General features: G+C 59.4%; 104 protein-coding genes, 1 tRNA gene and 2 pseudogenes (1 of these 107 running past the window's edge). 47 read left to right on the top strand and 60 right to left on the bottom strand.

Annotated features, from left to right (window positions below; all coding sequences use genetic code 11):
* On the bottom strand, positions 1-819 hold the 5' portion of the coding sequence (gene gltX, locus ACM6HV_RS19470) for a glutamate--tRNA ligase (protein WP_047293199.1). 663 nt of this gene lie to the left of the window's left edge; only the first 819 of its 1482 coding nucleotides appear in the window; it begins with the start codon at positions 817-819; its stop codon lies off the left edge, out of view.
* A gap of 228 nt (positions 820-1047) precedes the next feature.
* Between gltX and ACM6HV_RS19465 the strand changes: the two genes are divergently transcribed.
* Together ACM6HV_RS19465 and ACM6HV_RS19460 are read left to right on the top strand one after the other, a co-directional pair.
* Entirely contained in the window at positions 1048-2097 is a 1050-nt protein-coding gene (locus ACM6HV_RS19465) for an HlyD family secretion protein (RefSeq protein WP_414905051.1), read from the top strand.
* Positions 2098-2146: 49 nt separating this feature from the next.
* Complete coding sequence (locus tag ACM6HV_RS19460) at positions 2147-3637, top strand: MDR family MFS transporter (RefSeq protein ID WP_414905212.1); 1491 nt, start codon at positions 2147-2149, stop codon at positions 3635-3637.
* Positions 3638-3752: 115 nt separating this feature from the next.
* Here ACM6HV_RS19460 and uvrB read toward each other — a convergent pair whose 3' ends face one another.
* A complete protein-coding gene (uvrB, locus tag ACM6HV_RS19455; RefSeq protein WP_108183251.1) occupies positions 3753-5768 on the bottom strand; it encodes an excinuclease ABC subunit UvrB in 2016 nt (671 codons plus the stop codon).
* Positions 5769-6105: 337 nt separating this feature from the next.
* On the opposite strand from uvrB, the gene ACM6HV_RS19450 reads away from it, so the two are divergent.
* Together ACM6HV_RS19450 and ACM6HV_RS19445 are read left to right on the top strand one after the other, a co-directional pair.
* A complete protein-coding gene (locus ACM6HV_RS19450; protein WP_414905050.1) occupies positions 6106-7302 on the top strand; it encodes an amino acid aminotransferase in 1197 nt (398 codons plus the stop codon).
* Positions 7303-7524: 222 nt separating this feature from the next.
* The gene (locus tag ACM6HV_RS19445; protein ID WP_047293188.1) at positions 7525-7725 is read left to right on the top strand and encodes a hypothetical protein; all 201 of its coding nucleotides are present in this window, start codon (positions 7525-7527) and stop codon (positions 7723-7725) included.
* Here the strand turns inward: ACM6HV_RS19445 and ACM6HV_RS19440 are convergent.
* On the bottom strand, positions 7722-7952 hold the full coding sequence (locus tag ACM6HV_RS19440) for a hypothetical protein (protein ID WP_414905049.1): 231 nt from the start codon (positions 7950-7952) through the stop codon (positions 7722-7724). The two genes, ACM6HV_RS19445 and ACM6HV_RS19440, sit on opposite strands and share 4 nt — an antisense overlap.
* A 219-nt stretch (positions 7953-8171) precedes the next feature.
* On the opposite strand from ACM6HV_RS19440, the gene ACM6HV_RS19435 reads away from it, so the two are divergent.
* Positions 8172-8247, top strand: a tRNA-Asn gene (locus ACM6HV_RS19435).
* A gap of 209 nt (positions 8248-8456) precedes the next feature.
* Here the strand turns inward: ACM6HV_RS19435 and ACM6HV_RS19430 are convergent.
* Positions 8457-9980, bottom strand: a complete 1524-nt coding sequence (locus tag ACM6HV_RS19430) for a nucleobase:cation symporter-2 family protein (protein ID WP_414905048.1) — start codon at positions 9978-9980, stop codon at positions 8457-8459.
* A gap of 253 nt (positions 9981-10233) precedes the next feature.
* Here ACM6HV_RS19430 and ACM6HV_RS19425 point away from each other — a divergent pair, with 253 nt between their 5' ends.
* Both ACM6HV_RS19425 and ACM6HV_RS19420 read left to right on the top strand, forming a co-directional pair.
* Complete coding sequence (locus ACM6HV_RS19425) at positions 10234-10518, top strand: BrnT family toxin (protein WP_095668807.1); 285 nt, start codon at positions 10234-10236, stop codon at positions 10516-10518.
* A gap of 3 nt (positions 10519-10521) precedes the next feature.
* Positions 10522-10854, top strand: a complete 333-nt coding sequence (locus ACM6HV_RS19420) for a BrnA antitoxin family protein (RefSeq protein ID WP_414905047.1) — start codon at positions 10522-10524, stop codon at positions 10852-10854.
* A 2-nt stretch (positions 10855-10856) separates the two neighbouring features.
* Here the strand turns inward: ACM6HV_RS19420 and ACM6HV_RS19415 are convergent, their stop codons facing one another.
* A complete protein-coding gene (locus ACM6HV_RS19415; protein WP_414905046.1) occupies positions 10857-11684 on the bottom strand; it encodes an arylamine N-acetyltransferase family protein in 828 nt (275 codons plus the stop codon).
* A gap of 100 nt (positions 11685-11784) precedes the next feature.
* The gene (locus ACM6HV_RS19410; RefSeq protein WP_041065979.1) at positions 11785-12579 is read right to left on the bottom strand and encodes an exodeoxyribonuclease III; all 795 of its coding nucleotides are present in this window, start codon (positions 12577-12579) and stop codon (positions 11785-11787) included.
* A gap of 187 nt (positions 12580-12766) precedes the next feature.
* Here ACM6HV_RS19410 and ACM6HV_RS19405 point away from each other — a divergent pair, with 187 nt between their 5' ends.
* Complete coding sequence (locus ACM6HV_RS19405) at positions 12767-13072, top strand: hypothetical protein (RefSeq protein ID WP_086793229.1); 306 nt, start codon at positions 12767-12769, stop codon at positions 13070-13072.
* Positions 13073-13149: 77 nt separating this feature from the next.
* On the opposite strand, the gene ACM6HV_RS19400 is transcribed toward ACM6HV_RS19405, so the two are convergent.
* From ACM6HV_RS19400 to ACM6HV_RS19380, 5 genes and pseudogenes are all read right to left on the bottom strand, one after another.
* On the bottom strand, positions 13150-14718 hold the full coding sequence (locus tag ACM6HV_RS19400; RefSeq protein WP_414905045.1) for a diguanylate cyclase: 1569 nt from the start codon (positions 14716-14718) through the stop codon (positions 13150-13152).
* Between the two features lie 236 nt (positions 14719-14954).
* Complete coding sequence (locus ACM6HV_RS19395) at positions 14955-15416, bottom strand: hypothetical protein (RefSeq protein ID WP_306453262.1); 462 nt, start codon at positions 15414-15416, stop codon at positions 14955-14957.
* A 62-nt stretch (positions 15417-15478) separates the two neighbouring features.
* A pseudogene (locus ACM6HV_RS19390) lies at positions 15479-16206 on the bottom strand (alpha/beta hydrolase).
* Positions 16207-16209: 3 nt separating this feature from the next.
* The gene (locus ACM6HV_RS19385; RefSeq protein ID WP_145595018.1) at positions 16210-16707 is read right to left on the bottom strand and encodes a PAAR domain-containing protein; all 498 of its coding nucleotides are present in this window, start codon (positions 16705-16707) and stop codon (positions 16210-16212) included.
* A gap of 135 nt (positions 16708-16842) precedes the next feature.
* Positions 16843-17508, bottom strand: a complete 666-nt coding sequence (locus ACM6HV_RS19380) for a ribonuclease T2 (RefSeq protein ID WP_414905044.1) — start codon at positions 17506-17508, stop codon at positions 16843-16845.
* A gap of 165 nt (positions 17509-17673) precedes the next feature.
* Between ACM6HV_RS19380 and ACM6HV_RS19375 the strand changes: the two genes are divergently transcribed.
* The 7 genes from ACM6HV_RS19375 to ACM6HV_RS19345 all read left to right on the top strand — a co-directional run bounded on the left by ACM6HV_RS19375 (position 17674) and on the right by ACM6HV_RS19345 (position 24301).
* A complete protein-coding gene (locus ACM6HV_RS19375) occupies positions 17674-18144 on the top strand; it encodes a hypothetical protein (RefSeq protein WP_414905043.1) in 471 nt (156 codons plus the stop codon).
* 125 nt (positions 18145-18269) lie between these two features.
* On the top strand, positions 18270-19541 hold the full coding sequence (locus ACM6HV_RS19370; RefSeq protein WP_414905042.1) for a hypothetical protein: 1272 nt from the start codon (positions 18270-18272) through the stop codon (positions 19539-19541).
* 53 nt (positions 19542-19594) lie between these two features.
* The gene (locus ACM6HV_RS19365; RefSeq protein WP_414905041.1) at positions 19595-21301 is read left to right on the top strand and encodes a copper resistance system multicopper oxidase; all 1707 of its coding nucleotides are present in this window, start codon (positions 19595-19597) and stop codon (positions 21299-21301) included.
* An 11-nt stretch (positions 21302-21312) separates the two neighbouring features.
* The gene (locus ACM6HV_RS19360; RefSeq protein ID WP_414905040.1) at positions 21313-22179 is read left to right on the top strand and encodes a copper resistance protein B; all 867 of its coding nucleotides are present in this window, start codon (positions 21313-21315) and stop codon (positions 22177-22179) included.
* Positions 22180-22209: 30 nt separating this feature from the next.
* The gene (gene copC, locus ACM6HV_RS19355) at positions 22210-22584 is read left to right on the top strand and encodes a copper homeostasis periplasmic binding protein CopC (protein ID WP_145595010.1); all 375 of its coding nucleotides are present in this window, start codon (positions 22210-22212) and stop codon (positions 22582-22584) included.
* A gap of 3 nt (positions 22585-22587) precedes the next feature.
* A complete protein-coding gene (copD, locus tag ACM6HV_RS19350) occupies positions 22588-23457 on the top strand; it encodes a copper homeostasis membrane protein CopD (RefSeq protein ID WP_145595008.1) in 870 nt (289 codons plus the stop codon).
* Positions 23458-23515: 58 nt separating this feature from the next.
* Positions 23516-24301: a transporter substrate-binding domain-containing protein gene (locus tag ACM6HV_RS19345; RefSeq protein ID WP_145595006.1), complete on the top strand. Its 786-nt coding sequence runs from the start codon at positions 23516-23518 to the stop codon at positions 24299-24301.
* Positions 24302-24433: 132 nt separating this feature from the next.
* Here the strand turns inward: ACM6HV_RS19345 and ACM6HV_RS19340 are convergent, their stop codons facing one another.
* The 6 genes and pseudogenes from ACM6HV_RS19340 to ACM6HV_RS19315 form a co-directional block, all read right to left on the bottom strand.
* Positions 24434-24649, bottom strand: coding sequence for a hypothetical protein (locus ACM6HV_RS19340; protein ID WP_414905039.1), 216 nt, complete (start codon positions 24647-24649; stop codon positions 24434-24436).
* A gap of 102 nt (positions 24650-24751) precedes the next feature.
* On the bottom strand, positions 24752-25531 hold the full coding sequence (locus ACM6HV_RS19335) for an EAL domain-containing protein (protein WP_414905038.1): 780 nt from the start codon (positions 25529-25531) through the stop codon (positions 24752-24754).
* Positions 25532-25667: 136 nt separating this feature from the next.
* Complete coding sequence (locus ACM6HV_RS19330; RefSeq protein ID WP_414905211.1) at positions 25668-26447, bottom strand: methyl-accepting chemotaxis protein; 780 nt, start codon at positions 26445-26447, stop codon at positions 25668-25670.
* A 78-nt stretch (positions 26448-26525) separates the two neighbouring features.
* Positions 26526-27602 (bottom strand): annotated as a pseudogene (locus ACM6HV_RS19325) (methyl-accepting chemotaxis protein); the annotation flags it as partial.
* A gap of 442 nt (positions 27603-28044) precedes the next feature.
* Positions 28045-28407 carry a DUF6124 family protein gene (locus ACM6HV_RS19320; protein ID WP_414905037.1) on the bottom strand — a complete coding sequence of 121 codons (363 nt, stop codon included), beginning with the start codon at positions 28405-28407 and terminating at the stop codon, positions 28045-28047.
* Between the two features lie 595 nt (positions 28408-29002).
* Complete coding sequence (locus ACM6HV_RS19315) at positions 29003-29461, bottom strand: hypothetical protein (protein ID WP_414905213.1); 459 nt, start codon at positions 29459-29461, stop codon at positions 29003-29005.
* A 186-nt stretch (positions 29462-29647) separates the two neighbouring features.
* Here ACM6HV_RS19315 and dusA point away from each other — a divergent pair, with 186 nt between their 5' ends.
* Both dusA and ACM6HV_RS19305 read left to right on the top strand, forming a co-directional pair.
* Positions 29648-30643 (top strand): tRNA dihydrouridine(20/20a) synthase DusA, encoded by a 996-nt coding sequence (dusA, locus tag ACM6HV_RS19310; RefSeq protein ID WP_414905036.1) that lies wholly within the window; start codon positions 29648-29650, stop codon positions 30641-30643.
* A gap of 75 nt (positions 30644-30718) precedes the next feature.
* Positions 30719-31099, top strand: a complete 381-nt coding sequence (locus ACM6HV_RS19305; RefSeq protein ID WP_414905035.1) for a DUF2388 domain-containing protein — start codon at positions 30719-30721, stop codon at positions 31097-31099.
* Here ACM6HV_RS19305 and ACM6HV_RS19300 read toward each other — a convergent pair whose 3' ends face one another.
* Entirely contained in the window at positions 31100-31930 is an 831-nt protein-coding gene (locus ACM6HV_RS19300; protein ID WP_414905034.1) for an undecaprenyl-diphosphate phosphatase, read from the bottom strand. It abuts the gene before it with no gap.
* Between the two features lie 507 nt (positions 31931-32437).
* Between ACM6HV_RS19300 and ACM6HV_RS19295 the strand changes: the two genes are divergently transcribed.
* From ACM6HV_RS19295 to ACM6HV_RS19285, 3 genes are all read left to right on the top strand, one after another.
* A complete protein-coding gene (locus tag ACM6HV_RS19295) occupies positions 32438-33178 on the top strand; it encodes a winged helix-turn-helix domain-containing protein (protein WP_414905033.1) in 741 nt (246 codons plus the stop codon).
* A gap of 279 nt (positions 33179-33457) precedes the next feature.
* Positions 33458-34102 carry a winged helix-turn-helix domain-containing protein gene (locus tag ACM6HV_RS19290; protein WP_414905032.1) on the top strand — a complete coding sequence of 215 codons (645 nt, stop codon included), beginning with the start codon at positions 33458-33460 and terminating at the stop codon, positions 34100-34102.
* Between the two features lie 390 nt (positions 34103-34492).
* Positions 34493-35887 (top strand): undecaprenyl-phosphate glucose phosphotransferase, encoded by a 1395-nt coding sequence (locus ACM6HV_RS19285; protein ID WP_047293104.1) that lies wholly within the window; start codon positions 34493-34495, stop codon positions 35885-35887.
* 334 nt (positions 35888-36221) lie between these two features.
* On the opposite strand, the gene ACM6HV_RS19280 is transcribed toward ACM6HV_RS19285, so the two are convergent.
* From ACM6HV_RS19280 to galE, 6 genes are all read right to left on the bottom strand, one after another.
* On the bottom strand, positions 36222-38300 hold the full coding sequence (locus tag ACM6HV_RS19280) for a YjbH domain-containing protein (RefSeq protein WP_198758575.1): 2079 nt from the start codon (positions 38298-38300) through the stop codon (positions 36222-36224).
* Positions 38297-39058, bottom strand: coding sequence for a capsule biosynthesis GfcC family protein (locus ACM6HV_RS19275; RefSeq protein WP_414905031.1), 762 nt, complete (start codon positions 39056-39058; stop codon positions 38297-38299). The genes ACM6HV_RS19280 and ACM6HV_RS19275 overlap by 4 nt, the downstream gene beginning before the upstream one ends.
* Positions 39055-39720, bottom strand: coding sequence for a YjbF family lipoprotein (locus ACM6HV_RS19270; RefSeq protein ID WP_414905030.1), 666 nt, complete (start codon positions 39718-39720; stop codon positions 39055-39057). Before ACM6HV_RS19270 ends, ACM6HV_RS19275 begins: the two co-directional genes overlap by 4 nt.
* A gap of 8 nt (positions 39721-39728) precedes the next feature.
* Positions 39729-40790: a polysaccharide biosynthesis/export family protein gene (locus tag ACM6HV_RS19265; protein ID WP_414905029.1), complete on the bottom strand. Its 1062-nt coding sequence runs from the start codon at positions 40788-40790 to the stop codon at positions 39729-39731.
* 144 nt (positions 40791-40934) lie between these two features.
* A complete protein-coding gene (locus tag ACM6HV_RS19260; RefSeq protein ID WP_003226528.1) occupies positions 40935-41171 on the bottom strand; it encodes a hypothetical protein in 237 nt (78 codons plus the stop codon).
* A gap of 231 nt (positions 41172-41402) precedes the next feature.
* On the bottom strand, positions 41403-42419 hold the full coding sequence (galE, locus tag ACM6HV_RS19255; protein WP_123588490.1) for a UDP-glucose 4-epimerase GalE: 1017 nt from the start codon (positions 42417-42419) through the stop codon (positions 41403-41405).
* A gap of 389 nt (positions 42420-42808) precedes the next feature.
* Here galE and galU point away from each other — a divergent pair, with 389 nt between their 5' ends.
* On the top strand, positions 42809-43642 hold the full coding sequence (galU, locus tag ACM6HV_RS19250) for a UTP--glucose-1-phosphate uridylyltransferase GalU (RefSeq protein WP_414905028.1): 834 nt from the start codon (positions 42809-42811) through the stop codon (positions 43640-43642).
* A 37-nt stretch (positions 43643-43679) separates the two neighbouring features.
* On the top strand, positions 43680-44084 hold the full coding sequence (locus ACM6HV_RS19245; protein ID WP_414905027.1) for a mannose-1-phosphate guanylyltransferase: 405 nt from the start codon (positions 43680-43682) through the stop codon (positions 44082-44084).
* Between the two features lie 83 nt (positions 44085-44167).
* On the opposite strand, the gene ACM6HV_RS19240 is transcribed toward ACM6HV_RS19245, so the two are convergent.
* The 8 genes from ACM6HV_RS19240 to ACM6HV_RS19205 all read right to left on the bottom strand — a co-directional run bounded on the left by ACM6HV_RS19240 (position 44168) and on the right by ACM6HV_RS19205 (position 53752).
* The gene (locus tag ACM6HV_RS19240; protein WP_414905026.1) at positions 44168-45307 is read right to left on the bottom strand and encodes an SGNH/GDSL hydrolase family protein; all 1140 of its coding nucleotides are present in this window, start codon (positions 45305-45307) and stop codon (positions 44168-44170) included.
* Between the two features lie 110 nt (positions 45308-45417).
* Positions 45418-46461 carry an acyltransferase family protein gene (locus tag ACM6HV_RS19235; RefSeq protein ID WP_414905025.1) on the bottom strand — a complete coding sequence of 348 codons (1044 nt, stop codon included), beginning with the start codon at positions 46459-46461 and terminating at the stop codon, positions 45418-45420.
* Positions 46462-46473: 12 nt separating this feature from the next.
* The gene (locus ACM6HV_RS19230) at positions 46474-47577 is read right to left on the bottom strand and encodes a hypothetical protein (RefSeq protein ID WP_414905024.1); all 1104 of its coding nucleotides are present in this window, start codon (positions 47575-47577) and stop codon (positions 46474-46476) included.
* The gene (locus ACM6HV_RS19225) at positions 47568-48797 is read right to left on the bottom strand and encodes a polysaccharide biosynthesis C-terminal domain-containing protein (RefSeq protein ID WP_414905023.1); all 1230 of its coding nucleotides are present in this window, start codon (positions 48795-48797) and stop codon (positions 47568-47570) included. Before ACM6HV_RS19225 ends, ACM6HV_RS19230 begins: the two co-directional genes overlap by 10 nt.
* Entirely contained in the window at positions 48794-49906 is a 1113-nt protein-coding gene (locus ACM6HV_RS19220) for a polysaccharide pyruvyl transferase family protein (protein ID WP_414905022.1), read from the bottom strand. The genes ACM6HV_RS19225 and ACM6HV_RS19220 overlap by 4 nt, the downstream gene beginning before the upstream one ends.
* Positions 49907-49921: 15 nt before the next feature.
* Positions 49922-51004, bottom strand: coding sequence for a glycosyltransferase (locus tag ACM6HV_RS19215; protein WP_414905021.1), 1083 nt, complete (start codon positions 51002-51004; stop codon positions 49922-49924).
* 40 nt (positions 51005-51044) lie between these two features.
* Positions 51045-53273 carry a polysaccharide biosynthesis tyrosine autokinase gene (locus ACM6HV_RS19210; protein WP_414905020.1) on the bottom strand — a complete coding sequence of 743 codons (2229 nt, stop codon included), beginning with the start codon at positions 53271-53273 and terminating at the stop codon, positions 51045-51047.
* A gap of 38 nt (positions 53274-53311) precedes the next feature.
* Positions 53312-53752 carry a low molecular weight protein-tyrosine-phosphatase gene (locus ACM6HV_RS19205; RefSeq protein WP_108183325.1) on the bottom strand — a complete coding sequence of 147 codons (441 nt, stop codon included), beginning with the start codon at positions 53750-53752 and terminating at the stop codon, positions 53312-53314.
* 292 nt (positions 53753-54044) lie between these two features.
* On the opposite strand from ACM6HV_RS19205, the gene ACM6HV_RS19200 reads away from it, so the two are divergent.
* Together ACM6HV_RS19200 and tal are read left to right on the top strand one after the other, a co-directional pair.
* Positions 54045-54995, top strand: a complete 951-nt coding sequence (locus tag ACM6HV_RS19200; RefSeq protein WP_414905019.1) for a glycosyl hydrolase family 5 — start codon at positions 54045-54047, stop codon at positions 54993-54995.
* Between the two features lie 208 nt (positions 54996-55203).
* Complete coding sequence (gene tal / locus ACM6HV_RS19195) at positions 55204-56130, top strand: transaldolase (RefSeq protein WP_027611470.1); 927 nt, start codon at positions 55204-55206, stop codon at positions 56128-56130.
* 215 nt (positions 56131-56345) lie between these two features.
* Here tal and rssC read toward each other — a convergent pair whose 3' ends face one another.
* Positions 56346-56828, bottom strand: a complete 483-nt coding sequence (gene rssC, locus ACM6HV_RS19190) for an anti-sigma factor antagonist RssC (protein WP_003226553.1) — start codon at positions 56826-56828, stop codon at positions 56346-56348.
* Positions 56825-58009, bottom strand: coding sequence for a two-component system response regulator RssB (rssB, locus tag ACM6HV_RS19185; protein WP_041074010.1), 1185 nt, complete (start codon positions 58007-58009; stop codon positions 56825-56827). Before rssB ends, rssC begins: the two co-directional genes overlap by 4 nt.
* A 274-nt stretch (positions 58010-58283) precedes the next feature.
* Between rssB and ACM6HV_RS19180 the strand changes: the two genes are divergently transcribed.
* Complete coding sequence (locus ACM6HV_RS19180; RefSeq protein WP_095668728.1) at positions 58284-58583, top strand: PilZ domain-containing protein; 300 nt, start codon at positions 58284-58286, stop codon at positions 58581-58583.
* Positions 58584-58634: 51 nt separating this feature from the next.
* On the opposite strand, the gene ACM6HV_RS19175 is transcribed toward ACM6HV_RS19180, so the two are convergent.
* Positions 58635-59324, bottom strand: coding sequence for a VacJ family lipoprotein (locus ACM6HV_RS19175; protein WP_041074007.1), 690 nt, complete (start codon positions 59322-59324; stop codon positions 58635-58637).
* 198 nt (positions 59325-59522) lie between these two features.
* On the opposite strand from ACM6HV_RS19175, the gene ACM6HV_RS19170 reads away from it, so the two are divergent.
* Positions 59523-60143, top strand: a complete 621-nt coding sequence (locus ACM6HV_RS19170; protein WP_145594886.1) for an HAD family phosphatase — start codon at positions 59523-59525, stop codon at positions 60141-60143.
* 108 nt (positions 60144-60251) lie between these two features.
* Positions 60252-60515 carry a DUF4404 family protein gene (locus ACM6HV_RS19165; protein ID WP_007968210.1) on the top strand — a complete coding sequence of 88 codons (264 nt, stop codon included), beginning with the start codon at positions 60252-60254 and terminating at the stop codon, positions 60513-60515.
* Between the two features lie 173 nt (positions 60516-60688).
* Here the strand turns inward: ACM6HV_RS19165 and queF are convergent, their stop codons facing one another.
* Together queF and ACM6HV_RS19155 are read right to left on the bottom strand one after the other, a co-directional pair.
* Entirely contained in the window at positions 60689-61519 is an 831-nt protein-coding gene (gene queF, locus ACM6HV_RS19160; RefSeq protein ID WP_414905018.1) for an NADPH-dependent 7-cyano-7-deazaguanine reductase QueF, read from the bottom strand.
* A 61-nt stretch (positions 61520-61580) separates the two neighbouring features.
* Positions 61581-62114, bottom strand: a complete 534-nt coding sequence (locus tag ACM6HV_RS19155; protein WP_414905017.1) for a plastocyanin/azurin family copper-binding protein — start codon at positions 62112-62114, stop codon at positions 61581-61583.
* Between the two features lie 155 nt (positions 62115-62269).
* On the opposite strand from ACM6HV_RS19155, the gene ACM6HV_RS19150 reads away from it, so the two are divergent.
* Both ACM6HV_RS19150 and ACM6HV_RS19145 read left to right on the top strand, forming a co-directional pair.
* The gene (locus tag ACM6HV_RS19150) at positions 62270-62950 is read left to right on the top strand and encodes a heavy metal response regulator transcription factor (protein WP_127650274.1); all 681 of its coding nucleotides are present in this window, start codon (positions 62270-62272) and stop codon (positions 62948-62950) included.
* Positions 62950-64299, top strand: coding sequence for a heavy metal sensor histidine kinase (locus ACM6HV_RS19145; RefSeq protein WP_414905016.1), 1350 nt, complete (start codon positions 62950-62952; stop codon positions 64297-64299). Before ACM6HV_RS19150 ends, ACM6HV_RS19145 begins: the two co-directional genes overlap by 1 nt.
* 98 nt (positions 64300-64397) lie before the next feature.
* Here ACM6HV_RS19145 and ACM6HV_RS19140 read toward each other — a convergent pair whose 3' ends face one another.
* The 3 genes from ACM6HV_RS19140 to ACM6HV_RS19130 all read right to left on the bottom strand — a co-directional run bounded on the left by ACM6HV_RS19140 (position 64398) and on the right by ACM6HV_RS19130 (position 67648).
* Positions 64398-65642: a lipoprotein-releasing ABC transporter permease subunit gene (locus ACM6HV_RS19140; protein ID WP_414905015.1), complete on the bottom strand. Its 1245-nt coding sequence runs from the start codon at positions 65640-65642 to the stop codon at positions 64398-64400.
* Between the two features lie 64 nt (positions 65643-65706).
* Complete coding sequence (gene lolD, locus ACM6HV_RS19135; RefSeq protein ID WP_186448464.1) at positions 65707-66390, bottom strand: lipoprotein-releasing ABC transporter ATP-binding protein LolD; 684 nt, start codon at positions 66388-66390, stop codon at positions 65707-65709.
* Between the two features lie 7 nt (positions 66391-66397).
* A complete protein-coding gene (locus ACM6HV_RS19130) occupies positions 66398-67648 on the bottom strand; it encodes a lipoprotein-releasing ABC transporter permease subunit (protein ID WP_041068963.1) in 1251 nt (416 codons plus the stop codon).
* A gap of 94 nt (positions 67649-67742) precedes the next feature.
* Between ACM6HV_RS19130 and ACM6HV_RS19125 the strand changes: the two genes are divergently transcribed.
* Together ACM6HV_RS19125 and ACM6HV_RS19120 are read left to right on the top strand one after the other, a co-directional pair.
* On the top strand, positions 67743-68324 hold the full coding sequence (locus ACM6HV_RS19125) for a PilZ domain-containing protein (RefSeq protein ID WP_414905014.1): 582 nt from the start codon (positions 67743-67745) through the stop codon (positions 68322-68324).
* Between the two features lie 14 nt (positions 68325-68338).
* Positions 68339-69061: a glycerophosphodiester phosphodiesterase gene (locus ACM6HV_RS19120; protein WP_041068969.1), complete on the top strand. Its 723-nt coding sequence runs from the start codon at positions 68339-68341 to the stop codon at positions 69059-69061.
* A 42-nt stretch (positions 69062-69103) separates the two neighbouring features.
* Here ACM6HV_RS19120 and sthA read toward each other — a convergent pair whose 3' ends face one another.
* Positions 69104-70498, bottom strand: a complete 1395-nt coding sequence (sthA, locus tag ACM6HV_RS19115; RefSeq protein ID WP_041068973.1) for a Si-specific NAD(P)(+) transhydrogenase — start codon at positions 70496-70498, stop codon at positions 69104-69106.
* Between the two features lie 197 nt (positions 70499-70695).
* Positions 70696-71745, bottom strand: coding sequence for an FAD:protein FMN transferase (locus tag ACM6HV_RS19110; protein WP_414905013.1), 1050 nt, complete (start codon positions 71743-71745; stop codon positions 70696-70698).
* 72 nt (positions 71746-71817) lie between these two features.
* Here ACM6HV_RS19110 and ACM6HV_RS19105 point away from each other — a divergent pair, with 72 nt between their 5' ends.
* Positions 71818-73119, top strand: a complete 1302-nt coding sequence (locus tag ACM6HV_RS19105) for an MFS transporter (RefSeq protein ID WP_096797170.1) — start codon at positions 71818-71820, stop codon at positions 73117-73119.
* Between the two features lie 181 nt (positions 73120-73300).
* Here the strand turns inward: ACM6HV_RS19105 and ACM6HV_RS19100 are convergent, their stop codons facing one another.
* A complete protein-coding gene (locus tag ACM6HV_RS19100) occupies positions 73301-74764 on the bottom strand; it encodes a glyceraldehyde-3-phosphate dehydrogenase (RefSeq protein ID WP_003226583.1) in 1464 nt (487 codons plus the stop codon).
* A 354-nt stretch (positions 74765-75118) separates the two neighbouring features.
* On the opposite strand from ACM6HV_RS19100, the gene mfd reads away from it, so the two are divergent.
* From mfd to ACM6HV_RS19085, 3 genes are read left to right on the top strand one after another with little or no spacing between them, the layout of a single operon-like run.
* A complete protein-coding gene (mfd, locus tag ACM6HV_RS19095) occupies positions 75119-78568 on the top strand; it encodes a transcription-repair coupling factor (RefSeq protein ID WP_414905012.1) in 3450 nt (1149 codons plus the stop codon).
* A 10-nt stretch (positions 78569-78578) separates the two neighbouring features.
* Positions 78579-79145: a CsiV family protein gene (locus ACM6HV_RS19090; RefSeq protein ID WP_041068980.1), complete on the top strand. Its 567-nt coding sequence runs from the start codon at positions 78579-78581 to the stop codon at positions 79143-79145.
* 11 nt (positions 79146-79156) lie between these two features.
* Entirely contained in the window at positions 79157-81847 is a 2691-nt protein-coding gene (locus tag ACM6HV_RS19085) for an SNF2-related protein (RefSeq protein WP_414905011.1), read from the top strand.
* A 140-nt stretch (positions 81848-81987) separates the two neighbouring features.
* On the opposite strand, the gene ACM6HV_RS19080 is transcribed toward ACM6HV_RS19085, so the two are convergent.
* From ACM6HV_RS19080 to ACM6HV_RS19070, 3 genes are all read right to left on the bottom strand, one after another.
* Complete coding sequence (locus ACM6HV_RS19080) at positions 81988-82725, bottom strand: S-methyl-5'-thioinosine phosphorylase (RefSeq protein WP_414905010.1); 738 nt, start codon at positions 82723-82725, stop codon at positions 81988-81990.
* A 12-nt stretch (positions 82726-82737) separates the two neighbouring features.
* The gene (gene nagZ / locus ACM6HV_RS19075) at positions 82738-83748 is read right to left on the bottom strand and encodes a beta-N-acetylhexosaminidase (RefSeq protein WP_414905009.1); all 1011 of its coding nucleotides are present in this window, start codon (positions 83746-83748) and stop codon (positions 82738-82740) included.
* 158 nt (positions 83749-83906) lie between these two features.
* Positions 83907-84614 carry a TetR/AcrR family transcriptional regulator gene (locus tag ACM6HV_RS19070; RefSeq protein WP_047295276.1) on the bottom strand — a complete coding sequence of 236 codons (708 nt, stop codon included), beginning with the start codon at positions 84612-84614 and terminating at the stop codon, positions 83907-83909.
* A gap of 229 nt (positions 84615-84843) precedes the next feature.
* Here ACM6HV_RS19070 and lexA point away from each other — a divergent pair, with 229 nt between their 5' ends.
* Together lexA and sulA are read left to right on the top strand one after the other, a co-directional pair.
* Positions 84844-85452: a transcriptional repressor LexA gene (gene lexA, locus ACM6HV_RS19065; protein WP_003226590.1), complete on the top strand. Its 609-nt coding sequence runs from the start codon at positions 84844-84846 to the stop codon at positions 85450-85452.
* Positions 85453-85462: 10 nt separating this feature from the next.
* Complete coding sequence (gene sulA / locus ACM6HV_RS19060; protein ID WP_041068994.1) at positions 85463-85936, top strand: SOS-induced cell division inhibitor SulA; 474 nt, start codon at positions 85463-85465, stop codon at positions 85934-85936.
* 94 nt (positions 85937-86030) lie between these two features.
* Here the strand turns inward: sulA and ACM6HV_RS19055 are convergent, their stop codons facing one another.
* The 7 genes from ACM6HV_RS19055 to ACM6HV_RS19025 form a co-directional block, all read right to left on the bottom strand.
* On the bottom strand, positions 86031-86264 hold the full coding sequence (locus ACM6HV_RS19055; RefSeq protein ID WP_003226592.1) for a hypothetical protein: 234 nt from the start codon (positions 86262-86264) through the stop codon (positions 86031-86033).
* Positions 86265-86370: 106 nt separating this feature from the next.
* Positions 86371-86895 (bottom strand): DUF6586 family protein, encoded by a 525-nt coding sequence (locus tag ACM6HV_RS19050; protein WP_041068998.1) that lies wholly within the window; start codon positions 86893-86895, stop codon positions 86371-86373.
* Positions 86896-87037: 142 nt separating this feature from the next.
* Positions 87038-89668 (bottom strand): type I DNA topoisomerase, encoded by a 2631-nt coding sequence (topA, locus tag ACM6HV_RS19045; protein ID WP_041069001.1) that lies wholly within the window; start codon positions 89666-89668, stop codon positions 87038-87040.
* Between the two features lie 114 nt (positions 89669-89782).
* Positions 89783-90019, bottom strand: coding sequence for a DUF1653 domain-containing protein (locus ACM6HV_RS19040; RefSeq protein ID WP_041069004.1), 237 nt, complete (start codon positions 90017-90019; stop codon positions 89783-89785).
* Positions 90020-90118: 99 nt separating this feature from the next.
* Positions 90119-91294, bottom strand: a complete 1176-nt coding sequence (fadA, locus tag ACM6HV_RS19035; RefSeq protein WP_007910465.1) for an acetyl-CoA C-acyltransferase FadA — start codon at positions 91292-91294, stop codon at positions 90119-90121.
* Positions 91295-91323: 29 nt separating this feature from the next.
* Positions 91324-93471: a fatty acid oxidation complex subunit alpha FadB gene (gene fadB / locus ACM6HV_RS19030; RefSeq protein ID WP_041069011.1), complete on the bottom strand. Its 2148-nt coding sequence runs from the start codon at positions 93469-93471 to the stop codon at positions 91324-91326.
* A 538-nt stretch (positions 93472-94009) separates the two neighbouring features.
* Positions 94010-94447: a hypothetical protein gene (locus tag ACM6HV_RS19025; RefSeq protein ID WP_222018815.1), complete on the bottom strand. Its 438-nt coding sequence runs from the start codon at positions 94445-94447 to the stop codon at positions 94010-94012.
* A 103-nt stretch (positions 94448-94550) separates the two neighbouring features.
* Between ACM6HV_RS19025 and ACM6HV_RS19020 the strand changes: the two genes are divergently transcribed.
* Positions 94551-94988, top strand: a complete 438-nt coding sequence (locus ACM6HV_RS19020) for a universal stress protein (protein ID WP_414905008.1) — start codon at positions 94551-94553, stop codon at positions 94986-94988.
* Between the two features lie 112 nt (positions 94989-95100).
* Here the strand turns inward: ACM6HV_RS19020 and ACM6HV_RS19015 are convergent, their stop codons facing one another.
* Positions 95101-97020 carry an ATP-binding cassette domain-containing protein gene (locus ACM6HV_RS19015; RefSeq protein WP_414905007.1) on the bottom strand — a complete coding sequence of 640 codons (1920 nt, stop codon included), beginning with the start codon at positions 97018-97020 and terminating at the stop codon, positions 95101-95103.
* A 214-nt stretch (positions 97021-97234) separates the two neighbouring features.
* Between ACM6HV_RS19015 and ACM6HV_RS19010 the strand changes: the two genes are divergently transcribed.
* Complete coding sequence (locus ACM6HV_RS19010; protein WP_414905006.1) at positions 97235-99163, top strand: transglycosylase SLT domain-containing protein; 1929 nt, start codon at positions 97235-97237, stop codon at positions 99161-99163.
* A gap of 83 nt (positions 99164-99246) precedes the next feature.
* On the opposite strand, the gene ACM6HV_RS19005 is transcribed toward ACM6HV_RS19010, so the two are convergent.
* Complete coding sequence (locus tag ACM6HV_RS19005; RefSeq protein WP_131671823.1) at positions 99247-101025, bottom strand: ABC transporter transmembrane domain-containing protein; 1779 nt, start codon at positions 101023-101025, stop codon at positions 99247-99249.
* A 256-nt stretch (positions 101026-101281) separates the two neighbouring features.
* Here ACM6HV_RS19005 and ACM6HV_RS19000 point away from each other — a divergent pair, with 256 nt between their 5' ends.
* Entirely contained in the window at positions 101282-101461 is a 180-nt protein-coding gene (locus tag ACM6HV_RS19000; RefSeq protein ID WP_027611439.1) for a PA1571 family protein, read from the top strand.
* 204 nt (positions 101462-101665) lie between these two features.
* On the opposite strand, the gene pdxB is transcribed toward ACM6HV_RS19000, so the two are convergent.
* On the bottom strand, positions 101666-102811 hold the full coding sequence (pdxB, locus tag ACM6HV_RS18995) for a 4-phosphoerythronate dehydrogenase PdxB (RefSeq protein ID WP_414905005.1): 1146 nt from the start codon (positions 102809-102811) through the stop codon (positions 101666-101668).
* 218 nt (positions 102812-103029) lie between these two features.
* Between pdxB and ACM6HV_RS18990 the strand changes: the two genes are divergently transcribed.
* Entirely contained in the window at positions 103030-104439 is a 1410-nt protein-coding gene (locus tag ACM6HV_RS18990) for an MATE family efflux transporter (protein WP_414905004.1), read from the top strand.
* Between the two features lie 50 nt (positions 104440-104489).
* Here the strand turns inward: ACM6HV_RS18990 and tusA are convergent, their stop codons facing one another.
* Complete coding sequence (gene tusA / locus ACM6HV_RS18985; protein ID WP_007961802.1) at positions 104490-104741, bottom strand: sulfurtransferase TusA; 252 nt, start codon at positions 104739-104741, stop codon at positions 104490-104492.
* Positions 104742-104924: 183 nt separating this feature from the next.
* On the bottom strand, positions 104925-105998 hold the full coding sequence (rlmM, locus tag ACM6HV_RS18980; protein WP_145594848.1) for a 23S rRNA (cytidine(2498)-2'-O)-methyltransferase RlmM: 1074 nt from the start codon (positions 105996-105998) through the stop codon (positions 104925-104927).
* A 222-nt stretch (positions 105999-106220) separates the two neighbouring features.
* Between rlmM and acnA the strand changes: the two genes are divergently transcribed.
* Positions 106221-108962, top strand: a complete 2742-nt coding sequence (acnA, locus tag ACM6HV_RS18975; protein ID WP_414905003.1) for an aconitate hydratase AcnA — start codon at positions 106221-106223, stop codon at positions 108960-108962.
* 383 nt (positions 108963-109345) lie between these two features.
* Here the strand turns inward: acnA and ACM6HV_RS18970 are convergent, their stop codons facing one another.
* Complete coding sequence (locus ACM6HV_RS18970; protein ID WP_041069044.1) at positions 109346-109834, bottom strand: SRPBCC family protein; 489 nt, start codon at positions 109832-109834, stop codon at positions 109346-109348.
* A gap of 186 nt (positions 109835-110020) precedes the next feature.
* On the opposite strand from ACM6HV_RS18970, the gene ACM6HV_RS18965 reads away from it, so the two are divergent.
* The 5 genes from ACM6HV_RS18965 to ACM6HV_RS18945 all read left to right on the top strand — a co-directional run bounded on the left by ACM6HV_RS18965 (position 110021) and on the right by ACM6HV_RS18945 (position 113199).
* Positions 110021-110941, top strand: a complete 921-nt coding sequence (locus ACM6HV_RS18965; RefSeq protein ID WP_145594843.1) for an ADP-ribosylglycohydrolase family protein — start codon at positions 110021-110023, stop codon at positions 110939-110941.
* A gap of 57 nt (positions 110942-110998) precedes the next feature.
* The gene (locus ACM6HV_RS18960; RefSeq protein ID WP_414905002.1) at positions 110999-111403 is read left to right on the top strand and encodes a lysozyme inhibitor LprI family protein; all 405 of its coding nucleotides are present in this window, start codon (positions 110999-111001) and stop codon (positions 111401-111403) included.
* 218 nt (positions 111404-111621) lie between these two features.
* Complete coding sequence (locus ACM6HV_RS18955) at positions 111622-112227, top strand: DUF2975 domain-containing protein (protein WP_041069052.1); 606 nt, start codon at positions 111622-111624, stop codon at positions 112225-112227.
* 9 nt (positions 112228-112236) lie between these two features.
* Positions 112237-112443, top strand: coding sequence for a helix-turn-helix domain-containing protein (locus ACM6HV_RS18950; protein ID WP_003226632.1), 207 nt, complete (start codon positions 112237-112239; stop codon positions 112441-112443).
* An 84-nt stretch (positions 112444-112527) separates the two neighbouring features.
* The gene (locus tag ACM6HV_RS18945; protein WP_414905001.1) at positions 112528-113199 is read left to right on the top strand and encodes a hypothetical protein; all 672 of its coding nucleotides are present in this window, start codon (positions 112528-112530) and stop codon (positions 113197-113199) included.
* A 75-nt stretch (positions 113200-113274) separates the two neighbouring features.
* Here ACM6HV_RS18945 and mrdA read toward each other — a convergent pair whose 3' ends face one another.
* Complete coding sequence (gene mrdA, locus ACM6HV_RS18940) at positions 113275-115167, bottom strand: penicillin-binding protein 2 (RefSeq protein WP_145594837.1); 1893 nt, start codon at positions 115165-115167, stop codon at positions 113275-113277.
* Positions 115168-115343 lie beyond the last annotated feature (176 nt).

The raw sequence follows: 115343 nt of genomic DNA, 5'->3' as shown, positions 1-115343 counted from the left end.
CGCTTCGGGCATGAAGCCCATGCGCTCGTAGAAGGTCACCGAGGTCGGGTTCTTGCGTTTGGACAGCTTGCTCTTGTCCGGGTTACGCAGCAGCGGCATGTAGCACAGCTCCGGTTGTTCCCAGCCGAAGTATTCGTACAGCAGGATCAGTTTCGGCGCCGACGGCAGCCATTCTTCGCCGCGCAGCACGTGGGTGATGCCCATCAGGTGGTCGTCGACCACGTTGGCGAGGAAGTACGTCGGCAGGCCGTCGGTCTTCATCAGCACTTGCATGTCCATGCGATCCCACGGGATCTCGACATCGCCGCGCAGCATGTCCGGCACCACGCAGACGCCTTCGGTCGGCACCTTCATGCGGATCACGTGCGGCTCGCCAGCGGCCAGACGCGCCGCGACCTCTTCCTTGGACAGCAGCAGCGCGCGGCCGTCGTAACGCGGGGTTTCGCCGCGCGCCATTTGTTCGGCGCGCATCTGGTCCAGTTCTTCAGCGGTGCAGAAGCATGGGAACGCATGGCCCATGTCCACCAGTTGCTGGCAATACTTCTGATAGATATCGCCACGCTCGCTCTGCCGATAAGGACCGTGCGGGCCGCCGACGTCCGGGCCTTCGCTCCAGTCGATGCCCAGCCAGCGCAGGGCGTCGAAGATCTGCTGCTCGGACTCGCGGGTCGAGCGCAACTGGTCGGTGTCTTCGATGCGCAGGATGAACTCACCGCCATGCTGCTTGGCAAAGCAGTAGTTGAACAATGCGATGTAAGCGGTACCTACGTGGGGGTCCCCGGTAGGCGATGGCGCGATGCGAGTGCGGACGGTGGTCATGGCATGTCTCGAAAAGAATGAAAAGCAAAACAATCAAGCGGCGAATGGTAACAGGCGACACCCGCCCCGCTCCAGCGGGCAGGGCATTTAAGCCAAGTTTGCGGCTGGAACGCCCATAGAGCGTGGCGAATGGCCGAATATCGGTCGACGGCATTTACCGTTTATCGGCTTCGTGCCAGATTCGTCCCCTGATAACTTTCCTTACAATTCCTCGACTACAGTTTGCCCATGCCTGCCCAACTCAAGCGTCGCCTGTTCGTTTTCCTGCTGCTGGTTCTGTTGATTGCCGGGGGCTTCTTCGCCCATTGGTTTTTCAAGGGACGCTTTTATGAAAGCACCGACAATGCCTATGTCCAGGGCGAGATCACCCGCGTTTCCAGCCAGTTGAGCGCGCGCATCGACGAAGTGCTGGTGCAGGACAACCAGCACGTGGAAAAAGGCCAGTTGCTGGTGCGCCTCGAACCCAATGATTTCCGCCTGGCCGTGGATCGCGCCAGCGCCGCCCTCGCCACCCGCGAAGCCGAGCGCTTGCAGGCGCAAAGCAAACTGACTCAGCAATCGAGCCTGATCGCCGCCAGCGACGCGCAAGTGGCCGCCTCCCAGGCATCGCTGGGTCGCTCGCAGATAGACCTGTCTCGCGCTGAAGCCCTGCGCAAGCCTGGTTTTGTGTCCGAGGAACGGGTCACCACCCTCTCCGCCGACAATCACATTGCCCGCTCGCAAGTGGCCAAGGCTCAGGCCGATGCGCAGAGCCAGCGCCAGCAGGTCAACGCACTGACCGCCGAGATCAAACGTCTCGACGCGCAGATCGCCAACGCCCGCGCCGATCTGGCCCAGGCCGAACTCAACCTGACCCGCAGCGATATCCACGCGCCGATCAGCGGCATGGTCGGCCAGCGTGCCGCGCGCAACGGCCAAGTGGTGCAGGCCGGCGCGTACCTGCTGTCGATCGTCCCGGACGAAGACATCTGGGTGCAGGCCAACTTCAAGGAAACCCAGATCGGCCACATGGTCCCCGGCCAAAAAGCCGAACTGACTTTCGACGCCTACAGCGACACGCCGATCGAGGCGCGTGTCGACAGTCTGTTCGCCGCTTCGGGTGCGCAGTTCAGCCTGTTGCCGCCGGATAACGCCACCGGCAACTTCACCAAAGTCGTGCAGCGGATTCCGGTGAAATTGACGTTCAAGGCTGACAATCCGTTGCATGGCAAGATCCGTCCGGGCATGTCGGTCACCGCCACCGTGAACATCAAAGACGCCCCAGACGATGGCCGGTGATCAACTGATCCGCCCGGTCGGCGAACCGACCCGGCGGGACTGGATCGCGGTGATGAGCGTGATGCTTGGCGCCTTCATGGCAGTGCTCGACATTCAGATCACCAACTCTTCGCTCAAGGACATTCAGGGCGCGCTGTCGGCGACACTGGAAGAAGGCTCGTGGATTTCCACCTCCTATCTGGTGGCGGAAATCATCATGATTCCGCTGACCGCGTGGCTGGTGCAGTTGCTCTCGGCACGACGGCTGGCGGTGTGGGTGTCGCTGGGGTTTCTGGTGTCATCGTTGCTGTGCTCGATGGCCTGGAGTCTTGAAAGCATGATCGTCTTTCGCGCCATGCAGGGCTTCACCGGCGGTGCGCTGATCCCGCTGGCGTTCACCCTGACCCTGATCAAACTGCCCGAACATCATCGCGCCAAAGGCATGGCGATGTTCGCCATGACCGCGACCTTCGCCCCGTCCATCGGCCCGACCCTCGGCGGCTGGCTCACGGAAAACTGGGGCTGGGAATACATCTTCTACATCAACATCCCGCCGGGGCTGATCATGATTGCCGGGCTGATGTACGGTCTGGAGAAGAAAGAAGCGCACTGGGAGCTGCTGAAAAGCACCGACTACACCGGGATTCTCACCCTCGGTGTCGGCCTCGGTTGCCTGCAGGTGTTTCTTGAAGAGGGCCACCGCAAGGACTGGCTCGAATCGAACCTGATCGTGACACTCGGCAGCATCGCCCTCCTCAGCCTGATCACCTTCGTCATCGTGCAGGTCTCCAAACCCAACCCGCTGATCAACCTCGGCATCCTGCGCAATCGCAACTTCGGCCTGTCGAGCATTTCCAGCCTGGGCATGGGTGTCGGCTTGTATGGCTCGATTTATCTGCTGCCGCTGTATCTGGCGCAGATCCAGAACTACAACGCCCTGCAAATCGGCGAAGTGATCATGTGGATGGGCGTGCCGCAGCTGTTCCTGATTCCGCTGGTGCCGAAGCTGATGAAGTTCGTTTCACCGAAGTGGCTGTGCACCCTGGGCTTCGGACTGTTTGGGCTGGCGAGTTTTTCGTCGGGAGTGCTCAACCCGGATTTCGCCGGGCCGCAGTTCAATCAGATCCAGATCATCCGGGCGCTGGGCCAGCCGCTGATCATGGTGACCATTTCGCTGATCGCCACTGCTTACATCCTGCCGCAGGACGCGGGATCGGCGTCGAGCCTGTTCAACATCCTGCGCAACCTCGGCGGCGCAATCGGCATTGCCCTGCTCGCCACGCTGCTGGATGCACGGACCAAGACTTACTTCGATTATTTGCGTGAGGCGGTGGTGCCGACCAATCCGCAAGTGGCTGAGCGGCTGGCGTCGATGACCGACCGCTTTGGCAGTGACACGGCGGCGTTGGGCAAGTTGAGCGAGATCGTGCATCAGCAGGCGCTGATCATGGCCTACAACGATGCGTTTCACTTTGTCGGGATTGCGCTGGGGGTCAGCATGTTGGCGATTTTGTTGACCAAAAAATTGCCAGAGGGGCTGAAGGCTGGGGAAGCGCATTAAACTGAACACAACCCTGTAGGAGCTGCCGAAGGCTGCGATCTTTTGCTTTTGATTGTAAAAAACAAGATCAAAAGATCGCAGCCTCCGGCAGCTCCTACAGGTTTAGCATCAGGCTTCAAACCGCCAAAAGCCGCTCACGCAGTTTGGCAATCTCATCGCGCATCTGCGCCGCCGCCTCAAATTCCAGATCCCGCGCCAGTTGATACATCTTCTCTTCCAGCGCGCGAATGCGTTTGGTGATTTCGCTCGGCGAGCGCAGTTCGGCTTCGTACTTGGCGTTTTCTTCGGCAGCCTTGGCCATGCCCTTGCGCTTCTTGCTGCGCGAGCCGGGCACGGTGGCGCCTTCCATGATGTCGGCGACGTCCTTGAACACCCCTTTGGGCGTGATGCCGTTGGCGAGGTTGAAGGCAATCTGCTTGTCGCGACGACGCTCGGTCTCGCCAATCGCCCGCTCCATCGAACCAGTGATGCGGTCGGCGTAGAGAATTGCCCGGCCATTGAGGTTGCGCGCGGCCCGGCCGATGGTCTGGATCAGCGAGCGTTCGGAACGCAGGAAGCCTTCCTTGTCGGCGTCAAGAATCGCTACCAGCGACACTTCCGGCATGTCCAGACCTTCACGCAGCAGGTTGATCCCCACCAGCACATCGAAGGTGCCCAAGCGCAGATCGCGGATGATCTCGACCCGCTCGACGGTGTCGATGTCCGAGTGCAGATAACGCACGCGCACGCCGTGGTCGGCGAGGTAATCGGTGAGGTCTTCGGCCATGCGTTTGGTCAGCGTGGTGACCAGCACCCGCTCCTCGACCGCCACGCGTTTGGTGATTTCCGAGAGCAGGTCATCAACCTGGGTCAGCGCCGGGCGCACTTCAACCTGCGGGTCGACCAGACCGGTCGGACGCACCACTTGCTCGACCACGCGCCCGGCATGCTCGGCCTCGTAGTTGCCCGGCGTCGCCGAGACGAAAATCGTCTGCGGGCTGACCCCTTCCCACTCGTCAAAACGCATCGGCCGGTTGTCCAGTGCCGATGGCAGACGGAAACCGTATTCGACCAGCGTTTCTTTACGCGAACGGTCGCCCTTATACATCGCGCCGACTTGCGGCACGCTGACGTGGGATTCGTCGATCACCAGCAAGGCGTCGGCCGGCAGGTAGTCATAGAGCGTTGGCGGCGCGGCGCCGGCAGGACGCCCGGACAGGTAGCGCGAGTAGTTTTCGATGCCATTGCAGTAACCCAGTTCGAGGATCATTTCCAGGTCGAACCGGGTGCGCTGCTCCAAACGCTGGGCTTCCACCAGTTTGTTGCTGCTGCGCAGGTATTCGAGACGTTCCTGCAGCTCGACCTTGATCCCCTCGATGGCGTCGAGCAGGGTCTCGCGCGGCGTCACGTAGTGACTCTTCGGATAGAAGGTGAAGCGCGGCATCTTGCGGATGACTTCGCCGGTCAGCGGGTCGAACGCGGAAATGCTCTCGACCTCGTCATCGAACAGCTCGATGCGGATCGCTTCCAGATCGGATTCGGCCGGATAAATGTCGATCACGTCGCCGCGCACGCGGAACGTTGCCCGGGCAAAATCCATGTCGTTGCGGGTGTATTGCAGGTCGGCCAGGCGCCGCAGCAAAGCGCGCTGATCGAGTTTGTCGCCGCGATCGACATGCAACACCATCTTCAAATAGGTTTCCGGACTGCCCAAACCGTAGATGCACGACACCGTGGTGACGATGATCGCGTCCTTTCGCTCGAGCAACGCCTTGGTCGCGGACAGACGCATCTGCTCGATGTGATCGTTGATCGACGCGTCCTTCTCGATGAAGGTGTCGGACGACGGCACATAGGCTTCGGGCTGGTAGTAGTCGTAGTAGGAAACGAAGTATTCGACGGCGTTGTTCGGGAAGAACGCCTTGAACTCGCCATACAGTTGCGCGGCGAGGGTCTTGTTCGGTGCCAGCACCAGCGTCGGGCGCTGTACCTGCGAGATGACATTGGCGATGCTGAAGGTCTTGCCCGAGCCGGTCACACCGAGCAGCGTCTGGTGCGCCAGCCCGGCTTCGATGCCCTCGACCAATTGGCGGATCGCTTCTGGCTGATCGCCGGCGGGCTCGAAGCGGGTGACTAGCTGGAATTCGGACATACACACCTCTGGGATCGCGGCTCGCGCAGAAAACAGCCGAGCCGCGGGGATGACCGCAAACGACCGTTGTCGCCCAAGGAAAAACGAAGATTGTGCTCAATGTGGAGCCGATTGCCTCGCCTTTCAAGGCAAACGTCCTACATCCGGTAAAGTCTCTGACAGAGTCAATCGACTAACGGTCAAGAAATAATCGGAAAAACTTGCCGGAAAAGCTGAATCGCCTGTCGCCATTGCTCAGTAATGGCCTCTATACTAGCTCCCCGTTTGTGCACCGCTCTAGTGCATTCGGCTGGAGCGCGACACGTCCCTCCACTCTCCATTCAGAGCCGCCGTAATAATGAGCCTGTTCTCCGCTGTCGAAATGGCACCCCGCGATCCAATCCTGGGCCTCAACGAAGCATTCAACGCCGATACCCGGACCACCAAGGTCAACCTGGGTGTAGGTGTTTACTGCAACGAAGAGGGGCGAATTCCCCTGCTGCGCGCGGTGATCGAAGCCGAAACCATTCGCGCTGCCCAGCACGCCTCCCGTGGCTACCTGCCGATCGACGGCATCGCCGCCTACGACCAGGCCGTGCAAAAGCTGCTGTTCGGTAACGATTCGCCGCTGATCGCTGCCGGTCGCATCGTCACCACTCAGGCTGTCGGCGGGACCGGCGCACTGAAAATCGGTGCCGACTTCCTCAAGCAACTGCTGCCGAACGCCGTCGTGGCGATCAGCGACCCGAGCTGGGAAAACCACCGCGCGCTGTTCGAAACCGCTGGCTTCCCGGTGCAGAACTACCGTTACTACGACGCTGCCACCCACGACGTGAACCGTGCCGGCATGCTCGACGACCTCAATGCCCTGCCGAACGGCTCGATCGTTGTGCTGCACGCCTGCTGCCACAACCCGACCGGCGTCGACCTGACCCCGACCGACTGGAAGAACGTGCTGGACGTGGTCAAGGCCAAAGGTCACGTGCCGTTCCTCGACATGGCTTACCAGGGTTTCGGCGACGGTATCGACGAAGACGCCGCGGCTGTGCGTCTGTTCGCTGAATCGGGCCTGACTTTCTTCGTTTCGAGCTCGTTCTCCAAGTCGTTCTCGCTGTATGGCGAGCGCGTGGGCGCCCTGTCGATCGTCAGCGAATCGAAAGAAGAAAGCGCGCGCGTGCTGTCGCAAGTCAAGCGCGTGATCCGCACCAACTACTCCAACCCGCCGACTCACGGTGCCAGCGTTGTCGCCGCCGTGTTGAACAGCCCGGAACTGCGCGCCCAGTGGGAAGCCGAACTGGCAGAAATGCGTCTGCGCATTCGCGGCATGCGCGAGCAGATGGTCGCCCTGCTGGCCGAGAAAGCCCCACAGCGTGACTTCAGCTTCGTCGGCCGTCAGCGCGGCATGTTCTCCTACTCCGGCCTGACCACCGAACAGGTGCATCGCCTGCGCAACGAGTTCGGCATTTACGCCCTGGACACCGGCCGCATCTGCGTCGCGGCACTGAACCAGAGCAACATCAAAGCGGTAACGGATGCGATCGTTCAGGTCATCTGATTGCGCTTTGTCATGAAAAACGGGAAGCCTTGAGGCTTCCCGTTTTTTATTTGTCCGAAGGAATGCAACATTCCCTCTAAACTGCACACAAATCTGAATTGTGGGAGCGAGCCTGCTCGCGAATGCGGTGGGTCAGTCGCCATTGTTGGTGGCTGACAGCATTCGCGAGCAGGCTCGCTCCCACAGGTTTCATATACATCCAGGAATTCTGTGAGAACCCAAATGAAAAACGACAACCTGCGCGCCGACCGTGACGACCTGGATGACTTCATCCCCCGCGCCCCGGCCAGACGCGAAAAAAGCCTGGTGCTGCAAGTCGCCGCCGGGGTGTTTCTCGGCGGTCTCGCCCTGTGGCTGGTGCAACTGGCGGCCACCGCGGCGTACGCCAAATTACTGCTCGGAACGATTACCTTCGGCAGTTAAGCCAGTTCGCTCGCGCGCTGACTCGCGGCATCGTCATACACGACGTACAGCGATTCGGCGATCTGGCTTTTGATCGCCTTGGTGCTTTCCAGGCCGAGCACGAAACCTTCGGCTTTGCCGCCAGCGCGATTGAGTTCCTCAGTTGTACCGGCCTGAGTGATTGCGTCGAAGAGTTTCTCGGCGTGGGGGCCAACGCCCTTGGGCAGACTGATTTGCGCGATGCTCATGCGAGCACCTCGTTGTTGCGGATTGCAGGCTTCATGGCGCGTACCTTTTCGGCGAATGGCCGGCAGCGCGTGTGACCACTTCCGGGGCCCCATGGTAGACCGCCGATGGTTTTCTGGTAACCGCCAATCACTGACAAATCACCGTCCGTCCTGCCTACACCTGAAAATTTACATCCATTGCTTGACTTCTCTTTTTGAATCAGTAACATACGCACCAATTCCGCAATAGCTCAGTTGGTAGAGCAAATGACTGTTAATCATTGGGTCCCTGGTTCGAGTCCAGGTTGTGGAGCCAAATAGCAAAGCCCCTGAATCGAAAGATTCAGGGGCTTTTTTGTGGGCGCTCGAAAGTCCAAAAGATCAAAAGATCGCAGCCTGCGGCAGCTCCTACATTTGGAATGCGCTCCCCCTGTAGGAGCTGCCGCAGGCTGCGATCTTTTGCTCTTCAAACCAAAAAGGCCGATCTGTCTCACAACAGATCGGCCTTTTTCATCCAGTCAGCACTTAAACATGCTCGCTGCTCTTCACATGGGTCTTCGGCGCCCCATGCCCATGATCGTGGTCATCAGGCTCGACCACCGGCACTTCTTTGCCATCGCAATCGTGCAGCTTGCCGTCGCTGAAGTAGTCACCCTCACGCAGCGCCGCCAGGTCGCGATAACGCAGAGTGCGCTCTTCCGCAGCCGCAAACACCGACTGCTGATCCGAGTTGCCGGCAGTGAAGTGGTTGAAGGTCAGGTTCAGCACAATCGCCATGATCGCCGACGAGCTGATGCCCGAGTGGAAAATGGTCGCGAACCAGCTCGGGAAATGATCGTAGAAGTTCGGCGCGGCAATCGGGATCATGCCGAAGCCGATCGAGGTGGCGACGATGATCAGGTTGACGTTGTTGCGGTAATCGACCTTCGACAGCGTGCGGATGCCGCTCGCCGCCACCGTCCCGAACAGCACGATACCGGCACCGCCCAGCACTGAGGTCGGCACTGCGGCAATCACCCGACCCATGAACGGCAGCAGACCGAGGATCACCAGGAAGATACCGCCGGTGGCCACCACGTAACGGCTCTTGATCCCGGTCACCGCCACCAGCCCGACGTTCTGCGCGAAGGCGCTTTGGGTGAACGATCCGAAAATTGGCGCAAACATGCTCGACAGCATGTCCGCCCGCAAGCCGTTGCCCAGGCGCTTGGAGTCGACCTTGGTGCCGATGATCTCACCGACCGCCAGAATGTCCGCCGAGGTTTCCACCAGCGTCACCATGACCACGATGCACATCGACAGGATCGCGGCGAAGTGGAAAGTCGGCATGCCGAAGTGGAACGGCGTCGGGAAGCCGAACATCGGCCCTTGAGCGACACCGGAGAAATCCGCCATGCCCAGGAACACTGCCAGCACCGTGCCGATCACCATGGCCAACAGGATCGACAGACGCGAAATGGTCGAACTGCCGACCTTGCTCAGCAGCAACACCAGCACCAGCGTCACCGCCGCCAGCCCGATGTTCTGCATGCTGCCGAAGTCCGGCGCATGGCTGTTGCCACCCATGGCCCAGCGCGCCGCCACCGGCATCAGCGTCAGACCAATGGTAGTGATCACGATACCGGTGACCAATGGAGGGAAAAACTTGGTGATTCGCGAGAACACCGGGGTGATCAGCAAGCCGATCAACGACGCGGCAATCACCGCGCCCAGCACCGACTGGAAGCCGCCCTCCCCGCCACTGCTGACGATCGCGACCATGGTCGCCACACCGGAGAACGACACGCCCTGCACCAGCGGCAACTGACAGCCAAAAAACGGTAGACCCAGGGTTTGCAGCAGTGTCGCCAGCCCCCCCGCAAACAATGAAGCAGCAATCAACAAACCAATGTCCGCCGGCGACAGCCCGGCCGCCTGGCCAATGATCAGTGGCACCGCAACGATACCGCCATACATGGTCAGAACATGTTGCAGGCCGTAAGCCATATTCGCGCCGACCCCGAGATTTTCGTCCTCGGGCCGTTGGTGTGAAACATGGGGCGTTTTCATGTGGGGGGTTCCCTGGTTTTTGTTATGCGCACACTGTATTCAATACTCGGGACAAATGTCCATAGAGTTGTATACAACTTATCGGTCACATAATGGATAGGTAGCCACCCAAGCTTCTATCTCGCCACCTCCATCTCCCACAAATCCGGCAACACATCCCTTCCTGCCCCCGGTTTTTATCGCACTAGGCTGAAGTGTCCATGGCGACCAGCGGTGCATTGGCGCCCTTTTTTATACATATAAAGTATGCATAATGAAGTCATTCGAAATTCAGTACGACAAAAGCAAGAACGCAGCCAACAAACTCAAGCACAGGGGTGTCAGCCTTGCCGAGACCGAGCCGGTCTTTCACGACGAACGCGCGCTGACGATCGAGGACAACGACCATGACGAACAGCGCTGGATCACTCTCGGCCTCGATGGCAAAGGGCGTTTGCTGGTGGTTGCGTACAGTTATCGCGAAGCCAACGTCGTACGAATCATTTCTGCACGTGTCGCCACACCGAGCGAGCGTTGCGCTTACTTTCTGGAGGCTTGAACAATGAAAGACGAATACGACTTCTCGCAGGGCAAACGCGGTGCCTTGGCGCCCGCCAAGGGCAAGACCCGCATCACCATCATGCTCGATGACGCCGTCATCGAAGCCGCCCGCAACGTGGCGGAAAACGAAGGTTTCGGTTATCAGACGGTGATCAACAACACCCTGCGCCATGCCCTGCTGGAGGCTGACAGCAAAACGCAGGAGGCCGAGCCGCCCCACTCCGGGCAATTCAAGAAAGGCATCACCGCCGCCGATCTCAAGAGCCTGGAAAAAAAGCTCTCGGCGGCGGTCGGTGAAATCCGCCGGGTACTGGAACCGGAGGCAAAGCCCTGAGATCAGTCCGGTACGAGCATCCGCGCCAGCGACTGACGCACAGGCGGCTGGTCAGGCAGGCGCAGGCCGAACTCCTGCTCCAGCACCTCGATCAACTCATCGACATCCGCCACCTCGCGCCGTTCGCTGTCGGCGCCCATGTGATGAACCGCGAAGCTGCCGTTGTTCAGAGTCCGTCGCCAGCCATCGCCGGTACGCGCAACCATCAGCCGTTTGGCGAACGGTGACTCGGGATGGGTCGAGACGTACCAGTTGCCGAGGGTGTAATCGATGTCTTCCTGGCGTTGCAGATCAAACAGGTACATCGCACGCCACTCGCCTGCGACACTGGCGCGCAGCATGTAGCCGTCGGCCTGTTTCTCGATGCGATAGGGTTCGTGCGGCGTCGGCTGTTCAGCCTCGGTATCGAGCAACAGCGGCGCAGTCGGCACCATGCCGCCAAAGCCGACATCGGTGATGTAGCGCTCGCCGTCGATGATCACCAGGCTCAAGCGATGCGTGCGGGCCGTCCAGGTGCCCTCGGGTTGCGCCAGCACCACGCGCCCGGAGATGCCACGGGCCTCGAAGCCCAATTCCTGCAGCAACGTCAGAAACAGATTGTTCAATTCGTAGCAGTAACCACCCCGGCCACCGTGGAGAACTTTCTGTTCGACCGACGCCAGATCGATCAGCACCGGTGCGCCCGTGATCGTCGACAGATTCTCGAAGGGGAAGACCCCGGTATGGCGTAACTGCAACTGCCGCAGGGTTTCCAGGGTCGGCGCCGGTGGGGCATCGAACCCCAGGCGTTGCAGGTACAACGTCGGATTAGCCAGTCGTGGCTCGCTCATTGCTCAGTCCTTTTGCATGTGGCCGCGGCTCGCTGTGCCGCTGGCCGACAGGTATACGGGATTGGGCCCCGACTCCGACAATTGATTTCGCCAATCAGCGCTACCGCCGCTTGCGCGAACCGATGCGAATCCACGTCGGTGCATGGTCGCTGGCGTGCGGTTCGTTGCGCACCCAGGCATCGACCCCGGCCTCGTGCAGGTAAGGGCTGAGTGCCGGGTTGAGCAGCAGATGATCAATGCGCAGACCGGAGTTGGTTTGCCAATGCTGGCGGAAGTAATCCCAGAACGTGTAGAGGCGATCCTCGGGATACAGATGACGCAGCGAATCCGTCCAGCCCTGATCGAGCAGCCGTTGATAACACTCGCGGCTTTCGGGCTGCAGCAGCGCATCCTTGAGCCAGGAACGCGTGTTATAGATGTCCATATCGGTGGGCACCACGTTGTAATCGCCGGCCAGCACCACCGGATGATCGCTGCTTTGCAGATCCTTGGCGTAGCGGATCAGGCGTTCGAACCAGGCCAGTTTGTAATCGAACTTCGGCCCCGGCTGCGGATTGCCGTTGGGTAGATACAGGCAGCCGACCAGCACACCATGCACCGCCGCCTCCAGATAGCGACTGTGCTTGTCGTCGGGATCGCCCGGCAGACCACGACGGCTTTCCAGCGGTTGCGCGTCGCGGGCGAGGATCGCCACGCCGTTCCATGACGCCTGCCCGTGCCAGATCGCGCCGTAACCCGCCGCCTCGAGTTCGGCAGCCGGAAATGCACTGTCCACCGACTTGAGTTCCTGCAGGCAGGCAATGTCCGGCTGCTCGCGCTTGAGCCATTGCAGCAGGTTCGGTAACCGCGCACGCAAACCGTTGACGTTGAAGGTGGCGATCCGCAGGTTTTTCATCGTCCAGGCTCCGGCGAACAAGGTGGGAAAATTGTGACTCTGTGGCGGCGCCGGTGGTTGCATCGGATCAACCGGCCGCGACTGATGATCGATACTAAAGCTCGATAACCGCTCGTCAGCCAATCGGCACCAACGGGTAAACGTGTCAGACCAACGTCAGGTAACCGCCCCTTTCTGGAGACGTACCATGACTACACGTACACTCACTTCTTTGTTGCTCGCCGGCCTGCTGGCTACGACTTCGGCTGCCAGCTTCGCGGCGAACGACAGTTCCGGTACATCGAGCACCAACCCCGACGTCAACAAAAGCACACCCAAACCGCCGGATAACACCCCAGGCGCACCGGCCGGCAGTAACGGCGCGGGTAGCCCCGGTTCTGGCAATGGCACCGGCACCAACGGCGGCGCCATGGGTTCTGGTTCGGGGGCTGGCGGCGGCACCGGTGCGGCGGGCGGCGGGACCGGCGGTGCGGGCGGTGGCTCGGGCAGCTGAACGAACCGGCGTTACGGTGAGTGATGAGGCCTGTGAGAGGGAGTTTGCTCCCTCTCCTCTGCTGGAGCGCTGAAACTTCAGCGATCCGAACGCATCAACTCGGCAACTTCCGATTCCAGCGACAACACCGCCGCGCGATTACGCCCGGCATTTTTCGCCTGATACAACGCCGCGTCGGCACGCTGGATAAATTCTTCCAGGCTGTCGTTGCCGCTGGGCACAAACGCGTAACAACCCAGGCTCACCGTGAGGTAGCCGGTCGGCGAACCGCTGTGGGTGATGCGCTTGTCCATCACACTGCGGCGGATCTGCCCGGCAATCGCCAGCGTGCCGTTGATGTCAGTGTCCGGCAGCAGCACCGCGAATTCCTCGCCACCGTAGCGCACTGCCAAGTCAGCCTTGCGCTGGCAACTGTTCTTCAGCACTTGGGCGACCTGGGTCAGGCAATGATCCCCCGCCACATGGCCGTAGGCATCGTTGTAGCGCTTGAAAAAATCAATATCGAGCATGATCAGGCCGACCGGACTCGACTGCCGTGCACCGCGGGCGAATTCGATGTCCAGCGATTGCTCGAACAGCCGCCGGTTCGCCAGCCCGGTGAGGCTGTCATGCGTCGCAATCTGCTCCAGTGCGCGCTGCGCCTTGCGCAGGTTTTTCTCGATACGCTCGCCGTCACGCACCTGACGAATGAACACCCAGCCGAACAGGCCGACACCGAGAATCACCAGCGCCACAATCACGCTGGACTGAAAGGCCCGCTCGGACCAACCCTTGAGAATCGTGTCGCGCGAAGAGGCGGACGCCACCACCAGCGGGTAAGCCGCCAACTGCCGATAGCCGTACAAACGCACCACGCCGTCGACCACTGATCTGATCATCGCCGTACCGGCCGGCGCTTCAGGCAGCAGCTTCTGATAGATCTTGCCCCGCGCCAGCGACGAGCCGATCAGGCTTTCGTCGAACGGTCGCCGGGCCAGCAAGGTGCCGTCCTTAAGGCCGAGAAACATGATGCCGTCGTCATCAATACTGAAGCTTTTGAAGAAGCGGTCGAAGTACGCCATCTTGATCCCGGCCATCAGCACGCCCTGAAAGTTGCCGGCGCGGTCGTTGATGCGCTTCGAGATCGGAATGATCCACTCACCATTTTCCCGACTGCGGATCGCCGGGCCGATGTGCGCCACGGCGGAAACGTTCTGCTGATGAAACCTGAAGTACTCGCGGTCGGCCACGCCGTTGCCCCGGGGCAGATCGGTAAACGAAGTGATGACCCACTGGCCCTCACGGTCGAACAGGTACATGCCGTGCAACTGTTCCAGTTGCTGCACCCGGCGGGCAAAGGTTTTTTGCAGGCGTGGTCGCTGCGCGGCGCCATAACCATCGTCCTCGACCCAGTCGGCGAGACTGGTGAGCACCAGATCGGCAGCCAGAAACGTGTCTTCGGCCTGCTGCGCCATGGCTCGGGTCAGGTTGGTGGAGGCGACCTGCGCGTTCGCCAGGTCCTGACGCCGCGTCTGCTCCAGCTGCAAATAAAGCAAGCCGGACAGGCACAGGCACACCGCAACGATGAACAGCGCTGCCGCCTTGCGCAACGGCAGGCGTTTAAGCGTGCCGGGAGTTTGATGCGGTTCGTGAATGGGGATTGGCAAAAACGTGTCCTGGGCAGGTACGACAGGGGCCGCAGCCCGAAACCCTTACTTTTTGTGAGCGTAGCCCACCGGGATGCGCACGGCAAACCCGCCGCGCCAACACACGCCCGCCCCGTTGTATCGGCGCGCGAGGGATTTGGATGAACGCCGCGCCGCGAATTATTTTCAGAGGTCGTTTTGCAGGTGATCGCCCTCGCGTATCTGCGCAGGGCATTCGCGCAGGGCACCAGTGGCAGCTATCGGGGTTTGTTGATTTCCCGCAGCAAATCCGCGACCGGCAGGTTCATGGTGTTTGAGTAGTAGGGTTTATAGCCATACGCGGTGACGACGACTTTGCAGGGGATTTGTTGTTTACCAAGCAGAAGGGCATTTAATTCCTGTACGGAGAGATCCTCATGCGAAGTACCGTTGTTTTGGGTCTGCCGCAAAAAAGCACTCGTCATATAGTTGAATTTACCGCTTGTCTGACTGGTTTCGTCCACCTCAATCAGTCCGTAAGCCGAGTACCTGAATCGGTTAGTGAGGGAAAAATTCTGATCATCACCAAGCGGACATTCAAACATCGTCGACGCTGCGCCCTCCCCTATACCTCTTCCGAACAAATCCAGAAGATTTACATCCGAGCCATAATGAATTTTGTAAAGCAGACCAATACTCTCCCTTTCGATTGACAGAAAGTTGAGATTCGCGGGAGGCACCGTGTGATCCTTGGCACATGACGAGCACAATAGGGCTAACAGAAGAACAGACAATCTTTTCATCAGCGATTGCTCTCTCGAATTGACTCGAACATCAAATCACTTGCCGATTTTCCTTCAGCGAGAGGTCGGGTAAACATGGCCGGAGCATTAGCGTGATTCGTGTCCATGGTGACATTAATGTCAGGCCCGCACAGCACTTGCCATTTCTCCCCAAAATCCGCCACCGAGTCGGACTGGTCTGGCTTGGAAGGCATAGCTTTAATGTTTATCCAGAAATCAGCCACTGGTGTCGGTTTATCTCCGTAGATATCGGATCCCAGCCACACCAAAGTACCTTCACCTACGGGATCGAGCGTGACGAGCATGTTGATCCTGTAGCCCCACTCCGACATTACACGGGTCAAATGCGCGCCGTTCCATCCCCCAAGGCTGTGTCCGACAATGTAGATTGGGCAAGATTTGTAGGGAATTATGTTGAGAACATTTTTTGGATGTCCTTCTTTCCCCGAACCTCGTTATACCCAAGCCATTGGGACTTGTACTTGCCTAGTTTGGTCAGGTCCAGATTACGTTTGTCGAAACCGGTCATGGCCTGGTTCACGTTCCCGAACGGTCCGGAAAAATAATAACTTTCCTTATCCCCTGCGCCGCCAATAAAATACACAATCGCCTTGGTACTCTCCACCGGCACAGGCTTGTCACTGACATCCTTCTTGTCCGTCAGCGCATGTTCCTTGTGCAGCTTGTAATTAATGCCTTTCGCGCACGTTACTGTTTCAGCCGCCATGCCTCACTCCTCCAGAAACAGCTTGATGGTTTCAGGCAGGTGCGAGCTGACCTCGTGGGTGAACCCATTAGCGTCAGACACCCCGTGTTCCAGTCGCCCATCTGCGCGCTGAATCACGTAGGGATGATTGATCATGGGCTCACCGGTCACGTCATTGACGAGTTTCAACTTGTCCGTGAAATGCACCGGCATCGGCAGCAAACCACTGAAAGGTGCCGCTGTTACCGTGTCACCAATGATGACCGTGCCGGATCCACCAATGACCACATTGCAATGCCCTCCGGTGCTGTCCAGGGTCGCGGCGTTCAAGCCATTGATAAATACCGTCGAAGAAACGCCGCCAGTAATCGGGCTGCCGCACGCTGATTTATCAGTCATTCGTGCAGCCGCCAAGCCGTCGAAATTCACGTTCGGCGAGCCACTGGCAATCGGATTGGTGCCATGTCCCGGGAGTGGGCAGGCGGTCGGATCGGTGACGCGGGCGGCGGGTTTTCCGCTCATGAACAGCTCCTTGCAGTGTTGCGGGTCATCCTTTTGGGGGCGCAAGCATGCGTGAATTTCCAGGTTGCTTCAAACCTCCAGGCAAAAAAAGGCGCCCGATCAAGGCGCCTTTTTCATTCGTGCAAACCACTCACATCAACGCGACGGCGGCACCCGTATATCCCCCGCCCGGCACTGGGTCTTCACGCCATTGCCGCAGGCACCGAACTGCAGATCCTTGCCCATGCACACCCGCACTTCCGAGAGCTCCGGGCCGCTGCAGATCACCGCGATGCCATTGGCCGGGATTCCCGGGTTGGCCTTGCGGAACAGGTCGGCGATTTCCTGGGCTTCGAAGTAATACGAGGAACTGAACGGTTGCAATTCTTGCGGGATTTTCACCGCGCCGACCGCTTTGTCCGCCTCATCCAGATAACCCATCGCGCCCAGACCGCTGCAAGTGCCGTGCTTGGACCATTCGTGATCAAGCAGTTTCTTGGTCGGGAACAGCGTCAGACCTTTGGTCGTCTCCGCCGCCGACAGCGTGGTCAAGGGTGGGCAGGATTCCGGCCAGCCGCCATTGGCGTATTGCGGCCACAGACCGTGCAATACGAAGCCATAACCCTTGCCGGAACATTGCACGTCATCTTTGTGAGTGAGGCAAAAGGTCGGCGACCAGGACAGCGTCAGCAGGTAGTAATCGAACTGCCCCGCCACCGCTTCCGTTTGCACCTTGCTGGCGTGCGACTGACGCGCCGAACTCAGGCCGATGCTACCGGCCGTCAGCGCGATCAGCGCCAGAATTGTAAACAGCTTTTTCATGTACCCGCTCCTTGGGACGCCTGCGTCCGTGGTTTTTGATGCTGGCCAGACTTGGCCAGCGCTGATTTCGCCATGCTTGTGTTGCAAGCGCATGACGCAAGGCAAGACCGTACGCCGTTGAAAGGTCTACGATTAACAGGCAGACATCAAACCAAGGGATCCGAAATGAGTAAAGCAGACGAACTCGCCGCCAAACTCAAGCAAACCCGGCACACCCACGCGGATGCCGCGCTGGAGATCGATTGCTGGCCGGCGCAGGTCTACGATCTGTACCACCGCATTGAGATCTGGCTGCAGCCAGTCACTGAAGTCGGCCTGAAAATCCGCCGCAATCCGACCCACGTTTGCGAAAGCTCCCCCGATGGCGAAAGCCACGATTACGCGATCGACCAACTGGTGATCGAAGCCAACCAGCAAACCCTGACCTTTGATCCAATCGCCCGGTTTACCGAGGACGGCGCCGGCCGGGTGCAGATCACCCTGCCGGATCGCAACACCTACCTGCTGCGCACCGTCGATGAACATCATGAAAGCCATTGGTGGTTGCAGACGGTGGAAACCGGGCAGGAGCTGGATGCGATTGCGCTGACCGAGAACAACCTGTTGCAGGTGGTTCAGGAAGGGTTGGGGCTTTAGGTACTCCCTGTCAAAATCGACACTGCCGGTTCAATCCGCCACACTCAACGGCCAGACTTCCTAAAGAATTCTGGCCGTTTGTCGCTACAGGACCACTAGTCCAACCCGATGGAAAACCTGACCGCATGGATGCTTTGACCGTATCGCCGCTGACGCAATTCTTTAAACGCAATTTCAAACGGGTTCTTGATTACTGGAGCCAGATCACCGTCACGCTGGGCTTCCTCGGTGCAGGGCTGGCGATCCTTGGGTTGTACGCCTACACCCGCGCGATTGGTCGTACAGACCTTTTTCTGGCCGGTAGCGATGCCAAGTCAGCGCTTGCCATCTGGCTTCTACTGATCGCGATGATCATGGTGAGCTACCTGATTGTCCTATCTTCCAGCGCCTTGCTCTACGGCGTTACCGTCTCGATGTTCGCCAAGGTCCCCGACAGACACAGTCGGATCGCGAGCTGGTTGGTGCTTCCGCTGTTCTTTGGTTTCTGCACTTTCACCATTCTGTTGTTCAGGTTCTCAAACAAACTCAGTGCCGGATATTCGATGCTGATTGTTTTTCTGGTAACCCTGCTCGTCTACTTCGCGCTTTTCCTGATCAAGCCCTTTCGTAAGATTTTCAACGAAAATACCGAAGGATGGGTGAGCTGGAGGAAAGAAGTCTTTCGACTCTTTATTGGCGGGATCGTCGGCTTTACCGTTCTATGCGCCTCACTTCCTGCCTTGCTGATCATCACCACTTACGTCGGCGAAGATACGACTGAAGCTGTATCAGCTGTTGGGCTGTTTTCCCTCGGCACACTCACTTTCAGTCTTTTCCCTGTTTTCATCTTTTACATCAGCAAGGGCCATGTTTTCTGGCGTATTACTTATGGAATCGCGGCCGCTCTGGGGTTGTTCAGCATGTATCTTGTGGCGTGGCCCGGGGCAATGCCGAGCATCACCTACGCAGCCGCCGGAAATCTGGCTATCCGTCAAATGCCGGCGCGTTTCATTCTGGATGAAAACATCAGCCTGAGCGATGTGGATAACAGACAGTGGCGCACCAGACTCAATGACAAGAAAAAGATCGAAGTCACGGCATTTCCACTGTTTGCTTTCGGCGACATCTTGCTGCTGTGCTCCAGAGATCTGCAACGCTTGAACCTGTATGACTTGCCTCGCTACACACACTTTTGCATCGCGACGCGCAACAGCAAGGTGACCCAAAAACCGTTGCGCCCCGGGCTAGCCCGTGCGCTCACCTGGCAACAGCGCGCTGAACACGTCGTGGGCTGGGAGCACTTGCGCTCAGCTGTTTTAAAACCCATTCACGCATCACCACGCGCGCTGGAATTCAAACGCTTGAGCGAGCAGACGGCTGAACCTGTCAAAACTGTAATCCCCCTCTCAGCCAACTGAAAGCCAGCGCTGGTTAGCCTCCCCGTCATGTTTCAAACGGGGACTTCCAGCGCATGCCTTCCAACACTTCAAGACGCACCTTCGTCAAAGGCTTGGCCGCCGGCGGCCTGCTCGGCGGCCTCGGTCTGTGGCGCGCGCCGGTCTGGGCGCTGAGCGGGCCAGGGCAGATCAATGAACTGAGCGGCAGCGAGTTCGAGCTGTTCATCGGCGAAACCCCGGTCAACTTCACCGGCAGCCCGCGCACTGCGCTGACCATCAATGGCAGCCTGCCCGGTCCGCTGTTGCGCTGGCGCGAAGGCGACACGGTGACGCTGCGGGTGCGTAATCGGCTCAAGGACAGCACTTCGATTCACTGGCACGGCATCCTGCTGCCGGCCAACATGGACGGCGTGCCGGGTCTGAGTTTTCACGGCATCGAACCGGGCGGCGTGTATGTCTACCAGTTCAAGGTGCGACAGCACGGCACTTACTGGTATCACAGCCACTCCGGCTTGCAGGAACAGGCCGGGGTCTACGGGCCGCTGGTGATCGATGCGAAAGAACCGGAGCCGTTCCACTACGACCGTGACTACGTGGTGATGCTCAGCGACTGGACCGACGATGACCCGGCCAGCCTGCTGAAAACCCTGAAAAAGCAGTCCGACTATTACAACTACCACAAGCGCACCGTCAGCGATTTTATCGACGACGTCAGCGACAAAGGCTGGAGTGCCACCGTCGCCGACCGCACGATGTGGGCGCAAATGAAGATGAACCCCACCGACATCGCCGACGTCAGTGGCGCCACCTACACCTTCCTGATCAACGGCCACGCCCCTGACTCGAATTGGACCGGCCTGTTTCGCCCCGGCGAAAAACTGCGCCTGCGCCTGATCAACGGCTCGGCCATGGCCTACTTCGACGTACGCATACCCGGGCTGAAAATGACCGTGGTGGCGGCGGACGGTTTGCACGTCAAACCGGTCAGCGTCGATGAACTGCGCATCGCGGTGGCGGAAACCTACGACGTGATCGTCGAGCCCGCCGCCGACGCTTATACCCTGTTCGCCCAGGCCATGGACCGCAGCGGTTACGCCCGCGCCACCCTCGCGTCCCGCGCCGGTCTGACGGCCCCGGTGCCAGCGCTGGATTCGCGCCCACTGGTGACCATGGACGACATGGGCATGGGTGGCATGGACCACGGCTCGATGGACATGAGCGACATGGCGGGCATGGACCACTCGGCGATGGGCCCGATGCAATCGCACCCCGCCAGCGAAAAAGACAACCCGCTGGTGGACATGCAAGCCATGACCCCCACACCGAAACTCGACGACCCCGGCCTCGGGCTGCGCAACAACGGTCGTCGCGTGCTGACTTACGCCGACCTGCGCAGCACCTTCGACGACCCGGACGGCCGCGATCCCGGGCGCACGGTCGAGCTGCACCTGACCGGGCACATGGAGAAGTTCGCCTGGTCGTTCAACGGCATCAAGTTCTCCGATGCCGAACCGCTGCGCCTCAAGTACGGCGAGCGCATCCGTCTGGTGCTGGTCAACGACACGATGATGACCCACCCCATCCATCTGCACGGTATGTGGAGCGATCTGGAAGACGAAAACGGCAACTTCCAGGTGCGCAAACACACCATCGACATGCCTCCCGGCACCCGTCGCAGCTACCGGGTCACGGCCGATGCATTGGGCCGCTGGGCCTATCACTGCCATCTGCTTTATCACATGGAAACGGGCATGTTCCGCGAAGTGCGGGTGGAAGAATGAAGGGGCTGATGATGACTCGATTTGCAGCGTTCTCCGTGTTGTTCATCGGCACCTCCGTCATGGCCGCCAACGACATGCAAGGCATGGATCACAGCCAGATGCCCGGCATGGATCACTCGATGCAAAGCATGGACGACGGCATGATGCAGCCTGCCGCACCCACTGAAAGCCGCACGCCGATCCCGGCGCTGACCGACGCCGACCGCGCCGCCGTGTTCGCCAGCCCCGGCGGCCATCAGGTGCATGACAGCGCGATCAACAGCTACTTCCTCGCCGACAAACTTGAATGGCAAAACGCCGATGACGGCAGCGCTTTGGCCTGGGATCTGTCCGGCTGGATCGGCGGCGACATCGATCGCCTGTGGCTGCGCTCCGAAGGCGAACGCAGCAACGGCAAGACCGAGGACGCCGAGCTCCAGGCATTGTGGGGCCATGCGATTTCGCCGTGGTGGGACGTGGTCAGCGGCGTGCGTCAGGACTTCAAACCCGGCGCAGCGCAAACCTGGGCCGCGTTCGGTCTGCAGGGCATGGCGCTGTACAACTTCGAAGCCGAGGCCACGGCGTTTCTCGGTGAAGGCGGACAAAGTGCGCTGCGGCTGGAAGGCGACTACGACATTCTGCTGACCAACCGGCTGATCCTGCAGCCGACCGTCGAACTCAACGTCTACGGCGAAAACGACCCGCAACGAGGCCTTGGTTCCGGCCTGTCGAACACTGAAGCCGGCCTGCGCCTGCGCTACGAAATCCGCCGCGAATTTGCGCCGTACCTCGGCGTGACGTGGAACCGCACCTACGGCAACACCGCCGATTACGCCCGCGAAGAAGGCGAAAGTCGCAGCGAAGCACGCCTCGTGCTCGGTGTGCGGCTGTGGTTTTGAATCCCATTAAAAAACAACCCGGAGTCTTGCATGCGCACATTGAATATCACCTTGGCACTCGCCAGCGGATTGCTCTTGAGCACCCTCGCCCAGGCCCACCCGAAACTGCTGTCATCAACCCCGGCCGACGGTGCTGACGGCGCAGCGCCGGACACGATCGAGCTGCACTTTTCCGAAAACCTGTTGACCCGGTTCTCCGGCGCCAAACTGGTGATGACCGAGATGCCCGGCATGGCCCATTCACCGATGCCGATGAAGGCCAGAGTCAGCGCTGGTAGCGACCCGAAATCCATGCTCGTCACCCCGCTCGCGCCGTTGCCCGCCGGCACCTACCAGGTCGAGTGGCGCGCGGTGTCGTCCGACACGCACCCGATCACCGGCAACGTCACGTTCAAAGTGAAGTGAGCGATGGCTGAACTGATCAACATCATTCTGCGCCTGGCGTTGTATGTGGATTTGCTGCTGTTGTTCGGGGTGGGGTTGTTTACGCTGTACAGCGCCAACGCCGACCTGCGGTCTGGCCCGATGCTGCGTGGATTGGCGTTGATCGGGGCACTGCTGTCAGTGGCTGGACTGGTGCTGATGACGAGCACCATGAGTGGCGAAACCGAACTCGCCGCACTCTGGCCGCATCTGCAGATGATGCTGCTGGAAACGGACGTCGGGCTGGCGTGGGCGCTGCGCATGATTGCGCTGATCGTGGTGCTGATTCAGCCGGGGATGTGGCTCGCGTCGACGGCCGGCGCGGTTGTCCTCAGCTCCCTTGCGTGGAGTGGGCATGGGGCCATGGACGAGGGCTCGCTGCGATTCTGGCATTTCCTCAGCGACATCCTGCATCTGCTGGCGGCGGGTGCGTGGTTGGGGGGGATGCTGGCGCTGGTGTTGCTGGCGCGGGGTCGTGTGGATGAAGCGCGGATTCGCCTGCTGGCTGAGGCGGTGAAACGCTTCGAATGGGTCGGCGCGACGATTGTGCTGACGCTGTTGGTGAGCGGCGTGGTGAATTACCTGTTCATCGTCGGCCCGAGGCTGGATGACGTGCTGCTCGGCACTTACGGTGTGTTGCTGGCGATCAAGGTTGTGCTGTTTGCCGGGATGCTGGTATTGGCCGCGCTGAACCGCTTCCACCTCGGGCCGGCGCTGGCGCGATCACTACGCGATGGACAGTACGTCATCGCGGCGAACGCACTCAGGCGCAGTGTGCTGCTGGAACTGGGCATGGCCCTGCTGATCGTGGCGCTGGTGGCGTGGCTCGGCACGTTGAGTCCGGACGCGGGATGACACCCGCGAAGGCCTTTCACTACACTGGCTCACCGTCCTCTGCAGAAGCCCGATGTTCATGACTATTCTAAAAAGCACGATGATCCTTTGCGGCGCGCTGACCCTGGCCGCAGGTGTGCAAGCCCAGGAAGCCACTTCGCACCTCGACAGCATCCAGCAACAAGGCCAACTGCGCGTCTGCACCACCGGCGACTACAAGCCCTACACCTTCAAGCGCGCCGACGGCGAATTTGAAGGCATCGACATCGCCATGGCGCGCTCGCTGGCCGACAGCCTCGGGGTCAAAGTCGAGTGGGTGCAGACCACCTGGAAAACCCTGATGCCGGACATGCAGGCCGGCAAGTGCGACATCGGCATGGGCGGCATTTCGGTGACGCTGGAACGGCAGAAAAAAGCCTTCTTCAGCAACACCCTCGACAGCGACGGCAAGATCCCGCTGGTGCGCTGCGCAGAGCAGGCCAAATACCAGACCATCGAGCAGATCAACCAGCCAGACGTGCGCCTGGTGGAACCGGCCGGCGGCACCAACGAAGCCTTCGTCCACGCCTTCCTGCCCAAGGCCCAACTGGCCCTGCACGACAACGTGACGATCTTCCAGCAACTGCTCGACAACAAGGCCGACGTGATGATCACCGACGCCTCGGAAGCGCTGTATCAGCAGAAACTCAAACCGGGGTTGTGCGCAGTGAATCCGCACCAATACATGCAGTACGGGGAAAAGGCTTATCTGCTGCCGCGTGATGACATCAGCTGGAAACTGTACGTTGATCAGTGGCTGCATCTGAGCAAAGTCACTGGCAGTTATCAGAAGGTCATTGGTGAGTGGCTGGCAGTGCCGCAGTAATCTTCCAGGCACAAACATTTGTGGCGAGGGAGCTTGCTCCCGCTGGACTGCGCAGCAGGCCTTCTTTTGAGGCGCCGCTTCGCGCCGCAGCGGGAGCAAGCTCCCTCGCCACAGGTTCAGCCTCGATTTTGATCAATCATCATGCAACATCCCGGAGCTGTACTGATTCAAGCTGCTGCCAATGCTGTTGCCGCCAAACTTCAGGGTCGTGGTATGACTGCGCCCTTCGGGCGACTGACAATCCGCAGAAAAACAACTGGTGGTGGTCAAGCCACCGGCGCCCGAACAGGCACTCAATACCGAAACAGTTGCAGCGATCAACAGCACTTTGACAACAGCGGCGCGCATGGTACGGCTCCCCTTGGGATGATCTTGTGCAAGCATCCTAGGCGTTCACCGCACCCGGCAAGATGAAACCTGGCTGATCGACAGCACGGGTTCAGCTTCGCATCAAACCGTCCGCCACGCCCCGGCAGGAATCTGCGCCATCGCCTCGAACGCCGGTTTGGCGAACCAGAATCCCTGCATCAGATAAATCCCGCAATCGGCCAGGAAATCCCGCTCCTCCGGGTGCTCGATGCCCTCGGCAATCACCTCGATCCCCAGTTCGGTACACATGCCCACCACGCCCCGCACAATCGACTGACGTACGCGGTCGCGGTGAATACCGCGAATCAGCGCCATGTCCAGTTTGATCAGATCCGGTTGAAAGTCCGCCAGCAGATTCAACCCGGAATACCCCGCACCGAAGTCATCGATGGCGGTCTTGAAGCCAAACTCGCGATACTCGCGCAGGATGTTCATCAAGTGCTTGTTGCTTTCAACGTGCTCACCCTCGACCGCTTCGAAGATCAGCCGCTCAAGCGGAAACGCATGCGCACGCGCCGCCTCCAGCGTGCTGCGAATGCACAGATCCGGGCGATAAACCGCATTGGGCAAAAAGTTGATCGAGAGAAAACCGGTGAGGCCCAACTGCGCGGCGGTGGAGATCGCCCGCACGCGGCACAATTGATCGAAGCGATAGCGGTTCTGGTCATCGACCTGCTGCAGCACCGACAGCGCCCCTTCGCCCTGCACGCCACGGACCAGCGCCTCGTGGGCGAAGGTCGATTGATCACGCACATCGACAATCGGCTGGAACGCGAAGGAGAACGCCATGTCGGCCTCGCCTTTTTGCCGGCATCCTTGGCACCCCCCGCTGGGCTGGGGGAAAATTGGTGTATTGGTCATGACGCCCCCTGAGAGCGGGTTGCAACCATCCATGGCCCAGAAAAAAATCACTGCACGGACCGGGTGGCGCCGCTTGGCGGCCCCCGCTTATACAGGCTGACCGGTCAATTCCGGCCAAGTTCATTGCGAAATGCCATCAGGTGCGGAAATGCGCCGTCATGCGTTGCAGGTCTTGCCCCAGCGACGCCAGCTCAAGGGTCGCAGAAGCACTTTCTTCGCTGGCGACGGCCGACTGATCAGCCACATCGCGCACACTGACGATGCTGCGATTGATCTCATCAGCCACCGCACTTTGCTGCTCGGCGGCGGCGGAAATCTGCAGGCTCATTTGCTGGATCGTGCCGATCGACTGGTTGATCTCGGTGATCGCCTGTTCGGCCTTCTGCGCCAGCACCACGGTGTCCAGCGTGCGTTCGCGGCTGGATGTCATCAGTGTAGAGGCCGCTTGCGTGCCCTGCTGCAAGGTGACAATCAGCGCTTCGATTTCCTTGGTCGAATCCTGGGTGCGCTGCGCCAGCGAGCGCACTTCATCGGCAACCACCGCAAAACCACGGCCCTGCTCCCCCGCCCGCGCCGCTTCAATCGCCGCGTTCAGCGCCAACAGGTTGGTCTGCTCGGCGACAGCCTTGATCACATCGATGACCTTGCCGATCTGCTCACTGTCCTGGGACAGCACGTTCATTGCCGCGCCCAGGTCCTCGATTGCCACCGACAGTTCGCTGATCTGCACAGTCGCCTGCTTGACCACCGCGCTGCCGTGACGTGCCTGCTGATCGGCCAGAGTTGCGGCGGCGGACGCGTCGGTGGTGTTGCGCGCGACCTCCTGCACCGTCGAGGCCATTTCGTGCATCGCCGTGGCGACCTGATCGACCTCGACCTTCTGCTGGCGCACACCGGCGCTGGTCTGCTCGCTCATCGCCGAAAGCTTCTCGGCCGACGTCGAAATATGCGTCACGCCGTTACCGATCCCCTGCACCAGCGTGTTCAGACTTTGCGCCATGTCCTGCATCGCGTTTTGCAGATCGCCCAACTCATCCTTGCGGCTGGATTTGGCTTGCACCGTCAGATCACCTTTGGCAATCCGCCGCGCCAGCTCCACCGTCAACGCCAGCGGCCCGGTGATCTGCCGCGAAATAAGCACTGCAGCCAACAAACCGACCACCAGCGCCAGCACCGTCAGCACGGCAATCTGGATAAACGCACGATGTTGATCGTCCCGCGCCAGACGCTGCTGGGTGTCCATCAGGCCGGTCATGATGCTGTCCATCGCCTGGCTTTGTTGATCCACCTGCTGGCGCAAGCTCTGCTTCTGCTCGAACAGCGCGGCAACCTCCAGCAGCACCTCGCGATAACGCCGGATCCCGGCCTGCGCTTCTTCAAGCTGACTCGACAGGGCCGCCGGCAACCCGCTGCGCGCCTTGCTCATGTCCGTCAGGAACGCATCGGTGGTGTCCAGCAGCACCTTCTTGTTGGCCTCACTCGGCACGGCGATATAACGCCGCAACATCAGCCGAAACAGCGTCATGCCATTGCGCAGATCCGCCACCGTGCGCAAGTCCGCCACCCGCGCGCTGTCGGCTGACGCCAACGCACTGGCCGTGGCGCTCTCGAACAGCCTGTTGAAGGTCTCGGCGTACTTGTCCGACATCGCTCCCAACGGTTTCAGCGCATCGCTGGTCGCCTTGTCCGCCTCGACCAAGCGCTTGACCTGCTGATCGTAAGCCAGCGTGGTGTCCTGCAAACGCTTCAAGGCCTGCTGGTTTTCCGCCCGCGTCAGGGTCTGCAAGGCCTTGGCGATCAGCCCTTGCAACACCGTCAGCCGCGACTGATAAGCCTCGGCAAACGCCGCATCCGCCGCCGCTTCGTACTGCTTCTCCGACAACCGCATGTCCTGCGACGCATCGTTGAGCGTGCCGATCAAACGCGTGGTGTCCAGGCGATCCACCAACACATTGCTGCTGCTGTAGCCAATGAAGGCCACCGCCCCCACCGCCAGCAACAGAACGCCAAACCCGGCCCCCAACTTTCGAGAAACCTTGATGTTGCCCAGAAAACTCGATGCTTCTGCCATGTTCAGCCTCTAACGCCCTGACGCGATTCAACGTCAGGCACAAAAAATAGATCTCTGATAACCGGAGTTACCGCTCATATTCGGGGTCGTCGTCCTGGGCGAAATACGGGCAGCTTCCACTGACCCGGCTGCAACAACCTGACGCGAAAAGCCGTACCGACGGCCCACGCACCAGCGGACAAATCCAGGACTGACGCTGGATTTATCGTTTCAGCAAAGGTGTTGGAACGGATGCTATAAATTTTGGGAAAAGTTGTACAACTTTATATTTTTGTATAATCGTTGAACTTTTTTGAGCGCGTGATGACGCATTGCCATCATTTTTTTGTGGCACATCGCTATTGCTGCGAAAACAGGCTGAAATCCGCCATTTTCGGCGGTTGTTTTGCGCATCGACTGAGCGCCCTCCGCGACCCCGCCGCTCGCCACGGAGGGCAGCGATCTACGCTTTGAGCTCGACGTTATCCAACGCCTGATTCACCGCCAACCCCCCCAACATCACCACCTGCGCAATGCCCAGCAGCGTCTTGCGGTGCGAGACATCCAGCAACGCTGCGAAATCGTTGAGCATGGTCGTGGCGGAACCCAGGGATTCACTGGCATTGGCGAGCAGGGATTCAGTGTCGTAGGCCGGGTTGGCGAGGAACATCGGTCTGGATTGATCACCGCTGGCCATGATCTGGTTTGCCGGGGTGAGGTAGTGATCGAGGGCGCGCTCGGCGGCTTCGTGGAGTTTGCGGGAATCGAGGGATTCGTAGGGGGATGCGGGGTTGGTTTCTGGTGGGTTGGGTGTTGGTTTGAACATGGATGGAGCCTCTAGTGCGAATACTAAAAGGAGCCATCACCCTCGCTACCAAACGATAGGTGGCGGCCATACGCGGGTTGGTAGACCGGTCGCACTAGAACCCGGCGCCCACGAATGAGCCCCACGCATGACCACCATGAAATCGGAGCCCTGAGAAAGGACTGCACACGGTGATGCCATGAGTCTAGAAACGAAACGGGCTACCAAACCCGATCACTGGTTTGCAGTGACACAGGGACGATAGAACCCGCGAGCTAGACGCACAAGCCAGCGGATTCTGTCTTAGGTGTAGGGGGTGGCGCAAGGTGGTGTAGGGACGAATCCGTGCTGACCACCACGCTTTAAACAGACTGAATCTCAACCGTTTAAATTGAAGGCGCTGTACCAAGGCACGGATCTAGGCAAGTCTGATAAAGTCGGCACCGGTTCATTCGTTGACAGGGAGTCAAACATGGCAAAGCCAGCCGCACGCATCACCGATCCCACCAGTTGCCCAATGCCCGGGCACGGCCCCAAAGCCATCGCCTCCGGTTCTTCCGTAGAAACGGCAAGGACAATCAGAACTTCTAGACAGGAACGCTCACAAAAGCGGACCTCACTTAGAGAATATATAAATCATCGTCCCACCACCGTCACGAACGAAAGCTTGGCACTCAATTGCAACTCCTCTCTGCTCAACCATAGCGATCTCTCCGCTATCAATAAGCGCCCGCGCCCTACACTGCTTCGAATATTTCATAATATCGGCGGCTGATCGTGTCGAAACCAAACTACCTGCCCTTCCTACTAGATCATAGAATTGCTGATCCGGGGTCGGACCGTCCCATGAGATCGCAACATTTGGTAGGCCGGTTGCGCAGCTAAGAGACAAAGTCATGTATCGCCCATCACGAAAGTGCGTTGTCTGTTTGCCTTCAGTTTGCCTATCCAGTGTTAAGTGACGCTCCGCATAAAGTTTCGAAAGGATTGACTCGCAGTTATCAGCAAGCGCGCTGTTAGAAAGCGTCAAAAGAGCAATGATGGTACCAACGCTGATTCGAAATTTACCGCTCATGAGCGTCCTTTTGTGATCGTTTTCGATCAGTTCTTCAATTAAAAGGGGGTAGATTTATTACTGCCAAGCATTCCCCAATGCTTAGCTAATTTTTGAGCATAGACCTCCGCCAGCTACCAAACCCGTCCGCCCCCCATTCCTGATAAACTCCCCCACCTCCCAGCCCCACCCAATCCAGAACCGCCAATGTTCCCAATCACCGCCACACCCGCCCCACTCTCCCGCCGCTTCTCCGTCGCCCCGATGATGGATTGGACTGATAGGCATTGCAGATACTTCCTACGCCTCCTGTCGAAGAACGCCCTGCTCTACACCGAAATGGTCACCACCGGCGCTCTCCTCAACGGCGATCACGAACGTTTCCTCCGTCACAACGAAGCCGAGCATCCGCTGGCACTGCAGCTCGGCGGTAGTGTTCCGCTTGATCTGGCCGCTTGCGCGCGCATGGCCCAGGAGCATGGTTACGACGAGGTGAACCTGAATGTGGGCTGCCCGAGTGATCGGGTGCAGAACAATATGATCGGTGCGTGCCTGATGGGGCATCCGCAGTTGGTGGCGGATTGTGTGAAGGCGATGCGCGATGCGGTGTCGATTCCGGTGACGGTGAAGCATCGGATCGGGATCAATGGGCGGGACAGTTACGCCGAGTTGTGTGATTTCGTCGGTACGGTGCGGGATGCCGGGTGTACCAGTTTTACCGTGCATGCGCGGATTGCGATTCTGGAGGGGTTGTCGCCGAAGGAGAATCGCGATATTCCGCCGTTGCGGTATGACGTGACGGCCCAGTTGAAGGCGGACTTTCCGGAGCTGGAGATTGTGCTGAACGGCGGGATCAAGACGATGGAGGCCTGCCATGAGCATTTGCAGACCTTTGACGGTGTGATGCTCGGGCGTGAGGCTTATCACAATCCGTATTTGCTGGCGGAGGTAGATCAGCAGTTGTTCGGCAGCAGCGCACCGGTGATCAGCCGTGCCGAGGCGCTGGCGCAGTTGCGGCCTTATATTGCCGAGCATTTGCAGGCGGGCGGTGCGATGCATCACATCACCCGGCATGTGCTGGGGTTGGGCACCGGGTTCCCGGGGGCGCGTAAATTCCGCCAGTTGTTGTCGGTGGACATTCACAAGGCCACGGATCCGCTGGCGTTGCTGGATCAGGCTGGCGAGTTGCTGCAAGGCCGTTGATAGATGGTTTGACTGTGCGGGCAACGAATGAGCGTTGCCCGGAGTTTTGATGTGCTGACAGGATGTCTTTTGTTTATGCCCGCGTTTCGCTGTGTTTCGTTCAAGCGTTTTATCCTCCTAGCTTTAATCTCGACCATCTCTTCCAACGCCGTCGCCTCCTGCGACTTTGTGAAGGGGTGTGGTAAGGGGGACGGTGGTCCTTTTGAGTCGACTCAGCTTTCCGGCTTTCTGGTTTTCACGGCGACGGTGGCCTCGTTCGATGCGACCTCGGATGTGTCCAGACTCAAGAAACGTGTTTACTCTCCAGAGGAAATCGAAGCGGCGCGCTATTACCTCGCCAGCGACGGCATGCTACAAGCCGCGTATTTCACATCAGCCTTGCAGCACTACCGCCAAGAGTCGCCCAACTCGGCGTTGAACGACCTCGCGGTTGCGACATTGATCAGCAGTCAGTGATCACGCCGCCGCTTCCGTCCAGTTGACCCAGCCAAACACCCACGTCGCCAGAATCAACAAGCCAAACGCGATCCGGTACCAGGCGAACGCCGCATAACTGTGGTTGGCGATGAATTTGAGCAGGCCGCGCACGGCGATCATGGCGAAGATGAAGGCGATGACGAATCCGAGGGCGAACACGGGCAAGTCACTGGCCTGGAACAAGTCACGGTATTTGTAGCCGGAGTACACCGCGGCGCCGACCATGGTCGGCATGGCGAGGAAAAACGAGAACTCTGTGGCGGCTTTCCGGGACAAGCCGAACAATAAACCGCCGATGATGGTCGAGCCCGAGCGCGACGTGCCGGGAATCATTGCCAGGCATTGCACGAAACCGATTTTCAACGCGTCTGACCAGCGCATGTCGTCGACGTGATCGACGCTCACCACATGGCTGCGCTGTTCCGCCCACAACATGACGATGCCGCCCACCACCAAGGCCATGGCCACGGTGATCGGGTTAAACAGGTATTGATGGATTTTGTCAGCGAACAGCACGCCGAGGATCACCGCCGGCAGAAAGGCAATCAACAAATTAAGGGTGAAACGTTGCGCATTGCGCTGGGTGGGCAGGCCTTTGACGATGTCGAAGATCTTCGGGCGAAACTCCCAGACCACGGCCAGGATCGCCCCCAGCTGAATGATGATATTGAACGCCATCGCGCGTTCACCGCCGAAGTCCAGCAGATCGGCGACGATGATCTGGTGGCCGGTACTGGAGATCGGCAAGAACTCGGTCAGGCCTTCTACCGCGCCCAATATCAACACCTGGATAAAGGTCCAGAAATCCATTAATCCTCCGTCAGAGCGCTCTTGCTGAGCGACCGGTCAACTGTATTCAGGAATTGAGTATCTGAAGTTAAACAATCGGTATAACGCGACACCCATTGCCTGATCAGGCGACGGAGAATATGTCTTATCAAAAGACACACTCAAGCCATGTTAATAAACGTCCGCCTACGAACTACCCGAAAAATATTTAGGCCTATAGTAGAAAAAAGTTCGATTCGCCAATAAAGTGTGAACCAGCTCACACTGTCTCAGGATCGTGAACAGTGGCAATTGGACATGAATAAAGCCATCGCCATAGATTCAAAATAGTGGCACAATTCCACATTGCCACCATGTAACGACTAGTTCACAGCCCCGAGAAAATCAACTAAAAGCTTGAAATGCTTAATTATTGTTAGAAAACTCGGGAGCCACGTCTAAAAATCGCGTGAATGTTACCAATTGTCAGTCACAGATGAGAACCGGTGCTTTAACATCCCGATGTCAGCACCTAATTCGAGTCAATGCATGATGCTCTCAGGGAACTTGGCGACTAGAAGTCCGCGCCCGACGAACGACGTACCCGGTGTTCTTACTCTGGGTCGTACCCGTGGCGTGGCCGAACATTTCAGGGCGCTGATCGCGAAGCACGTACACACTGATATGGCACTTGAGGCCGGTTCGTACACTAGTTCCTTCAACAATGAACTTTCTGGTCCGTATCGCGCCATCTTCATCATTATCGACACTCCGCAAGCGCTGGAAGACAATCTTGCGCTGATCGAAAGCCTGCGCAGCGACAACTTGAAGCCGATCATCTGCGCGGTCATTACCGGTCGCGGCGCGTTCAACAAGATCAAGTATTTTCTGGCCGGCGCCGACTTCTGTATCAAACTCAATACCCTTGCCGACGAGGGCGACGAGTTGCTCGGTGAGTTCTTCAACAGTGAAGAATGGCAGCGGGATATCAATCTGACACTCGACCCTACGCGTATCTGCCTGCTGGGCAGCCCCCGTCAGAAACTCGACATCTCGTTCGCCGAGATGAAGATCCTGGAAGCCTTTGCGCAGACCAGCAATCACATTCTCAGCCATGATGAAATCGCCAGCATCATGGGGCTCAACACCCATTTCTACGACCCGAGAGCGCTGGAAAAATCCATCAGCCGCTTGCGTGGAAAAATCAAGGACATGTATGGTACGAACGCGATTCAGAGCATCCGCGGCTACGGCTATCGCCTGATGCGGGGTCTGATATCGACTGCCTGACTCTCGGGCAGCCATCCTCTTTGCATAATTACGAAGGATCGTCATATGCAACCATACCGCTCTAGTTGTACTTCACATCTAATTATAATCAAGCCATTGAATGAGCACGGCTACACCGAACCATAACAATAAACTTCACAACATAGCAGCAGAACGAGTGGAACTTATCGAGGGCCATTTTAAGCCCAGACCCTGCCTGTCGATTACTTCCGAGGAAGTCATTGCTCGCCTGCCGATTTATCTTTTCGCCCATTTTGGTGCACATTTTAGGAGAGAGACATGGAAACGAGTACAACCCTCCCGAGAAAATATTTTGTCGTCGTGACTCACAGTACAACGTCGCAGCGTGAACTTGAGAGCATTCTGTCCAGCGAGCGCTTCAATTCGTTTGGCACGTCTCAGGCACAAATGTTTATTGAAGGTGCTACTTCGCCCTCTTCCGCGCCCATGCTGATGGAGTTCTCTTACCCAAGCGGCACCCGCAAACACGTGGCCCGCACGATTGAACACGACACCCAGCGCATCCTCGCCACCCTCGAATCGGAATGGCTGTCCGCACAATCGGCGAAGCCGTTTCAGAGTGCAGAGAGCGACAACCGCATTGCCGCCATTGAAGACGCTGCCACTGGCAACACGACCTGGCATCTGGACGATGATCAAGGCGCCCTGATCAAGGAAGGCGTCGAAATCAGCCTGACCGGACTGGAAACCGCGCTGGTGCGCAAAATGCTCCATCACGAAGAGCGCGTTGTCAGCCGCGACGATCTGATCCTCAGCATCGGCCGTGAACCGGAGCAATATCGTGGCCTGGAGATGTGCCTGAGTCGCCTGCAGGACAAGTTCAAAAGCGCCAGTAATGGAGAGCGATTGTTCCGTGCCGTAAGAAACCGCGGTTATTGCCTCATCCAGGAAATCGTTGCGTAAACACGCACGCTCTCCGCGAACAAAACAAACAGAAAACAGTGCGATTACAAAAACAACAAGAGCACTCTGTTTGACTTCACCTCCCTGGTAAATAAAAGTTCCCTGCCTCCACCCCTCCTACAGTAACAAACACAACATCATTTATTCACCCCTTGCTCCACGACCTTTTCTAACAGCCTTGTATTCGACTATTTGAAAGTTGGCACAGTGCCATCTTGTTAGAACTCGTCAGACACCCTCTCCGGCAATAACTTAGTCTATTGATTGACGACAGTTCGGCCTATCGACGTTGTTACCTCAGGACACTCGTCCAATAACAACAACAAGCCTATCTAGCAACTCGGACTTTAACTGTCGAAACCTGAATGGACGTATTTCTGGGGATATCTCATGGAACTCTCTCTACGGATCAATCGAAATAACGGCCTCAAGGGACTTACCTTCTGGGGCCAATGGGCGCTGGCGCAAGGTTTCATTGTCGCGCTGTTGTTCGTACTTGCTGAACGCCATACCGGCACCGTCGAGTTCTATTACCGCCTGTGCGCAACACTGGCGGTACTGGCTTCGGTACCGGCGTACACGTTCAGCGGCGTATACCGCAAACAGGACAATTACCTGACGGGTCTGGGACGTCTGTTCATGGGCTGGTCGATGACCATGCTTGCGCTGGCCGGCATCGCGTTCGTGTGCAAGGCCGACGAGGTGTTTTCCCGTGAAGTGACGCTGAGCTGGGCGGTGTACGGTTTCCTCGGTCAGGCGCTGCTGTACGCGCCGCTGCATGCGTTTTCCAAGTACTACCAGCGCTCCCGCACCAGTGCGCAGAAAACCCTGATTGTCGGCACGGGTGAGTTGGCGCTGGGCCTGGCGCAGAAGATCAGTCTGGTGGAAAACCTGCCATTGGTAGGTTTGGTCAGCAATGGCACGAAACCGGTTCTGGATTCGGATGCACCGCGGGTGGTTGGCGATCAGGAAGATCTGCTGCAACTGATCAAGGATCATGACATCCGCCGTCTGTACATCACCCTGCCGCTGGCGGAAGCGGCGAAAATCGAAGCGATGTACGTCGATTTGCTCGGGGCCAACGTTGATGTGGTCTGGGTGCCGGACTTGAACAGTCTGACCCTGCTCAACCACTCGGTGAAGGTCGTGGATGGTCTGCCGGCAATCTGCCTCAACGAAAGCCCGCTGACCAGCCGCCCTACTGCTGCGCTGAGCAAAAGTCTGGTGGAAAAAGGCGTGGCGCTGCTGGCGATCATTCTGTTGAGCCCGGTGCTGCTGTTCATCGCGTTGGCGGTGAAGATCAACTCGCCGGGGCCGGTGTTCTTCAAACAGGATCGCCACGGCTGGAACGGCAAGGTGATTCAGGTGTGGAAATTCCGCTCGATGCGCGTGCACGATGATCGCGAGGTGATCCAGGCCAGCCGCAATGATTCGCGTATTACCGCCGTCGGGCGCTTCATCCGCCGCACCTCTCTGGATGAGCTGCCGCAGTTGTTCAACGTGCTGCAAGGGCAGATGGCCCTGGTCGGCCCGCGTCCTCACGCTGTCGCGCACAACCACTACTACTCGGGGAAGATCCTCGCGTACATGGCTCGTCACCGAATCAAACCGGGCATCACCGGCCTGGCGCAAATCAGCGGCTGCCGTGGCGAGACTGACACCATCGACAAGATGCAGCGTCGGGTGGAGATGGACCTGCATTACATCAACAACTGGTCGTTGTGGCTGGATCTGAAGATCCTGGTGAAGACGCCGTTTACGCTGTTGTCGAAAGATATTTATTGATGGGCTGGTGACAAGCCAGGCGATAGCGCAAGGGGACGAAAGTCCCCTTTTTTGTGGGCGGGATTTGGGTAGTGGGTCAGGCGGTTGCGATGGTTGCAGTGCCGACGCCTTCGCGGGCAAGCCCGCTCCCACAAGGTCCGGCGGCGTTCACTCCTATCGGGCACACCACAAAATCACTGTGGGAGCTTGCCTGCAAGCGATAGCGGTGGGTCAGGCAACATGGGTTTTGAATGGACTGGCGCCTTCGCGAGCAGGCTCGCTCCCACAGGGATTGGGGGTGGATCCGGGATATTCAGTTCATCCCGCCCCCACAGGTCCCAGGAAGGCTCCGGGTTTACTCGGTAATCTTCGAGAAGTTGCGGTAGAACATGTCACCCTCGCGGCTATCGGTCATGGAGTGCAGCTGGAAGCTGCGATTGAGCCTGGCGCCGCCGTCACGGGTCAGAGGGGCCCAGACCAGATTGGCGCGGCGCATGGTCGACATGCTCATCATTTCGTCGAACGGGATCGACAGGTAGATGCCCTTGTCGAAACTCCCCTCCCCGTACTCGGCACTGCCAGCCGTGGTGATCGTGGCCCAGGCACCGAAGCGCACGCCGTTGAAGAACTCGCGGGAGATGTCCAGCGTACCGCCCCAGTCGCCGGCCAGGTAACGACCGACGCTGACTGCAGCCAGTGTGTCGTACGGCAAATCGGTGTAGCCGGTGATGTGCCCGGTCCAGACCGAGTAGTCGCGCAGGCCGAAACCCTGGTCGAACTCGCGCTGGCGCACGTAGTTCAGATCCGCCCCCACCGACCAGCGCTCGCCGGTCGGCCGGAACAGCACCTCACCGCCGACGCCGGCAAACATCGACTCCAGATAGCCGCCGTAGACCATGCCATACAGGTCCTTGTCCAACTGCTCGGCATGGCTGACCTGAAATAACGGCATGGTCACCTCCGAGGTGGTCAGGTACTGACGCAAATCGGTACGCACCCGCGGCAGGCCGCTCGGCGCGTCGTAGGTGAACTTGTCGAAGTTGTTCACCAGGTTGGCACTGAGCAAGCCGTTCCACCAGGTATTGCGGTTGAAGCGGTACTCCGCGTCCGCATCAGCACTGAATTGATAGAGCAAGCCATCCGGGCCGCCGACGTTCTGTTTGAAGCCCAGGCCGACGCCATAATTGAAGTGCTGCGGCGCTTCGCTGTAGAGGGTTTTCTCGTTGTGCGGCATCGCCGGATTGATCTCGGTGGTGCGGTGCAACGACTCCAGCGGTTCCTCGTTGTTGATCACTTCGCGGAAGGTCTGGCGTGGCACGCTGGTTTCTTCCAGCGGCAGGTCGTAGCGCTTGTTGACCACGGTGAACCAGTTGATGTCGTCGTTCACGCTGTTGTCGAGAATCCGGCTCGCGCGGCCAACAGCCTTGGACGAATGGAAGTAGCGCTGCTGCTCGCCGTATACGATCAGCTCGGAATCGCGCTGACTGATGCGCTCGACCTTGTACCCGGCATTCTGCTGCAAACGTTGCGACACGTCGGCCCAGTTGACCTGTTCCATCGGCGTGGTCGGCATCTTCGCCGGCAGCGGTTCCGGCGTCGGGTCGTAGGTCTTGGCCGGCGCCTTGCGGCTGACGAAATTGGTGTGGAAGGTGATGCCGAACATCGCCGTGTTGCCCCGCTCCCACGCCGCGCTGACGTCCACCGAATCAGCCACCTTGAACACCGCACCGAAGTTGATCGGCGAGTCTTGCTTGATCACGTTGTCCTTCGGCTCGTGCTTGTAATCGTTGCCTTCGTATTCGAGCTTCAGGCTGAGTCGATCCCACGGCGTCTGATAGCTCACACCACCGAAGAACGACGGCCGACCGCGAAAGTACGAGCCGGAGTTGACGTCACCGGTCCCTTCAAGAGCCGGTCGGGTATCGAAGCGATCACTGACGTAGCCCAGCGGGTTGTCGAGGTCGCCGCGATTACCCAGGTAACCCCAGGCAATACCGGCGCTGAAATCGAAATTGTCGAAGCGTTTGTTGGCGACGAAAAACTCACTGGAGAACAGGCCCGTACCACCGATGTCTCGGAAGCCCAGCGCGACTTCCGGCGCCCAGTGGCTTTCCTGCCACAGCCGGACTTTGGCGTCGACCGCCTTGTCCTTGTAGCTCTGGCTGCCGCTCAGCGCCTCGGAGCCGTACGGCCGGTTGGTGATCGCGGTGTAGCGGAACGAACCTTCGAGCCAGTCCAGCGGTTGCAACGACACGCTGTAGCGGCTGTACGGCTCGGTGCGGTTGGCATTGACGCTCAGTTCGCCGGCCGGCGCCATGCGCGCGGTCGGTGTCTGCAACAAACCGGTGCCACCGAAATCATTTTGAGTAATACGCGGCTCGGCATGCACCAGACCGCACGGCAATAACAACACAGCTGCAACACGTAACTTCAACGAACCACCTCAGCCAGCTGCGTGGCAATCAATTCGGCCAACTGCTGATTCAGTTCAGGAACAGGCGGATCCAGATCATCGTTTTTCACCGGCACCAGAATCTTGCTGCCGGCCACCGGGAACTGCCCGCTCTCGCGATTCCAGTGCGCGATACCCACGCGCCGCACCGCACCATTGGGCTGGATCAGCCACAGGTAATCGGCCTCGGCATCGTCCAACGGCGTGCAGCTTTCCAGGTACTCACGCGCCTCCAGCAGCGGCTGATAAGGCAGGTGACAGGTTTCGGCGACCGCGCCCAACACTTGCACCTCGTCGACCCGTTTCGGGTAGATCAGCCGATCGCCGTCGTCCAAACGAATGTTGCGCGCGAAACCGACTTCCACCGCGACCGGATCGAGGTCCGCGACCTGACGCCCGGTGACCGGCATCTGCCGCACCTGCTCGGCCAGGCGCAGCGCCAGCGCCGCGCGACTCGGGCGGTCAAACAACGAGGCCATGCGCTGCAACACATCGAGATCGAACAACACCCCGGCCTTGAGACGCGCCTGCTCCTCAAGCAACGACTGACGCAGCAACACGCCGGCCAGCCAGTAACCTTCGGCATTCGGCACCGCCACGCTGATCACGTCGAGCAAGCGCCCGCCCGGCGGCAATTCCACCGGCCCCGGGTTGGCCACATCACCACTGACCGTGACCGCTGCCTGACTGACGCCGCTGAGCAACAGCAAACCCGCCGATAACATCCGCCAGCGCTTCACGGCAGATGCCTGCGATCAGGGGTCAGTTGTACGATGCGCACACGCATTTGCGTGGTCAGTTGCTGCTCGCTCTGCAGGATGAAACCGTCCAGCGGATCGACCCAGTAATGGTTGGTCGCGCGCAGGCCGATGGCCGGGACGTCGATGCGTTCGTCGACACGCAGCACGGTGTATTCCTTGTCGAGAATGTGCAGGGTTTGCGTGGTTCGGCGGGAGAACCGGCTGTTGACGATCAAACCGACTTCCTGGCCCTTGTACAGGTCGATCCAGCGCTGACTGGTGAAGCCATCGGCGACTTGATGCAGGCCGCGTTTGAACGGCGCGTTGTCCGCCAGCCGCGTGCCGTCCAGGTCGCCGTCGACGCCGAGGCCGATGGTGCGCACGGCGAGGCCATCACGCAGCAGCAACACCTGTTTGCCGGAGGCGACCCAGAACTGCAGGTCTTCCCGCTCGCGCACCAGCGCCAGCACCCCGGAGCCGGACGGCGTGGTCAGTTTGATTTGCGGGTACTTGACCTCGGCCACTTGGGCCGCGCTCACGTCCAGCTCGTCCGGCCCGATCACCGCCGACTTGAGGTTGCGCACCGAGGCGGTCATCAGCGGGTTACAGCCACACAACATCAAGGCCGCCATCAGGCAGACGCCAACTTTCAAGGTTTTCACGGTCGGCCTTATTTGCTGTTGTTACTGAATTCGCTCCAGTTCTTCGCAGCGGAAGCCCCGGTCCCGACAATCGATGCCGACGGCACCAGTTGGCTGATGAAGCGGTTCCAGCGCGTGACGTTGGCCGGGCCGACGTACACCACATCCTGGGGGCGCACTTCAAAGTGCGAAGCGAGTGCCATGGCGGTCGGCGACTGGGCTTCCAGTTGATAGATCTTCGCCGGCTCGACATCGAGGTTTTCCACCCCGCGAATCACGTACACCGCATTGCCGTTGGAGGTGGTCTGGCTCAAGCCGCCGACCGAACCGAGCACGTCGGAGAGGTTCATCGTTGCGGTCTTGAAGCTCAGCGCACGGGGCTGGTTGACTTCACCCATGACGTAGATGCGCTTGTTGTCGTTGTACGGCAGGTACAGCTGATCGCCGCCCTTGAGGAAGACGTGCTGCAACTCGGAATCCTGCTGGTTGAGCGAGTCGAGATTGAGCGGATACACCCGGCCATTGCGCGTCAGCAGCAGGCCCGACAGATCGGCGTTGTTGGTGTCGATGCCGGCCGTACCGAGGGCTTCGACCACGCTCAGCGGGTTGGTGGAAATCGGCTGCGGACCGGCCTTGGCCACGGCGCCCGAAACCACCACTTTCTGACTGGCGAAACGCAGCACCGCGACATCCACCTGCGGCTCGGCGATGAATGCCGACAGGCGGGTTTCGATGTCCGAGCGCAGCTGTTGAATGGTCTTGCCGGCCGCCTGCACTTCCTTGATGAACGGGTAGTACAGCGTGCCATCGGAGCGCACCAGTCGACCGTTGGCGTCGATCTGCTGTTGTGCCCCCGATGGCGCGGTCAGCTCCGGGTGATCCCAGACCGTGATGTACAACACATCGTTGCTGCCAATGCGGTATTCGGCAGGCGTCGCCAACAGTTCCGCCGGCACCGACTCACGCTTTTGCGTGGCGCGGGTCATCGAGATCAGCTTGGGCGTGATCGGGATCAGCTCGACCCGACTGCTTTCGCTGGCGCCCTGGCGCGTGATGTCGCCGGTGCTCAGGTATTGGCCGGGGGAAAACATGCAACCTTGCAAAGCGATACTTGCCAACAGCAAAAGAGAAAAACTACGAGTCATAATGGCACTACGCTATTCAAGGGCGAATCTAAAAATAAAGTCACCCGACTTGCGTCGGGCGACCCTGTACTGCACTAACAAATGTTCCTGTTAGTTGTGCGTGCCAGTGGTGCCGGTAGTACCGGTGGTGCCCGTGGTACCGCCGTTGGCACTTCCGCCGCTGTTGGACGCCGCGACTGCACTGGCAACCATTGCAGTACTGGCAGCAGGCGCTGTAGAAGCCGCGACACTGCCAGATACATTGGTCACCGCAGTAAGCGGCGCTTCAGCAGCAGACGCCCAGTTGCTCAACATCGTCAACAGGGCAATCGCCATCACTTTTTTCATATCAACTCCTTTCTAACATTCGACCTGTTAAAAACCGGTCTTTGTTAGCGGTGGTAGCGTTCAAGTCCGCGAAAAGCGCGAACAAGATCCGTCGTTCTTTCACAGTCTTACCCAACTGATAAAAGTCGAACGGCAGGTTTATATCTACGGACTTGCAAAAGGCATTTCCAGCGTATTTTCCCGACGATATCTAACAGCTGACCGAAACTAACATTCAGTATTAGAACGACATCATTCGAGATAACCGCGCGGATGATTCGATTGCCAGCGCCAGGTATCGGTGACCATGTCCTGCAGACTGCGCGTGGCTTTCCAGCCGAGTTCTTTTTGCGCTTTCGAGGCGTCGGCCCAGCTCTCGGCAATGTCCCCGCTGCGCCGCGGCATCACCCGGTACGGCACGGGTCGCCCGCTGGCCTGTTCGAAGGCGTGCAGCACTTGCATCACGCTGTAGCCGTCGCCGGTGCCAAGGTTCCAGGTATGAATGCCCGGACGGTCGGCAATCGATTGCAAGGCTTTGAGATGGCCATCGGCGAGGTCGACGACATGGATGTAATCGCGGACCCCGGTGCCGTCGATAGTCGGGTAATCATCACCGAAAATCGATAGTTCCTGCAGGCTACCAACCGCGACCTGGCTGATGTAGGGCAGCAGGTTGTTGGGGATGCCGCTGGGGTCTTCGCCCATATGCCCGCTGTGATGCGCACCGATCGGGTTGAAGTAGCGCAGCAAGGCGATGCTCCAGCGCGGCTCGGCCTGACTCAGGTCGCGCAACACGTTCTCGACGATCAGCTTGGATTGACCATAGGGATTGGTTGGAATGCCGGTGGGGAAATCCTCGCGGATCGGCATCTCTTCAGGCTCGCCGTACACCGTGGCCGAAGAGCTGAACACCAGCCGGAACACCCCGGCTGCGGCCATCGCCTGACACAGCGTGATGCTGCCGCCGACGTTGTTCTCGTAGTAATCCAGCGGCTTGCGCACGCTCTCGCCGACGGCCTTGAGCCCGGCAAAATGCAGCACCGCGTCGATCGCATGCTCGCGAAAAATCCGGTCCAGCAACGCCCGGTCGCAGACATCGCCGCGAATCATCAGCGCGCTTTTGCCGCAGATACCTTCTATCGCGTGCAATGCCGCATCGCTGCTGTTGCAAAGATTATCCAGTACAACAACTTCATAACCTGCTTCAAGCAGCGCAAGTGTGGTGTGCGAGCCGATATAGCCGGCGCCACCCGTTACCAGAATCTTCATAGCGTGGTCCGTCATTGGATAAGTGACTAGTAGCCTGTCAAGTCCCTTTCATTGAATCTGTGGCGCACCACACAAATAAGGACGACAACAGCCTCAAACAAAATTAGTTCAACCACTGGCAATAAATATTTTTGCAGGTCAAACTGTATTGCCTGGTACTTATTAGCACCCCAAGTACACTCATCACTATCAACAGATACCGACTAAAAATAACTAATAACGTTGTTACCGACATCTCATAACATTGTCATGTTTTACCCCCTGCGCTAATTGCCATTAACAACCTGACTCAGGTATTAAAGTACTCGTTCAATAATCATTGAAACTTGTGCACCTTCGTAAGTGTGCGCATCCGTTGCCTGTGTTCCATGACTGTCCAGGATACTTTTATGATTCGTAAATGTTTGTTCCCCGCTGCCGGTTACGGCACGCGTTTCTTGCCGGCGACCAAAGCCATGCCGAAAGAGATGCTGCCGATCGTCAACAAGCCGTTGATCGAATACGCCGTTGAAGAAGCACGGGACGCCGGCCTGCAACACATGGCCATCGTCACCGGTCGGGGCAAGCGTGCGCTGGAAGACCACTTCGACATCAGCTACGAACTCGAACACCAGATCCGCGGCACCGAGAAAGAGAAATTCCTCGCCGGCACCCGCGAGCTGATCGACACCTGCACCTTCTCCTACACCCGTCAGGTGGAAATGAAGGGCCTCGGTCACGCGATTCTCAGCGGCCGTCCGTTGATCGGCGATGAACCTTTCGCCGTGGTGCTGGCCGATGACCTGTGCCTGAACCTGGACGGTGACGGCGTGCTCTCGCAGATGATCCAGCTGTACAAGAAATTCCGCTGCTCGATCGTCGCCATTCAGGAAGTCCCGGCCGACCAGACCCACAAATACGGGGTGATCGCCGGCGAACTGATGTCCGACGGCATCTACCGGGTCAACAACATGGTGGAAAAACCGGCGCCGCAGGACGCGCCGTCGAACCTGGCGATCATCGGCCGCTACATCCTGACGCCGGACATCTTCGACCTGATCGCCGACACCCAACCGGGCAAGGGCGGCGAGATCCAGATCACCGACGCGCTGATGAAGCAGGCGCAAAACGGTTGCGTGCTGGCTTACAAGTTCAAGGGCCTGCGCTTTGACTGCGGCGACGCCGAGGGTTACCTGCAGGCGACCAACTTCTGCTACGACAACGTCTACCTCAAGGGCCGCTGAGACGGCCCCCGCCCACTTCTCTTTTCAGGAGGCAACCATGAACATGGCACAGCATGCAGCAGAGATTGAACGGGAGGTGGGCAACCTCGGCACGGTGAGCTGGCTGTCACACCATCAGCCGTTGCCCAGCGCCAACGAGTCATGGCTGGGAAGTATTTTGCTGGTGGAACGCATCGGCATGTTTCCTTCGTCCGGCGACATTCGCCGCACGCTGGCGGATCCCTATCCCCTGCTCGCCCATCTGAAACAACTGTATGCCGAGCAAGCGCTGGAAATGGATGACCGTGATGGCCTGAAAGTGATCTTCAGCGACTGGCGCTTCCGCGTACGTCTGTGCTGCAACGAGCCGGCGATCATCATCAATGTCGAGACGCGGTGTGCGACGCAACTGATGCCGCAGAAGACTGCGGAGCTCCTGAGCCAGATAGATAACTTCAAATAAAACACGACCCTGTAGGAGCTGCGGCACGCTGCGATCTTTTGATTTCTTTTTCAAGATCAAAAGATCGCAGCCTTCGGCAGCTCCTACAGGGGTTTCGTTGGGTCGCAACTGTCCGCATTGATGCCACTGACGATCCAGCGATAGAAGTAGTCGGCAATCACCTTCCCGCCCGTCGCGGGCTGCGGATGAATCTTGTCCGGGCCGATCATCGCCGCCGCATAGCGTTTGACGTCAGGGCCGAACGCGCATTGCAGATTGGCAAAGCCCAACTGCTGCTCATGCGCCCACGGCTGCAGGACCTGTGCATACGCCGACATCGGATAGGCACTGGACCGCGTGGTGTCCTGACGCATGATCAGGTTGATGCTCGCCGCCGGCTGGATCTCGCGGATCATCGCCACCAACCCTTGAACGTTGTGCAGGTACTGTTCGGGTTTGACCCCGAAACCCTGGTCGTTGCCGCCGAGCATGATCAGGTAAACGTCGGCGGGGATCTTCGACACGGCGGCTTTCCACTGCACTTGCCATTGCGGATCGCGATGATAGAAGTCCGCCGAGGCCGCGCCCGAGGCCGCCAGTTTTGAAACCCGCACGCCGTGCTGATCGTTGCTCAGCCACAGGCCAAACAAGGTCGGTGCGCCCTTCACCACTTCCAGTTTGAATGACCAGTCTGGCGCTGAAGAGAGACCTGCAAGCGGTACTTCCTGAACGCCCGAACCCTTGAGCGTCAATGGTTTCCAGTCCTCCGAGGGTGTCCAACGGTAGCGCAGCTCACTGGCTTCGCCGTTGCCCAGGTAGAGCAATTTCGCCTGGGTGACTTGGGTGTCGATGGCGGGTGTCGGGCTGGCATCGATTTGCAACCAGGCGCCGGGCTTGCCGGTCACCGTGCGGCTGTCGGGGCTGGCCTGGCCGAGGCCGGACACTTGCCAGCCACCGCCGAAGTATTTTTCGCTGCTGCGGGTATATTTGAAATGCGTGCCACCCAGCGCCGCGCCATGGTTGAAACCGACGTAACCAGGGCCGGCAAATCCGACCTCGCCGGCCACGCGCTGCACCAGTTTGTTCAGGTAGAAATCCTGCCCGGCGCTGTAGCTGTCGCCGATCACCGAGACCGACAACACCTTCCCGGCCTTGCCTTCGCGCCACTGCGCAAAGCGCTCGCGGGCATCGCCTACTTCGATTACCGACGCTGCGACCGGCCGAGCGTCATTTACTGCCAACATGCGTTATTTCCTTCAGTCTGGAATGGCCCCTTCGCGAGCAGGCTCGCTCCCACATGGGATCTCGGCAACTCACACAATTCCTGTGGGAGCGAGCCTGCTCGCGAAGCTTTTCAGCTATTGGCCGGCACCGCTGGAGCAATACCCGCCGCCGGTTTTTTCTTCGCCGCACGCTCCCCAAGAAACAGCACCGACGTGACATTGAAGCGACTGAAAATCATCGACAGTACCACCGGCCCCAGTAAGCCGAACAGCAATCCGCTGAGCACCAGAATGCTTTCGTCTTTTACACCCAGCCGTCCCATGACAAACCGCGAAGTCGCCGCAAACAACACATGAAACAGGAAGATCGCGTAAGAGTAGCCGCCCAGCCAGGTCAGCCACTTCGAGCGCATGTCACTCGACAGCAAGGCGATGCAGGATACGCAACCCACGGTCAAGCCAATCAGGCTACGGCGGTCGACAATCAACTCACGGTCAATCGCCGCCACGTACAGCAGCGTCAGCGAGATCAGCACAAACACCAGCGGCCCGATCACCTTGAACCGTTGCTTCAACGCCTCGACATTTTCCTGGCCGATCATCCCCGCCACAAAAAACGGCAGCAGGTAAATCGCGCCATTGATGCCGAACGCATCGAGCTTGAACGGCGGCAACAGAAACAGCGCCGCTGCGAAGGCGAACAGCAGATACAAGCGCGTCATCGAGCGCAGCATCCCGCGCCATTCCAGCAGACCGACGAACATGAAAATGATGAACACCGCCTGCAGGAACCAGAAGTGGTTGACTGGCACCCAGAACGACAACAACGCATCGATCACGCCGACGTCCTTGTTCACCCCGGGCCCCACTGCCTGCAACACCGAGAACGGCACACCGACGCAAAACAGCGGCACGATCAGCCGCCGCACCTTGCCGCTGAAGAATGCGGAAAAGTCATTGCCGCGAATTTTGTAGATCGAATAGATGTAGCCGGAAATGAAGGTGAACAGCGGCATGCGCACATACACCATCGAGTCGGCGATCACCCGGAACGGCGAGCCGAGATCGATTTTCAGCCCTCCGCCCAACGGGCCGATGACGTGATAGAGCACCAACAGCAGGCATGCCAGACCACGCAGGGTTTCGATCTCCAGCGATTTTTTCTTGCTCGACATACAGCACCTGCCTCAATTCAGAACGCGTGATTCAACCCGCACCGGCTTGTTCGCACGCAACATCAGGCCCAGGCCGACAAACAGCACCGGCACCACCATGGAAAAGTGTCGGGCGAAGGAGCCGAAGTCCGGCTCGAACAAGCCTTGCACCAACAGAAACGCCAGCGGGATCGCGATCAGTTCCTTGGGTTTGGTCTCGATCGGCGCACCTTTGTAATCGGTGGATGTGATGACTTTGAACAGCAGCAGCGCGGTCATGATCATCAGCGCGACGAAGATCACCTGGCCCGGCCCGGACAGCAGAATCAGCTCCACCGGAAACGACAACCGGAAGAAAATGATCATCGAGTCCAGCGCCTGCGAGACGAAGTCGCTGCCACTGAGCCACGAGACGATCAGCGATTTCGACCCCTCCTCCCCCGCCGTACGCAACTCGTTGTTGCTGGCGCGAATCGACGACACCGGAAAGCCCAGCGCCAGTTGAATCGCCATGGCCACCGCCAGGTAAAACAGGAACAGCATCAGGAAGAAGGTGAAACGCGACACGTACTTTTTCATCACGCAGACGCCGACCCACGACAGCGAAAACAGAATCCAGTAAGGCCGGATCAGCACGCCATAGATCACCGCCGAGAGAAAAAAACCGCCGCGGTATTTGCGCGTCAATGCGCTGAACAAAATGCTCAGCACCGCCACCGAGACGATGATTTCCTTGGTCAGGTTTTCCAGAAAAAACGAACGCACCACACCCCACAGGCACAGGGTGCCGAAGATCGCCAGCGGCATGCGCCGGAACACCACCACCGGAATCGCCGTGAGGAAGAAGTTGCAGAACATCCCGTAGGCCCAGGCGTTGGTCAGGTTGATCCCGGTGGGCCGCAGCAGGAACGCAGAACACTCGTAGGAGGAACGATCCGGCGAGAACGGGTTCCAGAAATTGCAATTGTCGGCGCGGGCGTAGGACGACCACAAGGTCATGGCATCCGGGCCCGGAGCACGCGGGATCAACAGCGGCATCGCCACCGACAGAAACAACCCGGTGAACAGAATCAGGAACGACAGCGAAGAATCGAGTTTGCGTCCGCGAAACTCGATGCACGGCAACTTCAACCCCATGCCAGCGCCCCTTTGGCACGGGTCGCCCGAGTCAACACGGCGATCACCCCGAGCTGCACGATGATCGCGAAGACATTGCCCCACGCCGCGCCATAAATCGAATAGTGCTTGATCAGCAGGTAGCTGACCGGCACCGACACCAGCAAGCAAATGGCCGCGCTGGCGAATGACACCCGACTGTTTTTCGAAGCGATCAGACCGCCCCAGACGATGTCGCCGATGGCCCGCAGGGCAAAGGAAAAGATCAGCACGCCGAGAATCGCGTTATCCGGACGCGGCACGCTGGTGGCGACGTAATCGAGCACCACGTTAAAGAACAGATAAATCAGCACCGCCACCGCCGCCGACACCACTAACGAGCGCATCACCCATTTGTTGACGAACAATTGCCGGACGGTGAACGCCTGCTGATCCGCCTGAAACCGCTTGGCCAACACCGGAATACCGACCACCGCCACTACTGCGTAAGACAACGCCTGTAAGGTGTTCGCCGCCGACCACGCGTACACGTATTTACCGAGGCTGGCGTAGGGTTCGAGATCGGCAATCAGAAAGCGCTCGGCGTACTGACTGAGCGCGATCAACCCCGTGCCGAAATAGAATGGCAACCCGGCCTTCCACACGGTCGCCGTCGTCAACGCCGCACTGACCCGGCCCTTGTGCACGTTCACCACAATCAGGTAACCGGCGACGATCACCAACACGTTGGCGGCCACCCACAGCCACAGCACACTGGCGATGCCGGAGACCCAGTCGAGCATCATCCCGCCCACCGCCAGCAGCGCCCACAGACCGGTCTTGATGAAGAACAGCAGCGCGCCCGCCGTGGCTTTCTGTGCAGAAAACACGAACGAGTTGATCTCGAACGACAGGTGTTCGGTAAGCAGCACCAGCGTCACGCAGAGGATCAGCGCGGTGCTTGCCTCGACCTGCTGGAACAGCGAGTAAATCCCCACCGTTACCAGCGACAGCAGCAGCCCCACCGCAAGGTAGAGCAACAGGACTTTGTCGACCACCCGCCGCGAGCTGCCGCCAACGCTGATCAACCGATTGATCTCGGAGCTGAAACCGACGCTGTAGAACTTCGAGGCGATCAGCGACGCGGCGACCACCACCCCGTAAAACCCCAGCGCTTCGTAGCCCAGGTAATGGGTGATGGCCAACACCAGCAAGAACTTCGCGCCCAAGGCTCCGCCGCGCAGCAGCAAGCGAAATATCATCGAACGACGCCTTTGATGATCTCGTCCATCATCACCGTCTTGGCTTCGATTTCACGGCAGGTATCCGTCAGGCGCTTGCCGAAATTCGACAGGGCATTGGGCGCGTACACGGTGTCGATGATCTGCTCGACATCGATGTCGCCGCCATTGATCACCCAGTCTTCCACGCCCATGTCCTGATAGGCGCCAAAGCCTTTGCGTTCATAGCTGATGTGGTACGCCGGGACGCCGGACAACAGCGATTCGATGGCGCCGTGCAGACGCACCGAGATCACCAGGTCCGGCTGATATTTGGCAATCGTCGCCTTCAACGACAGCAGCTCTTCGCTGATGCCCAGTTCGCGATAGAACGCACCGTCGTCGTTACCGCGAACGGCACTCTGTACGGCACAAACCACTTTGCTTTTGTTCTTCAGACGCTGCAGCAGCAGCTTCAGGTTGGCGACGTAGGCGACTTTCTTTTCCTTGCTCCACTCCGGCGGCTTGCGCAGTACCACGCACACAGTGGCCGGCGAAGAGGCGCAGCGAGTGAACTTCGGTTGCTGAAGGATCTTGCTCGCCAGTGACTGCACCGCCAGATCCGGCGCGCGGTAGACGTTTTCGCAGGCATCGAACATTGCCGAGGAGCGGTTATCGCGCACGAACACCGCGTCCGCGCTGGCGTAGTGATCGACGATCTTGCGGCTCTCGCCGTGGAACGGGCCGATGCTTTGCGGCAGGTACACCGACGGCACCTTGCTGAGGATCGCTGTTTCCAGTTGCTTGGCGTGGCCGAGTTTAAGCTTGATGTGTTCGAAGGCACTTTTCGAGCGCATGTAGCCGCCACCGACGCCGACGATCAGATCAGTCTTGCGCAGCAGATCCGCCAGCCCGGCATACGACTGATTGAGGAACACCGCCTGCTTGACCCGCCCCAGGCCCTTGGCCGCCATCACCGGCGCGTCGAAACGCGGGTGCGGCAGGTAGGCGAAAGACTGCGGATCGGACGCCACGACATTGATCGCGGTGTCTTCGCCAAAGTTGCGCTGCACCAACGCGATGGCCAGATCGACGAGCAGGCCATCACCGGAATTGGACGCACTGTAGCCATGCAAAATCGTTACGTTCATAAGCTTGAGTTCTACTTAATAAGTGGGAGCGCAATACACGTCGTAGGTCTGGCGGATCATCAGCGCGGCGCTGAAGCGTTCGCGCACGATGTTCCGGCCTTCGCTGCCGAGGTCGAGCAACCGCGGCTTCTGGATTCGCGCCAGCACATCGGCCAGCGCCTGGTGGTCACCGGTGGGAAAGACGTAGCCGGACACTTCATGGGTAACCAGTTCGGGCAATGACGTGCAGTTGCTGGCGATCACCGGCAAGCCCATGGCCATGCCTTCCAGCGGCACCATGGCGAAACCCTCCCAGCGGCTCGGCACGATCAGCGCGTCGGCCTGTTGATACAGCGCCTGCACTTCGGCCGGCGTGACCCACGGCAGGTACTCGACCGCGTCCATCTCGGGGCACTCGACCTTGTCCTCGTTGACCGCACTGCCAACCACCGTCAGCTTCAGATCGCTGCGCTGTACCTTGGCGAAGGCTTTGAGCAATACGTCGAAGCCTTTCTGGTAGTCGAGGCGACCGACGAACAGCAGATGAATCGGCGCGGGGTTGTCGGCCTTCGGCGCTGCGTCGCGCTGGTGGATGCCGTTGTAGATCAGCTTCATGCGCTTGCGCTGAATGCCGAACCGTGCGGCCTTGTCCATTTCGTAGCGGCTGACGCAGATGATCACGTCGGTGACTCGCTGCAGGACCCGTTCGATCCAGGCATAGAGCTTCTGCTTGGTCGGCGAGCTTTCCATCAGGAACGAAAAGGCGTGCGGGCAGTAGACGATTTTCGGCCGACGCCACGGCTTGAGCAGCACACAAACGCAGCGGCCGATCACCCCGGAAAACGTGCTGTGCAGATGCACCACATCGGGTTTTTCCTCAAACAGCGTCCGTGCCAGTTCCCACGCAAAGCGCAGCAGCGAAGGCACGTTACGCCCGGATCTGACGAACGTGCGAATCTGGCTCTGATCGATGCCGTGCAGCTCCTGTTTCTGGTCGAGCGGCACCAGATAGACCCATTCGTAGTTCGAGTCATGGCCTTCGGGCGACGCCGATATCGTGCGGATAACGGTGGCGACCCCACCTTTTATCGTTTCAGCCACGTGCAGTATTTTCTTCACAACCCACCCACTTTCATGCCTGTTGGAACGTCCCTGAAGCTCAGGATTTGTCCGACGCGTATTCGTAGTTGTAATAGCCGTAGCTGCCATTGCCGTAATAGCTGGCAGCGCGCTTCTCGACGCCATTGAACACCGCACCCTTGAGCTCGATGCCGTTCTGCGCGAAGCGGCGAATGGTCGCTTCAATTTCCTTGGCCGGGTTTACCGCAAACCGCGTGACGATCAGGCTGATACCGGCTTCACGCCCGACAATCGCCGCGTCGGTCACCGCCAGCAGGGGCGGCGTATCGATGATCACCACGTCGTAGCGCTGACTCAGCTCGGCGAGCAAATCGCGAAAGTTGGCGTGCATCAGCAGCTCGGAAGGGTTCGGTGGAACCTGGCCACGGCTGATGAAATGCAGGTTGTCGATTTCCACCGTGTTGACCGCCTGCTCGATGCTGCAGCGCTTGACCAGCAGGTCCGACAGGCCATTGGCGATCGGCACATTCAGGGTTTTGTGCAGGTGACCCTTGCGCATGTCGGCGTCGATCAGCAGCACGCGCTGACCGCTTTGCGCCATGACCGCCGCGAGGTTGGACGAGACGAAGGTCTTGCCGACCTGCGGGCTGGGGCCGGAGATCATGATGCGGTTGTTGGTCGAGTCCAGCGCGGCAAAGTGCAAACAAGTGCGCAGGCTGCGGATCGATTCGATGGACAGGTCGGTCGGATTGCGCAACGCCAGCAGATAGGCCGGTGTTTCAGCGGTGACTTTGGCCCGGCCCTTTTTCGTGTCCTCGTCGCGCTGCAAGGCGCTGTAAGGAATCGACGCGTACACCGGCAGCCCGAGCTGTTCGATGGCTTCCGGGCCTTCCAGCCCCTTGCTCAGGGACTTGCGCAACAGCACCAGCGCCACGCCGACAAAGGCGCCGAGGAACGTCGCGATCAGCACGATCAGGGCTTTTTTCGGTTTGACCGGGCTGGTCAGGTCGACATCCGCCGGGTCGATCAGGCGCACGTTACCCACCGCACCGGCGCGAACGATGTCCAGCTCCTGGGATTTGTTCAGCAACTGCGTGTAGATCTGCGAAGCCACTTCCACATCGCGGGTCAGGTTGAGCAACTCCTGCTGCGTGGCCGGCAGGTCGCCGACCTTGCCTTCCAGCGACTTCTGCTGCTGGATCAATTCACCGATCTGCGACATCAAGGCGCGATACGCCGGATGCTGCTTGGTGAATTTGCGATCCATTTCCGCCTGCTGCATTTTCAGCTCGGAAATCCGCGTTTCCAGCGCCACGGACTGACCGAGCACCGATTGGGTTTCCAGGGAAATGTTCACGGTCTTGCCGTGGGTCTGATACGCGTTGAGCGCATCGCTGGCCTTGGCCAGATCACGCTTGACCTGCGGCAACTGGCTTTGCAGGAACGCCAGGCTCTGCGCCGCTTCCGCCGAGGTGCGGCGCACGTTCTGATCGACGTAGAGCGCGGCGATCTTGTTGAGGATCTTCACCGCCTCGGCCGCATCGGCGCTGGCCAGCGCCAGACGGATAATCCCCGACTCTTTACCTTGCTCGGAGATATCCAGCGCATCCTGGTAACCCTGAATGGTCACGATCCGTGGATTGCGCACCACTTCAAAGCGCGTGCCCGGGTTGGCTTGCAGGCGCTCGATCAAACCTTCGACACCGTCCTGGGCGAAGGCTTCGCCGGCGACGCCCTCGACCAGCAGGTTGTCGTTGTCATCGAGCAACTGAAAGCGCTGTTGTTCACCAGCAATCAGGGTGAGCTTCTTGCCCAACAACTCTTTGGGCAGATTGAGCCGGGTAAATTCCAGACGCTCGCCGCCCCAGGCGTAGCTGTTGAAGCCAAAACGCGGCGGCGCCACGCTGGACTCGGTTTCACCACGATAACGCCGGGCGAGAAAACCGCCGATGACCGGGAAGGTATTGGGGGTGACGTCGATGTCCAGACGCAGGTCGTCGACGGTTTTGCCGATCACCGCGCGGGATTTGATGATGCCGATTTCGGTCACCGACGGCGATTGTCCGCCGAGCATGCTGCTGAGGTCGGAAAAGCCGAGCATGTCGTTTTTTTTCGGTTCAACCTGCACCAGCGCGTTCGCCAGGTACACCGGCGTCGCCAATACCGCGTAGGCAACGCCGGCGGCCATGAAGGCACCGGTGAATGCACCGATCAACCATTTCTGGTCGATCAAACTGCCGAATATGCCGAGAAGATCAATACTGTCTTGATCGTTATCACGGTTGGCGATTACTGACGGTAACTGCATAAGTCTTTCTTACCATTCACTGATCTGAAGAATGTTCATCAATGTCCGAGGCGCTGCGCCCACGAGCTAACAGCATCTTCAATCAATGCATGGGCATGAATAAAAGCGGCCTTACCTTGACGATACGGATCCTGTATTTCTCGTTCGCTCTGCCACTTGCCGAGAAGAAATACTTTGCCTCGGGCGTGCGAGGCAATCTTCAGCACCTGATTCACATGTTGTTTTTCCATGACCAGAATCAGGTCTGATGCATTGACGATATCGGTAGTCAATTGCCGCGCCTTGAACCCCTCGGCACTGTGCCCGTGGTCTTCCAGCACTTGGCGCGCCGACGCTTCCATGCCTTCGCCGACTCGCGCTGCGAGGCCTGCGGAAGTCACGGAGATGGTTGAAGGGGTCAGCGCGTTACGCAGCAGAAGTTCTGCTGTCGGACTTCGGCAAATATTGCCAACGCACACAACCAGGATATTTCTGAACAAGGTTTACTTTCCTGTGTAATATCATTCTGCCAACATCTAGTGCGAATCTTAATGAACCCACTAGATCATCCTGCACTCAGAAATAGATTCGCCCTGTTAGTACCAGCGTATTAAGTACCACAGCCTCAAAAGCCGCCAAAACAGAATTACCGGACTAAAAATAACTGTGATTTTCAGGTCTTGCTTTCCTGACAAAAAATAACATTGGCGCACTTAGTGCCTTTGTTAGTTTCGAAGCAGTTATCACGAGATACTTTTTTCGCCGTTGTCATTTCTCACCAGGAGAACCGACATGAAGTCAGCACATCTCAACCGATTGGGCGCCCTGACCCTGTTATTGCTCAGCAGCGCCAGCCAGGTCCACGCCAGTGATCTGTTCCCGGCATTACCCACCAACAAGACCATCGGAGTTCAGGTCAAAGTCCAGACCTTCTCCGCCGCCGACGCCGAGCACGTCAAAGCCACCGGGTTCAGTTTCGTACGCTTCGGCGTATGGACCGACAGCCTGAGCAGCGCGGCCTATCAGAAACAGGTCAGCGAGGCCTTCGCCGTGGCCCGCGCGGCGGGTCTGCCGGTATTGATGACCCTGCGCGCGACCAAGCCGTTGAATACCAGTGATCTGGCGAACGCTGGGGTTGCGTACGCCAACGCGCTGACCAGTCTGGCGGCAACCTACGGTTCGCAACTGGTGGCGATTGAACTGTGGAACGAGCCGGACCTGGGCACCTACTGGCCGACCGGTAATTTCGACACGACGTTCGTGCCGTTCATGAGCGCGGCGTGCAAGACCCTGCAGGACAAGCCGCCAGCCGCCCCGGTGATCGGTTTTGGTTTTGCCCGGCCGCCAACGGCCGGCTCGGCGTCGACGGTGGCGCTTAACCGAATCGTCAGCGAATACCCCAAGTGCCTCAACGCGGTTTCCTACCATCCGTACGGCATGACCGGTACCCAGATCAGCAACGCCCAGGCGTTTATCCAGCAGAACTTCCATCTGCCGGGGGTGATCAGCGAATGGGGCATCTCGGCGCTCGCCTCCAACGGCGGGATTGAGGGTCAGGCCAGCAAAATCAGCGCATTCGTGGCCGATATCAAAACCCGCAACATTGCCCTGACCTCGATCTACGAGTGGAAAAACAGCGACACCGGCAGCAATGACCGCGAGAAGAATTTCGGTCTGTTGACTTCCGATGGCCAGCCGAAACCGGCAGAAACTGCGGTCAAAACCCAGTTGAGCCAGCAATAACCTCCATCAATGTGCTCAAGGGGCGCTGGCCGTCAGTTGCTTTGAACCTGCGGCCGATTTTGGCATCGTATTCATCGATACCGCGCCCCACCCTTCAAACAGCCGTTCTCAGGTTGTTGCCCCCCGGGGAACCCGTTACGCCTTGATGCCCTTGAGTGGCTGTCAACGCTCGGGTAATGTCGTCAAACCCACAGGACAGAGCACACCCATGACTTCCAAGCTGGAACAACTCAAACAGATGACCACCGTGGTTGCCGACACCGGCGACTTCGAAGCGATCGCCCGGGTCAAGCCGGTCGACGCCACCACCAACCCTTCCCTGCTGCTCAAAGCCGCCGCCATCCCGGCTTACGCCGAGCTGCTGAACGCTTGCGTCAGCGACTGCAAGGGCGACGTGGGCCTGGCCAGCGACCGTTTCGGCGTTGCCGTGGGCCAGGAAATCCTCAAAGTGATTCCGGGCCGCATTTCCACTGAAGTGGATGCGCGCCTGTCGTTCGACCAGGACGCCGTGCTCAAGCGTGCACATCGCCTGATCGAGCTGTACGACAAGGCCGGCATCGGCCGTGACCGCGTGCTGATCAAGATCGCGTCGACCTGGGAAGGCATCCGCGCAGCCGAGATTCTTGAGAAGGAAGGCATCCAGACCAACCTGACCCTGCTGTTCTCTTTCGCTCAGGCTGCTGCTTGCGCTGACGCCGGGGTGTTCCTGATCTCGCCGTTCGTGGGCCGCATCTACGACTGGTACAAGAAGGCCAATGGCAACGACTACACCGGTGCCGATGATCCGGGCGTGCAGTCGGTGACCCGCATCTACAACTACTACAAGGCCAATGACTACAAGACCGTGGTCATGGGCGCCAGCTTCCGCAACCTGAGCCAGATCGAGCAACTGGCAGGCTGCGACCGTCTGACCATCAGCCCGGACCTGATCGACAAGCTCGCGGCAGACACCGGCAAACTGGAGCGCAAACTCGCCCCGGGCCACGCCGGCGAAGCGCGCCTGAGCCTCAACGAAGCGCAATTCCGCTGGTTGTCCAACGAAGACGCGATGGCCACCGAGAAACTGGCTGAGGGCATCCGTCAGTTTGCCCGTGACCAGGAGAAGCTCGAGGCGCTGTTGCAGGCCAAGCTGTGATCTGAGCGGTTGAAATGCAAAAAGGGCGAACCCGGTTGGGTTCGCCCTTTTTATTTATGCAGTGCCGGAAGATGCATCGTCTGGAATGACGCCTTCACGGGCAAGCCCGCTCCCACAGGGTCAGGTGTGGAATGAAGATCTCGGGTTCACTCAATCACTGTGGGAGCGGGCTTGCCCGCGAAGAGGCCGGAACAGACAACCTCAACCCCAAAGAATCAGTGCCGCTCGAGGGCATTCACCAGGTCATGGAAGGCTTCACGATTGGAATCGTTCAGGCCCATGAGGATCTTGTGCGCTTCAAGCACCTTGATCCGCACCACTTCTTCTGACTGGTCCTGATCCGGCAGGTCGTCCAGGCACTCGGGGCACGGCACCGGGTGGTTGACGATGTTGAACACCTGTTCGAAGCCCATCGACTGCAGCAGCCGGGTGATGTCTTCGTGGGTGGTGACAACGGTCGGCAGCAGGCCGACCTTTTGCCGCGACAGGATCGACAGCTTGGCCAACAGGCCCAGGGTGGTGCTGTCGATGCTGCGGGTTTCGGTCAAATCGATCACGATCGCGTTGAAATTCAACGCAGTGAAGATTTTCTCAATAGTCGCATCCAACGCCGAACACAGGGTCAGGCGAACTTCACCGACGAACTTCAGGACGAAGGTGCCGTCCTGCTCGGCGAACTGGATTCTACCGGTACTCATTGAAGGTTCCTGCTCAACACCAACAGGGCGATATCATCCGGCATCTCCCCTAGCGTGGCCAATCCAAACACTTGCCGCAGACCATCCAGGCTGCCGCCCGCCGACTTCACCCGTTGGGGCAAAGCGGCTTCTTTTTCTTTGAGCGTAGGTTCTGGCAATAGATCCAGAATACCGTCAGACATCAGCGTCAGGCTGAACGTCGGTGGCAGCTCAAGCACGTGATCTTCGTAGGTGGCCTCGTTGAACAGGCCCACCGGCAAACCGCGGCCTTCGAGGTAACGAACACTGTCAGGCGTGTACAACACAGGCAACGGCAGATGGCCGCCGATGCTATAGGTCAACAAACCGGTCTCCTCGTCGATGACTCCACCGACCATTGTGACGTGTTTGCCCAGCTTACAACTGATCAGCCCCCGGTTGATATGACCAAGGACTTCCGAAGGCTTGAATTCCGGCAATGTGCCGTTGCGCTTGGACTCGAACAGCAAGCGCGTGGTCATGAACTTCAGCAGCACGGTGACGAACGCCGAAGAGGCGCCATGGCCCGATACGTCAGCCAGGTAGAACGCCACCCGACGCTCGTCGACGCGGAAGTAGTCGACAAAATCACCCGACAGGTACAGCGACGGGATGATCTGGTGGGCAAACTGGAACTCGTCGATGCGCCAAGGGCTTTCCGGCAGCATGTTCATCTGCACCTGGCGACCGGCGTTCTGGTCTTCCTGCAGCAGGTTCAGGCTGGCTTCGAGCTCGCGGTTGGCCTTCTCCAGCTTCTCGCGGTAACGCTGGTTTTCCAGCAGCAGGCGCGCACGATCCAGCGCACGACGCACCGAGTGCTCGAGCACGGCCAGGTCTTCTAGAGGCTTGATCAGGTAGTCCGCCGCACCCAGGCGCAGCGCCTCGACCGCGTCGTTCATCACGCCGGCACCCGAAACGACGATCATCGGCGTTTGCGGTGACCGCTCGGTGACCTGACGGATGAGTTCGAGACCACCCATCTGCGGCATGCGCAGATCGCAGATGACCAAGTCGGGCTTGTCTTGCTCGAATACCTGAAGACCCTGTTGGCCGTTGCTGGCCTGCAGGACGCTGAAACCACTGTCTTCCAAATAGGCCGCGAGGCTCGCGCGCACTACTTCGTCATCATCGATTATCAGCAGCGTGGCACTGGTTTTTGGCATGTGGGCAAACGGCGCCAGAATTAGGTTGGCGTAGCAGGCGGGGCATCGGCCCGGCTCAGACTACTGGATTCGCTTTCTAGCCTCTCTGCTGCACCGCTTTCGAGCAGTGGCCCGGAACGCGATTGCACCAGAGGTGCCCTTCTAAGGCGCAGACGGTACTCCCATCCGCGGGGCGTTTCAAGCATGCGCCGATGGTCGCTTGACGACTTTACTTGTCAAATCACCGAGAGTTATAAGAACCGCTCAAACCGTAACCCAATGGAAGGTCAAAACCATGAGTCAAACCGGTCGGGACTACAGCGAAAAGCGTGATTTCATCCGCATGCGGGTCGATGCCGATGTGGTGTTGATCCATGAAGGTGATGAGGTATCAGCCGTGTGCATCGACCTCTCGAGCAGCGGCATGCAGGTTGAGGCACCGCGCCAGTTCGCGGTTGGCGACCGCTTGAGTGTGCGCATCGACTCCGATCATGCCGCCTTGAGCGGGCTGGAAGCGGAGACCGAAGTGGTCTGGGTCAAGGCCCAGGATGGCGACAGCCAGAAGCTCGGCCTGAGCATTCTGAAGATGAAATAAGCGCACACAAAAAAGGCGGCCTTACGGGCCGCCTTTTGTCATCGGTCGAGATTAAAAATCATCTTCGACGTGACCATCCTTGACCTTGAACTCGCGATTCTGCAGGTAGGCGTTGCGGATGAAGGTGTACTTGTCGCCGCTGATCAGCTTCTCGCTCGACAGCAGGCTGGCGCGGGTGTCGACGATGTTCAGGCCGAACACCGAGTTACGTACAGGCACGTCGTTGATGTAGCGGTACGGACCGGTGTAGCTGTCGACGTACTTCGACGGCGCATCACGCAGGGTGCTCGGGCCGAGCAACGGCAGCATCACGTAAGGGCCGCTGCTGACGCCCCAGTAACCGAGGGTCTGACCGAAGTCCTCATCGCTGCGATTCAGGCCCATTTTGGTGCCGACATCGAAGAAGCCCAGCAGGCCGAACGTGGTGTTGAAGATGATGCGCGCGGTATCGACACCAGCGGCTGCGGGCTTGGCCTGCAGAATATTGTTCGCCAGGTTGGTGACGTCACCGACGTTGCGGAACATGTTGTGGATGCCATCTTCAAGGAATTGCGGCGTCACGTACTCGTAGCCCTGCGCCAGCGGCTTGAGCGCGTAGGTGTCGACGAAGTCGTTGAACTGGAAGATCGGGCGGTTGACGCTTTCCCAAGGGTCTTCTTCCGTTGCAGCATTGGCGGCGAACGGAACCAGCAAGACGCTGGCACATACACATAGCTGAGCGAGAGGATTGCTCCAGCGCATAGAAAAGCTCCTTGGATTCGTACTGGCGCGGGCACCGTCGGCCCAAGCGTTAAGACCGCTAGTATAAGCGCAAAAGCCGTTTTGGGCAGTCTACCTGTCAAGAGTAATGCAGGACGTTTCCAGAGAGCGCCTTCACACACCTGTCATCCAGCTGTCACCGATGTCGCCTAACCTCATGACTATTTCAGGGACGTTGCCATGACCCACGCTGAAGCCTTGCCTGTCGCCGCGCCCGGCCTGACCGCCGTGCTGTTCGGACTCAGTGGCTGTCTGGTGGATTTCGGTGCCCGTGCCCGGCAACACGCCAGCATGCTGCCCGAGCACGCCGACGCCACACCCGGCGCCCTCGACAGCCTGCTCAGCCTGCAGCGCCAGGAGATTCCCTGTGCGTGGATCGATGAGTTGCCCCCTGCCCTCGCGCACCCTTTGGCGGCCTCGCTGCCGGCGTGGATCAAACCTACGCAATATTCAGCAACAATCAATCCATGGCCCGCGCCGAATGCCTGCTGGCAGGCGCTGATGGGCTTGAACGTCAGCCGTCTGGATGGCTGCGTGCTGGTCAGTGGCGAGCCGCGCCTGCTGCAATCGGGCCTCAACGCCGGGCTGTGGACCATTGGCCTGGCGTCCTGCGGCTCGCTGTGCGGCCTGTCGCCGAGCGAGTGGCAAGCCTTGAGCCAACAGGAACGCGAACAGCGGCGTGGCAAGGCGACCCTGCAGTTGTTCAATCTGGGCGTGCATTCGGTGATCGATCATCTGGGCGAACTCGACACCTGCCTGGCCGACATCAACCTGCGCCGCCTCAAGGGCGAAAAGCCCTGACCGGGATCATGCAGGTTGCAGCAGAGTGGATTAATCTAAAGGTCAGCCATAGACCTTTGGCGCGCGGCTGCGGTCAATGCCAGTGCCTCTTGATAAAAGGAAACCACCATGCCCGCCCAAGAACTGCAAAAACAACTCGACACCCTGCGCGAGCAACTGGAGCAGAATCCGCCGCTGTCCGAAGCCGAGCGTGAAGATCTGCATGCGCTGATGGCGCAGATTGAATCGGAAATCGAACTGGAAAGCGTCACGCAGGAAACCAGCATCGCAGACGGTGTGAACCTGGCGGTGGAACGCTTCGAAGTGGAACACCCGGCCATTGCCGGCACCCTGCGCAATATCGTCAATGCGCTGGGCAGCATGGGGATCTGATTCCCCGCCATACAAAAAAGCCCTGTCATCGCTGGCAGGGCTTTTTCATTTCCACAATTTGAACACAGTCCCGTGTGGGAGCGAGCCTGCTCGCGAAGGCGTCGTGTCAGTCGATATCATCGCTGAATGACACACAGCCTTCGCGAGCAGGCTCGCTCCCACAATTCAGATGTTTACTGACGGACCAGTCTATGGTTCGGCAGTTGTACCGCTTCAGTGCTGCGATACGGGTTGATATCCAGCCCGCCGCGGCGCACATACCGTGCAAACACCGTGAGCTTCTCCGGCTTCAGCAAACGCTGCAGGTCGAGAAAGATCCGCTCCACACACTGCTCGTGGAAGTCCGAGTGCTGGCGGAAGCTGACGATGTATTCCAGCAGGCTCGCATGATCCAGTGCCGCGCCGCGATATTCCACGACCACGCTGCCCCAGTCTGGCTGGCTGGTCACCGGGCAGTTGGATTTGAGCAGATGGCTGTGCACGCTTTCTTCGACAATCCGCGCATCATCGCAACGCAGCAGTTCCGGACGCGGATGCTCATAGTTGCTGACGCTGATGTCCAGATCGTCGATGCACACACCCGGCAACGCCACGACGCCTTCGGCCTCGACCTCTTTCAGGCTGCGCACGCGTACGCCGACCGGTTTGCCGGCAGCGGCCGACAAGTCCTTGACCAGTGTTGCTTCCAGGCTCGCGATGTCGGTAAACGGCGTCTGGTTCAGAGAGTTCAGGTACAACTTGAACGACTTCGATTCGATGATGTTCGGCGAATCCGCCGGAATGCTGAATTCACCGATCGCCACCACCGGTTTGCCCGAGGGCAGCAGCCACGAAAGTTCGAAGCAGTTCCAGAAATCCACACCTTTATACGGCAGGGTTTCGGCGGTCAGGCCCAGTTCGGCCCATTTCGCGGTGCGCGGAATCGGGAACAGCAGTGACGGCGTGTACGTGGCGATGTATTCGCTGGATTTGCCCAGCGGCGAATGTTCGGCTGCGGGATGCATGGCGGAAACCTGACTGAAGAATCAGCGGATTCTATCAGCCTTTGCGCCCGTCTTTGAGTGCTTACTGACTGACAGTCAGTTTGCCGACCATGCCCGCCTGGTAGTGCCCGGGAATATTGCAGGCAAATTCCAGGCCGGTGGCCTTGCTGAAGGTCCAGGTCAGCTCGGCGGTCTTGCCAGGCTCGACCAGCACACTGTTGGGGTCGTCGTGCTGCATGCCGTGGCCCATGCTGCCGTGATCCATGCCCGCCATGTCGTGGGACATTTCTTTCAAGCCAGTAGGCGTCAGCATGCCGCTTTGCTGCATCTGCAACATTTCCTGCTGGTGTTGGGCATGCATCGCCGCGTCACCGAGGTTGAATTCGTGCAGCAACTGACCTTTATTCACCAGAACAAAGCGAACCGTCTCACCGGCCTTGACCTGAATCGCCTTGGGGTCGAACGACATGTCGTTCAGTACAACTTCAATGCTGCGAGTAGCCTTGGCTGCTGGTGCCGGTTGGCCAAAATCATAAGTGTGTGCGGGCGCGGCCGAGACAGGTGAACTCAACGCCAGTAAACAGGCGGCGACGGCCAGAGGATTGCGCAAAAACATAGTCTTACTCCAACAAGAAAAGGTTCAGCCTGTGGGAAACTCTAGCCCGCCTGCGCTGGCAGCTACCTGACAGGCAGATTACAACTTTGTCAGGTTGGCGCGCGCCGTCTGCTCCCACGGTATAACGCTTTCGTTTCTCTATATTCGAGTCGCCCATGAAACTGCTGATCGTCGAAGACCAACCGAAAACCGGCCACTACCTGCGCCAGGGCCTGACCGAGGCCGGATTCAACACGGAACTGGTGGCCGACGGCAACAGCGGCCAGCAACTGGCGTTGAGCGGTGATTACGCGCTGCTGATCCTCGACGTGATGCTGCCCGGGCGCAGTGGCTGGCAGATTCTGCAAGCGGTGCGCAGTGCCGGCCTCGACACGCCGGTACTGTTTCTTACCGCCAAAGATGCAGTCGAGGATCGGGTTCATGGCCTCGAACTCGGCGCCGACGACTATCTGGTCAAACCGTTCGCCTTCTCCGAGTTGCTGGCGCGGGTGCGCAGCCTGCTACGCCGGGGCAGTGCGACACCCCAGGAAACCAGCCTGCAACTGGCCGACCTGCGCCTGGACCTGATTCGCCGCCGGGTCGAACGCAGTGGCCAGCGCATCGACCTCACCGCCAAGGAGTTTGCGCTGCTGGAAATGCTCCTGCGCCGTCAGGGTGAAGTGTTGCCGAAATCGTTGATTGCCTCGCAAGTCTGGGACATGAACTTCGACAGCGACACCAACGTGATCGAAGTGGCGATCCGTCGCCTGCGCCTGAAGATCGACGATGACTTCCCCAACAAACTGATCCACACCGTGCGTGGCATGGGTTACGTGCTTGAAGAGCGTCCAGCCTGATGCGTCGCCTGTCGCTGAGTTCTCGTCTGGCTCTGCTGTTTGCCGCGTGCACCGCCGTGGTCTCGCTGTTCGCCGGGGTGCTGTTCAGCCGCGCCAGCGAGGCGCACTTCATTGAGCTCGATCAGCAATTGCTGGATGGCAAACTGATCGGCCTGCGCCGGGCCTTGCAGGATGTGCAACCCGCTCAGCGTGAGGCACGGCTGGCGGATGAGCTGAGCCGCCAGGCCGATCTGGCGCTGCGTATTACCGGCAGTGACGGCCAGCGCTGGTACGACAGTTCGACGCAGATCCCTACGGAGTTGCCGAAACAATCCGGCCTGTCGACCATCAGCCATGACGGCGCCGACTACCGCGTGCTCAACGCCCCGCTCTACCCGGACAAGTCCGATACACCACAACTGACGCTGCTGCTGGACATCACCCATCACCAGCACTTCCTGCAACGCATGCAGCATCTGATCTGGCTGACCGTCGGGCTGTCGGCGCTGGCCACCGCGCTGCTCGGCGCCTGGGCGGCGCGCAGCGGCTTGCGCCCACTGCGGCGCATGAGTGCAGTCGCCCGTGGGATTTCTGCACAGTCGCTCAATGCCCGACTGCCGGAAGCGCAAATGCCGCCGGAGCTGGCAGAAATGGCCCACAGCTTCAACGCCATGCTCGGACGCCTCGATGACTCGTTTCAGCGGCTGTCGGCGTTTTCTGCCGACATCGCCCATGAACTGCGCACACCGCTGTCGAACCTGCTGACCCACACCCAGGTCACCCTCACTCGCCCGCGGCCGCTTGAGGATTACCGCGAAGCCCTGCACAGCAACCTCGAAGAACTGCAATGGATGGCCCAACTGGTCAACGACATGCTTTATCTGGCCAAGGCTGACCATGGATTGCTGATGCCCAAGCGCGAGGCGCTGGAACTGGCGGATGAAAGCGATGTGTTGCTCGAATTCTTCGCGCCACTGGCCGAAGACGCCGGGGTGACGCTGAGCCGCCAAGGTCATGCGCGTATTGAAGGCGATCGCAGCATGCTGCGCCGGGCCTTGTCGAATCTGCTGGATAACGCGCTGCGCTTTACTCCAGCGGGAGGCAGCGTGCGCCTGTCCATCGTCGATCAGCCGCATGCGGTGCAGGTGTCGGTGGAGAACAGTGGCGAAGAGATTTCGGCAGAGCTGTTACCACGGCTGTTTGACCGGTTCTATCGTGCCGATCCGGCGCGGCAGGAAGGCAGCAGTGAGCATGCGGGGTTGGGGCTGGCGATTACCCAGTCGATCGTCCGGGCGCATGGTGGGCAGATCCGTTGCGAATCGGCTGCGGGGTGGACGCGGTTTGTGATCGAGTTGCCCAAAGGAGAATAAGGTCAATAGGACCGGCCTCTTCGCGAGCAGGCTCGCTCCCACAATTGGAATGCATTTCCCTGTGGGAGCGAGCCTGCTCGCGAAGGCGGTATTGAAGTTTACGAATATCTCAGCGCGTGAGCCGGCTCGATCTTCGCCGCCCGCAACGCCGGGTACACCGTCGCCAGGAAGCTCAGAATAAAGCCCGCCGAGCAGATCAACAGCACATCCCCGCCCTGCAATTCCGAAGGCAGGTTGCTGACGAAGTACACGTCGGAACTGAAGATGTGCTGCCCGGTAACGCGCTCGACCCAGCCGACCATCTCGCTGACGTTCAGCGCGGCAATTACGCCAAGCACGCCGCCGATGAGGGTACCGACAATGCCGATCACCGTGCCCTGCACCATGAAAATCGCCATGATCTGCCGTGGCGTGGCGCCGATGGTGCGCAGGATGGCGATGTCCGCGCCTTTGTCGTTCACCACCATGATCAGCGTGGCGATGATGTTGAACGCCGCCACCGCGACGATCATCAGCAACAACAGGCCGATCATGGTTTTTTCCATTTTCATCGCGCTGAACAGACTGCCCTGGGTGTGGGTCCAGTCGTCAGCCTTGAACTCGGCACCGAGCCCCGCTGCGATGTCCGAGGAGACTTTCGGCGCAGCGTACAGATCCTTCACCGCCAGGCGCACGCTCTGCACCTGATTCGGCTGCCAGTGCTGCATGGCGGCGGCATCGGCCACGTGGATCAGGCCCATCGAGCCGTCCAGCTCGGCGCCGACCTTGAATACACCGACCACGTTCAGGCGCTGCATGCGCGGGGTGATGCCACCCGGTGCGGTGCTGACTTCCGGGACGATCAGGGTGATCTTGTCGCCGACATTGAGACGGAAGCGGCGCGCGGTGATTTCACCGATCACCACCCCGAACTCACCCGGCTTCAGGTCATCAAGACGCCCCTGCACGATGTGCTGGGCCACGATCGACACCTTGCCTTCCTGGGCCGGATCGACGCCGCTGATCTGGATCGGCTGCATCAAGCCCTTGTAGGACAGCATGCCTTCCATCTCGGTGAACGGCACGGCGGCGGTCACTTCGGGATTTTTCAGCGCGGCGGCGGCCACCGGCTGCCAATCATCAATCGGCTTGACGCCAACGATGGTCGCGTGCGGCACCATGCCGAGGATGCGCGAGCTCATCTCGCGCTGGAAGCCGTTCATCACCGACAGCACCACAATCATCGCCAGCACGCCGAGGGCGAGCCCGATCATCGAAGTCATCGAGATGAACGAAACAAAGCGATTGCGGCGCTTGGCGCGGGTATAGCGCGTGCCGATAAAGATCGATAACGGTCTGAACATTCGCTGGGGCACCGTATAAAAATAAAAGACCCGATGCCTTGGACAGGCACCGGGTTTCGGTCGGTCAGATGCTGGTCAGGCAGCCTTCCTGCAGCTGCAGGACGCGGTCCATCTGGCGGGCCAGGTTCATGTCGTGAGTCACCACCAGGAACGCCGTGCGCATCGAAGTGCTGAGTTCCAGCATCAGATCCTGGATGCCTTCGGCGGTGTGCGAATCAAGGTTGCCGGTTGGCTCGTCGAGCATCACCAGGCCTGGATTGTTCACCAGCGCACGGGCGATGGCCACACGCTGGCGCTCGCCACCGGACAGCTCGGCCGGTTTGTGTTCCAGACGATGGCCCAGTCCCACGCGCTCCAACAACGCCGTAGCGCGTTGACGTGCTTGCGGGATCGCGGTCTTGCCGATCAGCAGCGGCATGCAGACGTTTTCCAGCGCGGTGAATTCCGGCAGCAAGTGGTGGAACTGGTACACGAACCCGAGGGCACGGTTACGCAGCAGGCCACGCTTCTTTTCGCTCAGCGCTGACAGTTCTTCGCCGTCAAGCCAGACGCTGCCCTCGGTTGGGGTGTCGAGACCGCCCAGCAGGTTGAGCAAGGTACTTTTGCCCGAACCGGATTTGCCGACGATCGCCACACGCTCGCCCGGGTGCAACTCCAGTTGCAGACCGGCCAACACTTGCACCGACTCCGGGCCTTCCTCGTAGGATTTGCCCAGGTTGCGGCAACTCAAGATTGCTTTATCACTCATGCCCGACTCACTCATAACGTAGCGCCTCCGCCGGCTGGGTGCGCGCAGCACGCCAGGCGGGATACAGGGTGGCGAGGAAACTCAGGACCAACGCAGCAGCGCAGACCATGACCACGTCTTGGCTCTGCACCTGCGACGGCAGGTAATCAATGAAATACACATCGGCGTTGAGGAACTTGTGGCCGATCAGCCCTTCGAGGGCGGAAATCGCCGCACTGACGTTGAGCGCAGCGAGAATACCGAGCACCGCACCAATCGCCGTACCGACCACGCCGATCACGGTGCCCTGCACCATGAACGTGCGCATGATCGTCCCTGGCGTGGCGCCGAGGGTACGCAGAATGGCGATGTCGCTCTTCTTGTCATTTACCACCATCACCAGCGTGGAAATGATGTTGAACGCAGCCACCGCGACGATCAGCAGCAATAGCAGACCGATCATGGCTTTTTCCATGCGGATCGCCTGATACAGGTTGCCGTGGGTACGGGTCCAGTCGCGGGCGTAGTAATGGTCTTCGCCCAACTGCTGGGCGATGGTCCAGGCCACGCGCGGTGCCTGGAACAGATCATCGAACTTCAACCGGATGCCCTGCACCTGATCAGGCTTCCAGCGGTGCATCTTCGCCAGATCCTGCAGGTTGGTGACGCCCAGATAGCCGTCCAGCTCACCGGCGCCAACATGAAAGATGCCGACCACAGTAAAGCGCTTCATGCGCGGGAACATCCCGGCCGGGGTCACGCTGACCTCCGGCGCGACGAAGGTGACTTTGTCACCGAGGCCCACGCCGAGCTTGGTCGCGGCCTTGTCGCCGATGACGATGCCGAAGCTGCCCGGCGTCAAATCGTCGAGTTTGCCCTGCTTCATGAAGTTGTCGATGATCGACACATTGCGCTCAAGCGCGGGGTCGATGGCGTTGAGCAACACCTTGGACACCTGGCCGTTGTTGGTCAGCAAGCCCTGCATCTGGGTGAACGGCGCAACCGCCGTCACCTCCGGGTTGCGCTTGACCTTGGCGGCCAGGCTCTGCCAATCGTTGATCGGTTCGCCGGTTTCAAGAGTCGCGTGGGGCACCATGCCCAGCACGCGGGTGCGCATCTCATGATCGAAGCCGTTCATCACCGAGAGCACCACGATCATCACGATCACGCCGAGGGCGAGCCCGATCATCGAAGTCAGGGAAATGAATGACACAAAATGATTGCGACGCTTTGCACGGGTATAACGCGTGCCGATAAATACGAAGAGAGGTCTGAACATGTCGGGGCTTGTTCGGAGGGAAAAGGAACGTCCTTGTGGCGGGGGTCGATAACCAGCTTTACACTCAGACCACCGCCGCTACCATGGGTTCGCCATGTCGACATTAGATGAAGAAGATCGCCGCGAATACTACCGTATCGAGGACATGATCGCACTGGAAATTCGGCCCCTGTCCGCTCCCGAAGCCGCAGGCCAGGAAGTGTTGCAGGATGCTTCCCCGCTGTTCAACCTGCTCAGCGAACTGCACCTGAGCGAATTCGAGTCGCAGCACCTGTTGCGCCAGATCAGCGAGCGCGACCGGGCGATTGCCGCGTTCCTCAAATCCCAGAACAAACGCATCGACCTGCTCAGCCAGGTGGTCGCCCTGACCGTGCTCGGCCATATCGGCGAGCCACAACCGGTGATCCTCTCCGAAGGCGGAATCGACTTTCAGCACCCGACTCTGATCGCCACTGGCGCGCACCTGTCGGTGAAACTGGTGCTGATGCCGCAGGCACTGGGCCTGCTGCTGCGTGCCCGCGTCACCCATTGCGACCGCAAGGGCGATGGCTACGACGTCGGTACCGAGTTCGAACACTTGACCGACGCCCAGCGCCAGTTGCTCGCCCGCTATATCTTGCAGAAACAGGCCCAGGAACGACGCCTGGCCCGTGAACAGAACGAATCAGGCATTTAAATTAAGGAAGCACCGTGACCCTCATCTACGGCCACCGCGGCGCCAAGGGCGAAGCACCGGAAAACACCCTGACCAGTTTTCAGGAATGTCTCAAGCACGGCGTACGCCGTTGCGAACTGGATCTGCACCTGTCCAAGGACGGCGAGCTGATGGTGATCCACGATCCGACCCTCAAGCGCACCACCGACCGGCGCGGCAAGGTGGTCGAGCACACCGCCGCCGAACTGGTGACCTACGACGCGCGCAAGGGCGGCCCGGGCTGGATCAAGCCATGCCCGATTCCGACCCTGGAAGAACTGTTCGAGCAGTGCGATTTCGAGCACTGGCAACTGGAAGTCAAAAGCGCTTCACGCACCCGCGCCGCCACCACCGTGTTGGCGATTCGCGAAATGGCCCAGCGTCATGGCTTGCTGGACAAGGTCACCATTACTTCGAGTTCGCGGGAAGTGCTGAAGGCGGCGCTGGAGCTGGTGCCGGACGTGTCGCGTGGGCTGGTCGCCGAATACGCCTGGCTCGATCCGTTGAAGGTCGCCGCCAGCTATGGCTGTGAGATTCTGGCGCTGAACTGGACACTGTGTACGCCGGAACGCCTGCAGAAGGCGCAGCGTCAGGGGCTGCATGTGTCGGTGTGGACCGTCAACGAGCCTGCGCTGATGCGCAGACTCGCCGACTTCGGCGTTGACAGCCTGATTACAGACTTTCCCGGTTTGGCCACTGCCACCCTCGAGAATTGCTGAAATCGGTCTCCCCGGCCGGCTCAGGCCACCGGCCGGAGCCCGTCAAAAAAGCCGGTTGAGGCCGTCGTACGCCGCTACCCGATAGGCTTCGGCCATGGTCGGGTAGTTGAACGTGGTGTTGACGAAGTACTTCAGCGTATTCAACTCACCCGGCTGGTTCATGATCGCCTGACCGATGTGCACGATCTCCGACGCCTGATAACCGAAGCAGTGAACACCCAGCACTTCCAGGGTTTCACGGTGGAACAGGATTTTCAGCATGCCTTGCGGCTCGCCGGCGATCTGCGCACGCGCCATGCTCTTGAAGAACGCCTTGCCGACTTCGTACGGCACTTTGGCCTGGGTCAGTTCCTGCTCGTTCTTGCCGATCGAGCTGATCTCCGGAATGGTGTAGATGCCGGTCGGCACATCATTCACAAAGCGCCAGCTACCGTTATCGACAATGCTGCCGGCCGCCGAGCGACCCTGGTCGTGGGCGGCACTGGCCAGGCTTGGCCAGCCGATCACGTCGCCGGCGCCGTAGATGTTCGGCACGCAGGTGCGGTAAGCCTCGTCGACTTCGATCTGGCCGCGGCTGTTGACCTTGACCCCGATGTTTTCCAGACCCAGCTGGTCGGTATTACCGGTACGGCCATTGCACCAGAGCAAAGCGTCGGCCTTGATCTTCTTGCCGGACTTCAGGTGCAGGATCACGCCGTTGTCCACGCCTTCAACGCGATCATAATCTTCGTTGTGGCGAACGGTGATGTTGTTGTTGCTGAAGTGGTAGCTCAACGCCTGGGAGATTTCCGAGTCGAGGAAGCTCAGCAACTGACCGCGGTTGTCCACCAGCTCGACCAGCACGCCCAGACCGCTGAAGATCGAGGCGTATTCGCAACCGATCACACCGGCGCCATAAACGATCAGTTTGCGCGGGGTGTGGCCGAGGCTGAGGATGGTGTCGCTATCGTAGATACGCGGGTGATTGAAATCGATGTCCGCCGGGCGATACGGACGCGAACCGGTAGCGATGATGATGTGCTTGGCCACCAGTTTCTCGACCACGCCGTTGGCGCAGACCACTTCGATGGTTTGCTCGTCGGCAAAGCTGCCGGTACCGATGAACACGTCGACGCGGTTACGGGCGTAATAGCCGGTGCGCGAAGCGACTTGTTTGGAGATAACCTTTTCAGCGCTTTTCAACACGTCCGGGAAGGAGAACCAGCGTGGCTCGCCGATCGCCCGGAACATCGGGTTGGTGTTGAACTGCATGATCTGCCGCACCGAGTGACGCAGGGCCTTGGACGGGATGGTGCCCAGGTGGGTGCAGTTGCCGCCGACCTGGCGACGACTGTCGACCATCGCCACCTTGCGCCCTGCTTTGGCGGCGTTCATTGCCGCGCCTTCTCCCGCCGGGCCGGAACCCAACACCACCACGTCGTAGTTGTAGACAGCCATGCGTACTCCTCAGAACAGGCCGCGGTGCCAGCAGCACCGGCGGCTAAATCACGCCGAATCGCGGCGCGAAGGAACAATTGGGGGCCAGTAAAGAACCCGGACACAGTCTATAGAAGCGTCAACGCCGCGCACATTAACCCTTGGTCGCGTCGTAGGCTACTTTTGCCTGCACTACAACGCCAGCTTTCGTACTGTTTTCAGTCAACTTTTGCGCGACTCAGGCGCTCGAAAGCCGCACTGGTGCGAATAACAAAGCCTGTATCGGCACGAATCACGAAGAATGCACCAATGTCGTGTTTTTCGGCATAGTCCCAAGCCCTTTCAGGCCCGAGAATCAGCAACAGCGTCGATAGTCCATCGGCCATCAACGCTGAAGGATGAATCACCGTGACTGACGCCAGGCTGTGCAGGACCGGCGCCCCGCTCCGCGCATCGAAGGTGTGGGAATAGCGCCGGCCATCCTGCAGGAAATAGTTGCGGTAATCCCCGGAGGAGGACACGCCATAGCCATCGACCTGAATGATTCGTTCGGCCACCTGCTGGTCATCACGCGGCTCCTCCAGCGCAATGCGCCAGGACGAGCCGTCGAGCTTTCTGCCTTTGGCCTTGAGTTCACCGGTGGCTTCGGCGAGATAGTCATCGATGCCCATCGATTCGAGACGGGCGGCGATGGAGTCGACGGCGTATCCGGCGGCGATGCTGTTGAAGTCGACCTCGACAGCGGCGTCCTTGCACAAGCGGTCGCCGTCGATACGCAAATGGCGGTAGCCGACTCGCTGCAGGGTTTCGGCCAGCACGGCGGGGTCGGGGACTTTCTCTTCACGCCCTTGCGGGCCGAACCCCCACAGGTTCATCAGCGGTTCGACAGTCAGGTCGTAGGCACCTTCGCTTTGCTCTGACAGTTGTTCGCCAACGCGGACCAATTCAAGCACAGCGGCAGGCAGGGTCTGACAGCTGTTCGCCGGCAAAGCATTGAAGCGCTCGATGTCGGAATCACTGCGGTAGGTCGACATCTGTCGATCCACGTCAGCGAGGATACCTTCCACTTCCCGGCGAACTTGCGCCGGCTCGGCAATACCCGCGTGTCGCACGTACTTGATCGAATACGTGCTGCCCATGGTCGGGCCACCAAAACTCTCCAGGGAATCACCGTTGCCACAGGCCACGAGGACAACCACCACACTCACAAGCCAAACCCACCGTCCAGTGAACAATTCTTCATCTCCCCATAAAAGCGCGCCAGCCATTATGGATCAAAGGCCCGCACGCTCCCCAACGGATGCAACGCGTCATAAGAAACCAATAATGAGTAACTGAAAATGTCCTCGACCACGGGCAAAGGCAAAGCGATTTTTCGCGTTGTCAGCGGCAATTTTCTCGAGATGTTCGACTTTATGGTCTATGGCTTCTACGCCACGGCCATCGCCAAAACCTTCTTCCCGGCCGACAGCGCCTTCGCTTCCTTGATGCTGTCCCTGGCCACCTTCGGTGCCGGTTTCCTGATGCGTCCGCTGGGCGCGATCTTCCTTGGTGCCTACATTGACCGTCACGGTCGTCGCCAGGGCCTGATCATTACCCTTGCGTTGATGGCCGCCGGTACGATCCTGATCGCCTGCGTGCCGGGCTATGCCACTCTGGGTGTCGCAGCGCCGTTGATCGTGCTGTTCGGTCGTTTGCTGCAAGGCTTCTCGGCCGGCGTCGAGCTGGGCGGTGTTTCGGTGTATCTGGCGGAAATCGCCACGCCGGGCCGCAAAGGCTTTTTCGTCAGTTGGCAGTCCGCCAGCCAGCAGGCGGCGGTGGTGTTTGCCGGCCTGCTCGGAGTGGGTCTCAACCACTGGCTGAGCCCGGAACAGATGGGTGACTGGGGCTGGCGCGTGCCGTTCCTGATCGGCTGCATGATCGTTCCGGTGATCTTCGTCATTCGTCGTTCGCTGGAGGAAACCCCGGAATTCCAGGCGCGTAAACATCGCCCTACCCTGCGGGAAATCGTCCGCTCAATCGGTCAGAACTTTGGCATCGTCATCGCCGGCATGGCGCTGGTGGTGATGACCACGGTTTCGTTCTACCTGATCACCGCCTACACCCCGACCTTCGGCAAGGCTGAACTGCATCTGTCGGATTTCGACGCGCTGCTGGTGACCGTGTGCATCGGTCTGTCGAACTTCTTCTGGCTGCCGGTGATGGGCGCGGTGTCCGACAAGATCGGGCGCAAACCCCTACTGCTGGCGGCGACCATTCTGGCGATCCTGACCGCCTATCCGGCGCTGTCGTGGCTGGTGGCGAACCCGAGTTTCAGTCATCTGCTGATCGTCGAACTGTGGCTGTCGTTCCTGTACGGTTCGTACAACGGCGCGATGGTCGTGGCTCTGACCGAAATCATGCCGGTGGAAGTGCGCACCACCGGATTCTCGCTGGCCTATAGCCTGGCGACGGCGACCTTTGGTGGCTTCACGCCGGCAGCCTGTACTTACCTTATCCACGTGCTGGACAACAAGGCTGCGCCGGGGATCTGGCTCAGCGGTGCGGCGGTGCTGGGACTGATTGCGACGCTGGTGCTGTTCCGTGGCAATAAGCATGAGCTGCGGACTGCGCAAGCGGCCGTGGCAGGCGGCGCCCGATAAAACGCCTTCGGGAGCAAGCCCCCTCCCACAAGGTCCGGTGGTGCCAACATGATTGTGTGAACACCGCCAAACCTGTGGGAGGGGGCTTGCTCCCGAAGAGGCCGGTACAGGCAATAAAGATTCAGCAGGCATAAAAAAACGCCCCGACCTAAGTCGGGGCGTTTTCATTTGCAGCGAAGGCTTAGCGCGGGAACGCTGGCGGGTTTACACCGGCCATGTCTTCCATCACGCGAACCACCTGACAGCTGTAGCCGAACTCGTTGTCATACCAGACGTACAGCACAACGCGGTTGTCCTGAACGATGGTCGCTTCAGCGTCGACCACACCGGCGTGACGCGAACCCACGAAGTCAGTGGACACCACTTCCTGCGAGTTGACGAAGTCGATTTGCTTGTGCAGATCGGAGTGCAGCGCCATGTAGCGCAGGTACTCGTTCATCTCTTCACGGCTGGCGGCTTTCTCAAGGTTCAGGTTGAGAATGGCCATCGACACGTTTGGCGTCGGAACGCGGATCGCGTTACCGGTCAGCTTGCCGGCCAGCTCAGGCAGAGCCTTGGCAGCAGCGGTGGCAGCACCGGTCTCGGTGATGACCATGTTCAGCGCGGCGGAACGGCCACGGCGATCGCCCTTGTGGAAGTTGTCGATCAGGTTCTGGTCGTTGGTGTACGAGTGAACGGTTTCGACGTGACCGTTGATGATGCCGAACTTGTCATTCACAGCCTTCAGCACCGGCACGATGGCGTTGGTGGTGCAGGAAGCGGCGGACACGATCTTGTCGTCAGCGGTGATTTCGTTGTGGTTGATACCGTGAACGATGTTCTTCAGCTTGCCTTTGCCAGGCGCGGTCAGAACAACGCGAGCCACACCCGGGCATTGCAGGTGCTGACCCAAGCCATCGGCGTCGCGCCATACACCGGTGTTGTCCACCAGCAGCGCGTCTTTGATGCCGTACTGGGTGTAATCCACCTCGGTCGGGTTCTTCGCGTAGATCACCTGGATCAGGTTACCGTTGGCGGTGATGGTGTTGTTTTCTTCGTCGATGACGATGGTGCCGTTGAACGGACCATGTACCGAATCGCGACGCAGCAGGCTGGCGCGCTTGGTCAGGTCGTTTTCGGCGCCCTTGCGCACGACGATGGCACGCAGACGCAGACCGTCGCCACCACCGGTTTTCTCGATCAGGATGCGCGCCAGCAGACGGCCGATACGACCGAAGCCGTACAGCACAACGTCAGTGCCTTTACGGGCCGAAGCGTTTTGCTGACCAACCACGTCAGCCAGTTCTTCACGCACGAACTGCTCGGCGCTGCGGCCATTGCCTTCGCTGCGGAATTTGAACGCCAACTTGCCCAGGTCTACCGAAGCCGCACCGAGCTTGAGCTCGCTCATGGCTTTCAGCAGAGGGAATGTTTCGTGGACGGAGAGTTCGCTATCGTCGGAGGAACGGTGGCGAGCAAAGCGGTGAGCTTTGAGAATCGCGATGACAGACTGGTTGATCAGGCTGCGGCCATAGATCGAGCTCACCACGTTGTTATTGCGGTAGAGCTGACCGATAAGCGGAATCATCGCTTCTGCGAGTGCTTCACGGTCGATCCATTCACCAAGACACTGGTCGGGCTTCTGAGTCACGGGAACCTTCCACATGTAGGGGCAGAAAAAAGGGGCTACATTATGCCGCCGAGAACCTCTTGTAGCAATGCGCGCTTGTCGCGCAATCGGTAACAAAATTCCGTTCAAAAAAATTACGCCCCGCGCCAGCCCAGTAAAACCGGGGCTTCCAGCGCAGTCAATTTTTCGACGACTGTTAGACGATGTCTGTAACCCTCCGTAACACCAGTCGATTTCGGCACTACATAACCACTAAAAAAGTGCTCGTTTTTATGGTTACCACTACATTTTGCGCAAAGCGCGAAGATAGACGCAGTCTGCAACTGACAGCCGGCACCTGACGCCGCTACAATTACCGACTTTGTCGCAAAGCCTGGAGCTCAACCTTCCGTGCCCGTTCTGCGTCTACCGCTTCTCCCTGCCGCGGCAGGTAAACAGCATTGGGGCAACCTGCCCGGTGCTGCCCTCAGCCTCGCGATTGCCGAGGCTGCCAGCGCTGCCAAGCGCTTCACCCTGCTACTGACCGCCGACAGCCAGAGTGCCGAACGGCTGGAACAGGAGCTGAGTTTCTTCGCCCCGGATTTGCCCGTACTGCATTTCCCCGACTGGGAAACCCTGCCGTACGATCTGTTCTCGCCGCACCAGGACATCATCTCCCAGCGTATCGCCAGCCTTTATAGACTGCCGGAACTGGCGCACGGCGTGCTGGTGGTGCCGATCACCACCGCCCTGCACCGCCTGGCGCCGACCAAGTTCCTGCTCGGCAGCAGCCTGGTGCTGGATGTCGGGCAGAAGCTCGATGTCGAACAGATGCGCTCGCGGCTTGAGGCCAGCGGCTATCGCTACGTCGATACGGTCTACGAGCACGGCGAGTTCACCGTGCGCGGCGCGCTGATCGACCTGTTCCCGATGGGCAGCAAACTGCCCTATCGCATCGACCTGTTCGACGACGAAATCGAAACCCTGCGCACCTTCGATCCGGAAAACCAGCGCTCCATCGACAAGGTCGATTCGGTCAAGCTGCTGCCGGCCCGAGAGTTCCCGCTGCAGAAAGATGCGGTCACCCGCTTCAAGGCGCGCTTTCGCGAGCGTTTCGATGTCGACTTCCGGCGCTGCCCGATCTTCCAGGACTTGAGCAGCGGCATCACCCCGGCCGGTATCGAGTACTACCTGCCGCTGTTCTTCGACGAAACCTCGACACTGTTCGATTACCTGCCGCAGGACACTCAAGTGTTCTCGCTGCCGGGTATCGAACAAGCGGCAGAAAACTTCTGGAACGACGTGCGCAATCGCTACGAAGAGCGCCGCGTCGATCCATCGCGCCCTCTATTGCCGCCCGCCGAACTGTTCCTGCCGGTGGAAGACTGCTTCGCCCGTCTCAAGAGCTGGCCACGGGTCGTCGCCAGTCAGCAGGACGTCGAATCCGGTGCCGGTCGCGAGCGCTTCCCGGCGCAAGCGCTACCGAACCTGGCGATCGAAGCCAAGGCCACGCAACCACTGGCGGCGCTCTCGACATTCCTCGACGAATTCCCCGGACGCGTGCTGTTCACCGCCGAATCCGCGGGCCGGCGTGAAGTCCTGCTGGAGTTGCTGGAACGTCTGAAGCTGCGGCCGAAAACCGTCGACAGCTGGCCGGACTTCGTTGCGAGCAAGGATCGCCTGGCGATCACCATTGCCCCGCTCGACGAGGGCTTGATGCTCGATGACCCGGCGCTGGCGCTGGTGGCCGAGAGTCCGCTGTTCGGTCAGCGGGTGATGCAGCGTCGTCGCCGGGAAAAACGTGCCGACGCCAACAACGATGCCGTGATCAAGAACCTCACCGAGCTGCGCGAAGGCGCGCCGGTGGTGCACATCGATCACGGGGTCGGGCGTTATCTGGGCCTGACGATTCTGGAAATCGACAACCAAGCTGCAGAATTCCTCACTCTGGAATATGCGGAGAGCGCGAAGCTCTATGTGCCGGTGGCCAACCTGCATCTGATTGCGCGTTACACCGGCAGCGATGACTCACTGGCGCCGCTGCACCGCCTCGGCTCCGAGACCTGGCAGAAAGCCAAGCGCAAAGCCGCCGAACAGGTGCGCGATGTCGCTGCTGAATTGCTCGACATCTATGCCCGTCGCGCCGCGCGCGAAGGCTATGCATTTGCCGATCCGAAAGCCGATTACGCGACGTTCAGCGCCGGCTTCCCGTTCGAAGAAACCCCGGATCAGCAAGCGACCATCGAAGCCGTGCGCGAAGACATGCTCGCGCCGAAGCCGATGGATCGCCTGGTCTGCGGCGACGTCGGTTTCGGCAAGACCGAAGTGGCGATGCGCGCAGCGTTCATCGCCGTACACGGCGGGCGTCAGGTGGCGATTCTGGTGCCGACCACCCTGCTTGCCCAGCAACACTACAACAGCTTCCGCGACCGCTTCGCCGACTGGCCGGTGACCGTGGAAGTGATGAGTCGCTTCAAATCGGCCAAGGAAGTCAACGCGGCGATTGCCGATCTGGCGGAAGGCAAGATCGACATCGTCATCGGTACGCACAAGCTGCTGTCCGACGATGTGAAGATCAAAAACCTCGGACTGGTGATCATCGACGAAGAACACCGTTTCGGTGTCCGGCAGAAAGAACAGCTCAAGGCCCTGCGCAGCGAAGTCGACATTCTCACGCTGACCGCCACGCCGATTCCGCGCACGCTGAACATGGCGGTGTCGGGCATGCGCGACCTGTCGATCATCGCCACGCCGCCAGCGCGACGCCTGTCGGTGCGCACCTTCGTCATGGAGCAGAACAAGAGCACGGTCAAAGAGGCCCTGCTGCGTGAACTGCTGCGCGGCGGGCAGGTTTACTACTTGCACAACGACGTGAAGACCATCGAGAAGTGCGCTGCCGATCTCGCCGAACTGGTGCCGGAAGCGCGGATCGGCATCGGCCATGGGCAGATGCGCGAACGCGAACTCGAACAGGTGATGAGCGACTTCTACCACAAGCGTTTCAACGTGCTGATCGCCTCGACCATCATCGAGACCGGCATCGACGTGCCGAGCGCCAACACCATCATCATCGAGCGCGCCGACAAGTTCGGCCTGGCGCAATTGCACCAGTTGCGCGGACGTGTGGGTCGCAGTCACCACCAGGCTTACGCCTACCTGCTGACGCCGCCGCGCCAGCAAATCACTTCGGATGCGGAAAAGCGTCTGGAAGCGATTGCCAATACTCAGGATCTGGGCGCCGGCTTCGTGCTGGCGACCAACGACCTGGAAATCCGTGGCGCCGGCGAATTGCTCGGCGACGGCCAGAGCGGGCAGATTCAGGCCGTGGGCTTTACGCTCTACATGGAAATGCTCGAGCGCGCAGTGAAGTCGATCCGCAAGGGCGAGCAACCGAACCTTGATCAACCGCTCGGCGGTGGCCCGGAGGTCAACCTGCGGGTGCCGGCGCTGATTCCGGAAGACTATCTGCCGGATGTGCATGCCCGCCTGATTCTGTACAAGCGCATCGCTTCGGCCACCGACGAGGAAGGCCTGAAGGATCTGCAAGTGGAGATGATCGACCGCTTCGGTCTGCTGCCGGAGCCGACCAAGAATCTGGTGCGCATCACCGCGCTGAAGTTGCAGGCCGAACAACTGGGCATCAAGAAAGTCGACGGTGGCCCGCAGGGTGGCCGCATCGAGTTCGCCGCGCAGACGCCGGTCGACCCGATGACCTTGATCAAACTGATCCAGACTCAGCCAAAACGCTACAAATTCGAAGGCGCCACAATGTTCAAGTTCCAGGTGCCGATGGAACGCCCGGAAGAGCGCTTTAATACTGTAGAGGCGCTGTTCGAGCGCCTCCTCCCGAAAACTGTTTGAAGGACGCCGCATGCGCCTGTTTCGCTCACTGACTTTACTACTCAGCTTCGTAGCACCGATGGCGTTTGCCGATGACACCTACATGGTCGAAATGATTCTGGTGCGGCAGAACGCCGTACCGGCGATTGTCAGCCGCGCTGCCCCGGAAGACTGGGCGGCCGGCGCTCAACGCCTCGACGATGCCAGCCAGCGCACACCGGCCTTGAATGAGGTGGCCAACAAACTCAGCGCCAGCGGCGAGTACAGCGTGCTGCTGCACAAGGCCTGGCAGCAAACCCTCGGCGAAGCGCCGACCAAGGTGGCCGTCAGCGACGGTAAGGAACAGTTCGGCCAGTTCCCGATCGAAGGCACTTTAGAAATGAAACTCGGGCGCTTCACCGACGTGAACGCCGACTTCTGGGTCAACCAGATCGACGCCAACGGCATGGTCACTGCCAGCGAACGTCTGAAGCAGGACAGCCACACTAAAAACGGCCAGCTCAACTATCTCGACAACGGCCACCTGGCGCTGCTGATCAAGATCACTTCCCTGACGGCGCCCGCCCCTCGGCAAGCTCCTGAAGCGATTCCGGACTGATCGAAGTCCTTATGTCCCCGCCCCTGAGCAAACCGTTGGCACCCTCCTGGGTCAGCCGATTCAAGGAACAGAGCCTGGAGCGTGGCCGCCGCTACGCCCTGGAGAATCGGGTACGCATCGCGCAGGTTGGCGATGCGACCATCACCGCCAGTTGCGAAGGCTCTGGCGGTAACGTCTACCGTCAGACCATTCACTTGCGCGAGTCAGCCAAAGGCACCCTGCTGCTGGTTGACGCCAGCTGTACGTGCCCGGTGCGCAGCAACTGCAAGCATTGCGCAGCAGTGCTGCTGCAAGTGCAGGAAACCCTCGAATACCCGGCCGCCGCGAAAGACGCCGAACTGCTGGAAAAACTCCAGGCCGTATTGGAGAACCGCAGCCCCAAGGCGCCGCCGCAAGTGCTGGTGGATAACGTGCAACCGCTGCCGCGCCTGTGGCTGGCGAGCGTCGAGTTCAGCGCATTCGAGCCACGCAACGGCAAGATGCAGCGCTACATCCAGCATCGCGCGGCGCTGTCGTTCAGCTATCTGGACGAATACGTCAGCGGGCAGAAAAACAGCGACATCCTGATCCGCCAGGAAACCCAGACGCTGCGGGTAAAACGCCATCCGGAAGTGGAACAGTCCTACCGCGAGCAGTTAAGAATCCTCGGCTTTCGCATCGCCACCCGCCAAAGCAAGGCCCTGCCGGAAAGCGCCGGCGAGCTGTACGAGATGGTCAACGACAGCGCGTGGCTGACCTTCACCCTCAATGAACTGCCGAAGCTGCGTACCCAAGGCTGGGAATTGCAGATCGACGAGGAATTCGGTTTCGACCTGACCGCCGTCGACGACTGGTACGCCACCGTCGAACAGGCGCCGGAGCGCGACTGGTTCGATCTGGAGCTGGGGATTATCGTCAATGGCGAACGCCTGAGCCTGCTGCCGATCCTGCTCAACCTGATGCGCTCGCACACCGAAATCCTCAACCCGGAACGCCTGGCACGGCGACGCGATGACGAGCTGATTCTGGTCAATATTCCGCAACGCAACAGTGAGCACGGGCCACTGCAGGTGGCCCTGCCCCTTGGCCGACTGAAACCGGTACTGGCGACACTGGGCGAGTTTTACTTGCAGGAGCCAGGCGAAACCACCCTGCGCCTGAGCAAAGCCGACGCCACACGGCTCAACTCACTGGAAGGCCTTCCGCTGCTGTGGGAAGGCGGCGAACAGATCCGCAGCTTTGCCCAACGCCTGCGCGACATCCGTGATTACACGGCCAAGGCACCGAAGGGTTTGAACGCGACGTTGCGCCCTTATCAGCTCGAAGGCCTGAGCTGGATGCAGTCTCTGCGTCAGCTTGAGGTCGGCGGGATTCTTGCGGACGACATGGGCCTGGGTAAAACCCTACAGACCCTGGCGCATATTCTCAGCGAGAAAAACGCCGGGCGCCTGGATCGGCCGTGCATGGTGGTGATGCCCACCAGCCTGATCCCGAACTGGCTCGACGAAGCCGCGCACTTCACGCCGCAACTGAAAGTGGTTGCGCTGTATGGCGCCAGTCGCAAAAAGCATTTCGAACATCTGGCCGACTTCGACCTGATCCTGACGACTTACGCGCTACTGCCCAAGGACGTCGAACGCCTCGCCCAACAACCCCTGCATGTGCTGGTGCTGGACGAAGCCCAGTACATCAAAAATCCCAACAGCAAAGCCGCGCAGGCCGCTCGCGAACTCAATGCACGCCAACGGCTGTGCCTGAGCGGCACACCGCTGGAAAACCACCTCGGTGAGTTGTGGTCGCTGTTTCATTTCCTGCTGCCGGGCTGGCTGGGCGATGTCAAAAGCTTCAATGCCGATTACCGCGTACCGATCGAAAAACGCGCCAGCGAAGTCAGATTGCAGCACCTCAATGGGCGGATAAAACCGTTTCTGCTGCGCCGCACCAAGGAACAGGTGGCCACCGAACTGCCGCCGAAAACCGAGATCATCCACTGGGTCGAGCTCAATGAAGCGCAGCGCGACGTGTACGAAACCATGCGCCTGGCGATGGACAAGAAAGTCCGCGACGAGATCACCCGCAAGGGCGTGGCGCGCAGCCAGATCATCATTCTTGAAGCCCTGCTCAAGCTGCGTCAGGTTTGCTGCGACTTGCGCCTGGTCAACGACGCCACCCTGCCCGCTCGCGGCAGCAGTTCTGGCAAGCTCGACAGTCTGATGGAAATGCTCGAGGAGTTGTTTGAGGAAGGTCGGCGAATTCTGCTGTTCTCGCAGTTCACGTCGATGCTGTCACTGATCGAAGACGAACTGAAAAAACGCAACGTGGCCTATGCCCTGCTGACGGGACAGACCCGCGATCGGCGCACGCCGGTGAAGGAATTCCAGAGCGGTAAGCGTCAGATCTTTCTGATCAGCCTGAAGGCCGGTGGCGTTGGTTTGAACCTGACCGAAGCGGACACGGTGATTCATTACGACCCGTGGTGGAACCCGGCAACGGAGAATCAGGCGACTGACCGCGCGTACCGGATCGGCCAGGAAAAGCCGGTGTTCGTTTACAAGATGATTGCCCGGGGCACGGTGGAAGAGAAGATTCAGCACCTGCAGAAGGAAAAGTCCGACCTGGCAGCTGGCGTGCTGGATGGGCGCAAGGCCGGAGACTGGAAACTACAGAGCGATGACATCGAAGCGCTGTTTGCGCCGTTGCCGGATAAGCTCGACAAGCGTTGAGACCCTCCCTGCCAATGAGAGAGCTGTCGCTGGCAAGCCAGCTCCCACAAGGTTATGAATCGAACACAAAACTGTGATTCAACTCGATTCCTGTGGGAGCTGGCTTGCCAGCGATTGGGCCAAATCGGTCTCGGTCAGACTCAGCCCTTGAGCACCCGCGCCAACGCCGATTTCACTTTGCCCATCCCGTCATGCAGCGCCTGCTCGATCTCGGCCATGGTGATCACTTCGGTGGTCTTGCCCGCCGCCGGATTCACCACCAGCGCCAGGCAGGCGTAATCCAGCTCCAGTTCACGGGCCAGCGCGGCTTCCGGCATGCCGGTCATGCCGACGATGTCGCAGCCATCGCGCTCCAGTCGCACGATCTCCGCCACGGTTTCCAGACGCGGGCCCTGAGTGCAGGCATACACACCCTGATCACTGTATTCGCAACCTTCGGCAGCCACCGCCGCAATCAATTGCTGACGCAGCAGCTCGCTGTAAGGAAAGCTGAAATCGATGTGGGTGACGTGCTCCAGATCGTCGGCGAAAAACGTGTGTTCGCGACCGCTGGTGTAGTCAACGATCTGATGCGGCACACAGAAGTGGCCGGTGCCCATGGCCGGGTGAATCCCGCCCACCGCGTTGACCGCGATGATCGCCTCCGCGCCAGCCTGCTTCAGCGCCCACAGGTTGGCGCGGTAGTTGACCTTGTGTGGCGGAAAGCGATGCGGATGGCCGTGACGGGCGAGGAACAGCACTTCCTTGCCAGCGTATTCGCCAATCTGCACGTCGGCTGATGGCGCGCCATAGGGCGTGTCTACCGCCAGCGATTGGCGAATGGTCAAGCCTTCGAGCTGAGTCAGGCCGGTGCCACCGATGATTGCGTAAACCGTCATAGCAAAAAATCCTTAATCGATCAGTTGAGCGTCTTTGAGCGCACCGATTGCAGTGAGCCAGCGCGGATCCTGGCGGTAGTCGGTACTGGCGAACGCCTGCCCGCGCATCCGCGCAATGCGCCCGGACGGCTTCACCTTCATCCGTTGCGCAGCACTCAGCGCCAGTTCGGCCGCAGCACGGTCGTTGCACACCAGGCCCATGTCGCAACCGGCGCTGAGCGCAGCTTCAATACGACTGGCGGCGTCGCCGACCACATGGGCGCCGGCCATCGACAGGTCGTCACTGAAGATCACGCCGTCGAACTGCAACTCGCCGCGCAAAATGTCCTGCAACCAGCGGCGGGAGAACCCGGCCGGCTGCGAGTCGACTTGCGGATAAATGACGTGCGCCGGCATGACCGCCGCGAGCTGCTTGCTCAACCTGGCGAACGGTACGAGGTCATTGGCGCGGATGTCGTCGAGGCTGCGCTCGTCGTTCGGGATCGCGACGTGGGAGTCGGCTTCGGCCCAGCCATGACCGGGGAAATGCTTGCCGGTAGCGGCCATGCCGGCGCTGTTCATGCCGCGAGTAAACGCTCCAGCGAGCAATGCGGCGCGCTCAGGATCACTCTCGAACGAACGGGTACCGACCACGGCGCTGCGCTGGTAATCCAGGTCCAGTACCGGGGCGAAACTCAGATCGAGGCCGACCGCCAGCACTTCAGTGGCCATGATCCAGCCGCATTGCTCGGCGAGGTACTCGGCATTCGGGTTGTCGGCAATGGCGCGCATCGCCGGCAGCCGCACGAAGCCCTGACGCAGGCGCTGGACGCGACCGCCCTCCTGGTCCACCGCCAGCAGCAGGTCCGGGCGAATTGCCCGAATGGCTGCGCTGAGCTCGCGCACCTGGCGCGGATGCTCAATGTTGCGGGCAAAAATGATCAGGCCGCCCACTTCGGGCTGGCGCAACAATTGGCGATCTTCGGCCGTCAGCCAGGTACCGGCGACGTCCACCATCAACGAGCCTTGCAGGCCAGCAGTCATAGAAATTCCTTGAAAACGAAAAACCCGATCCGCAGGAAATCGCTACCGTGAGCAACGCTCGGCAGGTCGGCAATTTCTTTGGATTTCGGGTTCAGAACGAGAGTCGGCATGGGCGGCTAGCTTAGCGGATGTAAACTGCCGCGCCCACCCGTGTGCGGTTAAACCTTGGCAGCCACCGGAGTCGACTTGCTGCGCGGGCGCAATTGCGCTGTTGCCATTGCCGGATCGGTAACACCGGTTTCGGCACGCATGCCAGCGGCGAGGAACGGCACCATCAGGCGCATCACCTGTTCGATCGACGTGTTGACGCCGAAATCGGTCTCGGCAATCGCGCGCAAGGCCTTGATCCCGGACATGCTGAACGCCGCAGCGCCGAGCATGAAGTGCACGCGCCAGAACAGCTCGATTGGCGGAATGCGCGGAGCCGCTTCGTTGACCAGCAGCATGTAGCGGCGGAACACCTTGCCGTACATGTCTTCCAGATAACGACGCAGGTGGCCCTGGCTCTGGCTGAACGCCAAACCGAGCAAACGCATGAAAATCGACAGGTCGTTTCCGCTGCGTGGCTGGACCACCAGCGCCTGTTCAACGAGGATCTCCAGCAGCTCTTCAAGCGTCGGCTTGTTTTCCGGCTTGGCCTGACGCCGTTCCAACTCTTTATCAAGACTGACGCAGAACGGTCCGAGGAAACGCGAGAAAACCGCCTGAATCAGCGCTTTCTTGGAGCCGAAATGATAGTTCACCGCCGCCAGGTTTACCCCGGCCTTGCTGGTGATCAAACGCAATGAGGTTTCGGCGAAACCTTTCTCCGCGAACAACTGCTCGGCAGCATCAAGAATGCGTTCAACGGTTTCCGACTGGGCCATGGCTACTCCGCCTGACAAACACTTGTTTGAAACATACGTTTCAGCCTGTGCCTTGTCAAGCCTGCCAGTTCGTTTTGGGAATGGTCGGTCAGCTATTTAACCACACTCGTCCGCTCCTTTAATAAGCACGGCAGCCGACCGTCCGGCGGGCTGCAAAAAAACGGGCATTGCCAAGACCGCTTCACTGTATATAATCCCAGTCACTGTATAAAAAGACAGAGCGATCAATATGCTAAAGCTGACGCCACGCCAAGCCGAGATTCTGGCCTTTATCAAACGCTGCCTCGAAGACAACGGCTACCCGCCAACCCGCGCGGAAATCGCTCAGGAGCTGGGTTTCAAGTCGCCAAACGCGGCTGAAGAGCACCTCAAGGCCCTGGCCCGCAAAGGCGCCATCGAGATGACGCCTGGTGCTTCTCGGGGCATCCGCATCCCTGGCTTCGAAGCCAAGGCCGATGACTCCACCCTGCCAATCATTGGCCGGGTCGCAGCCGGTGCTCCGATCCTCGCCCAGCAGCACATCGAAGAGTCCTGCAACATCAACCCGGCCTTCTTCCATCCCCGAGCCGACTACCTGCTGCGCGTACACGGCATGAGCATGAAGGACATCGGCATTTTCGACGGTGACCTGCTGGCGGTTCACACTACTCGCGAAGCACGCAATGGCCAGGTCGTGGTTGCACGGATCGGCGATGAAGTGACGGTCAAGCGCTTCAAGCGCGAAGGCAGCAAAGTCTGGCTGATTGCCGAAAACCCTGAGTTCGCCCCTATCGAAGTCGACCTGAAAGATCAGGAACTGGTGATCGAAGGCTTGAGTGTCGGCGTCATCCGCCGCTAAAGGAGGCTTTATGCAGTTCCCACACACACCTCAGCAAACACAACTGCCTTTATTCGAAGCGTTTCTGGCGCAACCGATGGCGCCAATCCTGAAAGATGTCGTCGAGCGCCCATGGATTGCCGAACCGGAAGTGTTCAGTGAGCTATCACTGCGCGGTGCGGCCGGGAACTGCCTGAACCTGCTTGCCCCGATCCTTCGCGAACTGAGCGAGGATCAGGACGCGCGCTGGCTGACGCTGATCGCCCCACCCGCCAGCCTGACCCAGACCTGGCTGCGAGAGGCCGGCCTGAACCGTGAACGCATTCTGCTGCTGCAACCACGTGGCGCGCAAAGCGCTCAGCAACTGGCGTGTGAAGCGCTGCGTCTGGGCCGCAGCCACACAGTGGTGACCTGGCTCAACCCACTGAACACAAGTTCCCGGCAACAGCTGATCGGCGCTGCCCGCACGGGCGACGCTCAGAGCCTGAACATTCGACTGGGTTGATTCACTGGTAACGCGCGCTGTGTGAAGCGCATGGCTTCTCCAGGGACAGAGAAGCCGATCTGATGCGATAGCGGCAATCGCCGACAGGCGGGGCTCAGTGAAGAACCCGCGGCCCTTCTTCCTTATCAAACTCGCCTTCGACCATACGACCGGCCATCTGTACGCCGACGCTTAACATCGCCTTGGCGATTTCCACGTGCTGGCCTTGCAGGAACGCTTTGGCATCCTCGGAGAAATCCAGCGTCACCAGAGAACCCTCGTCCTCAGCCCTGCGCAGTTCGATTCGGCCGTCTGGTAACTCGACAATTTCTAGAAAGGACGTTGGCATATAGGTCTGTTCTCCACGAAAGGCAGGGATTATATAGACATCATTCGGGCTTCGCTCGGGATCTTGACCAGCAGCATGTTTCAGATTGCCACCGTACCAATGCCCATCAGCATTCGTTCAGACCTTCGCGAAAGCGGATCGCCAGACCTTTGAGATTCTGCCGCCAGCTCTCCAGCTCTTCGCGACTCAACTCCTGCGGCGCCTCTTCCTCATCGAGATTAATGGCCTGAATCAATGGCTGCGTCACATCGCCCTTGGGCTTCTGTGGCACCCGTGGCGGCTGGAACAACGCCGAATGCGCCGCCAGCAGTTTCGCCAGCCAGGTTTCAGGGTTACCGGCCAGCTCCACCATCTCGGCCAACTCAGGGATTGCAATAGATTCCAGGACGTCACGAGTCAACAACACTTCTGCTCGCGACGCATTGGCCTGAGGCAGACGATAGAAACCGGCGATCTCATGGCAGAGCCCCAAAAGCGCGCCATAGAGGTGAAATAACGCTGATTCACGCCCAGCCTGGATCAGCGCCAGCGAATTCATCGCTCGTCCCTCTTCGGCGCGAGCCAGAGCTTCCAGCGACAGGCCGGCGAAATAGATTTTCTGATTGGTGCGGGTATAGAGTTCGTGCGCCATGCCGGCAGTCTCCACAGCGAAATAATTGCGTCACACAGACCCGACAGTGTCGTGGATCAACGGATCGGACCGCAAGCAAAACAAAAAGGCCGCATGACTACCCTGGGGGCATCATGCGGCCTTTTGTGTGTCGGACTAACGCTTACTCAGCCTTGGCTTTCGTGCGCTTGTCTTCAACAGTCCATTTACCACCATCGTAGTACGCCTTCCAGCCAGTAGGCTTGCCGTCTACTTCGGTCTGCACGTATTGCTCCTTGGTCTTGCGGCTGTAGCGGATGACCGCTGGCAGACCATCAGGATCCTTCTGCGGCGCTTCGCACAGGAAGTGGTACTTCGGATCGATCTCGTCCTTGTGCGGCAGAATCTCGATCACCAGTGGAGCACGGGTCTCGCGGTTTTTCGGGAACTGACTGGCTGCCAGGAACAGACCGGAAGCACCGTCGCGCAGGATGTAAGTGTCGTTGACCTTTTCGCATTTCAGCTCAGGCATCTTCACCGGATCCATCTTCGGCGGCGCCGCATCACCGCTCTTCAGCAGTTTGCGGGTGTTCTTGCAAGTTGGGTTGGTGCAACCGAAGAACTTGCCGAAACGGCCGGTCTTGAGCTGCATCTCGCTGCCGCACTTGTCGCACTCCAGGCTCGGACCTTCATAGCCCTTGATGCGATAGTTGCCCTCTTCGATTTCGTAGCCCGCGCAATCCGGATTGTTACCGCAGATGTGCAGTTTGCGTTTCTCATCAAGCAGGTAGGCGTCCATCGCCGTACTGCAGATCGGGCAGCGATGCTTGCCACGCAGAACCAACGACTCCGACTCGCCCTCGTCGTCCGCGGCAATCTCGTCGCCTGGCACCAGGTTGACGGTGGCCTTGCAGCGCTCCTTCGGCGGCAGGCTGTAACCCGAGCAGCCAAGGAACACACCGGTCGATGCGGTACGGATCTGCATCGGACGACCGCATGTGGTGCACGGAATATCGGTCATCACGGGCTGGTTGGCGCGCATGCCATTGTCCGGGTTCTCCGCCACTTCAAGCTTCTTCTTGAAGTCGCCGTAGAACTCGTCCAGCACGTTTTTCCAGTCACGCTCGCCCTGAGCTACATCATCGAGGTTCTCTTCCATGCCGGCAGTGAAGCCATAGTCCATGAGGTTCGAGAAACTCTCTGACAAACGCTCGGTGACGATGTCGCCCATCTTTTCTGAGTAGAAACGACGGTTGTGCAGGGTCACGTAGCCGCGATCCTGAATGGTCGAAATGATGGCTGCATAGGTCGAAGGACGACCGATACCGCGTTTTTCCATTTCTTTGACCAGGCTCGCTTCGGAGTAACGCGCTGGCGGCTTGGTGAAGTGCTGCGACGGATCAAGCTTGATCAGCTTCATCACATCGCCCTGCGCCATGTCGGGCAGAACGTCGTCATCGCCAGGCTTGGCGATCTGCGGCAGGACGCGGGTGTAACCGTCGAACTTCAGGATGCGGCCCTTGGCGCGCAGCTCAAAGTCGCCAGCAGCGACGCTGACAGTGGTCGACAGGTACTGCGCCGGCAGCATCTGGCAAGCAAGGAACTGGCGCCAGATCAGCTCGTAAAGGCGCTCAGCGTCACGCTCCATGCCCGCAAGCTTGCTTGGCGTAGTGTTGGCGTCGGAAGGACGAATCGCTTCGTGAGCCTCTTGTGCGCCTTCTTTGCTGCTGTAGACATTCGGCGTTTCCGGCAGGTACTTCTTGCCGAACTCGTCTTCGATGTAGGTGCGCGCCATCGCCACGGCATCGGCCGAGAGATTGGTCGAGTCGGTACGCATATAAGTGATGTAGCCGGCTTCATACAGACGCTGGGCCATCATCATGGTTTTCTTCACGCCGAAGCCCAGACGATTGCTCGCGGCTTGCTGCAGGGTGGACGTGATGAACGGCGCCGACGGCTTGCTGCTGGTCGGCTTGTCTTCGCGCTTGACGATGCTGTAGCTGGAGGACTTGAGCTTCTCCAGCGCGGCTGTGGCCTGGGCTTCGTTCAGCGGCTTGAAGGCTTCGCCCTTCTCGCGCGCCACTTCGAAACGTACAGTCGAACCCTTGGCGGTGCCGAGGTCGGCGTGCACTTCCCAGTATTCTTCCGGGTTGAAAGCACGGATTTCGCGCTCACGCTCGACCACCAGCTTCACGGCAACCGATTGCACGCGACCGGCCGACAGGCCACGGGCGATTTTAGCCCACAGCAGCGGCGAGACCATGTAACCCACAACGCGGTCGAGGAAACGACGCGCCTGCTGGGCGTTCACACGATCGATGTCCAGTTCGCCCGGCTCGGAGAACGCTTCCTGAATCGCTTTCTTGGTGATTTCGTTGAACACCACGCGCTTGTAGCGGCTGTCGTCACCACCGATGGCTTCGCGCAGGTGCCAGGCAATGGCTTCCCCCTCGCGATCCAAGTCGGTTGCGAGATAGATGGTGTCAGCATCCTTGGCGAGCCGGCGCAGCTCTTCGATGACCTTCTCTTTACCCGGAAGGATCTCGTACTGGGCTTTCCAGCCATGTTCCGGATCGACACCCATGCGCGAAACCAGTTGCTTGCGCGCCTTCTCTTTCGGCGTGAGCACCGGCCCTTCGCCCGCGGCGGCCTTGCCGCGCTTGGCGGCCGGCTCTTTGCTGGCGCTAGCCGAACCGCTGGTGGGCAGGTCTCGGATATGGCCGATACTCGACTTCACCACGTATTGGTTGCCCAGATACTTGTTGATGGTCTTGGCCTTAGCCGGGGATTCCACAATGACCAGCGATTTGCCCATGGATCAGAAAATTCCTGAATTCTAGAAGTGAAAGGCGGTTGGCGCCTGACGCGGCACCGCTATATATAGTGGCTACAAGGTGAGGTCAAGCACAGGGTTCTGTGCGCACTCGCCTCATGGCTTGGAAAAAAGGCTCGGTTCGGCTTGCACCAAAGCAAAGCGTGGCACCTGCTCGCCGTCAACCTCGACCGACTCGACGAACATGCTCAAAGGGCGTACCCAAAAGCCGTAATCGCCATACAGGGCTTGGTAAAAGACCACTTCTTCCTCGGTCTCGGAATGCCGCGCCACACTGAATACGCGGTACTGCGGACCTTTGTAATGTTGGTAGAGCCCAGGTTGTATCGGCATGCTTCGGCCCTCACTCAAATTTTTTCAAAATAAATACAAAAATAAATCCACAAAAACAAAAACCGGGGCACTTGGCCCCGGCTTCCATCGACGAGACGCTTAAACGCGTTCGAAGACGGTGGAGATGCCTTGGCCGAGACCAATGCACATAGTGGCCACCCCGAAGGTGCCGCTATTCTGCTTCATCACGTTCAGCAAAGTGCCGGAAATACGGGCACCGGAGCAACCGAACGGGTGACCCAGGGCGATCGCGCCGCCGTGCAGGTTAACCTTCTCGTTCATCTTGTCGAGCACTTTCAGATCTTTCAGCACTGGCAGAGCCTGTGCGGCGAAAGCTTCGTTGAGCTCGAAGAAGTCGATATCGTTGATGCCGAGGCCCGCACGCTTCAGGGCTTTTTGTGTAGCCGGCACTGGACCATAGCCCATGATCGCCGGATCCACACCCGCCACTGCCATCGAACGGATCACGGCCATCGGCTGGATCCCCAGGTCCTGTGCACGCTGCGCCGACATCACGATCATGCACGAAGCACCATCGGTGATCTGCGACGAAGTACCGGCAGTCACGGTGCCACCCTTCGGATTGAAGGCAGGCTTGAGGGCCGCCAGACTTTCCAGAGTGGTTTCCGGACGAATGGTTTCGTCGTAGTCGAACAGCTTAAGGAAGCCGTTTTCGTCGTAGCCCTGCATCGGGATGATTTCGTCTTTGAACTTGCCTTCCACCGTCGCCTTATGGGCGAGCTGGTGGGAGCGCACGCCAAAGGCGTCCTGCTGCTCACGGGTGATGCCGTGCATCTTGCCAAGCATTTCCGCGGTCAGACCCATCATGCCCGAGGCTTTCGCTGCGTACAGCGACATGTGCGGGTTCGGATCGACACCGTGCATCATGCTCACGTGACCCATATGCTCGACGCCGCCAACCACGAATACGTCACCGTTACCGGTCATGATCGCTTGCGCAGCGGTGTGCAGGGCGCTCATCGACGAGCCGCACAGACGGCTGACGGTCTGGCCGGCCGAGGTGTGCGGGATCTGGGTCATCAGCGACGCCATGCGCGCGATGTTCCAGCCCTGCTCCAGGGTCTGGTTCACACAGCCCCAGATTACATCCTCGACTTCAGCAGGATCGACCTTGGCGTTGCGTTCCAGCAGTTTGCTGATCAGGTGCGCCGACATGTCTTCGGCGCGGGTGTTGCGGTGCATGCCGCCCTTGGAGCGGCCCATCGGAGTACGACCGAAGTCGACAATCACGACGTCTCTAGGATTCAAGCTCATAAGTTCACTCTCACTCTAGTTGGGGGCGCTTAACCGAAGAAGCTCTGGCCGTTCTTGGCCATTTCGCGCAGCTTCGCGGTCGGGTGGTACAGCGCGCCCAAATCAGCGTACTGGTCAGCCAGGGCAACGAACTCGGCAACACCGATCGAATCGATGTAGCGCAGCGCACCGCCACGGAATGGAGGGAAACCGATACCGTAAACCAGACCCATGTCGGCTTCGGCGGCAGTTTCAACGATGCCGTCTTCCAGGCAACGCACGGTTTCCAGGCACAGCGGGATCATCATCCAGTTGATGATGTCTTCGTCAGTGACTTCGCGCTGCTCGTAAACGATCGGCTTGAGCACTTCCAGCACCGATGGATCGGCCACCTTCTTCTGCTTGCCTTTCTTGTCGGTCTCGTAGGCGTAGAAGCCCTTGCCATTCTTCTGGCCCAGACGTTTGGCTTCGTAAAGCACGTCGACTGCCGAACGACGGTCATCCTTCATGCGATCCGGGAAGCCGTCGGCCATCACGTCACGACCGTGGTGACCGGTGTCGATGCCGACCACGTCCATCAGGTATGCCGGGCCCATTGGCCAGCCGAACTTTTCCATGACCTTGTCGATGCGGACGAAATCCACACCGGCGCTGACCAGCTTGGCGAAACCGCCGAAATACGGGAACAGAACGCGGTTGACCAGGAAGCCCGGGCAGTCATTGACGACAATCGGGTTCTTGCCCATTTTCTTGGCGTAGGCAACGGTGGTGGCAATTGCCAGCTCGCTGGACTTCTCGCCACGGATCACTTCCACCAGCGGCATCATGTGCACCGGGTTGAAGAAGTGCATGCCGACGAAGTTTTCCGGACGCTTTAGGGCCTTGGCCAGCAGGCTGATGGAAATGGTCGAGGTGTTGGACGCGAGGATGGTGTCCTCTTTGACCTTGTCTTCGACTTCAGCCAGCACGGCTTGCTTGACCTTCGGGTTCTCGACCACGGCTTCAACAACCAGGTCGACGTGACCGAAGTCGCCGTAGGACAGGGTCGGACGAATGCCGTTGAGCACTTCAGCCATTTTCGCAGCGGTCATGCGGCCTTTGTCAACGCGGCCCACCAGCAGCTTGGCGGCTTCCGCCAGACCCTGCTCGATACCGTGCTCGTTGATGTCTTTCATCAGGATCGGCGTGCCTTTGGAGGCCGACTGATAGGCGATACCGCCACCCATGATGCCAGCACCCAGTACCGCAGCCTGTTTTACGTCCTTGGCGATTTCGTCGTAGGCCTTGGCCTTTTTCTTCAGTTCCTGATCGTTCAGGAACAGGCCAATCAGACTCTGCGCGGCAGAGGTCTTGGCCAGCTTGACGAAACCTGCAGCTTCGACTTCCAGCGCCTTGTCACGACCGAAGTTCGCGGCTTTCTGGATGGTCTTGATCGCTTCAACCGGCGCCGGGTAGTTCGGGCCAGCTTGCCCTGCCACGAAACCTTTGGCGGTTTCGAAAGCCATCATCTGTTCAATCGCGTTCAACTTGAGTTTTTCAAGTTTTGGCTGACGCTTGGCCTTGTAATCGAACTCGCCGGAGATCGCGCGCTTGATCAGTTCAAGGGCAGCTTCCTGCAGCTTCTCTGGAGCAACCACGGCGTCGACGGCGCTGACTTTCAGCGCGTCTTCAGGACGGTTTTCCTTGCCGGCGGCAATCCACTCGATGGCGTTATCGACGCCGATCAGGCGCGGCAGACGCACGGTACCGCCGAAGCCTGGGTAGATGCCCAGTTTGACTTCCGGCAGACCGATCTTGGCCTTGGTCGACATGACGCGGTAATCCGCCGCCAGGCACATTTCCAGACCGCCACCTAGGGCGATGCCGTTGATCGCGGCCACGGTCGGAACGTTGAGGTCTTCGAAATCGCTGAAGATCTTGTTGGCTTCGAGATTGCCAGCAACCAGCTCGGCATCCGGCAGCTTGAAGTTGTCGACAAATTCGGTGATGTCGGCGCCGACGATGAACACGTCCTTGCCACTGCTGACGATCACGCCCTTGATCGAAGCATCTGCCTTGATGGTGTCCACGGCCTGACGCAGTTCGTTCAGGGTAAGACGGTTGAACTTGTTGACGGACTCACCCTTGAGGTCGAATTTCAATTCGACGATGCCACTTTCAAGAGCTTTAACCGTGATGGCTTTACCTTCGTAAATCATCAACTGATCTCCACGATATGGAAGCTGAACAGTACACGTCGGACGCAGGTAAATGGCTCGGCAGGACGCTTTTTCGTCGATGCTGACGCCAATCCACCCGGCACACCCGCCAACGCGATAGTCGGGATTCTGTAGGAGCAGTCTGTAAGACAAACGCTCAATTCATACGCCCGTTTGATTTGGGTACGCCACCTTCACGGAATTTCCGACAATTGTCAATCGCCCTAAATACGGGTTGAAATGCGACTTTGCGGTCATTTCTGTAAGACGCAGCCGCCGACACATGCTTGCATGTGAGGGTATTCATAAGATTAATAGTTAGAAATGTCGCCCTAATTCGCTGCAAGCCTTGTTTAACAGGCTACGCTCGCTGGACGACGAAGGAAAACACGCGCACGTTTGTTGACCGGAGCACTCCGAATCAACACCAAAAAGAATTCCGGCCTGCCTGGCCACCCCCGCCCGATGAATCATGTCGGGCTTTTTATTGTCCGTCTGCCGGACGCTCCCCACCGTTGCAGTGGGAAAAATCCGGGGTTCAGGCCAGCGCTTTCAGAGTCGCGTCGATATCCTGCAAAACCTTGGCCTCGCCCTTCTCGCCCCAGTACAAGGCGATCATCTGCTTGTCGGCCTCAACCTTGAACACATTGCCCGGCAACTTTTCGAAATAATCGAGCAGTAACCGGTCCTCGCAGACTTCCTGCCATTGATTGACCCATACTCCCGGCGATTTCTGCCAGTAACTCCAGCACGCTGGCTGGCTGCCACGCCGTGGCCGATGATATTGCGCACACGGGCTGGGCGGCTCCTGCGACAGCCAATGCGGCCACTCCTGAGGCGCCAGCTGCATGGCCAGCCCGATGCGCCGCGCCTCCATGCGCAGGGCCATCCGGCCGCTCTGTACGCGCGACGGGCGCAACCATGCCAGTGGACTCAGAACCACCAGCAGGATTGACACCACCAACCAGACCGTCATATCTCTACTCCCGACTTAAGGTGAGCGCATTGTGTCACTCTGGAACCAATGCGCTTGAAACCAGCCATACTTAACACTATTGAACCGTCACAAGGAGCACCTCATGCCCTACTCCCATATCCTGGTCGCCGTAGATCTGACCGAAGAGTGCGACCCTGTGATTCACCGCGCCCGAGAGCTGTCGACGAGCAATGGCGCCAAGCTGTCGCTGGTGCATATCGTCGAACCGATGGCGATGGCGTTCGGCGGCGATGTACCGATGGATCTGTCACAACTGCAACAGCAGCAGTTCGATCAGGCCAAGGAACGTCTAGAGCGCCTGAAAGCCAAATATGCCGAACTCGAGGGTGCCAACTGCCAACTGACCTATGGCCAGCCACGTCAGGAAATCCATCATTTCGCCAAGGAAAACCTCTGCGATCTGATCGTGGTCGGCAGCCATGGCCGCCACGGCCTGGCGCTATTGCTCGGCTCGACCGCGAATGACGTTCTGCACGGCGCGCCATGCGATGTTTTGGCAGTACACCTGATCAAACGTTAAAACACTGATCATTGTGGGAGCGAGCCTGCTCGCTCCCATATCAGGTCTCTACCCGCATATGAAAAGCCCGGCGCTCATCACTGAGCGTCGGGCTTTTTTGTTGCCGGATCAATCAGGCATCCAGCTCGGCCCAACGCTCCACCAGCGCATCCAGCTCAGCCTGCAACTGCTCCAGCGAAGCAATCACCTCGGCCGTTTCTGCCGGCGGACGCTGGTAGAAGCCGGCTTCGGCCATTTCCGCCTCGACCGCAGCGATCTGCTGTTCCTTGGCATCAATGTCGCCCGGCAGCGCTTCCAGCTCACGCTGCAGCTTGTAGCTCAGCTTCTTCTTGGCGGCCGGCGCTGCAGCAGGCGCGGCAACGGGTGCAGGCTCAGCAGTGACCACCGCCGAGTTCAGGTCAGCCTTGCCCGACTTGCTCTCGGTCACACCCAACAGGCGCGGCGAGCCGCCCTGACGGATCCAGTCCTGATAACCGCCGACATATTCACGGACCTTGCCTTCACCTTCGAAGACCAGAGTGCTGGTGACCACGTTGTCGAGGAATGCCCGGTCGTGACTGACCATCAGCACCGTGCCGTTGAACGTCAGCAGTACTTCTTCGAGCAGTTCGAGAGTCTCGACGTCGAGGTCGTTGGTCGGTTCATCGAGTACCAGCAGGTTCGCCGGCTTGCTGAACAGTTTGGCCAGCAACAGACGTGCACGCTCGCCACCGGACAGCGCCTTCACCGGCGTGCGCGCACGTTGCGGGCTGAACAGGAAGTCGCCGAGGTAGCTCAGGACGTGGCGGCTCTGGCCATCGATTTCGATGAAGTCGCGACCTTCGGCGACGTTGTCGATCACGGTCTTTTCCAGATCGAGCTGATGACGCAACTGATCGAAGTAGGCGACGTCGATCCGGGTGCCCTCTTCCACTTTGCCGCTGGTCGGTTGCAGACCGTTGAGCATCAGCTTGAGCAGGGTAGTCTTGCCGGTACCGTTGGCGCCCAGCAGACCGATACGGTCGCCACGCTGCAGGACCATCGAGAAGTCCTTGATCAGGTACGGACCGTCCGGGTGATGGAAGCTGACGTTGTCCAGAACCATCACTTGCTTGCCGGACTTCTCGGCCGTTTCCAGCTGGATATTCGCCTTGCCGGTACGCTCACGACGTTCGCTGCGCTCAACGCGCAAGGCTTTCAGGGCACGCACACGGCCTTCGTTACGGGTGCGACGGGCCTTGATGCCCTGACGGATCCAAACTTCTTCCTGAGCCAGACGTTTGTCGAACAGCGCGTTGGCGGTTTCTTCAGCAGCCAGCGCGGCTTCTTTATGCACGAGAAAGCTGGCGTAGTCGCCGTTCCAGTCGATCAGACCGCCGCGATCCAGTTCGAGGATGCGCGTGGCGAGGTTTTGCAGGAAGGAACGGTCGTGCGTGATGAACAGCACGGCGCCCTGGAAATCCTTCAGGGCTTCTTCGAGCCAGGCAATCGCACCGATGTCCAGGTGGTTAGTCGGTTCGTCGAGCAGCAGCAGATCCGGTTCGGACACCAGCGCCTGCGCCAGCAGCACGCGGCGACGCCAGCCGCCGGACAACTCGGCAAGAGTCTTGTCGGCCGGCAGTTGCAGGCGACTCAGGGTACTGTCGACCAGCGTCTGCAAACGCCAGCCGTCACGGGCTTCGAGGTCGTGCTGAACGTGCATCAGCTTGTCCAGATCGGCGTCGGTGACGATGTTCTGGCTCAGGTGATGATATTCGGCGAGCAAGGCGCCAACACCGTCCAGCCCCTCGGCAACCACGTCGAATACCGTCCGCCCGTCGGCCACCGGCAATTCTTGCGGCAATTCACCGATTTTCAGACCGGGGGCACGCCACACCGAGCCGTCATCGGGTTTCTGGTCGCCCTTGACCAGTTTCATCATGCTGGATTTGCCAGTGCCGTTGCGGCCGATGATGCACACCCGCTCACCACGGGCGATCTGCCAGGACACCTTGTCCAACAACGGCATCGCGCCGAATGCAAGGGACACATCGCTGAATTTGAGCAGGGTCATGAGCTTCTCCAAAAACCGGGCGCGCATTCTACCTGAATCAGGTCCTCAGCAGGCCGGCAATTTGTCTGCTGAAGCACTCTGCACAACATTTGTTGCGAACTTGTGCTGCAAGACCCGCAAAGCTTTCGCCCGTTGCTGGCAAAAGGCTAAGCTACAGACAATTCAGTGCTGGCCGCGGCCGGTGCTTGTCATGATTTCTCTGCCCGGATGTCTCATGCGCAGTCGCCTTTTCAGTGTCTTGTCCTGTTTGCTACTTACCGCCGCTGCCGCTCAATCCGCCCAGGCGGTGGACCTGTCGACCCAACGCCAGTATTACGATGAAGCCAAGCGCGCACTGGCCAAGGGCGATACCGGCCCGTACTTTCGTTACAGCCAGGCCCTGGCCGATTACCCGCTGGAACCGTACCTGGCTTACGACGAACTGACCGCGCGTCTGAAGACCGCCAGTAACGAGGAAATCGAGAAATTCCTCGCCGAGCACGGCGACCTGCCACAGGCCAACTGGATGAAACTGCGCTGGTTGCGCTGGCTCGCCGACCGTGGCGACTGGGCAACTTTCGTCAAGTATTACGACCCGAAACTCAACTTCACCGAACTGGACTGCCTCAATGCGCAGTACCAGATCAGCAGCGGCCACAAGGCCGAGGGCTATGCCAATGCCGACAAACTGTGGCTGACCGGCAAATCGCAACCGGCCGCCTGTGACGGGCTGTTCGGGATCTGGGCCGCCGACGGCCAGTTGACCGAACAGAAACGCTGGGAACGCACCAAACTCGCCGCCCAGGCGCGCAACTATCCACTGGCCAACAGCCTGGTCAACGGCCTCACCACCCTCGCCCCGCGCGGTCGGCTGCTGGTGGATGTGGCGCAGAAACCCGAACTGCTCAATCAGCCGTCGCGCTTCACTCCCGCTGACGAGCCGATGTCCGACGTGGTCAGCCTCGGCCTGCGCCGCCTCGCCCGTCAGGACCCGGACAAGGCCATGGCCCTGCTCGACGGATACGCCAGCAGCATGCATTTCTCCCGTGACGAAAAAGTCGCGATTGCCCGGGAAATCGGCCTGACCCTGGCCCGGCGTTTCGACAGCCGTGCGCTGGACGTGATGACCAAATACGATCCGGAACTGCGTGACAACACCGTGTCCGAATGGCGCCTGCGCCTGCTGTTGCGTCTGGCACGCTGGGACGATGCGTATCAGTTGACCCGTCGGCTGCCGCAGGATCTGGCGACCACCAACCGCTGGCGTTACTGGCAGGCCCGCAGCCTGGAACTGGCGCAACCACAGAACCCGGAAGCGCAGACCCTGTACAAGAATCTGGCGAAAGAACGCGACTTCTACGGCTTCCTCGCCGCCGACCGCTCGCAACTGCCTTACTCGTTGATGAACAAGCCGCTGGTACTCAGCCAGGCCACCGTCAACAAAGTGCGTAATACCCCCGGTGTGCGTCGCGCTCTGGAATTCCATGCGCGCGGGCAGATCGTCGACGGGCGCCGCGAGTGGTATCACGTCAGCCGGCATTTCAATCGTGACGAAATGGTCGCCCAGGCCAGACTGGCTTACGACCTGAAATGGTACTTCCCGGCCATTCGCACCATCAGTCAGGCGCAATACTGGGACGACCTGGATATCCGCTTCCCGATGGCCCACCGCGACACCCTCGTGCGTGAAGCCAAGACACGCGGCCTGCATTCAAGCTGGGTGTTCGCCATCACCCGTCAGGAAAGCGCGTTCATGGATGACGCCCGCTCCGGCGTCGGCGCCAGCGGCCTTATGCAATTGATGCCGGGCACCGCCAAGGAAACCGCGCGCAAGTTCAGCATCCCGCTGGCCTCGCCGCAGCAAGTGCTCGATCCGGACAAGAACATCCAGCTCGGCGCCGCTTACCTGAGCCAGGTGCACAGTCAGTTCAACGGCAACCGCGTCCTTGCCTCCGCCGCCTACAACGCCGGCCCTGGCCGCGTGCGCCAGTGGCTGCGCGGTGCCGATCACCTGAGCTTCGATGTGTGGGTGGAAAGCATCCCGTTCGACGAAACCCGCCAGTACGTGCAGAACGTGCTGTCGTACTCGGTAATCTACGGGCAGAAACTCAATTCGCCGCAGCCGCTGGTGGATTGGCACGAGCGGTATTTCGACGATCAATGACAGGTGCTGAATACCTGAAATGAAAAATGCCCGCATCCATCGATGCGGGCATTTTTTTGCTGCCAGAAAAGCCTTCGGCGGTTCTACACCGCCATCGCATGCCCGTCGTTGAACTGCAACGCCGCCAGCCGCGCATACAGTGGATTGCTCACGATCAGCTCCTGATGCGTACCGATTGCGACCAATCGGCCCTGATCCATCACGGCGATCCGGTCGGCGTTCTTCACCGTGGCCAGGCGATGCGCAATCACCAGCGTGGTGCGGTTGTGCATCAGGCTTGGCAACGCTTCCTGGATCAGATGTTCGCTCTGGGCATCGAGAGCGCTGGTGGCTTCGTCCAACAGCAGAATCGGCGCATCCACCAGCAACGCGCGGGCAATCGCCAGACGTTGACGCTGGCCGCCGGAAAGGCCGAGACCAGCGTCCCCCAGATGAGTCTGATAACCGTTGGGCATCTTCTCGATGAAGTCATGGGCGTGGGCAATTCTTGCCGCTTCCTTGACCTGTTCCAGCGTCGCGTCGGCATTGCCGTAACGAATATTCTCTTCGACGCTACCGAAAAACAGCGCTGGCGATTGCGAGACCAAGGCGAAATTGCGCCGCAGATCCAGCGGATCAAGGCTGGTCAGCGGCACCCCGTCAATCAGGATCCGGCCTTCCAGCGGGTCGTAGAAGCGCAACAACAAGTCATACACCGTGGATTTACCGGCACCGGAAGGCCCGACAAGGGCCAGGGTTTCACCAGCCCGTATGGTCAGGCTCAAGCCGCTGATGGCATAGCTGTCCGGACGTGACGGGTAGGAAAAGTGCACATTCTGCAATTGCAGCTCGCCCTTGATCCGTTCTGGCAACGTCACCAGCCCGAGGGTCGGTGGCTGAATGATGTTCTGCGAACTGAGCAGCTCCGCAATGCGCTCGGCGGCACCCGCCGCACGCTGTAACTCGCCGATGACCTCGCTCAACGTACCGATGGCACTGCCGACGATCAGACTGTAGAAAACGAACGCCGCCAGTTCCCCCCCGGTAATGCGCCCGGCTATCACGTCCATGCCGCCGACCCACAACATCACCGCCACCGCGCCGAGCACCAGCACGATCACCACGGTAATCATCCAGGAGCGCTGAAAGATCCGTTTGCGCGCAGTATCAAACGCGTCCTCGACCGTCGTGGCGAAACGGCGTTCATCCTGCACCTGATGGTTGTAGGCCTGCACGGTTTTGATCTGCCCGAGCGTTTCGGAAACGTAGCTGCCGATGTCCGCAACCCGATCCTGACTCAACCGTGACAGATTGCGCACGCGACGCCCGAAAATCAGAATCGGCGCGACCACGAAGGGCAAAGCGATCACCACGATGCTGGTGAGTTTCGGATTGGTCACGAACAGCAGCACTACTCCGCCGATCACCATCAACAGGTTGCGCAGAAACATGGAGAGCGACGAGCCGATCACCGATTGCAGCAACGTCGTGTCAGCGGTCAGCCGTGATTGAATCTCTGAACTGCGGTTATTCTCGTAAAAGCCGGGATGCAGATAGACCAGATGGTTGAACACCTCGCGCCGGATATCCGCTACAACTCGCTCGCCGATCCACGACACCCAGTAAAACCGCGCAAAGGTGCCAATCGCCAGGCCCAATACCATCAGCATGAAGATACCGATGCTCTGGTTCAGTTGATGCGGCGACTGCGTCATGAAGCCCCGATCGACCAGCAATTTGATCCCCTGCCCCATCGACAAAGTAACGGCCGCCGTGACGATCAACGCCAACAGCGCAGCGCAGACTTGCCAACGATAAGGCGCCAGAAACCGGCTGGTCAGACTCAGCGCTCGACGGTGCCGGGAAGAAAGCTTCGAGATCATTCAGGTACACATCCGTGTTGATGAAAGGGCTAGCCTAAACCTTCTATGGGGCGGAACTCTGTAAATCACAATGAGTCAGGTTAAATATGCCCCCAAAGACTAGGCCATAGTTGCTATTGGTCTAATGTCCCGGTTGAGACGAGCGGTCATTTCTGTTGGAGTGGAGATGCCGCTTTTGACAGACCCAAGGGTGTTGTCACAGCCTGGTCACGTGGCGGTTTTAATCTACGTGCACAACCTGATGAGGAGACAGGCCATGTCCTTGCAACACAGCAGCGATGACAAGATTCAAGTGATCCGCACCAAGCCCGGCCAACCTCTGGGTTGCTCGATTATCGACAAGGATGGGCGTGAAGTACCGATCACTGAAGACATGATCCAGGACGCGTGCCGCGAGCTGGAGAAGCGATTGGTCAAGCCTGCCGAACAAAAGTGATATAGCCACCGTCTTCCTGACCCGGCCCCTGTTTGGCCGGGTTTTTTCTGCCTGCCGTTCTGCTCTCTGTAGGAGCTGCCGCAGGCTGCGATCTTTTGATCTTGCCTTCAAAAAACAAAATCAAAAGATCGCAGCCTTCGGCAGCTCCTACAGGGTCAGGGCAAACACTGTGGGAGCGAGCCTGCTCGCGAAAGGGCCGACCTGTTATTGAACCGCAACCGCCCCCAGCGCCGCCACAATCTGTTGCAACTGCTGCGAATCACCGTCGATCCGCACCTTCAGCCCCTCGATCTCGCGCCGCACCGGGTACTGCTTGCGCAACACATCGAATGCCGCACGCTGTTCAGCGACATTGCCTACAAGACTGCGACGAAAATCCGCATCATCGCGGCGCGGGTCGTATACGCCACGGCACAACATCGCCAGTGCCCAGGCCGGATCGCTGTCGGCGTGCAAGGTCACTTCTGACAGCCACGGTGCCGGCAACAAGTCACTGAGCTGGATGGTCGGCGTCTGACCGATGAATTCGCAATAAGCCTGATAAATCTGCGCCGTGCCGCGCTGTTTACCATCGAGGCTGTAACCGGCAATGTGCGGCGTGGCGAGCACACAGAGTTCGGCGAGGGCGACATCGACTTCAGGCTCGGCTTCCCAGACGTCGAGCACCGCTTGCAGATCTTCACGCGCCAGCAGCACGGTGCGCAACGCAGCGTTATCCACCACGGGGCCACGAGCGGCGTTGATCAGCCAGGTACCGGGTTTGAGCTGTTGCAGACGCGGCTCATCGAACAGATGCCAGGTCGCGCCTGCGCCGGTACGGGTCAACGGCGTGTGCAGGCTGATCACGTCGCACTGCTCGATGATCTGCTCAAGGCTCACGTAATCGCCGCCCTCGACTGCCTGACGCGGCGGGTCGCAGACTTTGACATTCCAGCCCAGGCCCTTGAGCACCTTGATCAGCCGACCGCCGACTTCACCGGCACCGATTACCCCATAAGTACGTTGCGGCAAATCAACGCCTTCGATTTCCGCCAGGGTCATCAGACTGCCGAGCACATAATCGACCACACCTCGCGCATTGCAACCGGGTGCACTGGACCAGGTGATGCCGGCCTCGGTGAAATAATCGAGATCGAGGTGATCGGTACCGATGGTGCAGGTGCCGACGAAACGCACTTTGCTGCCTTCGAGCAAAGCACGATTGACGTTGGTCACCGAACGCACCAGCAACACATCGGCCTGCTCGACCGTCGCACGGTCGATGGCACGGCCCGGTACCCGGCGGATCTCGCCGAAACCGGCAAAAAAGGCATCGAGCAGGGGGATATTTTCGTCGGCAACAATCAGCATGGCGGGCTCCTTGGGCGGATCGGCAGTTTAACTGTAGGAGCTGCCGCAGGCTGCGATCTTTTGATTTTGTTTTTCAAGATCGAGATCGAGATCAAAAGATCGCAGCCTGCGGCAGCTCCTACAGATTACAAATCCGCAACAGAGGATTTTTCCTGACCAAAGCGTCAGCGGCGTAGAATGCGGCGCCCTGCGCATCAATCCCTGTGGACGCTTTGCCTGTGAATTCTGTTACTGATCAACCGCTCGCTGCCTCACTCACCCGCCCCGCGCGAATTCGCCTGGAATTCAGGAATCTGCTCGCCCTCGCGCTGCCGATCATCATCGCGCAACTGGCGACCACCGCCATGGGCTTCGTCGATGCGGTGATGGCCGGCCGTGTCGGGCCGCGTGACCTGGCAGCGGTAGCACTGGGCAACTCGATCTGGGTTCCGGTGTTTCTGCTGATGACTGGCACCCTGCTGGCCACCACGCCGAAAGTCGCCCAGCGTTTCGGCGCCGGCACCCACAGCGAAATCGGCCCGATTGTCCGTCAAGCGCTGTGGCTGGCACTGGTGGTCGGCCTGATCGCCACGTGCATGCTGGTCGCCGCCGAACCGGTGCTGCACCTGATGAAAGTCGATCCCGAGCTGATCGGTCCGTGCATGCAATACCTGCACGGAATTGCCAGCGGGCTGCCGGCGGTGGCGTTCTATCACGTGTTGCGCTGTACCAGTGATGGCATCGGCCGTACCCGCCCGGCGATGGTGCTGGGCCTGTGCGGTCTGGCGCTGAACATTCCGCTGAACTACATCTTCATTTATGGCCACTTCGGCGTACCGGCCATGGGTGGCGTGGGCTGTGGCTGGGCCACGGCCATCGTGATGTGGGTCATGGCGCTGGGTCTGGCCGGCTGGGAGCGCTGGGCGCCGGCGTATCGTTCGAGTGAGATCTTCAGCCGCTTCGACTGGCCACAATGGGCGGTGATCAAACGTCTGCTGGCGATCGGTCTGCCGATTGGCATCGCGGTGTTTGCCGAGTCGAGCATCTTTGCGGTGATCGCGCTGCTGATCGGCAGTCTCGGCGCCACCGTGGTGGCCGGGCATCAGATCGCGCTGAACGTCAGTTCGCTGGTGTTCATGATTCCGTATTCGCTGGGCATGGCCGTCACGGTGCGTGTCGGCCAGGCGCTGGGGCGTGAAGAGCCGCGGGAAGCACGCTTTGCCGCCGGCGTCGGCATGGGCACCGCGCTGGCGTATGCCTGCCTGTCGGCGAGCATGATGCTGTTGCTGCGCGAGCCGATTGCGTCGATCTACACCGCCGATCCGATGGTGATCCAGATTGCGGCAATGCTGATTGTGTACTCGGCGCTGTTCCAGTTCTCCGACGCGATCCAGGTGACGGCTGCCGGCGCTCTGCGCGGTTATCAGGACACCCGGGTAACGATGATTCTGACCCTGTTCGCCTATTGGGGCATCGGCCTGCCAGTGGGTTACGCCCTCGGTCTGACCGACTGGCTCGGCGAACCGCGTGGCCCAAGCGGTCTGTGGCAAGGTCTGATTGTCGGCCTGAGCTGCGCGGCGCTGATGTTGTCGATTCGCCTGGCGCGCAGTGCGCGCAAGCGTATTCGGATCAGTCGTTCGGTGGGCTGATCAGCCATAAAAAAAAGACCTGCACATGCAGGTCTTTTTTTTGTCCGAATTCAATTGGACTTCTTGCGGATCCAGTACAGATAAGTACCGGCCTCTTCGTGCTGCCCCACCAGTTCGTGGTCGAGAAACACACAGAACTTGGGAATGTCGCGACGGGTCGAGGGATCGGTGGCGATCACCTTGAGCAGGCCGCCCGGCACCAGATCACGAATGTGCTGATGCAGCATCATTACCGGCTCCGGGCAATTGAGACCGGTGGCGTCGAGGGTGCCGTCGACCGGGGTATCGATCATTTCACTCATGATTCACTCCTGAAACTGGCCGGCATTGTCGCGCATTGCCGGGTGCTCAGTCATCTGTAGCGAGGGGATTTATCCCCGATGGGTTGCGAAGCGGCCCCAACCCAAAGAGTGGGGATGCGCTGCATCCATTCGGGGATAAATCTCCTCACCACAGAGATCATTCCCACAGGGTTTAGTGGTGACTCAGCGGGATTTGGCTTTCTTGATGTCATGCCGACGCAAATGACAGGTCACTTCCTCGCGGTCGTGATACAGCTGCTTGCAGCCGATATCGACTTTGATCCCGCGCGCCTTGAAGCCATCGGCGATGCGCTCGAGCAAGCGCTTCACTTCGGCATAGCGCTGTTTCATCGGCAGCTTGAGGTTGACCACCGCTTCGCGGCAATGACCGTCGCCGATCCATTCTTCCAGCATCGCCGCGTTACGCGCCGGCTTCTCGACGATGTCGCAGACCATCCAGTCCACCGGTTGCTTGGGCTTGAAGGTGAAGCCGTCGGCCATCAAGTGTTGCACCAGACCGGTGTCCATCAGACTTTCAGCCATCGGGCCGTTGTCGATGGCGGTCACCAGCATGCCGCGGTTGACCAGTTGCCAGGTCCAGCCGCCGGGTGCCGCGCCGAGGTCGACGCCGGTCATGTCGCTGTGCAGGCGCTCGTCCCACTGATCACGCGGGATGAAATGGTGCCAGGCCTCTTCCAGTTTCAAGGTCGAACGGCTGGGCGCCTCGCGCGGAAACTTCAGGCGCGGAATGCCCATCGGCCACATCGCCGAGTTGCCGGCGTCGGCCATGCCGAGAAACACTTCGCGACCACTTTTGAAGGTCAGCAGCAGGCGCGGCTTGCTGGCGTCGTCCACCAGTTTGCCGGCACCGGTCAGCGCCTTGCGCAGCGGGCCTTCGAACTTCTTGCAGAAATTCGACAGCTCTTTGCCGTCGTTGGTATCGACCACTTCCAGCCACAGGCTGCCGCAGACCGGGAAGTCCGCCATCTGCTCGAGGATCACGCTGATGCGGTCGGTTTCCGGCAAATCGATGAAGACACCGCGCGCCCACTGGCGCGGAAAAATCAGCTCGGCGAAACGCTGGCCGCGCATCAGGCGTTCGGCGCCGTCTGCTTCGCTGCAGACAAACTCCGCGTACGCGGTGGCCGGTTTGGCCTTGGCGTAACCGGCGACGTTGAGTTGGGCGGCGAGGTCGGAAATCTCCGAACAGACTTCGCCTTCGAAGCCTGGCCGGCAATGCATGAATAGGGTGTTCATTCTTACTCCTGGGCAGAGGGCGGACATTCGGCCCCTGCACGCTGCTCAAGCCTTGCGGTGAAGCAAAGCCTGTCACGAAAACCGGCGCATGATAGCCGAGTTCGGAACCTTGGACTTATCGATAGAGTCCAGTTATTAGCCAGCTACTGAAAACAGGGCTACGTTGATAGCTCTGCCCGTCCCCTCAGTCCGTAGCCGTGCGGACTCAAAGGAGTGATCGTAATGCCGTCCCTCGATAGTCTGAAGACCCTTAAAACACTGCAGATCGACCAAAAAACCTACCACTATTTCAGCCTGCCGGATGCCGCGAAAAGCCTGGGCAATATCGACCAGTTGCCCATGTCGCTGAAAGTCCTGCTGGAAAACCTGCTGCGCTGGGAAGATGAAAAAACTGTCACCGGCGCCGACCTCAAGGCCATCGCCGCCTGGCTCAAGGAGCGCCGCTCCGACCGGGAAATCCAGTACCGCCCTGCCCGGGTATTGATGCAAGATTTTACCGGCGTGCCCGCCGTGGTCGACCTCGCTGCGATGCGCGCCGCGATGGCCAAGGCCGGCGGCGATCCGCAGCGGATCAACCCGCTGTCGCCGGTGGATCTGGTGATCGACCACTCAGTGATGGTCGACAAATTCGCCACCCCGAGCGCCTTCGAACAGAATGTCGACATCGAGATGCAGCGCAACGGCGAGCGTTATGCGTTTCTGCGCTGGGGCCAGAACGCCTTCGACAACTTCAGCGTGGTGCCACCGGGCACCGGGATCTGCCACCAGGTCAACCTCGAATACCTCGGGCGCACGGTATGGACCAAGGATGAGGACGGCCGCACCTACGCGTTCCCCGACACCCTGGTCGGCACCGACTCCCACACCACCATGATCAACGGCCTCGGCGTGCTCGGCTGGGGTGTCGGCGGGATCGAGGCGGAAGCGGCAATGCTCGGCCAACCAGTATCGATGCTGATTCCAGAGGTGATCGGTTTCAAACTCACCGGCAAGCTCAAGGAAGGCATCACCGCCACCGACCTGGTGCTGACCGTCACGCAGATGCTGCGCAAGAAAGGTGTGGTCGGCAAATTCGTCGAATTCTACGGTGACGGCCTCGCCGACCTGCCCCTGGCCGACCGCGCGACCATCGCCAACATGGCCCCGGAATATGGCGCGACCTGCGGCTTCTTCCCGGTGGATGACGTAACCCTCGAATACCTGCGCCTGTCCGGTCGCCCGGCTGAAGTGGTGAAACTGGTCGAGGCCTACACCAAGGCTCAGGGCCTGTGGCGCCTGCCCGGCCAGGAACCGGTGTTCACCGACAGCCTGGCGCTGGACATGGGCAGCGTCGAAGCCAGCCTCGCCGGGCCAAAGCGCCCGCAGGACCGGGTCTCGCTGCCGAATGTCGCGCAGGCTTTCAGTGATTTCATGGACCTGCAATTCAAGCCCACCAGCAAGGAAGAAGGCCGCCTGGAAAGCGAGGGCGGCGGTGGGGTGGCGGTGGGCAACGCCGATCTGGTCGGCGAAACCGAATACGAATATGAAGGCCACACCTATCGTCTGAAAAACGGCGCGGTGGTGATCGCCGCCATCACCTCCTGCACCAACACCTCCAACCCGAGCGTGATGATGGCGGCTGGTCTGCTGGCGAAAAAAGCCGTGGAGAAAGGCCTTACGCGCAAGCCTTGGGTCAAGAGTTCGCTGGCCCCCGGCTCGAAAGTGGTCACCGACTACTACAAGGCAGCCGGGCTGACGCAATACCTTGATCAGCTCGGTTTTTCGCTGGTCGGTTATGGCTGCACCACTTGCATCGGCAACTCCGGGCCATTGCCGGAGCCGATCGAGAAGGCTATTCAGAAAGCTGACCTCACCGTGGCGTCGGTGCTGTCCGGCAACCGTAACTTCGAAGGCCGGGTGCATCCGTTGGTCAAGACCAACTGGCTGGCCTCGCCACCGCTGGTGGTCGCTTATGCTCTGGCTGGCAGTGTGCGCATTGACATCAGCAGCGAGCCTTTGGGTAACGACCAGCAAGGCAATCCGGTGTACCTGCGCGATATCTGGCCGAGCAGCCAGGAAATCGCCGATGCGGTGAATCAGGTCAACACCGCGATGTTCCACAAGGAGTACGCCGAGGTGTTTGCCGGCGATGAACAGTGGCAAGCGATCCAGGTGCCGCAAGCCGCCACCTATGTGTGGCAGGACGATTCGACCTACATCCAGCATCCGCCGTTCTTCGACGACATTTCTGGCCCATTGCCGGTGATCACTGACGTCAAGGGTGCGCGGGTTTTGGCGTTGCTCGGTGATTCGGTGACCACCGACCACATCTCCCCGGCCGGCAACATCAAGACTGACAGCCCGGCCGGGCGATATCTGCGCGAGAAAGGCGTGGAACCGCGGGACTTCAACTCCTACGGCTCACGACGTGGCAACCATGAGGTGATGATGCGCGGCACGTTCGCCAACATCCGCATTCGTAACGAGATGCTTGGCGGCGAAGAAGGTGGCAACACGATCTACATCCCGAGCGGCGAGAAAATGCCGATTTATGATGCCGCCATGCGTTATCAGGCCTCGGGCACGCCGCTGGTGGTAATCGCTGGTCAGGAATACGGTACCGGCTCCAGCCGCGATTGGGCGGCCAAGGGCACCAACCTATTGGGTGTCAAAGCGGTGATCGCTGAAAGCTTCGAACGCATCCACCGTTCCAACCTGGTGGGCATGGGCGTGTTGCCGTTGCAGTTCAAGCTCGATCAGAACCGCAAGAGCCTGAACCTCACAGGCAAGGAAACCCTTGATATCCAGGGGCTGACTGGCGTCGAGCTGACACCGCGCATGAACCTGACCTTGGTCATCACTCGTGAAGACGGCAGCCAGGAGAAGCTCGACGTGCTGTGCCGCATCGATACGTTGAATGAGGTGGAGTACTTCAAGTCGGGCGGGATTCTGCACTACGTGTTGCGGCAGCTGATCGCCTCGTGATTGCTTGATTCCCGTGGTGAGGGGATTCATCCCCGATGGACTACGCAGCAGGCCCTTTTTTGGGGTCGCTTCGCAACCCATCGGGGATAAATCCCCTCGCTACCGGTGCTCGACACAAACACTTTTCTGCAGGCGAAAAAAAACCCGCCGAAGCGGGTTTTTCCCAAGACCATTATCGACTCCCTGTCGGCAGCGATCCTTGCTAATGGTCGATCATCCGTGATCCTGAAACACTCCCTGTGTCTCAGTTGATGGATGTAGATTACGCCGTGGATCCAATCGGCAATAGTCGCAAAAGCTACCACCGCGTGTAAGACATTCGCTATAAAAGCCCTTCCGAAAACCCCTACGTCAGTCAGGCACCCAGCCTGCATGCCGCCATGTCAGTCACCATCACGCTCGCGCGTCTTCGCGCTTTCGGCGAGAAACTGTTCAAGTCGACTCAATTGCTCCTCCCAGCCGCGGCTATCCATGTAGTAAGCCTCCTTCTGCCGCACATCGGGGATATGCGCAAAGCCGGACTCGGACACTTTGAGCAATGTGCCGCTCTCGTAGTCCTGCAACTCGAACTTGACCAGCGTTGTCGGCTCCTGGGAATAATCGATGTTCGGATTGACCGCGTACGGGTGCCAGCGAAACGAAAACAGCTGCTGCGGCTCCACCCGCTCCACCAGTACGTTCCACAGCACGTGTTCATAACCGGGATACGTGACCTGCCCTTGCGTCCATTCCCCGGCAATGAACCGCCTGCCCTCCAGTGCCACACCAAACCACTGACCAAACGCCTCGGCATCGACCAATGCACGCCAGACATATGAACGTGGCGCCTTGAGCGCGATTTTGCGTTCGAAACTATTGGGTACCGGTTTCATAAGTCACCTCCTGTTTTGAACAGTAGGCCTGTATGACCACATGTCCAACCTGAAGTTGTATCAAAGGGCTGCACCTGTCCAATCCAAAGGAAACATTCGGCGGCATTTCCGTTCATTGAAACGAGCGCCCCACTGCGATGAACCTGTTACCGTTTCCTGCGAAATGGACACAGACAAGGACGAAGCATGCAGCCCTCTCTCTCCGAACGTTATCGCGGCGCCCTGCTCGGCCTCGCTTGCGGCGACGCCGTCGGCACCACGTTGGAGTTCAAGCCAAGAGGCTCATTCCAGCCGCTGACGGACATGGTCGGTGGCGGCCCCTTTCACTTGAAACCCGGGCAATGGACGGATGACACCTCGATGGCGCTGTGCCTGGCGGAGAGCCTGCTGAGGAAAAACACATTCGATGCGGCGGACCAGATGGGACGCTATCTGAATTGGTGGCAATGGGGGTATCTCAGTTCCACCGGTGATTGTTTCGATATCGGCATGACGGTCAGCCAGGCGCTGTCGCGGTATCAGCAAACCGGTCAGCCGTTCGCGGGATCTACCGACCCGTTTACCGCCGGCAACGGGTCGCTGATGCGCCTGGTGCCGGTGGTGCTGTTTTATTTCCCTGATGCCCGGCAGATTCGCCAGTTCGCCAGTGACAGTTCGCGAACCACCCATGCTGCACCTGAAGCCATCGAATGCTGTCAATTATTTGCCGAAGTGCTCAGCAAAGCACTGCTAGGCGCCTCCAAGTCAGAATTGCGCAAATTGCCAGACACAACCTTCGTTCAACCTAAAGTCGCAGCCATCGCCCGAGGTGATTACCTCGCAAAGTCGGCGAGCGAAATCCGTGGCAGCGGCTACAGCGTCGAGTCGCTGGAAGCGGCGCTGTGGTGTTTTCATCACACTGACGGTTTCGCCGCGGCGATTCTGCAAGCCGCCAACCTGGGCGATGATGCCGACACTACTGCCGCGATCGTCGGCCAATTGGCCGGGGCCTACTATGGCGTTCGGGCGATTCCTGCCCACTGGCTGGAAATGCTCCATGACGGCGAGGAGATTGCAGCCACCGCAGATCGCCTGCTCGAAGCCTCCCGGCTACGCGTCCCTGATTAGAAGCTCCACAGCCGCTAAACTGCACTGCACTTTCATCCGACTCAGTGAGATTACCCAATGTCCCCACGCCTGCTTCTGGCCCTGACACCCTTTCTGTTCAGCCCCCACGCCCACGCTGCCGTCGATTGCGCCAATGCCAGCGATCAGGCCACCATGAACCAGTGTGCCGGGCAGGAATTCAAGTCGACTGACAAGGAGTTGAACGTGGTGTATCAGCAGATCACCGGCCGCTTGAAGGACAACCCCGACCGCAAGAAGCTGCTGGTGGGTGCGCAGCGAGCGTGGATCGGGTTTCGCGATACCGAGTGCAAATTTTCGGCATCCGGGGTCGAGGGCGGGAGTGTTTATCCGCTGATCTACAGCAATTGCCTGACCGCTGTGACCAAGGCACGGATTGAGGCGCTGAAGCAGTATTTGACGTGTCAGGAAGGTGACATGAGTTGCCCAGTGCCCGGAGCCTGATTTTGTAGTGGCTTCGGTCTTGCCGCCAGGTTTGTTGAATCCACACTTGGCGCACCTTAGGCGCGCTGGCCAGCGAATCGATTTCCGCACCATTACCAGCGATTGCGCGGAGCCGGAACAGAGGAAGGTGGCGCAGCAACAAAACCCAAACTAATTATTGTAATCAGATAATTTATCATCGAGAATTCGCTACCAAATTGTAACAACCAGGAATTTTCATGAGTACTCACATCAACGGATTGGCGCCGCAGCGCATGCATTGGATCGGTCTCCTGGCTGCGATTCTTGTCTGGGTTCTGGGGGTGACGGAGGTCGGTGGCAACGTGACGATCTGGTTCTTCAAGAAGGATGAAATGCTGGCAAGCCTGCTTTATGCCTTTGCAGAAGGCTCGCCGCAATTGCTTGACCCGTTTGTCGAAGGTGCATTGCTTGATCCTGACACCTGGCTGTCATCAACGGTCACTGCGCTGATCGTCTTTCTGGATTTCCTGCCCGTTGTCCTGTCGGCTTACGCGTTATGGCTGACCGGGTTGTTTTTTCTGCGCTTGTCGCGCGGCGAAACCTGGACCGACCGCAACATCAGAGTCCTCTGGCGAGTGGGCGTGCTCTGCATCGTTTCTCCGGCAACCTACCCGTTAATAGAGACCTTGCAAGGTCTGGCGTTGTCGATAGATCTGCCGCCGGGAGATCGGATTTTCCAGTTCTCGATCGGCCTGTCTTCCGCTTCTGCCTACGAGATAATCAAAGGCGTATTACTCTGTATTTTTTCAATTATCATGCGCGACGCAAAAGTACTCAGCGATGAGCAAAGCCAATACATATAGAACAATATAATGACCATTATCGTCCGCCTTGACGTCGTCATGGCCACGCAAAAAATTCGCTCGAAAGAGTTAGCCGCCCTGCTCGGAATAACCGAGGCCAATCTGTCATTGCTTAAAAACGGCAAAGTCAAAGGCGTGAAGATGGCAACTCTGGACAAGCTCTGCGCTGCGCTCGATTGCCAGCCGGGCGATCTGCTGGAATACCAAAAAGACTGAGACTTTCCCCGGAAGGCGAGTTGTTTATCGCAGGTCCCGATCGTTTAACGCTTATTCAATCCTTAGTTTCAAGGCGGCTTTGTCATGTCCCGTTATTTGTTATGCGCGCTGTTATTGCTGACAGCGTCACTCAGCGGCTGCGCCACACAATTTGACGTAGCACTCAATGCAATCCCTGATCCGGACTATCAGTTCGACCAAAAGGCAACCGTATTGGTGACCTCGACGAAAGGCGCCGATGAGAACGGACTGAATGCCCGCTACTATCTTCGCGACATGGTCAACGCATTGAAAGACAGGGGTTTCCAAGAGGTTTATACCGACGCCAGCCTGCCTAGAAATCACGCACCGATCAAAATGACTATCAGCCTAGATATCGGCAGCCGGCAAGTGTCTTACCGTTATACCGCTACCGACTATGGGCAAGTGCCAACCAGCACTACGACCGTTTGCAAGAACACCAAGAAGAAAGATGACCGACTCACCTGCACCAGTAAGCCCAATACGACCTATGGTCCGGTGGGTACTTCGGAGCGAATCGGCTATACCACCCTAAGTACCTTCATTGCCACCGCCCGGGATGAGGCGAGTAAACGCACGGTGTATCTGCTGCGGGCGTCGTCTTATAACGAGGACTGTCAGGCCGCCAAGGTCGAAGCGTTTCTGGTCGAGCAGGGCCTGCAGAACCTGAACTTCCAGGATCGCGTGCAACGCAACTACAGCGTCACGATGCCCGAGGGTTACAGCTGCAAATAGTCAATTACCCAAACCCCTGCCGCGACAGCTTCACGGCGCAGCCAACGTGAGCCGGTGTAGTGAAGCGCATCCCGGCTACACGTGCGGGTCACCCGGCGGCTTGGCCGGCGCCGCGTATTGCGGCTTGAGGTGGCCATCCTGATCCAGTAGCCAGGCGTCCATGATCTGCCGCACCACGGGACCGGCAACCCGACCACCGGCCTCACCGTTTTCGATCATCACCGAGATGGCGATCTTCGGATGCTCTGCCGGAGCGAAGCCGACAAACAAGGCGTTGTCGCGATGCCGTTCAAGGGTTTTCTCACGGTTGTAACGCTCACCCTGCTTGATCGCCACCACCTGCGCCGTGCCACTCTTGCCGGCGATGCGGTACTGCGCACCGGCCGCTGCGGCGCGCGCGATTCCCCGGGCATCGTGCATCACCATCTGCATGCCGTGGTTGACCTGATCCCAGTCACGCGGGTTCTTCAGCAGGATATTCGGCATCGGATGCTCATCAACCGGCGCCACGCCATCGACGGTCTTCGCCAAGTGCGGTCGATTCCATACGCCCTTGTTGGCAATCAGTGCGGTGGCCTGAGCCAGTTGTAGCGGCGTGACCTGCATGTAGCCTTGGCCGATGCCCAGAATTACTGTTTCCCCCGGGAACCAGGCTTGACGGCGCGTGGCGCGTTTCCAGGCCTGCGATGGCATCAAACCGGGCGACTCTTCGAACATATCCAGCGAGACCTTTTCTCCGAGGCCGAACATCGCCATATAGTCGTGCAGGCGATCAATGCCGAGCTTGTGCGCCAGATCGTAGAAGTAGGTGTCATTGGAACGCATGATCGCCGCGTCCATGTCCACCCAGCCATCGCCACTGTGATTCCAGTTGCGGTACTTGTGATCGAAATCCGGGAGTTGGTAATAGCCCGGGTCGAAGACTCGTGTCTGCGGGGTCACAACACCGGCATCAAGGCCGGCAATCGCCACTTCGGGTTTGATGGTCGAACCCGGTGCATACAGGCCGCGTAGCACACGGTTGAACAGCGGCCGATCGATGGAATCGCGTAGCGCCGAGTATTCCTTGGAGCTGATACCGGTGACGAACAGGTTCGGGTCGAAGCTCGGATTGCTGACCATGGCCAGCACTTCACCAGTGGATGGATCGAGAGCCACCACCGAACCACGGCGGTCGCCCAGTGCGGCTTCAGCAGCCTCCTGCAGTTTGACGTCGAGACTCAGAACAATGTTTTTGCCAGGCACCGGATCGGTGTGCTTGAGCACTCGCAGCACCCGGCCTTGGGCGTTGGTCTCAACCTCTTCATAACCGACGTGGCCGTGCAGCTGCGCTTCGTAGAAGCGTTCAATGCCGGTTTTACCGATGGATTGCGTGCCGCGGTATTCCACCGAGTCGAGGGTTTTGGATTCTTTTTCGTTAATCCGGCCAACGTAACCGATTGAATGCGCAAAGTGCGGACCCAACGGGTAATGCCGAACGAACTGCGGCTCGACATCGAGGCCCGGCAAACGGAACTCGTTAACCGCCAACACGGCGATTTGCTCTTCCGTCAGTTCGTAGAACAGCGTCACCGGGGTGAACGGGTGACGGGACTGCTTCATAGCCTTATCGAAAACTGTACGATCTTCAGCGGGCAAGTGCAGCAGATTGATCACCTCGTCCAGCTCCTGATTTACATCAGTGGCGCGTTCACGGGTGATGGTCAGGTTGTAACTGGGACGATTATCAGCGAGCAGCACGCCATTGCGATCGTAGATCAGGCCTCTCGTCGGCGGAATCGGCAAGACGTGCACGCGGTTGTTTTCAGAGATGGTCGAGTGGTAGTCGTATTCAACCACTTGCAGGATGTACAAGCGCACCACCAGCGCGCAGCTGATAGCAAAGACAAACAAAGCGCAGGCGATCAACCGTTTGTTGACCAAGCGCTTCTCTTTTTCATGATCTTTGATCGGGATGGGTTCAGGCATTTCTACAGCAACTCTTTGACATAATTTGAGCGCCGATCCGTGGGCATGACATCAATCCGTTAAAAAACGAGCTGCACCATACCAAAAACCGAGTGGTCACTTCAGAAGGATTTTCTCCAATGGCAGTCCTGGCGACGGCTGGAACGCTCGTATCATCTGATCTTGGCGAGCCAAGC

It is taken from the genome of Pseudomonas sp. IT-P260 (genome assembly GCF_949768395.1).
GTDB classification, from domain to species: Bacteria; Pseudomonadota; Gammaproteobacteria; order Pseudomonadales; family Pseudomonadaceae; genus Aquipseudomonas; species Aquipseudomonas parakoreensis.
This window is presented reverse-complemented; position numbering and strand designations above follow the sequence as displayed.

Coding starts and splice junctions, on each gene's coding strand:
- ACM6HV_RS19465 (WP_414905051.1), top strand. CDS start 1,048: ATGCCTGCCCAACTCAAGCGTCGCCTGTTCGTTTTCCTGCTGCTGGTT.
- uvrB (WP_108183251.1), bottom strand. CDS start 5,768: ATGTCCGAATTCCAGCTAGTCACCCGCTTCGAGCCCGCCGGCGATCAG.
- ACM6HV_RS19450 (WP_414905050.1), top strand. CDS start 6,106: ATGAGCCTGTTCTCCGCTGTCGAAATGGCACCCCGCGATCCAATCCTG.
- ACM6HV_RS19445 (WP_047293188.1), top strand. CDS start 7,525: ATGAAAAACGACAACCTGCGCGCCGACCGTGACGACCTGGATGACTTC.
- ACM6HV_RS19440 (WP_414905049.1), bottom strand. CDS start 7,952: ATGAGCATCGCGCAAATCAGTCTGCCCAAGGGCGTTGGCCCCCACGCC.
- ACM6HV_RS19430 (WP_414905048.1), bottom strand. CDS start 9,980: ATGAAAACGCCCCATGTTTCACACCAACGGCCCGAGGACGAAAATCTC.
- ACM6HV_RS19425 (WP_095668807.1), top strand. CDS start 10,234: ATGAAGTCATTCGAAATTCAGTACGACAAAAGCAAGAACGCAGCCAAC.
- ACM6HV_RS19420 (WP_414905047.1), top strand. CDS start 10,522: ATGAAAGACGAATACGACTTCTCGCAGGGCAAACGCGGTGCCTTGGCG.
- ACM6HV_RS19415 (WP_414905046.1), bottom strand. CDS start 11,684: ATGAGCGAGCCACGACTGGCTAATCCGACGTTGTACCTGCAACGCCTG.
- ACM6HV_RS19410 (WP_041065979.1), bottom strand. CDS start 12,579: ATGAAAAACCTGCGGATCGCCACCTTCAACGTCAACGGTTTGCGTGCG.
- ACM6HV_RS19405 (WP_086793229.1), top strand. CDS start 12,767: ATGACTACACGTACACTCACTTCTTTGTTGCTCGCCGGCCTGCTGGCT.
- ACM6HV_RS19385 (WP_145595018.1), bottom strand. CDS start 16,707: ATGAGCGGAAAACCCGCCGCCCGCGTCACCGATCCGACCGCCTGCCCA.
- ACM6HV_RS19380 (WP_414905044.1), bottom strand. CDS start 17,508: ATGAAAAAGCTGTTTACAATTCTGGCGCTGATCGCGCTGACGGCCGGT.
- ACM6HV_RS19375 (WP_414905043.1), top strand. CDS start 17,674: ATGAGTAAAGCAGACGAACTCGCCGCCAAACTCAAGCAAACCCGGCAC.
- ACM6HV_RS19370 (WP_414905042.1), top strand. CDS start 18,270: ATGGATGCTTTGACCGTATCGCCGCTGACGCAATTCTTTAAACGCAAT.
- ACM6HV_RS19365 (WP_414905041.1), top strand. CDS start 19,595: ATGCCTTCCAACACTTCAAGACGCACCTTCGTCAAAGGCTTGGCCGCC.
- ACM6HV_RS19360 (WP_414905040.1), top strand. CDS start 21,313: ATGACTCGATTTGCAGCGTTCTCCGTGTTGTTCATCGGCACCTCCGTC.
- copC (WP_145595010.1), top strand. CDS start 22,210: ATGCGCACATTGAATATCACCTTGGCACTCGCCAGCGGATTGCTCTTG.
- copD (WP_145595008.1), top strand. CDS start 22,588: ATGGCTGAACTGATCAACATCATTCTGCGCCTGGCGTTGTATGTGGAT.
- ACM6HV_RS19345 (WP_145595006.1), top strand. CDS start 23,516: ATGACTATTCTAAAAAGCACGATGATCCTTTGCGGCGCGCTGACCCTG.
- ACM6HV_RS19340 (WP_414905039.1), bottom strand. CDS start 24,649: ATGCGCGCCGCTGTTGTCAAAGTGCTGTTGATCGCTGCAACTGTTTCG.
- ACM6HV_RS19335 (WP_414905038.1), bottom strand. CDS start 25,531: ATGACCAATACACCAATTTTCCCCCAGCCCAGCGGGGGGTGCCAAGGA.
- ACM6HV_RS19330 (WP_414905211.1), bottom strand. CDS start 26,447: ATGAGCGAGCAGACCAGCGCCGGTGTGCGCCAGCAGAAGGTCGAGGTC.
- ACM6HV_RS19320 (WP_414905037.1), bottom strand. CDS start 28,407: ATGTTCAAACCAACACCCAACCCACCAGAAACCAACCCCGCATCCCCC.
- ACM6HV_RS19315 (WP_414905213.1), bottom strand. CDS start 29,461: ATGAGCGGTAAATTTCGAATCAGCGTTGGTACCATCATTGCTCTTTTG.
- dusA (WP_414905036.1), top strand. CDS start 29,648: ATGTTCCCAATCACCGCCACACCCGCCCCACTCTCCCGCCGCTTCTCC.
- ACM6HV_RS19305 (WP_414905035.1), top strand. CDS start 30,719: ATGCCCGCGTTTCGCTGTGTTTCGTTCAAGCGTTTTATCCTCCTAGCT.
- ACM6HV_RS19300 (WP_414905034.1), bottom strand. CDS start 31,930: ATGGATTTCTGGACCTTTATCCAGGTGTTGATATTGGGCGCGGTAGAA.
- ACM6HV_RS19295 (WP_414905033.1), top strand. CDS start 32,438: ATGATGCTCTCAGGGAACTTGGCGACTAGAAGTCCGCGCCCGACGAAC.
- ACM6HV_RS19290 (WP_414905032.1), top strand. CDS start 33,458: ATGGAAACGAGTACAACCCTCCCGAGAAAATATTTTGTCGTCGTGACT.
- ACM6HV_RS19285 (WP_047293104.1), top strand. CDS start 34,493: ATGGAACTCTCTCTACGGATCAATCGAAATAACGGCCTCAAGGGACTT.
- ACM6HV_RS19265 (WP_414905029.1), bottom strand. CDS start 40,790: ATGTTTTCCCCCGGCCAATACCTGAGCACCGGCGACATCACGCGCCAG.
- ACM6HV_RS19260 (WP_003226528.1), bottom strand. CDS start 41,171: ATGAAAAAAGTGATGGCGATTGCCCTGTTGACGATGTTGAGCAACTGG.
- galE (WP_123588490.1), bottom strand. CDS start 42,419: ATGAAGATTCTGGTAACGGGTGGCGCCGGCTATATCGGCTCGCACACC.
- galU (WP_414905028.1), top strand. CDS start 42,809: ATGATTCGTAAATGTTTGTTCCCCGCTGCCGGTTACGGCACGCGTTTC.
- ACM6HV_RS19245 (WP_414905027.1), top strand. CDS start 43,680: ATGAACATGGCACAGCATGCAGCAGAGATTGAACGGGAGGTGGGCAAC.
- ACM6HV_RS19240 (WP_414905026.1), bottom strand. CDS start 45,307: ATGTTGGCAGTAAATGACGCTCGGCCGGTCGCAGCGTCGGTAATCGAA.
- ACM6HV_RS19235 (WP_414905025.1), bottom strand. CDS start 46,461: ATGTCGAGCAAGAAAAAATCGCTGGAGATCGAAACCCTGCGTGGTCTG.
- ACM6HV_RS19230 (WP_414905024.1), bottom strand. CDS start 47,577: ATGGGGTTGAAGTTGCCGTGCATCGAGTTTCGCGGACGCAAACTCGAT.
- ACM6HV_RS19225 (WP_414905023.1), bottom strand. CDS start 48,797: ATGATATTTCGCTTGCTGCTGCGCGGCGGAGCCTTGGGCGCGAAGTTC.
- ACM6HV_RS19220 (WP_414905022.1), bottom strand. CDS start 49,906: ATGAACGTAACGATTTTGCATGGCTACAGTGCGTCCAATTCCGGTGAT.
- ACM6HV_RS19210 (WP_414905020.1), bottom strand. CDS start 53,273: ATGCAGTTACCGTCAGTAATCGCCAACCGTGATAACGATCAAGACAGT.
- ACM6HV_RS19200 (WP_414905019.1), top strand. CDS start 54,045: ATGAAGTCAGCACATCTCAACCGATTGGGCGCCCTGACCCTGTTATTG.
- tal (WP_027611470.1), top strand. CDS start 55,204: ATGACTTCCAAGCTGGAACAACTCAAACAGATGACCACCGTGGTTGCC.
- rssC (WP_003226553.1), bottom strand. CDS start 56,828: ATGAGTACCGGTAGAATCCAGTTCGCCGAGCAGGACGGCACCTTCGTC.
- rssB (WP_041074010.1), bottom strand. CDS start 58,009: ATGCCAAAAACCAGTGCCACGCTGCTGATAATCGATGATGACGAAGTA.
- ACM6HV_RS19180 (WP_095668728.1), top strand. CDS start 58,284: ATGAGTCAAACCGGTCGGGACTACAGCGAAAAGCGTGATTTCATCCGC.
- ACM6HV_RS19175 (WP_041074007.1), bottom strand. CDS start 59,324: ATGCGCTGGAGCAATCCTCTCGCTCAGCTATGTGTATGTGCCAGCGTC.
- ACM6HV_RS19170 (WP_145594886.1), top strand. CDS start 59,523: ATGACCCACGCTGAAGCCTTGCCTGTCGCCGCGCCCGGCCTGACCGCC.
- ACM6HV_RS19165 (WP_007968210.1), top strand. CDS start 60,252: ATGCCCGCCCAAGAACTGCAAAAACAACTCGACACCCTGCGCGAGCAA.
- queF (WP_414905018.1), bottom strand. CDS start 61,519: ATGCATCCCGCAGCCGAACATTCGCCGCTGGGCAAATCCAGCGAATAC.
- ACM6HV_RS19155 (WP_414905017.1), bottom strand. CDS start 62,114: ATGTTTTTGCGCAATCCTCTGGCCGTCGCCGCCTGTTTACTGGCGTTG.
- ACM6HV_RS19150 (WP_127650274.1), top strand. CDS start 62,270: ATGAAACTGCTGATCGTCGAAGACCAACCGAAAACCGGCCACTACCTG.
- ACM6HV_RS19145 (WP_414905016.1), top strand. CDS start 62,950: ATGCGTCGCCTGTCGCTGAGTTCTCGTCTGGCTCTGCTGTTTGCCGCG.
- ACM6HV_RS19140 (WP_414905015.1), bottom strand. CDS start 65,642: ATGTTCAGACCGTTATCGATCTTTATCGGCACGCGCTATACCCGCGCC.
- lolD (WP_186448464.1), bottom strand. CDS start 66,390: ATGAGTGATAAAGCAATCTTGAGTTGCCGCAACCTGGGCAAATCCTAC.
- ACM6HV_RS19130 (WP_041068963.1), bottom strand. CDS start 67,648: ATGTTCAGACCTCTCTTCGTATTTATCGGCACGCGTTATACCCGTGCA.
- ACM6HV_RS19125 (WP_414905014.1), top strand. CDS start 67,743: ATGTCGACATTAGATGAAGAAGATCGCCGCGAATACTACCGTATCGAG.
- sthA (WP_041068973.1), bottom strand. CDS start 70,498: ATGGCTGTCTACAACTACGACGTGGTGGTGTTGGGTTCCGGCCCGGCG.
- ACM6HV_RS19110 (WP_414905013.1), bottom strand. CDS start 71,745: ATGGCTGGCGCGCTTTTATGGGGAGATGAAGAATTGTTCACTGGACGG.
- ACM6HV_RS19105 (WP_096797170.1), top strand. CDS start 71,818: ATGTCCTCGACCACGGGCAAAGGCAAAGCGATTTTTCGCGTTGTCAGC.
- ACM6HV_RS19100 (WP_003226583.1), bottom strand. CDS start 74,764: ATGTGGAAGGTTCCCGTGACTCAGAAGCCCGACCAGTGTCTTGGTGAA.
- ACM6HV_RS19090 (WP_041068980.1), top strand. CDS start 78,579: ATGCGCCTGTTTCGCTCACTGACTTTACTACTCAGCTTCGTAGCACCG.
- ACM6HV_RS19085 (WP_414905011.1), top strand. CDS start 79,157: ATGTCCCCGCCCCTGAGCAAACCGTTGGCACCCTCCTGGGTCAGCCGA.
- ACM6HV_RS19080 (WP_414905010.1), bottom strand. CDS start 82,725: ATGACGGTTTACGCAATCATCGGTGGCACCGGCCTGACTCAGCTCGAA.
- nagZ (WP_414905009.1), bottom strand. CDS start 83,748: ATGACTGCTGGCCTGCAAGGCTCGTTGATGGTGGACGTCGCCGGTACC.
- ACM6HV_RS19070 (WP_047295276.1), bottom strand. CDS start 84,614: ATGGCCCAGTCGGAAACCGTTGAACGCATTCTTGATGCTGCCGAGCAG.
- lexA (WP_003226590.1), top strand. CDS start 84,844: ATGCTAAAGCTGACGCCACGCCAAGCCGAGATTCTGGCCTTTATCAAA.
- sulA (WP_041068994.1), top strand. CDS start 85,463: ATGCAGTTCCCACACACACCTCAGCAAACACAACTGCCTTTATTCGAA.
- ACM6HV_RS19055 (WP_003226592.1), bottom strand. CDS start 86,264: ATGCCAACGTCCTTTCTAGAAATTGTCGAGTTACCAGACGGCCGAATC.
- ACM6HV_RS19050 (WP_041068998.1), bottom strand. CDS start 86,895: ATGGCGCACGAACTCTATACCCGCACCAATCAGAAAATCTATTTCGCC.
- topA (WP_041069001.1), bottom strand. CDS start 89,668: ATGGGCAAATCGCTGGTCATTGTGGAATCCCCGGCTAAGGCCAAGACC.
- ACM6HV_RS19040 (WP_041069004.1), bottom strand. CDS start 90,019: ATGCCGATACAACCTGGGCTCTACCAACATTACAAAGGTCCGCAGTAC.
- fadA (WP_007910465.1), bottom strand. CDS start 91,294: ATGAGCTTGAATCCTAGAGACGTCGTGATTGTCGACTTCGGTCGTACT.
- fadB (WP_041069011.1), bottom strand. CDS start 93,471: ATGATTTACGAAGGTAAAGCCATCACGGTTAAAGCTCTTGAAAGTGGC.
- ACM6HV_RS19025 (WP_222018815.1), bottom strand. CDS start 94,447: ATGACGGTCTGGTTGGTGGTGTCAATCCTGCTGGTGGTTCTGAGTCCA.
- ACM6HV_RS19020 (WP_414905008.1), top strand. CDS start 94,551: ATGCCCTACTCCCATATCCTGGTCGCCGTAGATCTGACCGAAGAGTGC.
- ACM6HV_RS19015 (WP_414905007.1), bottom strand. CDS start 97,020: ATGACCCTGCTCAAATTCAGCGATGTGTCCCTTGCATTCGGCGCGATG.
- ACM6HV_RS19010 (WP_414905006.1), top strand. CDS start 97,235: ATGCGCAGTCGCCTTTTCAGTGTCTTGTCCTGTTTGCTACTTACCGCC.
- ACM6HV_RS19005 (WP_131671823.1), bottom strand. CDS start 101,025: ATGATCTCGAAGCTTTCTTCCCGGCACCGTCGAGCGCTGAGTCTGACC.
- ACM6HV_RS19000 (WP_027611439.1), top strand. CDS start 101,282: ATGTCCTTGCAACACAGCAGCGATGACAAGATTCAAGTGATCCGCACC.
- pdxB (WP_414905005.1), bottom strand. CDS start 102,811: ATGCTGATTGTTGCCGACGAAAATATCCCCCTGCTCGATGCCTTTTTT.
- tusA (WP_007961802.1), bottom strand. CDS start 104,741: ATGAGTGAAATGATCGATACCCCGGTCGACGGCACCCTCGACGCCACC.
- rlmM (WP_145594848.1), bottom strand. CDS start 105,998: ATGAACACCCTATTCATGCATTGCCGGCCAGGCTTCGAAGGCGAAGTC.
- acnA (WP_414905003.1), top strand. CDS start 106,221: ATGCCGTCCCTCGATAGTCTGAAGACCCTTAAAACACTGCAGATCGAC.
- ACM6HV_RS18970 (WP_041069044.1), bottom strand. CDS start 109,834: ATGAAACCGGTACCCAATAGTTTCGAACGCAAAATCGCGCTCAAGGCG.
- ACM6HV_RS18965 (WP_145594843.1), top strand. CDS start 110,021: ATGCAGCCCTCTCTCTCCGAACGTTATCGCGGCGCCCTGCTCGGCCTC.
- ACM6HV_RS18960 (WP_414905002.1), top strand. CDS start 110,999: ATGTCCCCACGCCTGCTTCTGGCCCTGACACCCTTTCTGTTCAGCCCC.
- ACM6HV_RS18955 (WP_041069052.1), top strand. CDS start 111,622: ATGAGTACTCACATCAACGGATTGGCGCCGCAGCGCATGCATTGGATC.
- ACM6HV_RS18950 (WP_003226632.1), top strand. CDS start 112,237: ATGACCATTATCGTCCGCCTTGACGTCGTCATGGCCACGCAAAAAATT.
- ACM6HV_RS18945 (WP_414905001.1), top strand. CDS start 112,528: ATGTCCCGTTATTTGTTATGCGCGCTGTTATTGCTGACAGCGTCACTC.
- mrdA (WP_145594837.1), bottom strand. CDS start 115,167: ATGCCTGAACCCATCCCGATCAAAGATCATGAAAAAGAGAAGCGCTTG.